Source organism: Pseudonocardia sulfidoxydans NBRC 16205, assembly GCF_007989085.1.
Classification (GTDB): domain Bacteria; phylum Actinomycetota; class Actinomycetes; order Mycobacteriales; family Pseudonocardiaceae; genus Pseudonocardia; species Pseudonocardia sulfidoxydans.
Genome location: NZ_BJVJ01000005.1, coordinates 1 through 113910, shown reverse-complemented (window position 1 = coordinate 113910; position 113910 = coordinate 1). Strand labels below are relative to the sequence as shown.

General features: G+C 73.9%; 109 protein-coding genes and 1 pseudogene (1 of these 110 only partly in view). 63 read left to right on the top strand and 47 right to left on the bottom strand.

Annotation, left to right across the window (positions count from 1 at the left end; genetic code table 11):
* The 9 genes from PSU4_RS04490 to PSU4_RS04445 all read left to right on the top strand — a co-directional run.
* Positions 1-119, top strand: the end of a protein-coding gene (locus tag PSU4_RS04490) for a PIG-L deacetylase family protein (RefSeq protein WP_147102665.1). 625 nt of this gene lie to the left of the window's left edge; 119 of the gene's 744 nt are visible here — the last part of the coding sequence; the start codon falls outside the window, past its left edge; it ends in the stop codon at positions 117-119.
* The gene (locus PSU4_RS04485; protein WP_246114933.1) at positions 116-820 is read left to right on the top strand and encodes a 4-carboxy-4-hydroxy-2-oxoadipate aldolase/oxaloacetate decarboxylase; all 705 of its coding nucleotides are present in this window, start codon (positions 116-118) and stop codon (positions 818-820) included. Before PSU4_RS04490 ends, PSU4_RS04485 begins: the two co-directional genes overlap by 4 nt.
* Positions 821-896: 76 nt before the next feature.
* Positions 897-2252, top strand: a complete 1356-nt coding sequence (locus PSU4_RS04480) for a Rieske 2Fe-2S domain-containing protein (protein ID WP_147102664.1) — start codon at positions 897-899, stop codon at positions 2250-2252.
* A gap of 123 nt (positions 2253-2375) precedes the next feature.
* Entirely contained in the window at positions 2376-4004 is a 1629-nt protein-coding gene (locus tag PSU4_RS04475; protein ID WP_147102663.1) for an ABC transporter substrate-binding protein, read from the top strand.
* A 117-nt stretch (positions 4005-4121) separates the two neighbouring features.
* A complete protein-coding gene (locus PSU4_RS04465; RefSeq protein ID WP_147102662.1) occupies positions 4122-5165 on the top strand; it encodes an ABC transporter permease in 1044 nt (347 codons plus the stop codon).
* On the top strand, positions 5158-6129 hold the full coding sequence (locus tag PSU4_RS04460; protein ID WP_147102661.1) for an ABC transporter permease: 972 nt from the start codon (positions 5158-5160) through the stop codon (positions 6127-6129). Before PSU4_RS04465 ends, PSU4_RS04460 begins: the two co-directional genes overlap by 8 nt.
* Positions 6129-7298, top strand: coding sequence for an ABC transporter ATP-binding protein (locus PSU4_RS04455; protein WP_246114942.1), 1170 nt, complete (start codon positions 6129-6131; stop codon positions 7296-7298). Before PSU4_RS04460 ends, PSU4_RS04455 begins: the two co-directional genes overlap by 1 nt.
* Complete coding sequence (locus PSU4_RS04450) at positions 7295-8365, top strand: ABC transporter ATP-binding protein (RefSeq protein WP_246114932.1); 1071 nt, start codon at positions 7295-7297, stop codon at positions 8363-8365. Before PSU4_RS04455 ends, PSU4_RS04450 begins: the two co-directional genes overlap by 4 nt.
* A 101-nt stretch (positions 8366-8466) precedes the next feature.
* Complete coding sequence (locus PSU4_RS04445; protein WP_186816733.1) at positions 8467-9681, top strand: MFS transporter; 1215 nt, start codon at positions 8467-8469, stop codon at positions 9679-9681.
* 4 nt (positions 9682-9685) lie between these two features.
* On the opposite strand, the gene PSU4_RS04440 is transcribed toward PSU4_RS04445, so the two are convergent.
* The 3 genes from PSU4_RS04440 to PSU4_RS04430 all read right to left on the bottom strand — a co-directional run bounded on the left by PSU4_RS04440 (position 9686) and on the right by PSU4_RS04430 (position 12553).
* On the bottom strand, positions 9686-10144 hold the full coding sequence (locus PSU4_RS04440) for a MarR family winged helix-turn-helix transcriptional regulator (protein ID WP_186816732.1): 459 nt from the start codon (positions 10142-10144) through the stop codon (positions 9686-9688).
* A 40-nt stretch (positions 10145-10184) separates the two neighbouring features.
* Entirely contained in the window at positions 10185-10742 is a 558-nt protein-coding gene (locus PSU4_RS04435; RefSeq protein WP_147102658.1) for a GNAT family N-acetyltransferase, read from the bottom strand.
* 302 nt (positions 10743-11044) lie between these two features.
* Positions 11045-12553: a PucR family transcriptional regulator gene (locus PSU4_RS04430; RefSeq protein ID WP_186816731.1), complete on the bottom strand. Its 1509-nt coding sequence runs from the start codon at positions 12551-12553 to the stop codon at positions 11045-11047.
* A 166-nt stretch (positions 12554-12719) separates the two neighbouring features.
* Here PSU4_RS04430 and PSU4_RS04425 point away from each other — a divergent pair, with 166 nt between their 5' ends.
* From PSU4_RS04425 to aroQ, 7 genes are all read left to right on the top strand, one after another.
* Positions 12720-15089: a xanthine dehydrogenase family protein molybdopterin-binding subunit gene (locus PSU4_RS04425; RefSeq protein WP_147102656.1), complete on the top strand. Its 2370-nt coding sequence runs from the start codon at positions 12720-12722 to the stop codon at positions 15087-15089.
* Positions 15090-15122: 33 nt separating this feature from the next.
* Positions 15123-15848 carry a LamB/YcsF family protein gene (locus tag PSU4_RS04420; protein ID WP_147102655.1) on the top strand — a complete coding sequence of 242 codons (726 nt, stop codon included), beginning with the start codon at positions 15123-15125 and terminating at the stop codon, positions 15846-15848.
* Positions 15849-15876: 28 nt separating this feature from the next.
* A complete protein-coding gene (locus PSU4_RS04415; RefSeq protein ID WP_147102654.1) occupies positions 15877-16122 on the top strand; it encodes an acetyl-CoA carboxylase in 246 nt (81 codons plus the stop codon).
* On the top strand, positions 16119-17474 hold the full coding sequence (locus PSU4_RS04410) for an acetyl-CoA carboxylase biotin carboxylase subunit (RefSeq protein ID WP_147102653.1): 1356 nt from the start codon (positions 16119-16121) through the stop codon (positions 17472-17474). Before PSU4_RS04415 ends, PSU4_RS04410 begins: the two co-directional genes overlap by 4 nt.
* Positions 17471-18358 (top strand): 5-oxoprolinase subunit B family protein, encoded by an 888-nt coding sequence (locus PSU4_RS04405; RefSeq protein ID WP_147102652.1) that lies wholly within the window; start codon positions 17471-17473, stop codon positions 18356-18358. Before PSU4_RS04410 ends, PSU4_RS04405 begins: the two co-directional genes overlap by 4 nt.
* A complete protein-coding gene (locus tag PSU4_RS04400; protein ID WP_147102651.1) occupies positions 18355-19326 on the top strand; it encodes a 5-oxoprolinase subunit C family protein in 972 nt (323 codons plus the stop codon). Before PSU4_RS04405 ends, PSU4_RS04400 begins: the two co-directional genes overlap by 4 nt.
* A gap of 100 nt (positions 19327-19426) precedes the next feature.
* Positions 19427-19876, top strand: a complete 450-nt coding sequence (gene aroQ, locus PSU4_RS04395) for a type II 3-dehydroquinate dehydratase (RefSeq protein ID WP_147102650.1) — start codon at positions 19427-19429, stop codon at positions 19874-19876.
* A gap of 163 nt (positions 19877-20039) precedes the next feature.
* On the opposite strand, the gene PSU4_RS04390 is transcribed toward aroQ, so the two are convergent.
* From PSU4_RS04390 to PSU4_RS04380, 3 genes are read right to left on the bottom strand one after another with little or no spacing between them, the layout of a single operon-like run.
* Positions 20040-20765 (bottom strand): SDR family NAD(P)-dependent oxidoreductase, encoded by a 726-nt coding sequence (locus PSU4_RS04390; protein WP_147102649.1) that lies wholly within the window; start codon positions 20763-20765, stop codon positions 20040-20042.
* A gap of 7 nt (positions 20766-20772) precedes the next feature.
* A complete protein-coding gene (locus PSU4_RS04385; RefSeq protein WP_147102787.1) occupies positions 20773-21702 on the bottom strand; it encodes a DMT family transporter in 930 nt (309 codons plus the stop codon).
* A gap of 30 nt (positions 21703-21732) precedes the next feature.
* Positions 21733-24255, bottom strand: coding sequence for a WS/DGAT domain-containing protein (locus tag PSU4_RS04380; protein ID WP_147102648.1), 2523 nt, complete (start codon positions 24253-24255; stop codon positions 21733-21735).
* A 38-nt stretch (positions 24256-24293) separates the two neighbouring features.
* Between PSU4_RS04380 and PSU4_RS04375 the strand changes: the two genes are divergently transcribed.
* Positions 24294-25436, top strand: a complete 1143-nt coding sequence (locus PSU4_RS04375; protein ID WP_246114931.1) for an MGDG synthase family glycosyltransferase — start codon at positions 24294-24296, stop codon at positions 25434-25436.
* An 8-nt stretch (positions 25437-25444) separates the two neighbouring features.
* On the opposite strand, the gene PSU4_RS04370 is transcribed toward PSU4_RS04375, so the two are convergent.
* The 8 genes from PSU4_RS04370 to hpnC form a co-directional block, all read right to left on the bottom strand.
* On the bottom strand, positions 25445-26107 hold the full coding sequence (locus PSU4_RS04370) for a VC0807 family protein (protein ID WP_307724769.1): 663 nt from the start codon (positions 26105-26107) through the stop codon (positions 25445-25447).
* Between the two features lie 136 nt (positions 26108-26243).
* On the bottom strand, positions 26244-27248 hold the full coding sequence (gene hpnH / locus PSU4_RS04365) for an adenosyl-hopene transferase HpnH (protein WP_147102646.1): 1005 nt from the start codon (positions 27246-27248) through the stop codon (positions 26244-26246).
* The gene (gene ispH, locus PSU4_RS04360) at positions 27248-28777 is read right to left on the bottom strand and encodes a 4-hydroxy-3-methylbut-2-enyl diphosphate reductase (protein ID WP_147102645.1); all 1530 of its coding nucleotides are present in this window, start codon (positions 28775-28777) and stop codon (positions 27248-27250) included. The genes hpnH and ispH overlap by 1 nt, the downstream gene beginning before the upstream one ends.
* Positions 28774-30675 (bottom strand): squalene--hopene cyclase, encoded by a 1902-nt coding sequence (gene shc, locus PSU4_RS04355; RefSeq protein WP_147102644.1) that lies wholly within the window; start codon positions 30673-30675, stop codon positions 28774-28776. The genes ispH and shc overlap by 4 nt, the downstream gene beginning before the upstream one ends.
* Entirely contained in the window at positions 30675-31730 is a 1056-nt protein-coding gene (locus tag PSU4_RS04350; RefSeq protein ID WP_246114930.1) for a polyprenyl synthetase family protein, read from the bottom strand. Before PSU4_RS04350 ends, shc begins: the two co-directional genes overlap by 1 nt.
* Positions 31727-33151, bottom strand: a complete 1425-nt coding sequence (hpnE, locus tag PSU4_RS04345) for a hydroxysqualene dehydroxylase HpnE (RefSeq protein WP_147102643.1) — start codon at positions 33149-33151, stop codon at positions 31727-31729. Before hpnE ends, PSU4_RS04350 begins: the two co-directional genes overlap by 4 nt.
* On the bottom strand, positions 33148-34080 hold the full coding sequence (locus tag PSU4_RS04340) for a squalene/phytoene synthase family protein (RefSeq protein WP_147102642.1): 933 nt from the start codon (positions 34078-34080) through the stop codon (positions 33148-33150). The genes hpnE and PSU4_RS04340 overlap by 4 nt, the downstream gene beginning before the upstream one ends.
* Positions 34077-35036 carry a squalene synthase HpnC gene (hpnC, locus tag PSU4_RS04335; protein WP_281290657.1) on the bottom strand — a complete coding sequence of 320 codons (960 nt, stop codon included), beginning with the start codon at positions 35034-35036 and terminating at the stop codon, positions 34077-34079. Before hpnC ends, PSU4_RS04340 begins: the two co-directional genes overlap by 4 nt.
* Before the next feature lie 126 nt (positions 35037-35162).
* On the opposite strand from hpnC, the gene PSU4_RS04330 reads away from it, so the two are divergent.
* Entirely contained in the window at positions 35163-36356 is a 1194-nt protein-coding gene (locus PSU4_RS04330) for a PucR family transcriptional regulator (RefSeq protein ID WP_147102641.1), read from the top strand.
* Here the strand turns inward: PSU4_RS04330 and PSU4_RS04325 are convergent.
* Positions 36343-37005, bottom strand: a complete 663-nt coding sequence (locus PSU4_RS04325; RefSeq protein ID WP_147102640.1) for a class II aldolase/adducin family protein — start codon at positions 37003-37005, stop codon at positions 36343-36345. The two genes, PSU4_RS04330 and PSU4_RS04325, sit on opposite strands and share 14 nt — an antisense overlap.
* Before the next feature lie 19 nt (positions 37006-37024).
* Between PSU4_RS04325 and PSU4_RS04320 the strand changes: the two genes are divergently transcribed.
* Together PSU4_RS04320 and PSU4_RS32725 are read left to right on the top strand one after the other, a co-directional pair.
* Positions 37025-38452, top strand: coding sequence for an FGGY-family carbohydrate kinase (locus PSU4_RS04320; protein ID WP_186816730.1), 1428 nt, complete (start codon positions 37025-37027; stop codon positions 38450-38452).
* 195 nt (positions 38453-38647) lie between these two features.
* The gene (locus tag PSU4_RS32725) at positions 38648-38770 is read left to right on the top strand and encodes a hypothetical protein (RefSeq protein ID WP_281290656.1); all 123 of its coding nucleotides are present in this window, start codon (positions 38648-38650) and stop codon (positions 38768-38770) included.
* Positions 38771-38861: 91 nt separating this feature from the next.
* On the opposite strand, the gene PSU4_RS04315 is transcribed toward PSU4_RS32725, so the two are convergent.
* Both PSU4_RS04315 and PSU4_RS04310 read right to left on the bottom strand, forming a co-directional pair.
* Positions 38862-39212, bottom strand: coding sequence for a hypothetical protein (locus tag PSU4_RS04315; protein WP_147102638.1), 351 nt, complete (start codon positions 39210-39212; stop codon positions 38862-38864).
* Positions 39213-39237: 25 nt separating this feature from the next.
* Positions 39238-40935, bottom strand: coding sequence for a sodium:solute symporter family protein (locus tag PSU4_RS04310; protein ID WP_246114929.1), 1698 nt, complete (start codon positions 40933-40935; stop codon positions 39238-39240).
* A gap of 286 nt (positions 40936-41221) precedes the next feature.
* Here PSU4_RS04310 and PSU4_RS04305 point away from each other — a divergent pair, with 286 nt between their 5' ends.
* Genes PSU4_RS04305 through galK form a run of 3 tightly spaced genes read left to right on the top strand, consistent with a single transcriptional unit; the run spans position 41222 to position 44231 of the window.
* Positions 41222-42007, top strand: a complete 786-nt coding sequence (locus tag PSU4_RS04305) for a DeoR/GlpR family DNA-binding transcription regulator (protein WP_186816744.1) — start codon at positions 41222-41224, stop codon at positions 42005-42007.
* Positions 42004-43080 carry a galactose-1-phosphate uridylyltransferase gene (gene galT, locus PSU4_RS04300; RefSeq protein WP_147102636.1) on the top strand — a complete coding sequence of 359 codons (1077 nt, stop codon included), beginning with the start codon at positions 42004-42006 and terminating at the stop codon, positions 43078-43080. Before PSU4_RS04305 ends, galT begins: the two co-directional genes overlap by 4 nt.
* Positions 43077-44231 (top strand): galactokinase, encoded by a 1155-nt coding sequence (gene galK, locus PSU4_RS04295; protein ID WP_147102635.1) that lies wholly within the window; start codon positions 43077-43079, stop codon positions 44229-44231. The genes galT and galK overlap by 4 nt, the downstream gene beginning before the upstream one ends.
* Before the next feature lie 209 nt (positions 44232-44440).
* Here galK and PSU4_RS04290 read toward each other — a convergent pair whose 3' ends face one another.
* Together PSU4_RS04290 and PSU4_RS04285 are read right to left on the bottom strand one after the other, a co-directional pair.
* Entirely contained in the window at positions 44441-45562 is a 1122-nt protein-coding gene (locus PSU4_RS04290; RefSeq protein ID WP_147102634.1) for a glycosyltransferase family 4 protein, read from the bottom strand.
* Between the two features lie 188 nt (positions 45563-45750).
* The gene (locus tag PSU4_RS04285) at positions 45751-46002 is read right to left on the bottom strand and encodes a hypothetical protein (protein ID WP_147102633.1); all 252 of its coding nucleotides are present in this window, start codon (positions 46000-46002) and stop codon (positions 45751-45753) included.
* Positions 46003-46207: 205 nt separating this feature from the next.
* Between PSU4_RS04285 and PSU4_RS04280 the strand changes: the two genes are divergently transcribed.
* A complete protein-coding gene (locus tag PSU4_RS04280) occupies positions 46208-46477 on the top strand; it encodes a DUF397 domain-containing protein (RefSeq protein ID WP_147102632.1) in 270 nt (89 codons plus the stop codon).
* 126 nt (positions 46478-46603) lie between these two features.
* The gene (locus PSU4_RS04275; protein ID WP_147102631.1) at positions 46604-47494 is read left to right on the top strand and encodes a Sco1979 family transcriptional regulator; all 891 of its coding nucleotides are present in this window, start codon (positions 46604-46606) and stop codon (positions 47492-47494) included.
* A 30-nt stretch (positions 47495-47524) separates the two neighbouring features.
* On the opposite strand, the gene PSU4_RS04270 is transcribed toward PSU4_RS04275, so the two are convergent.
* The 5 genes and pseudogenes from PSU4_RS04270 to PSU4_RS32185 all read right to left on the bottom strand — a co-directional run bounded on the left by PSU4_RS04270 (position 47525) and on the right by PSU4_RS32185 (position 51253).
* Positions 47525-48355: an SAM-dependent methyltransferase gene (locus PSU4_RS04270; protein WP_147102630.1), complete on the bottom strand. Its 831-nt coding sequence runs from the start codon at positions 48353-48355 to the stop codon at positions 47525-47527.
* Between the two features lie 114 nt (positions 48356-48469).
* Positions 48470-49516: a sigma-70 family RNA polymerase sigma factor gene (locus PSU4_RS04265; protein ID WP_147102629.1), complete on the bottom strand. Its 1047-nt coding sequence runs from the start codon at positions 49514-49516 to the stop codon at positions 48470-48472.
* Between the two features lie 136 nt (positions 49517-49652).
* Positions 49653-50057 carry an ATP-binding protein gene (locus tag PSU4_RS04260; RefSeq protein WP_147102628.1) on the bottom strand — a complete coding sequence of 135 codons (405 nt, stop codon included), beginning with the start codon at positions 50055-50057 and terminating at the stop codon, positions 49653-49655.
* A 57-nt stretch (positions 50058-50114) separates the two neighbouring features.
* A pseudogene (locus tag PSU4_RS32190) lies at positions 50115-50612 on the bottom strand (mycothiol transferase); the annotation flags it as partial.
* Between the two features lie 11 nt (positions 50613-50623).
* Entirely contained in the window at positions 50624-51253 is a 630-nt protein-coding gene (locus PSU4_RS32185; RefSeq protein WP_147102627.1) for a TetR/AcrR family transcriptional regulator, read from the bottom strand.
* Positions 51254-51293: 40 nt separating this feature from the next.
* Here PSU4_RS32185 and PSU4_RS04245 point away from each other — a divergent pair, with 40 nt between their 5' ends.
* Positions 51294-52778, top strand: coding sequence for an FAD-dependent monooxygenase (locus tag PSU4_RS04245; RefSeq protein ID WP_246114928.1), 1485 nt, complete (start codon positions 51294-51296; stop codon positions 52776-52778).
* A gap of 5 nt (positions 52779-52783) precedes the next feature.
* Positions 52784-52936: a hypothetical protein gene (locus PSU4_RS31135; RefSeq protein ID WP_186816729.1), complete on the top strand. Its 153-nt coding sequence runs from the start codon at positions 52784-52786 to the stop codon at positions 52934-52936.
* Positions 52937-52943: 7 nt separating this feature from the next.
* Here PSU4_RS31135 and PSU4_RS31130 read toward each other — a convergent pair whose 3' ends face one another.
* A complete protein-coding gene (locus PSU4_RS31130; protein ID WP_186816728.1) occupies positions 52944-53213 on the bottom strand; it encodes a hypothetical protein in 270 nt (89 codons plus the stop codon).
* 321 nt (positions 53214-53534) lie between these two features.
* On the opposite strand from PSU4_RS31130, the gene PSU4_RS31125 reads away from it, so the two are divergent.
* Together PSU4_RS31125 and PSU4_RS04235 are read left to right on the top strand one after the other, a co-directional pair.
* Positions 53535-53924 carry an STAS domain-containing protein gene (locus PSU4_RS31125; RefSeq protein ID WP_186816727.1) on the top strand — a complete coding sequence of 130 codons (390 nt, stop codon included), beginning with the start codon at positions 53535-53537 and terminating at the stop codon, positions 53922-53924.
* Between the two features lie 211 nt (positions 53925-54135).
* A complete protein-coding gene (locus PSU4_RS04235) occupies positions 54136-54540 on the top strand; it encodes an STAS domain-containing protein (protein ID WP_147102624.1) in 405 nt (134 codons plus the stop codon).
* A gap of 54 nt (positions 54541-54594) precedes the next feature.
* Here PSU4_RS04235 and ppgK read toward each other — a convergent pair whose 3' ends face one another.
* From ppgK to PSU4_RS04220, 3 genes are all read right to left on the bottom strand, one after another.
* Positions 54595-55365 (bottom strand): polyphosphate--glucose phosphotransferase, encoded by a 771-nt coding sequence (ppgK, locus tag PSU4_RS04230; RefSeq protein ID WP_147102623.1) that lies wholly within the window; start codon positions 55363-55365, stop codon positions 54595-54597.
* A 2-nt stretch (positions 55366-55367) separates the two neighbouring features.
* The gene (pgm, locus tag PSU4_RS04225; RefSeq protein ID WP_147102622.1) at positions 55368-57011 is read right to left on the bottom strand and encodes a phosphoglucomutase (alpha-D-glucose-1,6-bisphosphate-dependent); all 1644 of its coding nucleotides are present in this window, start codon (positions 57009-57011) and stop codon (positions 55368-55370) included.
* 87 nt (positions 57012-57098) lie between these two features.
* Positions 57099-57374, bottom strand: a complete 276-nt coding sequence (locus PSU4_RS04220) for a hypothetical protein (RefSeq protein WP_147102621.1) — start codon at positions 57372-57374, stop codon at positions 57099-57101.
* Between the two features lie 119 nt (positions 57375-57493).
* On the opposite strand from PSU4_RS04220, the gene PSU4_RS04215 reads away from it, so the two are divergent.
* Both PSU4_RS04215 and PSU4_RS04210 read left to right on the top strand, forming a co-directional pair.
* Positions 57494-57982 (top strand): hypothetical protein, encoded by a 489-nt coding sequence (locus PSU4_RS04215; protein ID WP_147102620.1) that lies wholly within the window; start codon positions 57494-57496, stop codon positions 57980-57982.
* Positions 57979-58275 carry a winged helix-turn-helix domain-containing protein gene (locus PSU4_RS04210; protein ID WP_147102619.1) on the top strand — a complete coding sequence of 99 codons (297 nt, stop codon included), beginning with the start codon at positions 57979-57981 and terminating at the stop codon, positions 58273-58275. Before PSU4_RS04215 ends, PSU4_RS04210 begins: the two co-directional genes overlap by 4 nt.
* Positions 58276-58315: 40 nt before the next feature.
* Here the strand turns inward: PSU4_RS04210 and PSU4_RS04205 are convergent, their stop codons facing one another.
* From PSU4_RS04205 to PSU4_RS04195, 3 genes are read right to left on the bottom strand one after another with little or no spacing between them, the layout of a single operon-like run.
* Positions 58316-59119: a class I SAM-dependent methyltransferase gene (locus tag PSU4_RS04205; RefSeq protein ID WP_147102618.1), complete on the bottom strand. Its 804-nt coding sequence runs from the start codon at positions 59117-59119 to the stop codon at positions 58316-58318.
* On the bottom strand, positions 59112-59954 hold the full coding sequence (locus PSU4_RS04200) for a shikimate dehydrogenase (RefSeq protein ID WP_147102617.1): 843 nt from the start codon (positions 59952-59954) through the stop codon (positions 59112-59114). Before PSU4_RS04200 ends, PSU4_RS04205 begins: the two co-directional genes overlap by 8 nt.
* Before the next feature lie 34 nt (positions 59955-59988).
* The gene (locus tag PSU4_RS04195) at positions 59989-60315 is read right to left on the bottom strand and encodes an MSMEG_0570 family nitrogen starvation response protein (protein ID WP_147102616.1); all 327 of its coding nucleotides are present in this window, start codon (positions 60313-60315) and stop codon (positions 59989-59991) included.
* Positions 60316-60439: 124 nt separating this feature from the next.
* On the opposite strand from PSU4_RS04195, the gene dprE2 reads away from it, so the two are divergent.
* A complete protein-coding gene (gene dprE2 / locus PSU4_RS04190; protein WP_507763232.1) occupies positions 60440-61186 on the top strand; it encodes a decaprenylphospho-beta-D-erythro-pentofuranosid-2-ulose 2-reductase in 747 nt (248 codons plus the stop codon).
* Between the two features lie 149 nt (positions 61187-61335).
* Here the strand turns inward: dprE2 and tatA are convergent, their stop codons facing one another.
* Complete coding sequence (gene tatA, locus PSU4_RS04185; protein ID WP_147102615.1) at positions 61336-61599, bottom strand: Sec-independent protein translocase subunit TatA; 264 nt, start codon at positions 61597-61599, stop codon at positions 61336-61338.
* A gap of 223 nt (positions 61600-61822) precedes the next feature.
* Between tatA and PSU4_RS04180 the strand changes: the two genes are divergently transcribed.
* On the top strand, positions 61823-63889 hold the full coding sequence (locus tag PSU4_RS04180) for a transglycosylase domain-containing protein (protein WP_246114927.1): 2067 nt from the start codon (positions 61823-61825) through the stop codon (positions 63887-63889).
* On the opposite strand, the gene PSU4_RS04175 is transcribed toward PSU4_RS04180, so the two are convergent.
* On the bottom strand, positions 63865-64605 hold the full coding sequence (locus tag PSU4_RS04175) for a helix-turn-helix transcriptional regulator (RefSeq protein WP_147102614.1): 741 nt from the start codon (positions 64603-64605) through the stop codon (positions 63865-63867). The genes PSU4_RS04180 and PSU4_RS04175 overlap by 25 nt on opposite strands.
* Before the next feature lie 142 nt (positions 64606-64747).
* On the opposite strand from PSU4_RS04175, the gene folE reads away from it, so the two are divergent.
* Genes folE through PSU4_RS32970 form a run of 3 tightly spaced genes read left to right on the top strand, consistent with a single transcriptional unit; the run spans position 64748 to position 67443 of the window.
* Positions 64748-65350 carry a GTP cyclohydrolase I FolE gene (gene folE, locus PSU4_RS04170; protein WP_147102773.1) on the top strand — a complete coding sequence of 201 codons (603 nt, stop codon included), beginning with the start codon at positions 64748-64750 and terminating at the stop codon, positions 65348-65350.
* Positions 65343-66566, top strand: coding sequence for an NAD(P)/FAD-dependent oxidoreductase (locus PSU4_RS04165; RefSeq protein ID WP_147102613.1), 1224 nt, complete (start codon positions 65343-65345; stop codon positions 66564-66566). The genes folE and PSU4_RS04165 overlap by 8 nt, the downstream gene beginning before the upstream one ends.
* A 46-nt stretch (positions 66567-66612) precedes the next feature.
* Positions 66613-67443: a DnaJ family domain-containing protein gene (locus tag PSU4_RS32970; protein WP_373866031.1), complete on the top strand. Its 831-nt coding sequence runs from the start codon at positions 66613-66615 to the stop codon at positions 67441-67443.
* A 33-nt stretch (positions 67444-67476) separates the two neighbouring features.
* Here the strand turns inward: PSU4_RS32970 and PSU4_RS04150 are convergent, their stop codons facing one another.
* The 5 genes from PSU4_RS04150 to PSU4_RS04130 form a co-directional block, all read right to left on the bottom strand.
* A complete protein-coding gene (locus tag PSU4_RS04150; RefSeq protein WP_147102612.1) occupies positions 67477-70716 on the bottom strand; it encodes a hypothetical protein in 3240 nt (1079 codons plus the stop codon).
* A 257-nt stretch (positions 70717-70973) separates the two neighbouring features.
* A complete protein-coding gene (locus PSU4_RS04145) occupies positions 70974-71849 on the bottom strand; it encodes an SWIM zinc finger family protein (RefSeq protein WP_147102611.1) in 876 nt (291 codons plus the stop codon).
* Entirely contained in the window at positions 71839-75000 is a 3162-nt protein-coding gene (locus PSU4_RS04140; RefSeq protein WP_147102610.1) for a DEAD/DEAH box helicase, read from the bottom strand. The genes PSU4_RS04145 and PSU4_RS04140 overlap by 11 nt, the downstream gene beginning before the upstream one ends.
* Before the next feature lie 52 nt (positions 75001-75052).
* A complete protein-coding gene (locus tag PSU4_RS04135) occupies positions 75053-75331 on the bottom strand; it encodes a GNAT family N-acetyltransferase (RefSeq protein WP_147102609.1) in 279 nt (92 codons plus the stop codon).
* Positions 75328-76314, bottom strand: a complete 987-nt coding sequence (locus tag PSU4_RS04130) for a pirin family protein (RefSeq protein WP_147102608.1) — start codon at positions 76312-76314, stop codon at positions 75328-75330. The genes PSU4_RS04135 and PSU4_RS04130 overlap by 4 nt, the downstream gene beginning before the upstream one ends.
* A 125-nt stretch (positions 76315-76439) precedes the next feature.
* Here PSU4_RS04130 and PSU4_RS04125 point away from each other — a divergent pair, with 125 nt between their 5' ends.
* A complete protein-coding gene (locus PSU4_RS04125) occupies positions 76440-76853 on the top strand; it encodes a TIGR03668 family PPOX class F420-dependent oxidoreductase (RefSeq protein ID WP_307724771.1) in 414 nt (137 codons plus the stop codon).
* On the opposite strand, the gene PSU4_RS04120 is transcribed toward PSU4_RS04125, so the two are convergent.
* Both PSU4_RS04120 and PSU4_RS04115 read right to left on the bottom strand, forming a co-directional pair.
* Positions 76816-77601 (bottom strand): alpha/beta fold hydrolase, encoded by a 786-nt coding sequence (locus PSU4_RS04120; protein WP_246114926.1) that lies wholly within the window; start codon positions 77599-77601, stop codon positions 76816-76818. The genes PSU4_RS04125 and PSU4_RS04120 overlap by 38 nt on opposite strands.
* A gap of 22 nt (positions 77602-77623) precedes the next feature.
* Positions 77624-77995, bottom strand: a complete 372-nt coding sequence (locus PSU4_RS04115; protein WP_147102607.1) for an MmcQ/YjbR family DNA-binding protein — start codon at positions 77993-77995, stop codon at positions 77624-77626.
* 74 nt (positions 77996-78069) lie between these two features.
* Between PSU4_RS04115 and PSU4_RS04110 the strand changes: the two genes are divergently transcribed.
* Positions 78070-80568 (top strand): SpoIIE family protein phosphatase, encoded by a 2499-nt coding sequence (locus PSU4_RS04110; protein WP_147102606.1) that lies wholly within the window; start codon positions 78070-78072, stop codon positions 80566-80568.
* On the opposite strand, the gene PSU4_RS04105 is transcribed toward PSU4_RS04110, so the two are convergent.
* Together PSU4_RS04105 and PSU4_RS04100 are read right to left on the bottom strand one after the other, a co-directional pair.
* Entirely contained in the window at positions 80544-81284 is a 741-nt protein-coding gene (locus tag PSU4_RS04105; RefSeq protein WP_147102605.1) for a MerR family transcriptional regulator, read from the bottom strand. The genes PSU4_RS04110 and PSU4_RS04105 overlap by 25 nt on opposite strands.
* Positions 81285-81351: 67 nt before the next feature.
* Positions 81352-82488, bottom strand: coding sequence for a DUF3500 domain-containing protein (locus tag PSU4_RS04100; protein ID WP_147102604.1), 1137 nt, complete (start codon positions 82486-82488; stop codon positions 81352-81354).
* A gap of 43 nt (positions 82489-82531) precedes the next feature.
* On the opposite strand from PSU4_RS04100, the gene PSU4_RS04095 reads away from it, so the two are divergent.
* Positions 82532-83245: a nucleoside/nucleotide kinase family protein gene (locus PSU4_RS04095; RefSeq protein WP_147102603.1), complete on the top strand. Its 714-nt coding sequence runs from the start codon at positions 82532-82534 to the stop codon at positions 83243-83245.
* On the opposite strand, the gene PSU4_RS04090 is transcribed toward PSU4_RS04095, so the two are convergent.
* Positions 83233-83502, bottom strand: coding sequence for a hypothetical protein (locus PSU4_RS04090; RefSeq protein ID WP_147102602.1), 270 nt, complete (start codon positions 83500-83502; stop codon positions 83233-83235). The genes PSU4_RS04095 and PSU4_RS04090 overlap by 13 nt on opposite strands.
* 58 nt (positions 83503-83560) lie before the next feature.
* Positions 83561-85837, bottom strand: a complete 2277-nt coding sequence (locus PSU4_RS04085; protein ID WP_246114925.1) for a transglycosylase domain-containing protein — start codon at positions 85835-85837, stop codon at positions 83561-83563.
* Positions 85838-86032: 195 nt separating this feature from the next.
* Here PSU4_RS04085 and PSU4_RS04080 point away from each other — a divergent pair, with 195 nt between their 5' ends.
* The 12 genes from PSU4_RS04080 to PSU4_RS04025 all read left to right on the top strand — a co-directional run bounded on the left by PSU4_RS04080 (position 86033) and on the right by PSU4_RS04025 (position 98107).
* Entirely contained in the window at positions 86033-86272 is a 240-nt protein-coding gene (locus PSU4_RS04080; protein WP_147102601.1) for a hypothetical protein, read from the top strand.
* Positions 86273-86954: 682 nt separating this feature from the next.
* On the top strand, positions 86955-87725 hold the full coding sequence (locus tag PSU4_RS04075; RefSeq protein ID WP_147102600.1) for a hypothetical protein: 771 nt from the start codon (positions 86955-86957) through the stop codon (positions 87723-87725).
* Positions 87726-87856: 131 nt separating this feature from the next.
* The gene (locus PSU4_RS04070; protein WP_147102599.1) at positions 87857-88300 is read left to right on the top strand and encodes a hypothetical protein; all 444 of its coding nucleotides are present in this window, start codon (positions 87857-87859) and stop codon (positions 88298-88300) included.
* Between the two features lie 133 nt (positions 88301-88433).
* On the top strand, positions 88434-90158 hold the full coding sequence (locus PSU4_RS04065) for a hypothetical protein (RefSeq protein WP_147102598.1): 1725 nt from the start codon (positions 88434-88436) through the stop codon (positions 90156-90158).
* A gap of 42 nt (positions 90159-90200) precedes the next feature.
* A complete protein-coding gene (gene thrS / locus PSU4_RS04060; RefSeq protein ID WP_147102597.1) occupies positions 90201-92255 on the top strand; it encodes a threonine--tRNA ligase in 2055 nt (684 codons plus the stop codon).
* A 21-nt stretch (positions 92256-92276) separates the two neighbouring features.
* Entirely contained in the window at positions 92277-92849 is a 573-nt protein-coding gene (locus tag PSU4_RS04055) for an HIT family protein (RefSeq protein ID WP_147102596.1), read from the top strand.
* Between the two features lie 61 nt (positions 92850-92910).
* Positions 92911-93531: a phosphatidylinositol phosphate synthase gene (gene pgsA / locus PSU4_RS04050; protein WP_147102595.1), complete on the top strand. Its 621-nt coding sequence runs from the start codon at positions 92911-92913 to the stop codon at positions 93529-93531.
* The gene (locus PSU4_RS04045) at positions 93528-94442 is read left to right on the top strand and encodes a phosphatidylinositol mannoside acyltransferase (RefSeq protein WP_147102594.1); all 915 of its coding nucleotides are present in this window, start codon (positions 93528-93530) and stop codon (positions 94440-94442) included. The genes pgsA and PSU4_RS04045 overlap by 4 nt, the downstream gene beginning before the upstream one ends.
* Before the next feature lie 5 nt (positions 94443-94447).
* Positions 94448-95617 (top strand): glycosyltransferase family 4 protein, encoded by a 1170-nt coding sequence (locus tag PSU4_RS04040; RefSeq protein ID WP_186816742.1) that lies wholly within the window; start codon positions 94448-94450, stop codon positions 95615-95617.
* Positions 95614-96162 carry an NUDIX hydrolase gene (locus PSU4_RS04035; protein ID WP_147102592.1) on the top strand — a complete coding sequence of 183 codons (549 nt, stop codon included), beginning with the start codon at positions 95614-95616 and terminating at the stop codon, positions 96160-96162. The genes PSU4_RS04040 and PSU4_RS04035 overlap by 4 nt, the downstream gene beginning before the upstream one ends.
* A 67-nt stretch (positions 96163-96229) precedes the next feature.
* The gene (gene pdxS, locus PSU4_RS04030) at positions 96230-97138 is read left to right on the top strand and encodes a pyridoxal 5'-phosphate synthase lyase subunit PdxS (protein WP_147102591.1); all 909 of its coding nucleotides are present in this window, start codon (positions 96230-96232) and stop codon (positions 97136-97138) included.
* 291 nt (positions 97139-97429) lie between these two features.
* Positions 97430-98107 carry a hypothetical protein gene (locus PSU4_RS04025; RefSeq protein ID WP_147102590.1) on the top strand — a complete coding sequence of 226 codons (678 nt, stop codon included), beginning with the start codon at positions 97430-97432 and terminating at the stop codon, positions 98105-98107.
* 527 nt (positions 98108-98634) lie between these two features.
* On the opposite strand, the gene PSU4_RS04015 is transcribed toward PSU4_RS04025, so the two are convergent.
* Positions 98635-99222: a helix-turn-helix domain-containing protein gene (locus PSU4_RS04015; RefSeq protein WP_147102589.1), complete on the bottom strand. Its 588-nt coding sequence runs from the start codon at positions 99220-99222 to the stop codon at positions 98635-98637.
* A gap of 54 nt (positions 99223-99276) precedes the next feature.
* Between PSU4_RS04015 and PSU4_RS04010 the strand changes: the two genes are divergently transcribed.
* Both PSU4_RS04010 and PSU4_RS04005 read left to right on the top strand, forming a co-directional pair.
* Entirely contained in the window at positions 99277-100005 is a 729-nt protein-coding gene (locus PSU4_RS04010) for an AzlC family ABC transporter permease (protein WP_147102588.1), read from the top strand.
* A complete protein-coding gene (locus tag PSU4_RS04005) occupies positions 100002-100310 on the top strand; it encodes an AzlD domain-containing protein (RefSeq protein WP_147102587.1) in 309 nt (102 codons plus the stop codon). The genes PSU4_RS04010 and PSU4_RS04005 overlap by 4 nt, the downstream gene beginning before the upstream one ends.
* Before the next feature lie 55 nt (positions 100311-100365).
* Here PSU4_RS04005 and PSU4_RS04000 read toward each other — a convergent pair whose 3' ends face one another.
* Complete coding sequence (locus tag PSU4_RS04000; protein ID WP_147102586.1) at positions 100366-102513, bottom strand: elongation factor G-like protein EF-G2; 2148 nt, start codon at positions 102511-102513, stop codon at positions 100366-100368.
* Positions 102514-102642: 129 nt separating this feature from the next.
* On the opposite strand from PSU4_RS04000, the gene PSU4_RS03995 reads away from it, so the two are divergent.
* The 6 genes from PSU4_RS03995 (at position 102643) to PSU4_RS03970 (ending at position 107670) form a co-directional block, all read left to right on the top strand.
* Positions 102643-104055, top strand: a complete 1413-nt coding sequence (locus tag PSU4_RS03995) for an NAD-dependent malic enzyme (protein WP_147102585.1) — start codon at positions 102643-102645, stop codon at positions 104053-104055.
* A 43-nt stretch (positions 104056-104098) separates the two neighbouring features.
* Complete coding sequence (gene pdxT / locus PSU4_RS03990; protein WP_147102584.1) at positions 104099-104740, top strand: pyridoxal 5'-phosphate synthase glutaminase subunit PdxT; 642 nt, start codon at positions 104099-104101, stop codon at positions 104738-104740.
* Positions 104741-104852: 112 nt separating this feature from the next.
* Positions 104853-105605 (top strand): YebC/PmpR family DNA-binding transcriptional regulator, encoded by a 753-nt coding sequence (locus PSU4_RS03985; RefSeq protein ID WP_147102583.1) that lies wholly within the window; start codon positions 104853-104855, stop codon positions 105603-105605.
* Between the two features lie 173 nt (positions 105606-105778).
* Complete coding sequence (locus PSU4_RS03980) at positions 105779-106072, top strand: hypothetical protein (RefSeq protein WP_147102582.1); 294 nt, start codon at positions 105779-105781, stop codon at positions 106070-106072.
* A gap of 91 nt (positions 106073-106163) precedes the next feature.
* A complete protein-coding gene (locus PSU4_RS03975; protein WP_147102581.1) occupies positions 106164-106679 on the top strand; it encodes a GNAT family N-acetyltransferase in 516 nt (171 codons plus the stop codon).
* A 340-nt stretch (positions 106680-107019) separates the two neighbouring features.
* On the top strand, positions 107020-107670 hold the full coding sequence (locus PSU4_RS03970) for a hypothetical protein (RefSeq protein WP_147102580.1): 651 nt from the start codon (positions 107020-107022) through the stop codon (positions 107668-107670).
* A gap of 5 nt (positions 107671-107675) precedes the next feature.
* On the opposite strand, the gene PSU4_RS03965 is transcribed toward PSU4_RS03970, so the two are convergent.
* Positions 107676-108119, bottom strand: a complete 444-nt coding sequence (locus PSU4_RS03965; RefSeq protein ID WP_147102579.1) for a nucleotide exchange factor GrpE — start codon at positions 108117-108119, stop codon at positions 107676-107678.
* A 30-nt stretch (positions 108120-108149) separates the two neighbouring features.
* On the opposite strand from PSU4_RS03965, the gene PSU4_RS03960 reads away from it, so the two are divergent.
* The 4 genes from PSU4_RS03960 to PSU4_RS03945 all read left to right on the top strand — a co-directional run bounded on the left by PSU4_RS03960 (position 108150) and on the right by PSU4_RS03945 (position 113886).
* Complete coding sequence (locus PSU4_RS03960; RefSeq protein WP_147102578.1) at positions 108150-109841, top strand: Hsp70 family protein; 1692 nt, start codon at positions 108150-108152, stop codon at positions 109839-109841.
* Positions 109801-111873, top strand: coding sequence for an Ig-like domain repeat protein (locus PSU4_RS03955; RefSeq protein WP_147102577.1), 2073 nt, complete (start codon positions 109801-109803; stop codon positions 111871-111873). The genes PSU4_RS03960 and PSU4_RS03955 overlap by 41 nt, the downstream gene beginning before the upstream one ends.
* Positions 111874-112056: 183 nt before the next feature.
* A complete protein-coding gene (locus tag PSU4_RS03950) occupies positions 112057-113220 on the top strand; it encodes a DUF475 domain-containing protein (RefSeq protein ID WP_147102576.1) in 1164 nt (387 codons plus the stop codon).
* A gap of 84 nt (positions 113221-113304) precedes the next feature.
* A complete protein-coding gene (locus PSU4_RS03945) occupies positions 113305-113886 on the top strand; it encodes a TerD family protein (protein WP_147102575.1) in 582 nt (193 codons plus the stop codon).
* The last annotated feature ends 24 nt before the right edge of the window (positions 113887-113910 follow it).

The following is a 113910-nucleotide window of genomic DNA, read 5'->3' as shown; positions in this document are numbered from 1 at the left end:
ACGTCGACCTCGCGACCCGCCGCGGCGTCCAGGCCGTGCGCAACGGCGCACCCAGGTCTGTCGCCCGGGCCGAGGCCTACATGCGGACCTTCCCGACGGTCGGAAGCAGCCTGTGGTGAGCGCGCTGAGCCGCCACGTCGTGGTCCGCTCCAGCGTTTCACCCGACCCGGCGGCGGTCGAGGAGCTGCGTGCCCAGGGCGTGGCCACCGTGCACGAGGCCCAGGGCCGCCGCGGCCTGCTCGACCCGCGCGTGCAGCCCCGCCAGCAGGGCGCCGCGATCGCCGGCCGCGCGGTCACCGTGCTCTCCCACCCCGGCGACAACCTCATGATCCACGCCGCCGTCGAACAGTGCGAACCCGGCGACGTCCTCGTAGTCACCACGACCTCCGACTCCACCGACGGCATGTTCGGCGAGCTGCTCGCGGTCTCGCTGGCCGCCCGCGGCGTGGTCGGCCTCGTCACCGGGGCCGGCGTCCGCGACACCGCGGAGCTGCGCGCCATGGGCTTCCCCGTCTGGTCGCGCGCGGTGAGCGCCCAGGGCACCGTCAAGAACAGCCCCGGATCGGTCAACGTGCCGATCGTCGTCGCAGGCGCCCGCGTCGAGCCCGGCGACGTGATCGTGGCCGACGACGACGGTGTCGTCGTCGTCGCCCGCGAGGAGGCCCCCGACGTCGCCGCCGCCGGCAACGCGCGGCGGCGCTCCGAGGAGGAGAAGCGGGCCCGCTTCGCCGCGGGCGAGCTGGGCCTGGACATGTACGGGCTGCGCGCCGACCTCGAGCGCCTCGGCGTCACCTACATCGACGCCGCACCCGGTTCCTGACGATCGGCCGGCCGCCGCCACCGCGGACGACCGGCCCCACCACCGGCCGACCACCGATCCGGAAAGAAGGACGACGATGCTGTCAGCGGAGGACAACGACCTCATGTGCCGGGTCGGCCCCGGCACGCCCATGGGTGACCTGCTGCGCCGCTACTGGACCCCTGCACTGCTCGTCAGCGAGGCCCCCACCCCCGACGGCGACCCCGTCCGGGTGCGTCTGCTGGGCGAGGACCTGGTCGCCTTCCGCGACACCGACGGCAGGATCGGGCTGGTCCAGGAGAACTGCCCGCACCGCGGCGCCTCGCTGTGGTTCGGCCGCAACGAGGAGTGCGGGCTGCGCTGCCCGTACCACGGCTGGAAGTTCGACCGCGACGGCAACTGCGTCGACATGCCCAGCGAGCCGCCGCAGAGCGTGTTCAAGGACAAGGTCAAGATCACCAGCTACCCGACGCACGAGTCCGGTGGCGTCGTGTGGACCTACATGGGCCCACGCGAGCAGCTGACCCCGTTCCGCGACTTCGGCACCGAGACGCTGGCCCCGGAGCACGTGTCGGCCACCAAGCTGCACACCACCTGCAACTGGGTGCAGGCGATGGAGGGCAACCTCGACACCTCCCACATCTCGTGGCTGCACCAGTTCCACGCCGTCCCCGACATCCCCGACGACGGCAGCGACAAGCCCGGCTACCCGTCGAACCCGCAGTCCTGGAAGTTCTGGCTCCACGACCGCGCGCCGCGCCTGGAGATCGAGGACACCTGGTACGGGTTCAAGTACGTCGGCATCCGGACGACGCCCAACGGGCATAAGCACGTCCGGATGAGCGCGTTCTGCTTCCCCTACATCACCGCGATCGCCACCGTCCCGTGGGGCTGCCGGCTCGGCATCTTCGTCCCGATCGACGACGAGAACTGCTGGCGCTACAGCATCACCACCCGCGAGGTGACCAACCCGCGCGACATCGGCGGCCCCAACCTGTTCTCGGTGAGCCCATTCAAGTTCGGCCGCGCCGAGGTCAACGGCAACGGGATCATCCCGCGCGAGTACACCGCCGGGAACGACTACGGCATCGACCGCGACCACCAGCGCGACTTCAGCTACTCCGGCGTCGCCGAGTTCGTCAGCCAGGACCTCATGGTCACCGAGTCGATGGGCCCGATCTACGACCGCACCCAGGAGCGCCTCGGCACCTCCGACAAGGCGATCATCCGGATGCGCCGCCAGCTCATCGCCGCCGCGAAGAAGGTCCGCGAGGGCGGCGAGGCACCGGCGGTCGCCGGCGACCTCGACTACCGCACCATCCGCTCCGCCGAGAAGATCCTCGAGACCGACGAGGACTGGCGCATCCTCGGCACCAACGAGGACCCGACGGTCATCGAGATGGACGTCGACGGCATCCGCGACCGCAACCCGCTGCCGTCGGCAGGCACCTGACCGCGGCCGGGGGACGTCCCGGCGTCCCCCGGCCCGCACCCCGGTCCTGACGGCCCCTCGGCCGGGGCGGCCCGCTCCCACCCTCGCGCGCGGTGCGCGCCACGAACCTCGATGGAGAGTCACATGCGGATCCGTCCCGCACGGACCCGGTCGGCCGGAAGAGTCGTCACGATCCTCGTGGCGCTGCTCGGCCTGCTCGTCGTCGTCGCCGGCTGCGGCGCCGCCGGCGGCGGCAAGCCCAACGACGGCGGCCCGATCGGCGCGGTCAACCCCTACGGCTCCGACCTCGCGGCCGACGGGACCCCCGAGAACGGCGGAACGCTCGTCCTGGGCACGGACCGCGAGATCGTCAGCTACGACCCGACGGTCCAGAACTCGAACATGGCCGCGATGGCCGTCTACGACTCGCTGATGAAGCTGACCCCCGACGGCAAGGCCGAACCGTTCATGGCGAAGTCCATGACCTCGCCCGACCAGGGGAAGACCTGGGACCTCGTGCTGCGGCCCGAGGTGACGTTCTCCGACGGCACCCCGCTCGACGCGCAGGCCGTCATCACCAACGTGCAGCGCCACATCGACAAGGTGTCCTCGCCCGCGCACGCCTACGCCGCGCAGATCGCGTCGATGACCGCGACCGACCCGTACACGGTGCGCTTCGCGCTCAAGGCGCCGCTGGGTGTGTTCCCGACGGTCTTCGCCCAGCCGATCACCTACGGCAGCCTCGGCCTGATCGTCTCGCCCGCGGCGTTGGCGCAGTACGGCACCGACATCGGCCGCCACCCCGTCGGCGCCGGGCCGTTCACCTTCGTCGAGTGGATCCCGGACTCGCACGCCACGTTCGGAAAGAACCCGACGTACTGGCAGCAGGGCCTGCCGCACCTCGACACGCTCGAGTTCCGGCCGATCCCCGACACCGACTCGCGGCTCGCCTCCATCCAGAACGGTGACGTCGACGTCGCGTTCGGCGGCTACAGCCAGGAGCTCGTGCCGGCGCTGAACAACCCGAACCTGAAGGTCTACTACGGCCCCGGCAACGCGGGGGAGTACCTGTACTTCAACTTCGCCAAGGCGCCCTTCGACGACCGGCGCATGCGCGAGGCCATCATCCGCGGCTTCGACCTCAACGCGCTCGGCGCGAGCCAGTACAACAACCGGCTCGTCACGGCCAAGAGCCTGTTCGAGGAGACCAGCGCCTACCACACCGACGCCGCCTCCCAGGAATGGCCGGCCTACGACCCGGCCAGGGCGAAAGCGCTCGTCGACGAGTACAAGGCCTCCGGCGGCGACCCCACCTTCACGTTCAAGACGACGACCGCCCGCCGCGCGATGGGCGAGTTCATCCAGGCGCAGATGGCCGCCATCGGCATCACCATCGACGTCGAGTACTACGACCTCGCGCAGTTCTCGTCGAAGGTCGTGCAGAGCAACGACTTCCAGCTCACGACGTGGGTCGGTGGCTTCGACTCCCCCTACCCGGGCGCGTCGCGCCTGCTGCACAGCGGCGGCAACACGAACTACGGCAAGTACGCCAACCCGCAGGTCGACCAGCTGCTCGACCAGGCCGCCGCCACCAGCGACGACGCCGCCCGCACCCAGGCCTACCAGCAGGTCGAGTCGATCGTCGGCAAGGACCTGCCCGTAGCGTTCTTCAGCCGCAGCTACCTGTCGACGATCACGAAGCCGGAGGTCAAGGGCATCGACCGGTACACCTCGCGCGACATGTTCTACGCGAACACCTGGGTCGACCGGTGACCCTCCCCGGCCGGGACGCCCCACCGGGCGGCCCCGGCGGGGCGGGCCCGGTCGGACCCGTCGACATCGACACCCCGCTGGTCGCAGCGTTGCCGCCACGGGAGAGCTGAGGCCGTCATGGCAGAGATGACCATCGCGACACCACCGACCACGACCGCGCCACCCGGCGAGGCGCCGGGCAGGGCGCCGCGCGGGGGCCGGCGCAAGGCGGCCGTGCGGCGGATCCGGCGCCGGCTGGTCCACCTGCTCATCGTGCTGATCGCGGTGACGTTCCTGTCGTTCGTCGTGATCGACCTGCTCCCCGGCGACGCCGCCGTCGTCGTCGCCGGTGACAACGCCACCCCCGCGCAGGTCGCGCAGGTCCGCGCCGACCTCGGCCTCGACCGGCCGATGCTCGTCCGTTACGTCGACTGGCTCGGCGGTGTCGTCACCGGCGACCTGGGCCGCTCGTTCCGCACCGGCCAGCCCGTCACCGAGGCGCTCGCGCAGCGCATCCCGGTGACGTTCGAGCTGACGATCATCGCCCAGGTCCTGGCACTGCTCGTCGCGGTGCCGCTGGCCGTCTACTCGGCCTACCGGCCGGGCCGCTTCGTCGACCGCACCTCGATGACCATCGGGTTCGGCGCCGCCGCGATGCCGCAGTTCGTGTTCGGCATGGTCCTGATCGTGCTGTTCGCCGGCGGGCTCACCAGCATCCTGCCCGCCACCGGGTACACCAGCTTCTTCACCGACCCGCTCGACAACATCAGAACGATCATCCTGCCGTGCCTGACGCTGATGATCGCGGAGGCGGCGGTCTACCGACAACTCCTGCGCTCGGACATGATCTCGACGCTGCAGGAGGACTACATCCTGATGGCGCGGTCCAAGGGCCTCGGACCACGGACCATCCTGCTGCGCCACGCACTGCGGCCCTCGTCGTTCTCGCTGATCACCCTCTCCGGGGTGAACATCGGACGGCTCCTGGGCGGGACCGTCATCGTGGAGACGCTCTTCGCGATCCCGGGCCTGGGCCAGATGATCGTGCAGGCGGTGTTCAACCGCGACTACATGCTGCTCCAAGGCGGACTGCTCTTCGTCGCCGTGGCCTACGTCGTGATCAACATGATCATCGACCTGCTCTACCTCGTCCTCGACCCCCGGGTGCGCCGCGATGCCTGACAGCCCGAAGACGACCACCACCACCACGAGCCTGCAGAAGGCGGCCGTCGCCGACCGCGACGCCACCGACTCCGAGATCACCTCCGCCGACCTCGACCTCGTCGAGCCCGTCACCGGGGCCACGGCGACCGCGCCGGCCAAGGCCCGCCGCCGGCGCACGCCGTTCGGCTGGTACCTCGCCCTGTTCTGGATCGCGGCCATCGTGATCTCGGCGATCTTCGCGCCCCTGCTGCCGCTGTGGGACCCCGCCGTCCCCGACTACAACAACGTCTTCGGCGGCATCACCCCGCAGCACTGGCTGGGCGGGGACACCCTCGGCCGCGACAACCTCTCGCGCATCATCTACGGCGCCCGGGCGTCGCTGCTCGTCGGCCTGTGCGCGGTGCTGCTCGGCGCGGTCGTCGGCGGCATCCTCGGCATGGTCGCCGGCTACTTCCGCGGCCGCACCGAACGCGTCCTCGCCCTGGTCACCGACGTCGTGCTCGCGTTCCCGGGCCTCGTCCTGATCATCGCGATCGTCGCGATCCTCGGGGCCAGCCTCACCAACCTGATCGTCGGCCTCGCCATCCTGTCGGTGCCGACGTTCATCCGGCTCGCCCGGGCGACGACCCTCGTCGTCACCCAGCGGGAGTTCGTGCAGGCCGCCCGCGCCTACGGATGCCGACCGATGCGGATCATCCTGCGCGAGATCGCCCCCAACGTCGTGATGCCGGTCGCCGCGTACGGGTTCATCATGGTCGGCGTCTTCATCGTCGTGGAGGGCTCGCTGAGCTTCCTCGGCCTGGGCATCCCACCGCCCACCCCCTCGTGGGGCGGCATGATCGCCGGCGGGCGCACCCAGCTGATCGAGTACCCGCACATCTCGCTGATCCCCGCCGCGGTCATGTTCCTGACCGTGCTGGCCATCAACTACGTCGGCGAGCGGAGCCGCAAGCTGTTCGAGGTCAGGGAGAGCAACCTGTGATGCGCCCGACGATGCCCCGGGCCGAGAAGGCCCCCACGACTGCGACCGCCCCGACCGGCAAGCACGCCCGCCGCGAGGGCTACGAGGACGGCGCCCTGCTCACCGTCGACGACGTCCACGTCCGTTTCCACACCCGCAACGGCGTCGTGCACGCCGTCGAAGGAGTGTCGCTGTCGCTGTCGGAGGGCGAGGTCCTCGCCGTCGTCGGGGAGTCCGGCTCCGGCAAGACCGTCTTCACCCGACGCGTCATGGGTCTCATCGCCGGCAGCCGCGACACCGAGGTCAGCGGCACCGTCACCTTCGACGGCAGCACGCTCACCGAGCTCGACGCCAAAGGCCTGTCCGCGGTGTGGGGCAAGGAGATCGCGCTGGTCCTGCAGGACCCGATGACCTCGCTCAACCCGGTCAAGCGGATCGGCGCCCAGATCACCGAGACGCTGATCCTGCACCAGAAGCTGTCGAAGCAGGACGCGAACGCCCGCGCGGTCGAGCTGCTGCGCTCGGTCGGGCTGTCCGAGCCCGAGCGTCGCGTGCGGCAGTACCCGCACGAGCTCTCCGGCGGCATGCGCCAGCGCGTCACCATCGCCATCGCGCTCTCGTGCAGCCCGCGGCTGCTGCTCGCCGACGAGCCCACCACCGCCCTCGACGTCACCGTCCAGGCCCAGATCCTCGACCTGCTCGGCGACCTGCAGTCACGGCTGGGCATGGCGATGCTGCTGGTCACCCACGACCTGCGGGTCGTGCGCAGCCGCAGCGACCGGATCGCCGTCATGTACGCCGGGCGCATCGTCGAGACCGCACCCACCAAGGACCTGTTCGACGCGCCCCGGATGCCCTACACCGAGGCGCTCATGAACGCGGTCCCGCCGATCACCGGGCCCAACCACGTCCGGCTCGCCGTCATCCCGGGCCGCCCACCGGACCTGCTGGCCCCGCCGACGGGCTGCCGGTTCAGCCCGCGCTGCCCATACGCGCAGGACAGGTGCCTCACCGAGGAGCCGCCCCTGCGCGACGCGGCCGCCCTGCCCGGCGGCGCGGCCGTCGACCACTCCTACCGGTGCTGGTACCCGGTGGGGACACCCGAGAACGCGCAGGCGCGCCGGGTCAACGCCGAACGCGGTGAGACCGCCGCCGGGACGCCGGTGACGGGGGAGATGGTGCCCGCATGAGCAGCACGACCGACAGCAGCGTCGTCCTTCACGAGCCGACCGAGGACCAGCCCACCGGGGAGGTCGTCCTGCGGCTGGAGGACCTCGTCGTCGAGTTCCCCGCCGGGGCCGGCGAGATCGTCCACGCCGTCTCGGGGATCAACCTGGAGGTCCGCCGCGGCGAGACCCTCGGGCTTGTCGGCGAGTCCGGCTGCGGCAAGTCCACCACCGGACGCGCCATCATGCAGCTGCCCAGGCCCACCGGCGGCGCCGTCCACTTCGACGGCCGCGACCTCGCGTCGCTGTCGGCGGAGGAGGTCCGCAAGCTGCGGCCCAAGCTGCAGATGATCTTCCAGGACCCCATCTCGTCGCTGAACCCGCGCCGGCGGATCCCCGACATCGTCGGCGACCCGCTCGTCGTCTGGGGCCGCGGCGCCGAGAAGGCCACGATCGTGCCCGAGGTGCTGCGCGCCGTCGGACTCGACCTCGACCAGGTCGCCGACCGGCGCCCGCACCAGTTCTCCGGCGGCCAGTGCCAGCGCGTCTCCATCGCGCGGGCCCTGGTGCTCGAGCCGGAGGTACTGATCTGCGACGAGCCCGTCTCGGCGCTCGACGTGTCCGTGCAGGCCCAGATCCTCAACCTGCTCGAGGACATGAAGGCCCGCTACGGCCTCACGCTCGTGTTCATCGCCCACGACCTGGGCGTCGTCCGCAACATCAGCGACCGCGTCGCCGTCATGTACCTGGGCCGGATCTGCGAGCTCGGGCCCACCGAGGCGCTCTTCGACGCCCCCGTGCACCCCTACACGCGGCTGCTCGTCTCCTCGATCCCGTCGATGGAGGGTGCGCAGCGCGGCGAGCTCGGCACCGGCGAGATGCCCTCACCCGTCTCGCCGCCCAGCGGCTGCCGGTTCCGCACCCGCTGCCCGCTGGCCACCGAGCGGTGCGCCGCCGCGGTGCCCGAGATGCGGGAGGTGGCCCCCGGCCGCGTCACCGCGTGTCACCACCCGATCCTCGACACCCCGGCCTCGGCGGTCGCGGGCGACTCCACGACCAACGGGACCGCACCGGCCCCCGCGGACAGCTGAGCGCCCGTCGCACCCGGCCCCCGATCGCAACGTCGCGACGGGGGACGGGCTGGGGTGTCGTCGTCGCCGGTTCCGTACTGTTGCTCGTCCAGACCGGGTGCGTGATCAGCGCGTTCGGCGCCTACCTCGTCGCGATCACCGCCGACACCGGCTGGAGCCCCGGCATCGTCGCCGTCGCGTTCGCGATCATCCAGCTCGGCAACGGCACCATCTCGCCCGTCACCGGCTGGGCCTGCGACCGGTTCGGCACCCGTGCCGTCGCCGCCCTCGGGACGCTGCTCACCGCCGCCGGCTGCGTCATGGTCGCCCACGCCGGCAGCTCCGGCGGGTTCATCGGCGCCGTCGTCGTGGTCTCCCTCGGCTGCTCCGCCGCCGGGATCACGCCGCTGACCGTCGCCGTCGTCCAGTCGCTCACCCACCGGCGCACCCTCGCCCTCGGCCTGCTGCCCAGCGGCATCGCCCTCGGCGGGCTGCTCGTCCCCGCCGTCGTGTGGCTGCTCGACACCGCCGGCTGGCGCACCGCGTTCCTCGCCGTCGCGGCCGTGACGACCGTCGTCGGGCTGGTGGCGTGCGTGTGGCTGCCGGGGCCGGCCGTGGCACGCCGGCGACGGGTCGCGGTCGCCGCCCCCGGCGCCGCCGTGTCCGCTGTCGCCGCGCCCGAACCCGGCGCCGGACCCGACCTGGACCTGCGCGCCGCTGTGCGCACCTCCGCGTTCTGGCTGCTCATCGCCGGGCACGGATGCGCGCTCGTCGCCGTCGGCGCCATGAACCTGCACCTCGTCCCCCTCATGACCCACGGCCGCGGCTTCGACCTCGCGATCGCGGGCCTCGCCGTCGCCGGCATGTCGGTCACCCAGCTGATCGGACAGCTCGTCACCGGCGTCGTCGGCGACCGCTTCGACAAACGCCGCCTCGCCGCCGGCTGCATGGCGCTGCAGACCGCCGTCCTCGTCGTGCTCGCGTTCTCGTCGAACCTGGTCGTCGTGTTCGCCGCCGCGATGCTGCACGGGCTGGGCTGGGGCCTGCGCGGCCCGGCCATGAACGCCCTGCGCGCCGACTACTTCGGCACCCGCGCCTTCGGCACCATCACCGGCTGGTCGATGGGGTTCGTGTCGCTGGGGATGGTCGGCGGGCCGCTGCTCGTCTCCGTCTTCGCCCAGGGCCCCGGCGGCTACCCGGTCGGCTTCCTGGCCGCCACGGCCGCGACCGTCGCCGGACTCGTCGCGTTCCTCGTCGTCCGCCCGCCGCGGCCCCGCGAACCGGTCACCACCGCCGCCGGCCGCGGGTGCTCCGCCGCGCCGGAGTCGGCGGCCTGATCCCTCAGTCCGCCCCGGCCGCGCGGTCGAACCCGTCGGCCAGGTCCTCCATCGCCGGCAACGCCGCCAGCAGCGCCGTCGTCATCTGCTCCGGCATCTCCGCCAGGATCGCCGTCACCGTCGCCGAGCGCTTCTCCCGGATCCGCGCCGTCGTCGCCCGGCCGACGTCGGTGGCCTCCAGCAGCGCGGCGCGCTGGTCGGTGGGGTGCGGGGTACGCCGGATCAGGCCCGCCGCGTCGAGCTTGGTGACGATCCGCGACAGCATCGTCGGGTTGATGCCCTCGAACCGGGCCACCTCCGTCGGCCCGATCGGACCCCGGAACCCGATGATCGCCAGCACCGACGCCTGGCTCGGCGTCAGGTCCTCGCTGATCGCCGCGGCGTTGAGCACGCGCGCGAGCCGCACGATCGCCCGGCGCAGGCGCGCGACGGACTCCGGGTCGAACGTCACGGGGTCGGGCACGCCTGGCTCCTCGTAGACCGCGGTTGGTGCGTCATGACTATCAGGGCGGGCCCGGCGAGGCCGCATCCGGGGCGAGCGACCTGCTCATGCGTGCGAGCGGGATCACGACACCGGTCGACGAATCGCTCAGTTCCTCGTCGACGACGTAACCCGCCGCCTCGTAGAGCGGGCGGCCCGCGACCGTCGCCATCAGCTCGACGCGGGTGAAGCCCGCCGCCGCCGCGGCCGCCTCGCACCGCCGCAGCACGAGGCGCCCGACGCCGCGGCGGGTGTGGTCGGGATGGGTGTACATCGCGCGGATGCGGGCGGGCTGCGTGGCGGGGTCCAGGAGGGCGTCGTCGCGGCCCTCGGTGTGGTCGCCGCCGTAGAGTGTTGCCCGCCGGCTCCAGCCACCGCAGCCGGCGAGCGCCCCGTCGTCCTCGACCACGAAGTACGTGCCGTCGTCGACGAGCCGGGTGTCGACGCCCATGATCGCCCGGCTGGCCTCCACCTGTGCGGGGTCGAGCCAGGGGGACAGCAGCCGGCCGATCGCGGCGTCGACGAGCGGGGTGAGCGCGGCCAGGTCGGCGGGGGTCGCGAGCCTGCTGGTCAGCGGCATCCGGCGATCATGCCACCGGCCGGCCCCGCGCCCCGGCGAGCTGTCCGCTTCGTCGCGCGCAACCTGACGGTCGTCCCTGAGCGCCATCAGAACAGTGAGGTTGCGGCCGGATTTCCGCGCGCAACCTGACGGTCGTCGCGCGGCCGGATTGCAGCGGTGGGGTTGCGCGCGTGTTGTGGGGTGCAACCTGACGGTCGTCGTGCGGGATTGCAGCGGTGGGGTTGCGCGCGTGCTGTGGGGTGCAACCTGACGGTCGTCGCGCGGGCGGATTGCAGCAGTGGGGTTGCGCGCGGGGGTGGGCTTCAGACCTGCAGCGCGAACCAGAGCTCGGCGCGCACGCCGGGGGAGTCGAGGTCGCGGTCGAGCAGCCGCGCCGCCTTGTCGATGCGGGTGCGCAGCGTGTGCCGGTGCACGCCCAGCGCGGTGGCGGCCGGGTCCCACTGCCCGTGGTGGGTGAGCCACGCCCGCACCGACTCGACGAGCTCACCACGGCGGTGCTCGTCGTGGCGGACGAGCGGGCGCAGCAGCGACTCCGCGAACCCCGCCGCGTCGCCCGCCGGGACCAGCTCGTGCAGCCCGGCACCGGCGAGCTCGCCGAACCGCACGAGCGGCAGGTGCCGACGGTGGGCGGCGTCGAGGGCGTGGACGGCCTGGTCGACGGCCTGCCCGACCGGGGTCCGCCCCGGCGCCGCGGCGGGTGTCGGGTCGTCGACGACCGGGTCGGACACCCCCGCGTGCACGTCCGGCCAGGCCGCGGCCGCGCGCAGCACCGCCTCGGTCTCGGCGGGCTCGGCGAGGACGACGACCGCGTCGCCCCGGGCCGCGGCGAACGGCGGCCTGCGGTCGCGGCCCTCCAGGGCGTCGAGGAGGTCGTCGGTACGGCCGTCGCGGCGACGCAGCGCGACCGCGTGCGCACCCGCGCCGGGCGGGCGGCCCCACAGCGGCTCGGCGATGTCGGCGGCTCCGGCGCCGGGGGCGGCGAGCATCAGTTCCAGCAGCGCGGCGCGCAGGTCGCGTTCGGCGCGGGCGACGGCGCCGCCGCGGGCGTGCAGCAGCGTCAGCACCGACACCGCCGAGCCGATCACCTGCTTGTCGACCGGGGAGAACGGGGTCGCGCGGCCGACGGCGAGGACGCCGCGGCCGGGCAGCCGCAGCGTCTGCAGGACGACGTGCCCGTCGTCGGCGCAGAGCGTGGCGCTCGTCGCGCCCCGCCGCGCGAGGACCCGGCGGACCTCCGCGCGCAGGCCGGCCGCGCGACGGCCGGCGCCGCGGGGTGCGGCGTGTCGGACGGTGTGGGTGGCGTCGACGACGAGTGCCCAGGCGTCGAGCAGCGTGGCGAGCGTGCGCAGGACACCGGTGGTCCCGGCGCCGTGCAGCGCTGCCGTGGTCAGCGCCCGCTGGGCCTCGTCGGAGCGCACGACCTGGGTGTAGGCGTCGGAGGCGAGCGCCGCGGAGACCGCCTTGGTGATCGCGATGAACGGGGTGCGTTCGGGGACCTCCAGCAGCGGCAGCCGCACCCGCTCGCACGCCGCGGCCAGCTCGGCCGGGACCGTCGCCCAGCCCAGACCGGTCCCGAACCCGAGGCCGGCGAGCCCGTGGGCGGCGAGCCGGCCCGCGTACACCGCGGGGTCGGTCGCCCGGATGGGCAGTCCTGTGGTCAGCAGGAGCTCTCCGCCGTCGAGATAGCGGGTCGGGTCGGCGAGCTCGCTGCTGTGGGCCCAGCTGACCTCGCGATCCAGATCTGCGGAAGGACACGCCGGGCGGAGCCCGAGGCTGCGGTCGGAGATCAGGTCGTCGAGGGTCGCGGGCACGGTCGCACCTCCGGGAGCCGTCACCGGAGGTGGACACGTCGTCGGGTTCGGCCTCCGCAACGGGACGAACTGGACACTACCCCTGAACCGTGTTCCGGATCACTCTGGCGGTACGCGTGCGCCCACCACCGCTCCACCTCGAAGCGCCTCAGAAGGACGTGATCCGGTGACCCAGACCGCCCCGCGGTACGTCGGCCAGAGCCTGCCCCGCAAGGAGGACGCGGCGCTGCTGACCGGGAACGGGACCTGGACCGACGACATCACCCCCGCCGCGACGCTGCACATGACCGTCGTGCGCAGCCCGGTCCCGCACGCCCGCATCGGCGGGATCGACACCACCGCCGCCCGCGCCGTGCCCGGCGTCGTGCACGTCCTCACGGGTGAGGACCTGGCCGGGGAGTTCGTCGCCGGTATCCCCTGCGGCTGGCCCGTCACCGAGGACATCAGGATCCCCGAGCACCACGCGATCGCGGTCGGGGAGGTCAACCACGTCGGGGACGGCGTCGCGGTCGTCCTCGCCGCCAGCGCGGCCGCGGCCCGCGACGCCGTCGACCTCGTCGAGGTCGAGTACGAGCCGCTGCCCGCCGTCGTCGACATCGAGGCGGCGCTCGAACCCGGCGCCCCGCTGGTGCACGAGGAGCTGGGCACCAACCACTGCTACACGTGGCCGCTGGCCACCGGCGACGTCGACGCCGCGTTCGCCCACGCTGACGTCGTCGTCGAGGGCCGCTACCTGCAGCAGCGCGTCATCGCCTCGCCGATGGAGCCGCGCGCGGTCGTCGTCACCCCGGACCCGGTGGGCGGCGGCTTCACGATGTACACCGCGACCCAGGTGCCGCACTTCGTGCGCGACATCCTCGCCGCGATCTGCTCGGTGCCCGACACGAAGCTGCGCGTCGTCGCCCCCGACGTCGGTGGCGGGTTCGGCGCCAAGCTCAACGTCTACGCCGAGGAGGCCCTCGCGCTCGTCCTCGCGCGGCGCACCGGCCGCCCGGTGAAGTGGACGGAGAGCCGGTCGGAGCACCACCTGGCGACGACGCACGGCCGTGGCCAGGCCCAGCACATGGCCGTCGCCGCCACCCGTGACGGGCGCATCCTCGGCATGAAGGTGAACCTGCTCGCCGACATGGGCGCCTACCTGCAGCTGCTCACCCCCGGCATCGCCGTGTTCGGCGCGTTCACCTACTGCGGGCTCTACGACTTCGGCGCCTACTCCTTCGAGTGCAAGGGCGTGTTCACCAACCTCACCCCGACCGACGCCTACCGCGGCGCCGGGCGGTCCGAGGCCGCCTACGCCCACGAGCGGATCATGGACGACCTCGCCCGTGAGCTGGGCATGGACCCCGCCGAGGTGCGGCTGCGCAACCTGCACCCGCCCTTCGACGAGCCGCGCGCCGTCCCGTCCGGCGTCCTCTACGACTCCGGAGACTACGAGCGGTGCATGCGCCGGGCGCTCGACCTCGTCGGCTACGACGAGCTGCGCGCCGAGCAGGCGCGGCGCCGCGAGTCCGGCGACCCCGTGCAGATCGGCATCGGGATCGGCAACTTCACCGAGAGCGGCGGGCTGTCACCGTCGAAGGTCGCGGCGGGGGTGCGGCTGCAGTCGGGCGGCTGGGAGGCCGCCACGGTGCGGATGACGACCAGCGGCAAGGTCGAGGTCGTCACCGGCACCTCGCCGCACGGGCAGGGGCACGAGACGGCGTGGGCGCAGATCGTCGCCGACCGCCTCGGCGTCGACCCGGCCGACGTCGAGGTCCTGCACGGCGACACCATGATCGCCCCGTTCGGCCGCGACACCTACGGCTCGCGCAGCCTCGCCGTCGGCGGGACCGCCGTGCACCTCGCGGCGGGCAAGGTGCGCGACAAGGCGATGCTGATCGCCGCGCACCTGCTCGAGGCCGACGAGTCCGACCTGGAGTTCGAGGCCGGCCGGTTCGCCGTCGCCGGGACGAGCGGGCCGGGCGTCACCATCCAGGAGGTGGCGGGCGCGGCGTCGCTCGCGGCGAACCTGCCCGACGGCATGGAGCCCAACCTCACCGCCGACCACCACTTCGACCCGCCCAACTTCACCTGGCCGTTCGGCACCCACATCTGCGTCACCCACGTCGACACCGACACCGGGTTCGTGCGCATCGACCGCTACGTCGCCGTCGACGACTGCGGGCACCTCGTGAACCCGCAGATCGTCGAGGGCCAGCTGCACGGCGGCATCGCCCAGGGCATCGGGCAGGCCCTGTTCGAGCACGCCACCTTCGACGCCGACGGCAACCCGACGACGGGCACACTCGCCGACTACACGATCCCGTCGGCGACCGACCTGCCGATGTTCGAGCTCGACCAGACCATCACCCCGTCCCCGACGAACCCCATGGGCGTCAAGGGGATCGGCGAGTCCGGGGCCATCGGGTCCTCGCCCGCCGTCGTCAACTCGGTGATCGACGCCGTCGCCCACCTCGGCGTCACGCACGTCGACATGCCGGCGACCCCGCAGGCGGTGTGGCGGGCGATCAGGGCCGCCAAGGGCCAGAATCGGTGACGCGCGACACTCTTGGGAGGGAGTTCTGACGCGATGGTGGCCATCAACTGCGACATGGGCGAGTCGTTCAGCATCTACCACTGCGGCGACGACGAGGGGCTGATGCCCTTCATCACGATCGCGAACGTGGCCTGCGGGTTCCACGCCTCCGACCCGCGGGTCATGGCGAAGACCGTCAAGCTGGCCAAGGAGCACGGCGTGAAGGTGGGGGCGCACCCGTCGCTGCCCGACCGCGAGGGCTTCGGGCGCCGCGAGATGAAGATGGACCGCGACGAGCTGACCGCGTCGGTGATCTACCAGATCGGGGCGCTCGAAGGGTTCCTGCGCGCCGAGGGAATGGAGCTCAACCACGTCAAACCCCACGGCTCGCTCTACGGGATGGCCGCGCGCGACCCCGAGGTCGCCGGTGCGGTCGCCGACGCCGCCGACGTCTTCGGCGTGCCCCTCATGGGCATGTCGGGCACCGTCCACGAACAGGTGTGGGGCGAGCGGGAACCCGGGTTCATCTCCGAGTACTACGCCGACCTCGACTACCGCGACGACGGCTCGCTCATCATCACCCGCGAGCACCAGGCGTTCGACCCGGCGACGTCGGCGCGGGGCGCGGTGCGCGCGGTGACCGAGGGCAAGGCGTCGTCGGTCAACGGGAACGACCTCGCCGTGCGCGCCGACTGCGTGTGCGTCCACTCCGACACCCCGAACGCCGTGGAGCTGGCCCGCGCCGTGAACGAGGCGCTGCAGCCGTACCTGACCGCCTGACCCCTCTTCCCCGAACCGAGGAGTTCTCTTGCCGCGACACGAGGTCGTCTCCCCGATCCCCGGTGTGTTCTACCGGCGGCCCGACCCCGACAGCCCACCGTTCGTCGAGGACGGCGGGGCCGTCGCCGCCGACCAGGCCGTCGGGCTCGTCGAGGTCATGAAGTCGTTCCACCAGGTCGCCGCCGGCGCCGAGGGCACACTCGTCGAGTTCCTCGTCGGCGACGAGGACGAGGTCGACGCCGGACAGCCGGTCGCGGTGGTGGAGACGGGGTGAAGCGCCTGCTCGTCGCGAACCGCGGCGAGATCGCGGTCCGCATCATCCGGGCGGCGCGCGACCTCGGCATCGCGACCGTCGCCGTGCACAGCAAGGCGGACGCCGACGCGCTGCACACCCGGCTCGCCGACGCCGCCGTCGAGATCGGGCCGTCGCCGGCGTCGAAGAGCTACCTCGTCGTCGACGCGATCCTGGCGGCGGCGAAGGACTCCGGTGCCGACGCCGTGCACCCCGGCTACGGGTTCCTGTCCGAGCGCGCCGGGTTCGCCGCCGCGGTGGCCGGCGCCGGGCTGACGTTCGTCGGGCCCGACGCGTCGGTGATCGAGAAGATGGGCGACAAGGTCGCCGCCCGGGAGATCGCCCGCGCGGCCGGCGTCCCGACGGTGCCCGGCACCCCCGGCGGGGTCGCGGGCGTCGACGAGGCGCTCGCCGCCGCCGAGGACGTCGGCTACCCGGTGATGCTCAAGGCCGCCGCCGGGGGTGGCGGCCGGGGCATCCGGGTCGTCGACGACGCCGACGCCCTGCGCACCGCGTTCGGGCAGGCGTCGCAGGAGGCGGCGAAGGCGTTCGGCGACGGCACCATGTACCTGGAACGGTTCGTCACCCACGCCCGTCACGTCGAGGTGCAGGTCCTCGGCGACGGCAGCGACGCCATGCACCTGCTCGACCGGGAGTGCTCGCTGCAGCGGCGCCGGCAGAAGATGGTCGAGGAGGCCGTCGCGCCGGGCGTGTCCGGCGACCTGCGCACGCGCATGACCGACGCGTCGGTCGCGTTGTGCCGGGAGGTCGGCTACCGCAGCGCCGGGACCGTCGAGTATCTCGTCGACGACGACACCGGCGAGTTCTTCTTCATCGAGATGAACACCCGCATCCAGGTCGAGCACCCGACGACCGAGCTCGTCACCGGCATCGACCTCGTCGCCGAGCAGCTGCGCATCGCCGCGGGGGAGCCGCTGCGGTTCGCCCAGGACGACGTCGTCGGCCGCGGGCACGCGATCGAGTTCCGGGTGTGCGCCGAGGACCCCGCGAACAACTTCATGCCGGCCCCGGGCGACCTCGGCCGGGTCACGCTGCCGGCCGGGCCGTGGGTCCGCTGCGACACGTGGGCCGAACCCGACGGGAAGGTCCCGCCGTTCTACGACTCGTTGCTCGCCAAGGTGATCGTGTGGGGCGCCGACCGCGAGGAGGCGCTGCGCCGGTCGCGCCGGGCGCTCGCCGAGTTCTCCGTCGCCGGGGTCCCGACGACGGCCGGGCTGTTCACCGAGCTGCTCGACGAGGAGTGGTTCCGGGCCGCGGACTTCCACACCGCAACGCTGGAGCGGTGGCTCGCCGACCGAGGGGAGAGCACGTGAGTACGGCTGTCCAGGACGCCCGCTACAGCTGGGGCGGCGACGAGTTCGTGTTCGTCGAGCTGGCCGAGGAGATGAGCCTGCAGGCCAATTTCCGCGCCATGGCCATCACGTCGCGGCTGCGCGACGAACGCCCCGACGGCATCGTCGACATCTGCCCGGCCAACGCCTCCTACCAGGTGCACTACGACCCGGACGTGCTCGAACCCCGGGCCCTGCTCGACCACCTGCGCGACCTCGAACGAGCCGTCGGCGACGCGCTCGACGTCAGCCTGCCCAGCCGTGTCCTCGACATCCCGGTGCTCTACCGCGACCCGTGGACGACCGAGACCCTGATGAAGTTCCGCGACCGCCACCAGGACCCCGACTCCACCGACATCGAGTACGCGGCCCGCATCAACGGCTACACCGACGTCGACGACTTCATCGCCGCCCACTCCGGCTCGCCGTGGTTCACCTCGATGGTCGGGTTCGTCGCCGGGCTGCCGTTCAAGTACCAGATGGTGCCCCGGGACCGCCAGATCGTCGTCCCCAAGTACCTGCGGCCCCGCACCGACACCCCGAAGCAGACCGTCGGCTACGGCGGCTGCTTCTCCTGCATCTACTCCGTCCGCGGCGCGGGCGGCTACCAGATGTTCGGCATCACACCCGCACCCATCTACGACCCGACGCAGTCGCTGCCCGACTTCACCGACTTCCTCGTCCTGTTCCGGCCGGGTGACATCGTGAAGTTCACCCCGATCGACCGCGACCAGTACGACCAGGCCGTGGCCGACGTCGAGGCGGGCACGTTCCACGTCACCGCACACGACGTCGACTTCGCGCTCGAACCGTTCCTGGCCGACCCCGACGGCTACAACGCACGCCTGCTGGAGGTGCTGGGATGACCGGGACGATCGAGGTGCGCAAGCCCGGACTGTCGACGACCGTGCAGGACGGCGGCCGCCCCGGCTACTACCACCTGGGCATCCCGCCGTCGGGCGGGCTCGACCAGTACTCGCTCGCCGCCGCGAACCTGCTCGTCGGCAACGACCCCGGTGCGGCGGCGCTGGAGATCGTGTACCTGGGCCCGGAGCTGCTGTTCACCGCCCCGGCGACGGTCGCCGTCGCGGGCGCGACGATGCAGCCCCGGGTGAACGGCGAGGACCGGCCGCTGTGGGAGTCCTTCGACGTCGCCGAGGGTGACGTCCTCGACTTCGGCTACCTCACCGCCGGCGCCCGCGCCTACCTCGCGGTCGGCGGCGGAGTCGACGTGCCCGAGGTGCTCGGCAGCCGCTCCACCTACGGCCTGGGCGGGCTCGGCGGGTTCTCCGGGCGGCCCCTGGCCGAGGGCGACGTCCTCCCGCTCGGCGGCGGCACCGGCCGCGCCGGGCTCGTCGTCCCCGACGACCTACGGCGCAGCATGTCCAAGGACGTCGAGGTCCGCGTCGTGATGGGCCTCTACGACCACCGGCTCACCGACAAGGGCCGCGCCACGTTCCTCGACACGACGTGGCAGCTCACCCCGGTCGCCGACCGGATCGGGTTCCGCTACACCGGCGCCGAGCTGGAAACCGTCGACCGGGAGCCGCCGTTCGGGGCCGGGCAGGATCCGTCCAACATCGTCGACGCGCCCTATCCGATCGGGTCGATCCAGGTCCCGGGCGGTGTCGAGCCGATCGTGCTGCACCGCGACGCGGTGTCCGGTGGCGGCTACATGATGGTGGCGACGGTCGTGTCCTGTGATCTCGACGTCGTCGCCCAGTCGGCGCCGCGGACCCGGACGCGGTTCGTGGAGGTCGACCTCGACGGCGCCCTCGCCGCGCGGGCCGAGCAGCGTGACCGGGCGCGGCGGCTGCGGGAGGCGCTGGGCTGACTGTCCGTCTTGTCGGGCGCAACCTCACGGTTGTTCGGAGGCCTCGGAACAACCGTGAGGTTGCGCCCGGGGTGTGGGTCGCGTGCGGCAGGATCACCGGGTGACCACGTCCTCGCAGCCGACGGTGCTCGTGCTCAACGGCCCCAACCTCAACCTGCTCGGCACCCGCAAGCCGGAGGTCTACGGCTCGACGACGCTCGACGACGTCGCCGCGCTCTGCCGCTCGGCAGCCGCCGAACACGGCTGGGCGGTCGACCTGCGGCAGTCCAACCACGAGGGCGAGCTCGTCGACTGGCTGCACGAGGCGGGCCGCACCGACGGCTGCCCGGGGGTGGTGCTGAACGCGGGCGCCTACACCCACACCTCGGTCGCGCTGCACGACGCGATCGAGGCGATCGACGTGCCGGTCGTCGAGGTGCACATCTCGAACGTGCACAGGCGCGAGCCCTTCCGGCACCACTCGTACCTCTCGCCCGTGGCCGCGGGGATCGTCGTCGGCTTCGGCGTGGCGGGCTACGCCCTCGCGATCCGGGGCCTCGCGACCCGCTGACGCCACGACCATCTCCGCCGAGTTCGACCTGAGACTGGTTCGATCATGGTCCGCGCCAGTCCCTTGTCGAACTCGGCGTAGTGGGTATGGCCGGACCGCGGCGCGCCTGGTCAGGGGTCGTGAGTGGCAATGGTCGCCCTGGCGACTATTGCCACTCACAGGGCTACTTCGGGTCGAAGCGGCGGGAGAGGCGGGCGAAGGTCGCGGGGATCGCGCCGTGTGCGCGGGAGCCCAGCGTCAGCCAGCGGGGGACGAACACCTCGGACCGGTTGTGCGCCACCGCATCCACGACGGCCGCCGCGACCCGGTCGGCGCTGACGGGACGCGGGAACGCGCGGTGGTAGGGGGTGCCGCGGCGCGCGAAGTAGGGGGTGTCGACCGCGCCGGGCAGGATCGTCGTGACCCGGACACCGGACTCGAGGCGGACAGCGTCGGCGAAGCCGCGCAGCCCGGCCTTCGTCGCCGAGTAGACGGCCTCCCCGCCGACACCGATCGCCGCCACCGACGCCACGAACACGACGTGCCCGTCGAGGGTCCGCAGCGTGGGCAGCAGGGCGCTGGTCAGCCGGATCGGGGCGGCGAGGTTGACCGCGAGCATCTGGTCGGCGGTCGCGGGTGGGGTGTCGTGGACCGGGCCCGCCCAGCCGAGCCCGGCGCCGTGCACGAGCAGCCGCACCCGGCCGTCGGCGGCGGCGCGGACGGTCTCGACGCCCTCGGGTGTCGCGAGGTCGGCGACGACGGCGCGGCCCCCGCAGGCCGCGGCGACCGTGTCGAGCCGGCCCGGGTCGCGCCCGGTGACCACGACGTCGTACCCGGCGTCGGCGAGCCGGAGCGCGACCGCGGCGCCGATGCCCGACGAGCCGCCCGTGACCAGCGCCGTGCCCGTCATCGGGTCGTCATCCCGGCGCGGGACCCGCGGGACGGGCGCCCACGGCCTCCATCGCCTCGAAGCGGTGCAGCAGGTGCGTGCCGCGTGCGGTGATGAGCACGATCCCGGCGATGACCACCAGCGCGGCGATGCACTCGCCGGCGAGCTTGGCGGGGGAGGTGTCGAGCTGCTCGCCGAGCCAGCCGACGCCGATGAGGACGGCGACCACCGGGTCGACGCTGGTGATCACCGCGACCGCGGGGGAGATGAGCTTGCCCTGCTGGAACGTGTTCTGGCTGAGCAGGAACCCGAGCGGCCCGATCACGCACACCACGTAGAGCGCCATGTGGGAGAACGGCTCGGTCCAGCCGACCTGCAGCTGCCCGGTGACGACCTTCATCAGCCCGGCCGTGACGCCGTAGAGGACACCGGTGGCCAGGGCGAGCGCCAGGACCCGCGACGAGTGCGACACCACCGCCGCGTAAACGAGGCAGCCGACGACCAGCGCGGCGAGTGCGATGCCCAGCGGCAGCCCGTCGGACAGGTCGAGGCTCTCGTGCGCCGCACCCGGGATGGGGCGGGCCAGCAGCAGGAACGCCGACAGGCCGGCCGCGCAGCACAGCGCGCCGAGCAGGATGACGACGTCGGGGCGGCGGCGCGCCATGAGCGCGGAGAACCCGGCGGCGAACGCGACCCCGGTGACCAGCAGCGGCTGCACGACGGCGATCGGCCCGAACGCGAGCGCGACCAGCTGCAGCACCAGCGCGACGATCGTGGCGACCAGGCCCAGCATCCACATCGGCCGGCCGAACAGCTCGACCAGCAGCCGCGGGCTCAGCGTCGGGGTGACCTCCACCTCCTTGGTGGCCCGCTGCTGGGCGGCGGTGGCCAGGCCGAAGCCGGCGGCCCCCAGGACGGCAGCGGGCACCGCGATGACCATGCCCATCGAGGAGTCCATCGCCACCCCCAACCGCCTTCCGGTGCACGGTCACCCCCCGCCGCGCACGTCACTCATATCGCGCAACGACGCGCGCAGACAATCAGGTATTCCCCCGATCTCGCGGACGATACCGGCGTCGACCGACACTCCCAGCGTCGTCCAGCGGCCCCAGTTGAGGGCGCCGACCGCCATCCCGATCCCCGCTGCCAGGGGCAGCACCGGGTACACCTCGGCGATCAAGGCCCCCTGCATGTGCAGCGGCCGCCGCGCCCCCGGCATGACGGAGGCGAGCAGGTGGAAGAACCGCCTCCCGTACACGCCGCCGACCAGCAGCTCCTGGGCCCGGCCGGGCAGCAGGCCGAGCAGCCGCAGCACCGCGGCGGCCCCTTCGGGCTGGCCACCGGTGGTGCCGCGGTCGAGCAGCTCGGCGACCCGGGCGACGCGCGCCGTGGGCGTCATCGGCCCCGTCGGCAGGTCGAGCGAGACGGCGGCGGTGCGGTTGCCCGCCGAGCGGCTGCCGACGCCGCGCGCGGTCCGGGTGGTGAGCGGCACCATCGTGCGGACCCGGTCGGGGGCACCGCCGGGGGCGTGCGCCTCCAGGTGACGGTGCAGGAACTCGGCGACGACGGCCAGTACGAACGCGGTGGTGCCGACGCCGTGGCTGCGGGCGGCGTCGCGGACGTGCTTGCCGTCGACCCGCACCCCGATCCGGTGGTGGCCGGGCCCGCCGACCGTCCCGGTCAGCGGCGAGCGGCCCGCCGTGCCCGCGGTCGCGAGGCCGGCGACGCCACGGACGATCCGCGCCGCGGCCCGCACCCGGTCGCGCGTGGTGGGCGGGCCACCGGCGTCGCCGGGCCCGCGGGCGGGCAGCGCGGCCTCCTCGTCGGAGAACAGCCTGATCAGGGCGTCGGTGACGGCCAGCCCGTCGCCGAGGGAGTGGTGCACCTTGGCCAGCACCCCGATGCCCTCTCCACCGGTGTGCCGGGCGATGAGGATCTGCCAGCCCGTCCGCACGGGGTCGACGGGGTCGGCGAAGAACGCGGTGAGCGCGTCGTCCCAGGTCGGGTGGTCGCCGCCCGGGCCGACGGAGACGGTGTCGGCGCGCACGTGCCGGTCGGGGTCGGGCGCGGGGTCGACGACCCAGCGACGCGGCCTCCCGGGCTGCGCGGGCGCGAGGCGGCGGGTGAGCAGCTCGATCCCGCCGGCCCGGTCGGTGACCAGCTGGGCGACGTGGGCGCGCCAGGCCGCGGCGACCTCGGGGCCCGCGTCGGGGCCGGTGACGTCCTCCACCAGCAGCCGGGTGCCGACCTGCTGCGGGACGTCGGCCGTCGCGGCGTGCAGGAACAGCGCGTCCTGGGAGCGGACCCGCTCACCGGGGACGGTTCCGGCCCGCGCCGGGACGAGCGCGGCGACGTCGGTGGTGAGGTCGCGGCCGGTGAGCCGGGTCCGCAGCGTCGACGTGACCGCGGCCCGCGCCGCCGGGTCGACGAGGGCGGCGACGGCGTCGCGCAGGTCGTCGGTGCCGGGGCAGACGGTGGCCAGGCCCTCGCGGGCGAGGAGCTCGGCGTTGGCGCGGCCGTGGCCGGGGATGGGCGCGAACAGCAGCAGCGGCCGCGCGCAGGCCAGCGCCTCCAGCGCGGTCGCCCCTCCTGCGTTGGTGACGACGGCGTCGCAGTCCCGCGTCGTCGCGGCCGGGTCGGACACCCAGTCGACGACGCGCATCCGCACCCCGCGCGGGTGGTGCCCGGCGAGCCGTTCCAGCCGGGTCCGCACCGACGGCACCCGCCCGGCGCTGACGAGGACGTCGCCGCCGCCGTCGAGCACCGCCGCGCACGCCCCGGCGACGTCGCCGAACGCCAGCGACCCGCACGAGACGTAGACCAGTGGCCGGGTGCGGACGGGCGCGTCGTCGGCGGGCGGGGTGAACGCGCCGGTCACGGGCAGCGCGCCGACGCGGACGGCGGCGCCGGGGACGGCGCGCCGCAGCATCCGCGCACCCTCGGGGGTGCTGACCAGGTGCAGGTCCAGCGCCGTGTCGCCCCACAGCGGATGCGGGGCCGGGTCGGCGACGAGCGCGGCCGCGGGCACGGGCAGGTGCCCGGTGCGGCGCAGCCGGCCCAGGCCCAGGACCGCCTCCGGGAACGTGGCGACGACCAGGTCGGGCTTGTGGGCGGCGACGGCCGCCGCGATGCCGGGGGCGCTCATGCGCGACACGACGGCGCGGGTCCCGGCCCGGAACGGCGGCACGTGCCAGAGCAGCCGGAAGTACAGGTCGTAGAGCCACGGCAACCGGCGCACACAGCCGGCGTAGATCGCGGGGAACAGCGACCCGGCGGGACCGATGGCGTCGAGGGTCTCGGTCCAGACCACCTCGACGCCCGGCCACAGCGCGCGGGCCCGTTCCTCGACGGCGCGCGCGGCGGCGTGGTGGCCCTCGCCGAGGCTCCCGGTGACGAGCAGGACCCGCCGCGGCGCGCCGGCAGCGGCGGCGGGGGGCGCGGCGGCGGGGTGGGGGGCGGCCGGGTGCGGTCCGGTGTCCGTCCCGGCGTGGAGGCCGGTGTCGGTGCTCATGTCGTCACCCGTTCCGTGATCGCGCTAGCGTGCATGTCGTGGAGCTGATCGGCCCGGACGACGGGCCGGGTCGAGTGCTGGTGCTGTCGGCACCGGTGGGGGAGGGCCACGTCGCCGCGGCCCGGGCCCTGGCTGCCCGGATGCGGGCGCTGTGGCCGCGCGCCGTGGTCCGTGAGGTGGAGAGCACCGGCAGCACCGCCCGCGACGCCTCGCTCGCCCGCAGCTACGCGGTGACCATGCGCTGGGCGCCCGGCCTCTACGGCGCCGCCTACGACGTGCTGCTGCACGCCCCCCGCGCCGCGGCCCCCTTCAAGGCCGTCAGCGCGTCGCGGGTCGGCCACGACCTGGCCCCGCTCGTCGACGAGGAGCATCCGGACCTCGTCGTGTCCACCTACCCGATGACGACGGGCGGGCTGGCGTGGCTGCGCCGCCACGGCCGGCTGCCGGGGCGCAGTGTCGCCGTCGTCACCGACATGGCCGTGCACCCGTACTGGGCGTGGCGCGACGTCGACGAGACGTGGACGTTGCTGGAGTCCTCCCGCGACCAGGCGCTGGCCGTCGCCCCCGGCGCCGACGTGCGGGTCGCGCCCGCGGCCGTCGACGTCCGGTTCACCCCCCGCGACCGCGACGGTGCCCGCGCCGACCTCGGCCTGCCCCGCGACGGGTTCACCGTCCTCGTGTCGGGTGGGTCGCTGGGGTTCGGCGAGGTCGACCACGTCGTCGACGCCGTGCTGGCCGCCGGCGGGCCCGTGACGCCCGTGCGGGTCGTCGTGCTGTGCGGGCGCAACGAGCGGCTGCGGGGCGCGCTGCAGGCCCGTGGCCTGCCGCCCGGCACGCTGCGCGCGCTGGGGTGGACCGACCGGGTGCCCGACCTGATCGCGGCGAGCGACGTCGTGCTCACCACCGCGGGTGGGGTCATCGCGACGGAGGCGCTGGCCGTCGGGCGGCCCGTCGTGTTCGCCGCGCCCGTCGCCGGGCACGGCCGGGCGGGGGCCCGGCTGGCCGAGGACGCCGGGCTCGCGCTCGTGTGTCCGCGCCCCGCCGACGTCACCGCCACCGTCACGCGGCTCGCCACCGACCCGGCCGTCGCCGCGCCGCTCGCGGCCCGGGCCGCGGAGTTCGGCGTCCGCGACCTCGACGCCGCCTTGCGGGAGCTGGCCGCGCGGGTGCGGGTCGGCTGACCCGGGCGTCAGCCCACGCGCATCCGCGCCGCCGTGGGCAGGCCGACGCGCAGCCGGATGCCCTGCCCGCGCATCGAGCGGTGGAACCACAGCAGCGACGTCACGATGCCCAGGCCGACCAGCGAGTACGAGCCCGCCGTCGACACCATCAGGTAGTTGCCGACGGTCTGGGTGGCCAGCACCGCGAGCGTGGTCGCCCCGTTGACCAGGAAGACGATCGCCCACAGCAGCGACACCCGCTTGAAGAAGCGCTTCATGTGCGGGTGCCCGGTGAGGCTGTCGGGGAAGGCGCAGAAGTCGTCGGCCAGCTTGGCCAGCAACGGCCGGTCGAAGCCGAGCGTCACCAGCAGCAGCAGGGCGAAGACGAAGTTCTGCACCGTCGGCTGCAGGAAGTACAGGAACGCGCTGCCCGTCCACAGCCCCACGGCCGTGCGGGCCACCAGCAGCACCGTGCTGACGATCAGGATCGCCGGAATCCTCCGGCGCATGACCAGCCTGCGCCCGATCGCCACCGCCGACCACGACAGGGCCGCGAGCAGCCCGGCGTCGAACCCCGCGTGGGTGAACAGCACCCAGAACAGGGCCAGCGGGACGAGCGTCGACTCCAGGAGCGGACGCCCGGCCTGCTGCAGCAGCGACCCGATGGGCGGGAGGTGGATCAGGGTGGTCACGCGGGGGTGGTCCGGCATTCGCGCGGTCCGCCTCTCCAGTCGGGGTCGCCGAAGCATAACGGCCCCGATAACGAGGAGATAACGGGGTCGACGCCCGAACTGCGGCGCCCCGGGTCGCGCGGGACGTGGCGACCCCTCAGCTTCCCGTCGCGGCGCGCAGGGACTGGCGCAGCGACCCCATCGTCACGAAGACGGCCGACGGCTCGTACCCGCAGTGCGCCATGCAGTTCGCGCATCGCTCGTCCTTGCCCCGGCCGAACGCGTCCCAGTCGGTGTCGTCGATGAGTTCCCGGTAGGTCTTCACGTACCCGTCGTCGAGCAGATAACACGGCTTCTGCCAGCCGAGAAGAGAGTACGACGGGATCGCCCACGCCGTGCAGCTCAGATCCACCTTTCCCTCGAGGAAGTCGAGGAACACCGGCGAGTGGTTGAGCCGCCACTTCTTGCGCCTGCCGCCGTCGAACGCCTTGCGGAACAGCTCGCGGGTCTGCTCGACGCCGAGCCAGTGCTCCTGGTCGGGCGCCTTCTCGTAGGCGTAGCCGGGCGAGATCTGCATGTTGTCGACGCCGAGGTCGTCGTTGAGGTAGTCGAGGACGTCGATGACGTCCTGCGGGGTGTCGGTGTCGAAGAACGTCGTGTTGGTGTTGACGCGGAAGCCCCGCTCCTGGGCCTGCTTGATCGCGGCGACGGCCTGGTCGAACACGCCGTCCTTGCTCACCGACGCGTCGTGGCGCTCGCGCAGGCCGTCGATGTGGACCATCCACGCGAAGTTCTTGTGGGGGGTGAACCTGTGGAGGTGCTTGGGCAGCAACACCGCGTTGGTGCACAGGAACACGATCTTGTTGCGGTCGAGCAGCTGCCGGACGATCTCGTCGATCTGCGGGTGCATCAGCGGCTCGCCGCCGGCGATCGACACCATCGGCGCGCCGGACTCCTCGATCGCCCCGACCGCCTGCTCGACGGGCATCCGCTGCTTGAGCAGCGCGGCGGGCTGCTGGATCTTGCCGCAGCCGTTGCACTTCAGGTTGCACGCGAACAGCGGTTCGAGCTCGACGAGCAGCGGGAACTTCTCGACGCGCTTGATCTTCTGCTTCATCAGGTACGCGCCCAGTCGCACGGACTGACGCATCGGCATCGCCATTACCGGCTCACCTCCTTGGGAAGGGTGAATCTGACGTTCTCGGAACCGGTCGGGGTGGCCGTGACGGTCACCGGGCCGAGCCCGGACACACAGGAGACGACCTCGTCGACGAGGTCGTCGGGGGCGGACGCGCCCGCCGACAGCCCGACCCGGCGCACACCGGCGAACCAGGTCAGGTCGAGCTCGCCGACGTCGTCGACGAGGTGGGCGGGCACACCCTGGCGGGCGGCGACCTCGGCGAGGCGCCGCGAGTTGGACGAGTTGGGGGAGCCGACGACGACCACGAGGTCGACGTCGGCGGCGACGGCGCGGATGGCGCGCTGCCGGTTGGTCGTGGCGTAGCAGATGTCGTCCTGGCGGGGCGCCCGGATCGCGGGGAACCGCTCGCGCAGGATCGCGGCGATCCGCATCGCCTCGTCGACCGCGAGGGTCGTCTGCATGGCGTAGGCGACGCGGGTGGGGTCGGGCACGTCGACGGTGCGGGCGTGCTGCTCGTCCTCGACGACCGTGATGTGGGCCGGGGCCTCGCCGAGGGTGCCCTCGACCTCCTCGTGGTCGGCGTGCCCGATGAGCAGGACGCTCTGGCCGCGCGCGGTGTGCCGCTTGACCTCGGTGTGCACCTTGGCCACGAGCGGGCAGGTGGCGTCGACGACCTGGAGGTCGCGGGCGTCGGCGTCGGCACGGACGGCGGGGGAGACGCCGTGGGCGGCGAGCACGACATGGGCGCCGCGGGGCACCTCGTCGACCTCCTGGACGAAGATCGCCCCGCGGTCGGTGAGCCGCCGCACGACGTGGGCGTTGTGCACGATCTGGCGGCGCACGTAGACGGGGGCGCCGAACCGGTCGATGGCGCGGTCGACGATCTCGATGGCGCGTTCGACCCCGGCGCAGAACGAGCGCGGCTCGGCGAGCCGGACCGTGCGGGGCGCACACGCGTCGAGCCAGGCCCGCAGGGCGGGGGCGGCCCGGCGCAGGGTGCGCAGCGCGGTGAGCCCGCGGACCGGGGTGCCGGGGCGCAGCAGCGGTGCGCCGGGCGTGTCGACGACGACGCGCACGACCGCGAACGGCCCGCCCGCGGCGGCTGCGACCAGGTCGGCGGACTCCATGTCGACGGCGAGCGCCCCCGTCGTGGCCAACGCGGTCCGGGCGTCGCCGTCGACGACGCCGTCGGTGGTGACGACCGGCCCGACGTGCACCCGCAGCCCGAGCGCGCGCAGCGCGGCGGCGAGCGGCTTGGCCGTCGGCACGGCGACGGGTTCCCGCCCGCCGCAACCGTCGCGGACCTCGGAGGCGACGACGACGTCACCGGGCCGGACCTGCGGCGCGAGCGCCCCCGCCACCCCGGCGACGAGCACCGGCCGGGGGCCGTCGGCGCCCAGCGCCCGGGCCGTCCCGGCCGAGCGCCTGCCCATCCCGGTGCGGACGATCCGCACCCCGCGCAGGGCGTCGACGTCGAGGGCGCGGCGTTCGACGCCGAGCGGCGCGCACACCACCGGTGGCCCGAGCGCGTCCGGTACGGCGGCCCTCACGACGTGTGCCCGTTCACGTAGCGGCCGAGCGCCGAGATCGGGAAGACCATCCGGTAGAGGTGGTAGCGGATGTAGAAGGCGCCGGGGAAGCCGGTGCCGGTGTAGAGCGTCTCCTCCCACGAGCCGTCGGGCAGCTGGGTGTCGACGAGGTACTGCACGCCCCGTTCCACGACGTCTCCGTCCTCGCCGGCGGCGAGCAGCGCGAGCAGCGCCCACGCCGTCTGCGACGCGGTCGAGGCGCCCCTGCCGATCCAGGACGGGTCCTCGTAGGAGCGCAGGTCCTCGCCCCAGCCGCCGTCGTCGTTCTGGTGACGTTCCAGCCAGGCCACGGCGCGGCGGATCGGTGGGGCGTCGGGGTCGATACCGCCTGCGATCAGGGCGGGAACGACACCACCCGTGCCGTAGACGTGGTTGGCGCCCCAGCGGCCGAACCAGGAGCCGTCGCGTTCCTGCGCGGCCAGCAGCCAGTCGACACCGCGCCGGCACTCCGGCGTCCCGGCGAGCCCCTCGGCGGCCATCATCTCCACGACGTGCGCGGTGACGTCGGCCGACGGCGGGTCGATGACGGCGCCGAAGTCGCAGAACGGCAGCTTGGTGACGAGGACGCGGGTGTTGTCGGCGTCGAAGGCGCCCCAGCCGCCGTCGCGCGACTGCATCCCGACCGTCCAGGCCACCCCGCGGTCCACCGCGGCCCGCACCCGGTCGGGAGCGGGATGCGCGACCCGGCGCAGGGCGAGGACGACCTCGGCGGTGTCGTCGGTGTCGGGGTAGCCGTCGTTGTCGAACTCGAACGCCCAGCCGCCCGTGGGGACGTCGGGGCGGCGCACCGCCCAGTCACCGCGGACACCGGTGACCTCCTCGCCGAGCATCCAGTCGGCGGCGGCGAGGACGTCGGGGTCGTCGGCGGGGACACCGGCGTCGAGCAGCGCGGTGACGGCGAGGCAGGTGTCCCACACCGGTGACTGGCAGGCCTCGAGCCGGCGCACGACGCCGTCCGGGGTCTCCTCGCGGATCAGGAACCGGTCGAGGCCACGGATGCCGGCGGCGACGGCGGGGTGGTCGAGCGGGTAACCCAGCAGGTGCAGGCAGAGCAGTGAGTACACCCACGGCGGCTGGATGCCGCCCCACGAGCCGTCGGCCTCCTGGCGGGCCAGGACCCACTCGGCGGCCCGGCGCATCGCGAGCCGCCGCAGACCGCGCAGCGGGCGCCGTGAGTAGGCGTGCAACACGCGATCGAGACGCTGGAACGCACCGGCCCACGTCCAGGGCTTCGCGGGCGGCGGCGCCGCGACACCGGTGCGCAGCTCGTCGACACCGAAGGGCAGCGGCCGGCAGGGCCGCAGCGTCGCCACCACGGTCAGGGGGACGACGGTCTGGCGCGCCCAGCAGGCCCAGTCGTAGACGTTGAGCGGGAACCACTTCGGCAGGAAGATCAGCTCGGGTGGCATGTCGGGCAGCTCGTCCCACGACCACAGCCCGAACAGGGCGAGCCAGATCCGGGTGAAGACGCGGGAGCGCTCCAGACCGCCTTGCGACACGACGAACTTCTGCGCGCGCAGCATGTGCTCGGCGTCGGGGGAGTCGCCGGCGAGCCGCAGCGCGACCCACGCCTCGATCGTCGTCGACAGGTCGGCCGGGCCGTCCTGGAACGTGGCCCAGCTGCCGTCGGCGCGCTGCCGGGACCGGATCCAGCGCGCGGCCTCGGCGGTCTCGTCGTCGGTGCGGATGCCGAGGAACTCGCGCAGCAGCAGGTCCTCGGCATCCATCGTCACGTTGGTCTCGAGCTCGCCCTGCCACCAGCCGTCGGGATGACGGCCGGCGCGAAGGAACGCGACGGCGGCGTCCAGCGTGTCCCGCGGGGTGCGGGTCGCCGAGCGCTCCGGCGCGGTGAGGGTCATCAGAACTCCCTGTCGACGAGGTGGTGGGCCAGCGCCACGAGCTCGCCGCACGGTCCGGGGGCCAGTCCGGCGGCGGTGACGGCGTCGAGCGCGGCGTCGCGGCGGCGGCGGGCCTCGGCGGCGGCCCAGTCGCGGCCCCCGCCCTGCTCGACCAGCCGGGCGGCGGCCCGCAGCTCGTCCTCGCCCGCGTCACCGTCACCGGCCAGCCAGCGGCCCAGCTCGCGACCCGTGTCGCCACCGTTGCGGATGGCGAACGTCACCGGCAGTGACTTCTTGCGCGACCGCAGGTCCGACAGCACCGGCTTGCCGGTGACGGCCGGGTCGCCCCAGATCCCGAGCAGGTCGTCGACCAGCTGGAACGCCATGCCGACCTCGTGGCCGTAGACGCTCAGCGCCTCGACCTGCGCGGCCGGGGCGCCGGCGAGCACCGCGCCGATCGACGCGCTCGCCGCCAGCAGCGAGCCCGTCTTGCCCGACGCCATCGACAGGCACTCCTCGACGCCGACGTCGTCGCGGGTCTCGAACGCGAGGTCCTCGGCCTGGCCGCGGATCAGCTCCCTGGTGGTCGCGGCCAGCAGCCGGGCCGCCGCGGCGGCGTGCGGCGACGGCGCCTCCAGCAGCACCTCCTGGGCCAGCGCGAGCATGGCGTCGCCGCACAGGATCGCCGACGACGCCCCCCACTGCACCCACACCGTCGTGCGGTGGCGGCGTTCGGTGTCGCCGTCCATCAGGTCGTCGTGGAGCAGGGAGAAGTTGTGGACCAGCTCGACGGCGACCGCGCCGGGCACCCCGGTGCCGACGTCGGCTCCCGCCGCGGCGGCCGAGAGCAGCGCCAGCGCGGGCCGGACGGCCTTGCCGCCGCCCGCGCCCGGCGAACCGTCGAGCTCGGTCCAGCCGAGGTGGTAGCGGGCCTGGGTGCGGCTGGCGTCGTCGAGCCGGTCGACGGCGGCCTGCAGGGCCGGGGTGACGGCGTCCCGGCCGCGGCGCAGCACCCGGGTCGCGACGTCGCGGTGCTCGCCCCCGGGGGTGAGGAAACGCCTGAGGGTCGCGGTCACGCCGCCACCCCCGCGGCGGCGACGGGACGGGCCAGCGCGGCCGCGGCGGCCGCCTCCCCGCTGCGGACGGCGCCCTCCATCGTGGCGGGCCAGCCGGTGGCGGTCCATGCCCCGGCCAGCGTCAGGCCGGGCAGCCCGGTGACGGGCCCGGGCCTGGACGCGGCCTGCCCGGGCGCGGCGCGGAAGGTCGCGTGCGGCTCCCGGGTCACGAAGAAGTCGAGCACCCGCGCCGAGGCCGCACCGGGCAGCACCGCGGCCAGGGCGGGCAGCATCAGCTCGCGCAGCGCGGCCAGCGACATCCCGACGAGGTCGTCGGCCGCCGACATCGACACGGCGACGTACTGGGCGCCCGGTGGGTGCACGTCGCTGGTTCCCGAGGAGGCGGTGCGGTCGAACACCCACTGCACCGGGCTGTCGACGGCCGCGGCGAAGTCGTGGTGGAGCACCGTGCGGTCGTAGACGACGTGCACGTCGACGATCGGGGAGCTGCCCAGCCGCTCGGCCCACCCCGCCGGCAGGTCGACGGCGCCCTCCGGCAGCAGCCGGGTCGCGACGGTGGGTGGGACGGCGGACACGATCCGGTCGACCACGAACTCCTCCTCTCCAGCGGACCCGGAACCACCCGGTCCGGCCTGCGTGTGTGTGCGCGTGTGCGTGTCGTGCCTGGGCGTGACGGCGACCCGCCAGCCGTCGGGACCCGCGGTGAGCGACCGGACCTTCGCCGAGGTCCGGACCTCGACACCGGCGGCGGTCAGCGCAGCGCGTGCGGCGTCGTCGTGCAGGCGCCCCAGCGGGACCCGGGCCCAGCCGACGTCGCCCGCGGCCGCGTCGGTGAGCAGCCCGAGCTGGAACACCGTGGCGGCCAGCGCGAGGGAGGCGTCGGCGGCGCGGGCGTTGAGCGTCGCGATCCCGACGAGGTCCCACAGCGCCTCGACGGCCCGTGGGCTCTGCCCGTGCGCGGCGAGCCAGTCGGCGAAGCTGCGGGCGTCGGTGGCCGCGGACGTCGGGTCGACGCGGCCCAGTGCGAGCGCGGCGCGCAGCACGCGGAGCCGGTCGGTGAGCGCCAGGGGTGCGTAGCGCAGCAGCGCCGCACCCAGGTGCAGGGGCGCGGGCAACCCGTTGCGCCGCAATCGGGCCGGCCGCGCACCGGGGGACAGGACGGGGATGTCGAGGCGGTTCTGCAACGTGACGTCGTCGCGGACCCCGAGCCGGTCGAGGAACGCCAGGTACGAGGTGCAGCAGCGCAGCACGACGTGCTGGCCGGTGTCGACGTCGAGCTCGCCGCGCCGGAACGAGCCCGCGACCCCGCCCAGGCGCGCCCGCGACTCCCACAACGTCACCCGGGCACCGGCGTCGGCGCAGCGCAGTGCGGCGGCGACCCCGGCGAGCCCGCCCCCGACCACCCCCACGCGCACGGTCACACCCGCACACCTCCCGGCGCCCGCCCGGCCAGCGCCTTCACCGCGACCCCGACCTTCTGCCGACCCGACAGCGACCGGCGCTGGTGGTAGACCGACGGCGGGTCGGCGGCGATGTCGTCGAGCAGTTGCCGGTAGATGCCGGCCATCGCGGTCGCGCAGGCCGCGCTGCGCCGGTCGAGCAGCGGGACCAGCCGCAACCCGTCGGCGTACCACTGCCGGGCCCGCGTGGCGGAGAACCGGATCAGCTCGGCCAGCCCGCCGTCCGGGTCGGCCAGGTTGGCGTGGTCGTCGAGACGCAGGTCGACGCCGAACCGGTCCAGCTCGTCGGTCGGCAGGTAGATGCGGCCGTTGCCCAGGTCCTCGCGGATGTCGCGCAGGATGTTCGTCTGCTGCAGCGCGATGCCCAGCGCGTCGGCGTACGCGGCGGCCTCCGGGTGCGGACGGGACCCGAAGATGCCCAGGCACAGCCGCCCCACCGAGCCCGCGACCTGCCGGCAGTAGCCGGCCATGTCGTCGAAGGTCGCGTAGGGGGCGCTCGGTCCGGGCACGTCGTCCATCCGCACGTCGGCCTCGACACCGTCGACGAGCTCGTCGAACGCGCCGAGCGGGATCGGGTACCGCCGGGCGGCGTCGGTCACCGCGACCATCACGGGGTCACGCGGATCGGGATCGGCCTCGCGGGCCTGCCGCACCGACGTGCGGACCTGCTCCAACGCGGCCAGCTTGCCGTCGGTCGACCGATCCCCGCCCGCGTCGCCGTCACCGATGTCGTCGATCCTGCGCGCCAGCGCGTAGACCGCCGACAGGGCCGCACGCTTGCGGGGCGGGAGCAGCCGGATGCCGTAGTAGAAGTTCCGCGCCTGGTCCCGGGTGATCGCCTCGCTCGCCGCGTAGGCGCGCTCGACGGGGGTGGACGGGCTGCGGCTCATACGGTGCCCTGCTTCCGGAACTCGAGCTCTCGTGACGGACGGGTCAGATCGCGGACCAGATGACGCACGACGTCGCGGCGTCTCGCCTCGGGCGCCCCGGCAAGGACGTCGAAGTCGCTGCGGCGCAACGCGTCCGCCGCCGCCCGGCCACCGGCGGCGTACCCGGCGACCGCGACCCGGGCCCAGCCGTGGAGCCGGCCGAGCAGGGGTGCGCCCTCGTCGAGCAGCGCGCACGCCCGGCCGGTGACCTCGGCGAGCAGCGCGCGCAGCGCGGGGGAGGCGTGCGGGGCGTCGAGGTCGGACTCGTCGACGCCGAACGCGGTCAGGTCGTCGACCGGCAGGTAGATCCGGCCGCGGGCGCGGTCCTCGGCGACGTCCTGGCAGTGCTCGAGGATCTGCAGGGCGGTGCAGATCCGGTCGGACCAGCGCTGCAGGTCGGACCCGGGCGGGGCGCCCACCCCGAACACCGCGAGGACCATCCGTCCGATCGGGTCGGCGGAGAGCACGCAGTAGCCCAGCAGGTCGTCCCACGTGCGGTACCGCGTGACGTACTGGTCGGCGAGGTTGGCCGCGACGAGCCGTTCGAACGGCTCCCGGGTGAGCCCGCAGGCGCGCGCCGTCGGCACCAGCCGGCGCAGGACGGGCGCCTCGGGCCCGGGACCGTCGTCGAAGACCCGGCGCAGATCCGTGCACAGGCCGTGCAGCCGCGCGGTCCGGTCGGCGGCCTCCTCGGCGGTGACAGGACGCGGATCCTGTTGCGGCCCATCGGTGTCGCCGTCACCGATGTCGTCGATGACGCGGACGACGTCGTAGACCGCCCGCAGGTGGGCGCGGATCGCCGCCGGCAGCACCCGCAGCGCCACCGGGAAGTTCTCGGACCGCTCCGCGTCCCGCAGCCGCGCCTCGGTCGGTGCCGCCGCGGGTACCGGCGCCGCCCCCGTCCGCCGATCGACCACGGACCGAATCCTGCTCCCGTCGGCCGCGTGATCTCTGCGCACCTGCGGTTAATTCTGGACGCCCGGACTTGTCACATCCTGATAAATCACGGGAGTGGGGTCGCCCGAGAGGCGTAGAAAAGATGTGTGGACGTTCAGGACTCGTCCCTGACCGAGCTGCTGCCGGTACTGGCGGACCGCCTTCCCGCGCTGCTCGCCGAGGTGCGATCCGCACTCGGCGAGGAGTGGCCCGACTACGCCGAGTTCCTCGACGAGCACCAGGTCGAGGTCGCCGTGGCCGCCGAGGCCGCGCTGCGCCGCCTCGTCACCATGGCCGGGTCCCCGGCGTCCGACGACGGCATCGGACCCGAACTGTTCGAGGAGATCGGCCGCATCCAGTGGCGCGAGGGCCGCGACCTGTCGGCCCTGCTCGGCGCCTACCAGGTCGGGGCGCGGGTCTGCTGGCACCACGTGTCGGCGGCGGCCGTCGAGATCGGGGTCGAGCCCCGCACCCTCGCCTCGCTCGCCGAGGCCGTCTTCTTCTTCGTCGACAAGCTGTCGTCCTCGTCGGCGCGCGGCTACGTCCTCGAACAGTCCGAGGAAGCCGCCACCCGGGAACGGCAGCGCGACGAGCTCGTCGGGCTCCTGCTCTCCGACCGGGCCGACCAGGCGGCCGTCCGCGCTGCCGCCGCCCGCGCCGGGTGGACGGTCCCCGGCGAGGTCGGGGTCGTCCTCATCCAGCGCGACAGCCCGATCGGGCACCGCGTCCTGGCCCGCATGGACGCCTCCTGCCTGGTGTTCAGCCGCCCGCCGCTGCTCGGCGCGATCGTCCCCGACCCGTCGCGGCCGGGGCTGCGCCGCCGGCTAGGGCTGACGTTGCGCGGCGCGGGGGCCGTCGTCGGGGTGGCGGTGCCGCCCGACCGGCTGCCCGCGAGCCTGCACATCGCCGAGATCGCCGCCCGGCTGCAGCGCACCGGCGTCCTCGCCGACGACCCCGTCTTCACCGACGAGCACCTCGACGCGATCATCGTCCACCGTGAGCCGCGGCTGCTCGAGGCGTTGCGCGGGCAGGTCCTCGGCCCGCTGCAGGGCTCGACGCCCGCGTCGCGGGAACGGCTCGTCGAGACCCTGGGGGCGTGGCTGCGGCACATGGGGGACCGGCAGGCCATCGCCGCGGAGCTGCACGTCCACCCGCAGACCGTGCGCTACCGCCTGGCCAAGCTGCACGAGCTGTTCGGCGACGACCTCGACGACCCCGAGATGCGGGCGCGGCTGATGCTCGCCCTGTCGTGGGGGGAGCCGCGCTCACCGGTGGTCCCGGAGCCGGTCAGCCCGTCGTGAGCTCGGGCGGCTGTCCGTAGCCGTCGAGCATGGTCGCGACGCGGTCGATCTCCTCGGCCGGCAACAGCCGCCCGGTGATGTCGACCGTGCCGGCGAGGCTCGCCTGGTGCCACAGCCGGCACAGCCACTCCAGGTAGAGGCTGCGGGTGTAGGCCGTCGCGAGGTCGGGGCCGTGCGTCGTCGCGCCGTGGTTGCGCAGGATGACCGCGCTGCGCCCCTCCATCGCCGCGACGCTCAGCTGCGCCAGCTCAGCCGTCCCGTACGTCGCGTACGGCGCCACCCGCACCGGGCCGCCCAGCGTCGCGACCATGTAGTGCACCGCGGGCAGCTCGTCGAGCAGCACCGACACCGCCGTCGCATACAGGGGATGGGTGTGGACGACGGCGCCCGCGTCGGTCGCCCGGTACACCGCGAGGTGCATGGGCAGTTCGCTCGACGGCACCGGGCCGGTCTCGGCGGGGTCCCCGGCCATGTCGACGACGCACACCCCGGCCGGGGTCAGCGCGTCGTAGGCGACACCGCTGGGGGTGACGGCCACCAGGTCGCCCACCCGGACGCTGATGTTGCCCGACGTCGCCACCGTCAGGTCGTCGTCGCGCATCCGCAGGCAGTGCTCGACCACGGCCTCACGGGCCTCGCGCAGCAGCATGGTCGATATCGTCGCTGCCGTGACGACGGGCGGGGACGGCGGGCCCGTGTGGCTGGGCATCGACCTCGGCACCCAGGGTGTGCGCGCCGTCGCCGTCGACGCCGCCGGGACCGTCGCCGGGTCCGGGCGGGCCCCGCTGCACCACGACCGGCGCGACGGGCCGCGCCACGAACAGGACGCGGACGAATGGTGGACGGCCACGTGCGCCGCCGTTGGTGAGGCGGTGTCCGGGCTGCGCGGACGCGCGGTCGCCGCCGTCGCGGTCGACTCCACCTCCGGCACCCTCGTCGTCCAGGACCGCCGCGGCCTGCCCGTCGGTCCCGCGTGGATGTACGACGACACCCGCGCCGCCGCCCGCGTCCCCGCGGTCCAGGACGCCGGGGCCGCGGTGTGGACCGCGCTCGGCTACCGCATGCAGGCCGCGTGGGCGCTGCCCAAGCTCGTCGAGCTCTGCGCCACCGGCGCCGTCGCGGCCGGGCACACCGTCGTCCACCAGGCCGACCACGTCGTCGCCCGGCTCGCCGGCCGGCCCGTCGCCACCGACACCAGCCACGCCCTCAAGACCGGCTACGACCTGCTCGCCGACCGCTGGCCCACCGGCGTCCTCGACCGGCTCGGCGTGGACCCCGACGTACTGCCCGACGTCGTCGCCCCCGGCACCCGCATCGCGTCGGTGTCGGCCGGTGCGGCTGCCGAGTGCGCGGTCCCGGCCGGGACACCCGTCGTCGCGGGGATGACCGACGGCTGCGCCGCCCAGGTCGCGACGGGGGCGCTCGCCCCCGGCCGGTGGTGCTCCGCGCTCGGCACCACGCTCGTGCTCAAGGGCGCCACACCCGACCTCGTGCGTGACCCGGTGGGTGGGGTGTACTGCCACCGCCATCCCGACGGCGGCTGGCTGCCCGGCGGCGCCTCCAACGTCGGGGCCGGGGTGCTGGCGCGCGACCTGCCGGGCGTCGACCCCGGGGCGCTGGTCGCACCTGCCGGTGTCCCGGCGGGCGCGACGTATCCGCTGGTGGGGCGGGGGGAGCGGTTCCCGTTCACCGACCCCGCCTTCGCCGGCTTCGACGTCGGCGGGCCCGCCTGCCCGACCGCGGCCGAGACGTTCGCCCGGGTCGCGCACGGCGTCGCGTTCGTCGAGAAGCTGGCGTTCGAGACCCTCGCGGCCCTGGGCGCCGACGTCCGCGGCCCGGTCGTCGCGACCGGCGGGACCAGCCGCAACGACTGGTGGACCCAGCTGCGCGCCGACGTCCTCGGCCGGCCGGTCTCCGTCCCGGAGCAGGCGGGCTCGGCCTTCGGCGCCGCGGTCCTGGCCGCCGCCCCGCCGGGCGCGCTGGCCCGCACGGCGGCGTCGATGGTCCGGCTGCGCGCCACGTTCGACCCCCGTCCCGGCCGCGCGGACCTCGCCGACGGCTACGCCCGCCTGCGCGCCGAGCTCTTCTCCTTGTGAGTGGCGATAGTCGCTCCAGCGACTATCGCCACTCACAGGGGCGGGGCCCGGTCGTGACGTGCGTCGCCTACGCTCGGTTTCGGTAACGATTCAGAAGATCGACGCGTCATACCGGGTGAGCGCGACGACGCGCCCCGGCCGGGCCCCGACCCGGCCGCGCAGTGCCGACACCGACCAGCATCGGAGGAACACCAGATGGCCATGATCGACCGCCGCACCGTGTGGGCCGCGATGGTCCGTACCGCCCGCCGCTTCGACGAGTGGACCCTCGTGACGTTCAACCCCCGCATCCCCGTGGGCTCGCGCGAGCAGCGCTGACACGAGACACCCCCGGCGCGCGACCCCGGGGAGTACGCCGAAGGGCAGGTACCGCAGCAGCGGTACCGGCCCTTCGGCGTCGGTCGGGTGATCAGTGCCCGGCGGGGCGGTCGTCCCTGGCGGCCTCGGCGAGCTGCTCGGCCGTCGGCGGCGTGAGCGGGCGCAGCAGCACCCACCCGCCGAACAGCGCCGCGACGACGAGCATGCCGATGCCCATGTCGAGGTTGATGTTCGAGCCACCCGTCTTCATCAGGTCGGCCTCGTCGGTCGAGACGAGGCCCATGATCAGCAGCACGAGGCCGTAGACCAGGAACAGCACCGCGATGATGGTGCGCAGGTCGAACAGGTTGGCCGCGGCCGACGGCGGTGCGTCGGTCCCTGCCTGCATCGCATCGGCGGGGCCCGTCCCGGCGGCGTCGCGGCCTTCGGAAGAGTCGGTCATCCGTCTCGCTCCTTCGGTCTCGGGCTCAGATGAAGATGATGTAGAGGACGACGACCAGGATCAACACCAGCACCGCCAGGAGCTGCGGCGAGCGGTACCAGCCCGCGTCGTCGCCCTCGGTGGTGTGCGTGCGGCTCGCGCGCGGCGTGAGGCTCCACACGAGCCCGGTGAGCTCCGCCTCCGCCTTCGGCCGGCCCGCCGTCGACACCAGCGCCGCCACCCCGACACCGACGATGAACGCCGCGCTTGCGCCGACGAAGCTACCCGCCTGGTTGGACAGCTGCAGGACGTCGAAGCGGACCAGCAGGTCGACGGCGACCGCGGCCACGGTGCCCGACAGCAGCCCGATCCACGCCGCGGTCCCCGTCATCCGCTTCCAGAACAGGCCGAGGATGAAGATCGCGAACAGCGGGGCGTTGAAGAAGCTGAACAGCGCCTGGATGTAGTCCATCAGGTTCTGCGAGCCCGACGCGATGAACGCCGTGCCGATCGCCAGGATGCAGCCGATGACGGTCACCCAGCGCCCGACCTGCAGGTAGTAGCGGTCGGACTTGCCGGGCTTGATCCAGTCCTGCCACAGGTCGTAGGTGAAGACCGTGTTGAAGGAGCTGATGTTGGCCGCCATGCCCGCCATGAACGCGGCCAGCAGACCGGCGATCGCGACGCCCAGGATGCCGTTGGGCAGCAGGTCCTTCATGAGCAGCGTCAGCGAGTCGTTGTAGGTGATCCCGTCGACCGAGCCGCCTGCCGCCTTGACCGCCTGGATCTGCGGCAGCAGCACGGCGGCGATCATGCCGGGGATGACGACGACGAGCGGGATGAGCGCCTTCGGGAACGCGCCGATGATCGGTGTGCGCCGGGCGGCGGACATGCTCTTGGCCGAGAGCGCGCGCTGGACCTCGGCGAAGTTCGTCGTCCAGTAGCCGAAGGAGAGCACGAAACCGAGGCCGAACACGATGCCGATGACCGACAGCACCGGGTTGGCGATCTCGGTCAGCTCCGTTCCCGGCCACGACGAGAGCTGCTCGGCGCCACCCGGGCCGGCGGTGACCTTCTCGACCAGGCCGTTCCAGCCGCCGACCCGGTTGAGGCCGACGAGGGTGAGCGGGATCAGCAGGGCGAGGATGACGAAGAACTGCAGGACCTCGTTGTAGATCGCGGCCGAGAGCCCGCCCAGCGTGGTGTAGGCGAGCACGACGAGCGCGGCGACCGGGATCGCGACGGTCAGCGGCCAGCCGAGCAGGGCCTCGATGATCAGGCCGAGGGCGAACAGGTTGACGCCCGCGATCAGGATCGACGCGACCGCGAAGATGACGCCCTGGATGCGCTGGGTCGTCCTGTTGAAGCGTTTGGCCAGGAACTCCGGGACGCTCCTGGCCTTCGAGCCGTAGTAGAACGGCATCATCACCAGGCCGAGGAACACCATGGCCGGGATGGCGCCGATCCAGTAGTAGTGCACCGTCGCGATGCCGTACTGGGCGCCGTTGGCCATCATGCCGATGAGTTCGAGCGCACCGAGGTTCGCGGAGATGAACGCGAGACCGGTGACCCAGGCGGGCATCGAGCGGCCGGAGAGCAGGAAGTCGAGGCTGGACGAGACCGACCGGCGGGCCATGTAGCCGATGCCGAGGACCAGCAGGAAGTAGAAGGCGACGAGCAGATAGTCGACCGCGTTGGCGTCGAGCCGTACGTCGGCGTTGGCCTGGGCGAGGATGCTGGTCACGTCGCCCTCCCCGCGGAGTGGCGTGGTCCGTGCCGTCCGCTTCGCATCATCGCGACTCCCGTGTGTCCGTCGATGTCCCGGGAAAACAGTTGTGCACGGCAAGGTACCGGGTTCGGACACAATCCAACAATTGTCGACGTAACGATCCGGCACAGTTGCGTCCCGTGTGACGGGATCGGTGACCGCCACCACCCGATTGCGGGTCACGCGCGTTGACGACTGGGGGATCGCGTTGCATTCTGTGCGAACTCGTGCGGCGTCGTCGACCGGGGGAGGGATCGTGGGCCTGCTCGCGCAACAGCGGCGGGAGCTGATCCTCGAACAGGTCCGTGCCCGCGGCGCAGTACGCGTCAGCGACCTCGCCGGCCACTTCGGCGTGTCCGACATGACCGTCCGCCGCGACCTCGACGTCCTTGCGCGCCAACGGCTCGTCGACAAGGTCCACGGTGGCGCCACCGCGGTCGGGGCGCCCAGCACCGAAGAGCCGGGCTTCGTCGTGAAGTCGCAGCGCCAGCTGGCCGAGAAGGAGGCGGTCGCCCGCGCCGCGGCCCGGCTCGTCGAGCCCGGCTCCGCGATCGGCCTGTCCGCCGGCACGACGACGTGGGCGCTGGCCCGGTTGCTCGGCGACGTCCCCGGGCTGACGATCGTCACCAACTCGATGGCCGTCGCCGACGTCTTCCGCGCCGCCCCGCGGCCCGACCTGACCGTGATCCTCACCGGTGGCATCCGCACGCCGTCGGAGGCGCTCGTCGGGCCGGTGGCGGTCGCGTCGCTGCGCAGCCTCAACCTCGACGCGGTGTTCCTCGGCGTCCACGGCATGTCGGCCGCCGCCGGGTTCACCACACCCAACCTCACCGAGTCCGAGACCGACCGGGCGCTCGTCGAGGCCGGTCAGCGCCTCGTCGTCGTCGCCGACCACACGAAATGGGGGACAGTGGGCATCTCGACGATCGCGGCGCTCTCCGACGCCGACGTACTCGTCACCGACGACGGACTGGCCGACGACGCCCGGGCGGTCCTCGCCGGCGAGGTCGACGAGCTGGTCGTCGCCCCCGTGGCCGGCGCGGCATGAGGCGCACCGACGGCGCGCTCGCCGACGGCCGCCACATCATGTGGTTCGACGAGGACGGCACACCCGAGCGCGACCCGGCGACACTCGTCGACCACCGCGACCTGCCGCGCACGGTGTCGGCGTCGCAGCTGCGCTACGACACCCTCGCCGGTGAGTGGGTGGCCGTCGCCTCGCACCGCCAGGACCGCACCTACCAGCCCCCCGCCGACCAGTGCCCGCTCGACCCGACCCACGGCGAGCACCACACCGAGATCCCGACACCCGACTACCAGGTCGTCGTGTTCGAGAACCGGTTCCCCTCGTTCGGCGGGGGCGCCCCGCTGTCGGGACGGACGCCCGACCCGGCGGCCGGACGCTGCGAGGTCGTCTGCTTCACCAGCGACCACTCGTCGTCGTTCGGCGAGCTGACGCCCGCCCGGGTGCGCCTCGTCGTCGACGTGTGGGCCGACCGCACGGCCGAGCTCGGCGCGCTTCCCGGTGTGGCACAGGTGTTCCCGTTCGAGAACCGCGGCGCCGAGATCGGCGTGACCCTCGCCCACCCGCACGGCCAGATCTATGCCTACCCCTACGTGCCACCGATCCCCGCGCGGATGCTCGACCGGGCCCGCGCCCACATGGGCGCGACCGGCCGGAACCTGTTCGCCGACGTGCTGACCGCCGAACGGGCGGGCGAACGCGTCGTCGTCGCGGGCGACCACTGGACGGCGTTCGTCCCCGAGGCCGCGCGCTACCCGGCAGAGGTCCACCTCTACCCGCACCGCCGCGTCCCCGACATCCCCTCGCTCACCGACGCCGAGCGCGACGAGTTCTCCGAGATCTACCTCGACGTCCTCGGCCGCCTCGACGCCCTCTACGGCGATCCGCTGCCCTACGTCGCGGGCTGGCAGCAGGCGCCGGTGCGCCCCGAGCACGACGGCGACCGCGAGCTCGCCCATCTGCACCTGCGGATCTCGTCGATCCGCCGGGCCCCGGGCAAGCTCAAGTACCTCGCCGGGTCGGAGACGGGGGCGGGGGCGTTCGTGTCCGACGTGCTCGCGGAGGCCGTGGCGCAGCGGCTGCGGGACGCCGGGTGAGCGACTCCTTCGCCGAGACGTTCGACGGGGAGCCCGACGTCGTCTGGCGTGCGCCGGGCCGGGTCAACCTCATCGGCGAGCACACCGACTACAACGACGGCTTCGTGCTGCCGTGGGCGCTGCCGCTCGGTGTGACGGCGGCGTTGCGCCGCAACGACTCCGGCATCGTGCGGATGGTGTCGCGGCAACACGGCCCCGACGTCGTCGAAGCCCGGGTGGCCGAGCTGGCACCAGGCTCCGTGCGGGGGTGGGCCGGCTACCCGGCGGGTGTGGTGTGGCGGCTGCGCGACGCCGGGCTGCTCGCCGGCTCGCCCGGATTCGACCTCGTCGTCGACGGTGACGTCCCCGCCGGTGCCGGGCTGTCGTCGTCGGCGGCACTGGAGTGCGTCGTGGTCCGCGCGATTGACGACGTGCTCGGCCTCGGCCTGTCCGGTCCCGAGGCCGCCGCGCACGCCCGCGGCGCGGAGAACGAGTTCGTCGGTGTCCCGAGCGGGGTCATGGACCAGATGGCGTCGCTGATGTGCGCCCAGGGCAGTGCGCTGTTCCTCGACACCCGCAGCATGGCCACCCGCCAGGTGCCCCTGGCCGTCGAGGACGCCGGCCTGACGCTGCTGCTCGTCGACACGAACGCACCCCACCAGCTCGTCGACGGCGAGTACGCCGACCGCCAACGTGCCTGTGCCGCAGGCGCCGCCGCCCTCGGGGTCACCGCGCTGCGCGACGTCGCGCTCGCCGGTCTCGACGACGCCCTGGCCCGGATCCCCGACGACGTCGTGCGCCGCCGCGTCCGGCACGTGGTCACGGAGAACGCGCGGGTCCTCGACGTCGTCGGGCTCCTCGACGACGGCCGCCCGGACGAGATCGGGCCGCTGCTCACCGCGTCCCACGTGTCGCTGCGCGACGACTTCGAGGTCACCGTGCCCGAGCTGGACACGGCCGTCGTGGCGGCGCTCGGCGCGGGTGCGCTCGGCGCGCGGATGACCGGCGGCGGGTTCGGTGGCAGCGTCGTGATCCTCGCCCGGGCCGCCGACGCCGACGCGATCACCGCCGCGGTCGCCGCGGCGTTCGCGACACGCGGGTTCGCCCCGCCGCGGCCGGTGCCCGCCACCCCGTCGGCGGGAGCCCATCGACTCGGCGGGCCCACTGGCTGATGCGATGACCCGGGCGCAACCCCACGGTTGTCGTCGCCGCTGCAACGAGCAGTGAGGTTGCGCCCGACCATCCGCGCGCAACCTCACTGCTGTGTTCGGTCCCGGAGAGGACCGTGAGGTTGCGCGCGGATCTGTTGGCGCGCGGGTCTGTTGGCGCACGGCGGCCGGCCTGCGGGAGCGCACCGGCTCAGCGGCAGCTCAGTGGCGGTTCAGCGGCGGGTGAGTGCCCCCGGTCGCGCGTCGAGCAGGCCCGTGTAGATCGCCGCCAGCTCGCGGGCCCACCGGCCGGCCTCGAACCGGTCGAGGAACCGCCGGCGCGCGGCCGCGCCGAGCCGCTCGCGCCGGTCCGGGTCGGCCGCCAGCTCCGCGACGACCTCCGCGATCCGGCCGGCCTCCAGCGGCACCAGGACGCCGGTGTCGCGGGTGACGATCTCCGGGATGCCACCGCTCGTGCTGGCGACGGCGGGCACGCCGGCGGCCAGGCCCTCGACGAGCGCGCGGGGCATCGCGTCGTTGCGGGTGGCGTGCACCATGACGTCGGCGGCCCGCAGCAGCGGGAGCCGGTCGGGGCTGGGGTGGAACACGATCCGCGCGGCGAGCTCGTCGTCGCGGTCGACGCGCGCCTCCAGCCAGGGACGCAGGGGGCCGTCGCCGCCGAGGACGACGACGACCGGCGCGCTGTCGGGGAGCGCGGCGACGGCGTCGAGCAGCAGGTCCTGGCCCTTGCCGCGGCGCATCGGCGCGACCGAGGCCACCAGCACCGTCCCGGGGGCCGCGCCGAGCCGGTCGCGCAGCCGCTGCCGCTCGGCCGGGTCGCCCGGCCCCGGGTCGGTGACGCCGTTGGGCAGCACGACGAGATCGGCCGCGGCGCCCGCGTACCAGTCACGCTGCAGCTGCGAGATCGCGATCGTGCGGGTGACGAACCGGCGGCGCGCCAGGATCTTCGCGGCCCGCTTCGCACGGTCGCCGACGTCGGCGGGCTGGGACTCGATGCGGTGCAGCGTCGACACCACCGGCAGCCGCAGCCGTGCACCGGCCGCGCCGCCGACGACGTCGGCGTTGCCGATGTGGGTGTGCACGATCTCGGCGCGGTGGCGGCGCAGGACCTCGATCGCGCGGCTCACCGCCCGCGGGTCCCACGGGGCGCTGCCCAGGTCCTCGACGGGGACACCGAGGCGGTGCAGCTCGGCGGCGACGGGGGAGCGGGTCGCCGTCGAGATCGCGACGACGACCATCTCCATACCGGCCGCGGGCGCCGCCCGGGCGAGGTCGACGAGACCGTTCTCGGGTTCGTCGGGATGCAGCGACGCGACGACATGGGCAACGCGCACGGGGCGGGCCTCCTGCTCCGGCCGGTCGGCACCCGCAGCGGGGGCGGCGACGCCCGCGGCGGCTGCGTCGGCGTCACCCCGTCGGGTGATGTCCGCCGCGGACCCTACCGAGCGCCCCCGGGGCGGTGCAGGGGCAGGCGTCGCCACCTCGGGGCCGGTGCCGGGTGCGTCCGGGAGGTGGCGCGGAGTCAGGCCGGGCGGCGGCGTCGGCGGGTCTTGCCGCCGCCGGGGGGAGCGGCCACCGAGCACGCGTCGCACGGCTTCCCGTCGGGTGCCACGAGCGACGCCGGAGACACGACGTGGCCGCAGATCGCCTGGTAGCGGCCCGTATCGGCGGCGGCGGTGCGGGTGAGCTCGGTGTCGGGGACGGCATGGGAACGGGAGTCGAGCCGACAGGTCACCGCGACCGTCACCACCGGGGCCGAGGCGTCCGCCGCCACCGCGCCGACCGTCGTCCCGGCAACAGGGTCGCCACCCTGCCGTCGTCCTGCTCGACCCACTGCCACGTCCCGTCCGTTCCGGCCCCGACCGGACACCGGTCCGCTCGCCGCACGCTATCGTTCCCGCCTCGACAGGTGTCTGCAAGGTCATCTGCACGTGCATCTGCATGCACGATCCGGCTGTCCGGCACATCGGGGGACTTCCATGACGACATCGGACACAGAACCGCAGGACACTCCGGCGGACAGCCCGGCGTGGCTGCCCGCCATCGCACTCCCGGACCTCGCGTGGCGCAAGGCCACCGCGAGCAACCCCAGCGGCGACTGTGTCGAGGTCGCAGCCCTGCCCGACGGGGACGTCGCCGTCCGCAACTCCCGGGCACCGCACGGTCCCGCGCTGGTCTACACCCGTGCCGAGCTCGCGGCCTTCGTCGACGGCGTCCGCGGCGGGGAGTTCGACGACCTCGCCCCCTGACCGTGCGGACAGGCCCGCAGCGGTGGTGCCGCTCACCGACAGGGCTCCCGTTCGCCACTGCGGAGCGCACACGCGCGACTATGCTGCGTCACTGACCGTGCGTTCCCGGCGTCTGGAGCTCGTCTCGTGACCACATCCGGACCACCGCCGCGGCTGCCCGATCCCGGCCACAGCGGCCCCACCGTCCTGCGCATCGTGCTCGGCACCCAGCTGCGCCGGATGCGCGAGGCCAACGGCGTCACCCGGGAACAGGCGGGCGACCACATCCGCGCCTCCCACGCCAAGATCAGCCGGCTCGAGCTCGGCCGGGTCGGGTTCAAGGAACGCGACATCGCCGACCTGCTCACCCTCTACGGCGTCACCGACCAGCGGGAGCGCGACGAGTTCATGGACCTCGTCACCCAGGCCAACGCGCCCGGCTGGTGGCAGCACTACGGCGACATGCTGCCCAGCTGGTTCGAGATGTACCTGCGGCTCGAACAGGCCGCATCGGTCATCCGCACCTTCCAGGTCCAGTTCGTCCCCGGCCTGCTCCAGACCGAGGACTACGCCCGCTCGGTCATCGTCGCCGGGCACCAGGGCGAGTCCGTCGAGGACATCGACCGTCGCGTCCAGCTGCGCATGACCCGCCAGAAGCTGCTCACCGAGCCCGGTTCGCCGCGGCTGTGGGCGGTCGTCGACGAGGCCGCGCTGCGCCGGCCCTTCGGCCCGCCCCGGGTGATGCGCAGCCAGCTCGACCACCTGATGCACATGGTCGAGATGCCCAACGTGTCGGTGCAGGTGCTGCCGTTCCGCTTCGGCGGGCACGCCGCCGCGGGCGGCCCGTTCACGATCCTGCGGTTCGCCGAGCCCGACCTGCCCGACATCGTCTACCTCGAGCAGCTCACCAGCGCGGTGTACCTGGAGAAGCGGTCCGAGGTCGAGAGCTACCTCGCCGTCATGGAACGGGTGTGCGTGCAGGCCGAGACCCCGGCCCGCAGCGCCGAGATGCTGATGCGGATCCGCCAGGACCTCTGACGGACCGTCCTCCCACCCGACGGTCGCGGGTCAGACCTTGCGGCCGACCCCGCCCGCGTACAGCGTGTGCACCGGGCTCTCGGCGGGCGTGCCCGCGTCGGGGCGCCAGTCGTTGGCGTACACCAGGCCCGGCTCCACCATCTCCAGCCCGTCGAAGAACCGGCGGATCTCGTCCCAGCGGCGGAAGCGGCCCGTGCCCAGCCCGCCCTGGAGGAACCCGCGCTCCAGCGTCGTCGCGCGGGGCTCGTCGTCGTCGAGGAAGTGCGAGAGCAGCATGTAGGCGCCGGCGGGCAGCGCCTCGCGGAGCGTGCCGACGATGCCGTACGGGTCCTCGTCGTCGGCCAGGTGCTGCACGATCCCCGACAGCAGCAGCGCGTAGGGCCGCGACAGGTCGAGCAGACCGGTCACCACCGGGTCGGCGAGGATCGCCGCAGGCGTGCGCAGGTCGGCCGTGATGACGGCGGTGGTCGCGTCGCCCGCCAGCAGTGCCCGGCCGTGCGCGAGGACGCCGGGGTCGTTGTCGACGTAGACCACCCGCGTCGACGGGTCGATCGCGTGGGCGAGCTCGTGGACGTTGCCCTCGGTGGGCAGCCCCGAGCCGATGTCGAGGATCTGGCGGATGCCCGCCTCCTCGACCAGGAACCGGACGCCGCGGCGCAGCAGGTTGCGGTTGTCCTTGGCGATGACGGGCGCGTCGGGAAGGGCGTCGATGAAGCCCTGCGCGGCGCGCCGGTCGATCTCGAAGTGCTGCTTGCCGCCGAGGACGTAGTCGTACACGCGCGCGATCGACGGCCTGCTCAGGTCGGGCGCGACCGGGTCGTCCTGGGACGTCCCGGTTCCGCCTGCCGGTCGATCGTTCACCACGTGCTCCTCGTGCGCTGTAGCCGATGCCGGGGCCGAACGGCCTGCCGGAGGCGTCGACCCTAGCGAGGCCGGTGCCGCCCCGGCCCGGGCGGCCGGGGCGTGTCGGCGCGCTCAGCCGGTCGGGGCGCCCGCCCCGGCCGGCCCGACCGGCCCGTCCGGGTGCCGGGGCAGCCCGAACAGCGGGAACAGGTTCGTGTCGAGGAAGTGGCTGAACCCGACGATGCGGTCGTCCTCCACGTGCAGCACCTGGATGGAGAACGGCTGGTGCAGCCCGTCCGGCCCGCTCGGCCGGTACGCCGCGAACGCCGGCTGGCCGTTGGCCTCGAACGGCAGCAGCCGCGACCCGCGGCACCCGGCACCCGGCCGCCCGTCGGCCATCCACATGATGATGTCGTCGCGGCCCCGCATCCAGAGCGCGAACGGCGGCATGACCTGGACGGCGTCCTCGGCGATGAGCCCGACGAGTGCCTCCATGTCGAACGCCTCGAACGCCGCGACGTAGCGCTCCAGCAGCGCCCGGTTCGCCTCGTTCATCGGGTCGGGGCGGTCGTCAGTGGTGTCGCGCGAGCCCATCGTGGCGCGGGCGCGCTGCAGAGCGCTGTTCACCGAGGCGACCGACGTGTCGAGCAGCTCCGCCGTCTCCGCGGCGGACCAGGCCAGTACCTCGCGCAGGATGAGCACGGCACGCTGGCGCGGCGGCAGGTACTGCAGGGCAGCGACGAACGCCAGCCGGATCGACTCGCGGGCCACCGCCGTCTCGGCCGGGTCCGCCGACGACGGGAGCACCCGGGAGTCGGCCATCGGCTCCACCCACGCCGTGGCGTCGAGCGGCTCGCCCAGTGCCTCGGCCACCGGCTCACCCGCGGCCGTGAGGTCCATGGGCAGGGCACGCCTGTTGCGCCCCTTCAGCATGTCGAGGCAGACGTTCGTGGCGATCCGGTACATCCACGACCGCAGCGACGCCCGCCCGTCGAACCCCGACAGGCCGCGCCACGCGCGGATCATGGTCTCCTGGACCGCGTCCTCGGCCTCGAACGCCGAGCCGAGCATCCGGTAGCTGTAGGCCGTGAGCTCGCGCCGGTGCTCCTCCAGCCGCGGGTCGAGGCCGCCGGGAGCCGCGGCGTCGGCGGCCGCCGGCTGCGTCGCCAGGTCGGTCATGGCTCGAACCCCCCAGGGATCGGACACGGGCCGCGGCACGGCCCGTGCGCTCGTGGGACCAGCATAGGGAGGCGCACCGACAGAACACCCGCGTCGATCGGCCGGGCGGCGCGCAGCGACCGGCGGACGGTGCCGCTCAGCCGGGCGGGTCGAGCGAGGTCAGGTGAATCGTCGTGCCCGCGCCGCCGTGCTCGATGCGGACCTCGTCGGACAGCTCGCGGATCATCGGCAGCCCGAACCCGCGGGTGGCGCAGCGCCGGGCGACGCCGTCCCAGTCACCGCAGTCGTGCACGGTGCAGTCGACACGCCGGCGGCCGGCGACGGTGGAGACCCGGGCGTCGAGACGGACCCCGTCGCAACGCTGCGCACACCCGTGCTCGACCGCGTTGGAGACGGCCTCGTTCACGGCGAGGACGACGTCGGCCACCGCTTCGTCGGGCCAGCCCGCCGCCGCGAGCCAGCGGCCGAGGCGGCGGCGCACGGGCTCGAGGGCCGCGGGTTCACAGGGGATCGGCCAGGACACCGCCCCCGCCCCCGCCATCCCGCCTCCGCTGTTCGAAATCCGCCCGGCGCGCGGGTACCCGTGGCCGGGCCGGCGTCAAACAGACCGGCCGGGCCGGCGTCGAACAGACCGGCCGGGCCGGCGTCGAACAGACCGGCCGGGCCGGCGTCGAACAGACCGGTCGGGCCGGCGTCGAACAGACCGGTCGCAGGAGCGCTCCAGGACGCCGCGCAGCAGTGCGGCCTGGCCGGTGTGCTGGGCGTCGTCGTCGACGACGGACACGAGCCGCACGCCGAGGGTGACCGGCGGGTCCCAGCGTTCGTCGACGACCTGGTCCAGGTCGTCGGGACCGACCGTGCGCAGGTAGGCCGTGGTGCGCTCGGTGACCGCGGCCAGGTAGCCGCGCAGCGGCTGCGCCGTGGGCCGGACGGCCGCGACGTCGCCGGGGGTGTGCCCGTACCCGGTGGCCGTGGCGGCGTCGGGCAGGGGGAGGGCGAAGCGGTCGGCCCAGCCGTCGGCGGTCCAGGCATGCTCGGTCCCGGCGACCTCGCTGACGTGGTCGTCCTGCACGCGGGTGAGGTGCCGGACGAGCCAGGCCGCCGACGCTACGCACGCCCCGGGGGCCGTGCAGGGGAGCCGGTCGGGAGGCCGGCGGCCAGCGGCCGCAGGGCCTCGACCGCGGCGTGCGCGCGGGCGGTGATGTCGCCGACGTCGCTCGCGTCGTGCGCCGAGCCCAGCGCGTCGAAGACACGGACGACGACGGCGAGCATCGCGTCGGCCAGCACGGTCGCCGTCGGCGTCGACGCGTCGTCGTCGAGCACCGCGGCCGCGCGCCCGGCGACGCGGTGGGCGAACGCGAGCAGGGTGCGGTGCAGCGTGTCGCTGCCGCTGACGAGGCGGATCATCCCGCCGGGGTTGGCGAGCCCGCGCTCGGCGGCCTCACCGAGCAGGAACGCGTCGAACCAGCGGGCGAAGGCGTCGACGGGGTCGCTGCCCGGGGGGCGGTCGGCGAGGGCGTGCAGCAGCGTCGTCTCGAAGGCGCCGGCCTGGTCGAACACCAGGCTCTCCTTGGTGGGGAAGTAGTTGTAGAGCGTCTGGTCGGACACCCCGGCCGCGCGGGCGATCTGCGCCATCGTGACGTCGGTGAAGCCGTGGGTGCCGAACAGGTCGGCGGCCGCGGCGGCCATCGCGGCACGTGCCCGTGCCTTCTTCTGTTCCCGGGTGCCCGCGGCCATGCCGCCGTCCCCCCATATTGTTGGTGTTACTCTAATTTTCGTGCCACTCAAAGAATCTTACGACGTCCTCGTCGTCGGCGGGGGGCCGGTCGGCCTGTTCCTCGCCGCGGAGCTGCGCCGCGCGGACGTCCGCGTCGGCGTGGTCGAGCGCGCGCCCGAACCGGTCCGCCAGATCAAGGCCGGGTCGATCGGCCCCTCCTCCGCGGAGCTGTTCGACCAGCGCGGCCTCGCCGACCACTTCCCGCAACCCGACTTCAGCCGGTTCCTCGCCGCGGGCGACCCGGACGCCCCGCCGCCACCCGTCGGGCACTTCTCCGGGCTCTGGCTGCTCCGCGGCTCCGACGACATCCGCACCGCGCCGTTGGTCGCCGCGCAGTACGACGTCGAGGTCGTCCTCGACGCGTACGCGACCGCGCTGGGAGCCCACATCGCCCGCGGCCACACCGTCACCGCCGTCGTCGACGACGGCGACACCGTCCGCGTCACCGTCGACCACGACGGCGCCGTGAGCGAGGTGACGGCCGCCTTCGTCGTCGGCTGCGACGGCGGCCGCAGCACCGTCCGGCGGCTCGCCGGGTTCGCCTTCGACGGCACCCCGGGAACCGTCACGGGCCGGCAGGCGCTCGTCGAGATCGCCGAACCCGGTCCGCTGCAGAAGGGCTGGCACCGCACCGACCACGGCATGGTCGTGTTCGGGCCCGACCCGCGGCGCGTACTCACCGTCGAGTTCGACGGCCCGCCCACCGACCGCGAGTCCCCGCTCGACCGCGCCGAGATGGAGGCGAGCCTGCGCCGGGTCTCGGGCACCGACGTCACCGTCACGGCGCTGCTCACCGGCACCCGCTGGACCGACAACACCCGCCGCGCCGGCGGCTACCGGCGCGGTCGCGTCCTGCTGGCGGGTGACGCCGCGCACGTGCACCCGCCCTTCGGGGGCCAGGGTCTCGACCTGGGATTCCAGGACGCGGCCAACCTCGGCTGGAAGCTCGCGGCGACGGTCGCGGGCCACGCGCCGGACGGGCTGCTCGACACCTACGACGACGAACGCGCGCCCGTCGCCGCGAGGGTGCTGGAGAACACCCGGGCACAGGTGGCGCTGATGCGCCCGGACCCGCAGACGGCCGCGCTGCGCGCCCTGTTCGCCGATCTGCTCGGCTACGACGACGCGAACACGCACGTCAGCAGCATGATGTTCGGCGTCGACCGCTACCCGGCGGTGAGCGACCACCCGCAGGCGGGCCGGATCGTGGCCGACCGGCCCGTGGGGGAGCGGCGGCTCTACGAGGTCCTGCGCACCCCCGGCGCCCTGCTGCTGGACGCGACACCCGACGGCGCGGCGGCCGCGGCCGCGGCGGGATGGGCCGACCGGGTCAGGGTGGAACGGGGCCCGGAGACCCTGCTGATCCGCCCCGACGGCGTCGTCGCGTGGGGAGCGGCAGACGACACCGGGCCTCTCGACGCCGGGGGCCTCGAGAAGGCGCTGACACACTGGTTCGGCCCGCCGGCGTCCGCGGGAGGACACTGACAGGTGTGAACGAGCCCGACCCCGAGGTGGACGACGACGGCGGCTCACCCGCCTGCTTCGCGCACCTGCTGTGCCCGGAGTGCGCCGCCGTCCCGGAGGACGATGCGACGGTGTGCTGGCGCTGCGGCACCGACCTGCCGCAACGCCGGGAGCGCTGAGCGCGGCTCAGGCGCGGGGCGAGACCCGCTCGCGGCGGCGGGCGATGTGCGCCGACGCGGCGGGGGAGAGGCCGCGGCGGCGGTCGTCCCAGTCGCCACGGTCGGGGACCTCGATCGGCGACCGGCCGCTCCCGGCTGCCGCGCACGGCGTCGTGTGCACGTGGGAGTGGTTCCAGACGACGCTGCCGTCGGCCAGCGCGTGGTCGATGTGCGCCAGCTGGACGTGCGGTTCGTGGTCGGCCACGTGGCCGTAGCAGCGCTCGCAGATGCGGATCATGGGTTGGTCTCCAGCGGCCGGGCCCGCGTCTGCGCGGACGTGTCGGGGAGGGTGCCGCGTCGACGTCGACGGTGGTGCCGGTCCACCCGTGCGGTGCGGGTCGGGACACCGCAACCGGCTGAAGTGTCTCATTTCGAGACGGGACTGCGCTGTTGCCTGCGCCACGCGGGAAGATGCGCGGCCGCTGAACCGATCCGGACCGTTCCGCGGTTGCCCGGCGGGTCGGGGTCGGCCAAAGTACCTGGTGAGACGCATCGTGTTGAGCAGGCAGCATGCGCGCCGTTCCCCACAGACGTTCCGCCGGGAGTGACGATGAGTCCGATGACCAGTCCGGCACCGGGTGGGTTCGAGGTCCGGGCCCATGTGCCGGTGCCGACGGTGGCGGTGCTGCGTCCCGACGGCGAGCTCGACATGGTCACCGTCCCCGAGCTGGTGGTCCGCGTCGAGTTCCACCTCCACCAGGAGCGTCACGTCGTGCTCGACCTGCGTGACGTCGACCTGCTGACGTCCACCGCGCTGCAGGCGCTGCTCGTCGTCCACGACGCCACGCAGCGCCGCGGGCTGCGGCTGCGGATCACCGGCACCGACCACGGTGCGGTCGCCCGCGTCCTCACCCAGACCGGTCTGCACGCGGTGCTGCCGATCACCGCGCTCAGCACGGAGGAGGCCGTCGCCGCGCTGGCGCACCCGCGCCGGGACGTCCGCGGCTGACCGCTCCCCGGGACCCGCCCGGCGCTCGGGGGCCCTTGGTCCCTACCGGGCCGACGGGTGTCGGGTATGGACTCCGCGTCGGCAGCGACGCCTGGTCCATCGGGGGCACGTTCCTCACGTGGAGGAGCGGCGGAGGCAGGCGCGCGCCGCCCGTCCCGGGACGTTCCCGGCAGCTCGTCGAGGAGGACCAGTGCGCTCCCCCCATCCCACCGTGACCCGTTCCGCGCCGACCCACCTCACGCCCGCCGGGGCCGACGCCGCCGCCACCGTGGCCGTCGCGTTCCACGGCGACGACGACGTGGTCGTGTCGGTGCGGGGGCCGCTCGACGCCGCGGCCGTCCGCCGCGCGACGCGGCTGCTCGCGGTGGCCGACGTCGAGGGTGCCCGGCACGTCATCGTCGACGTCGTGGGATCCCCCGACGCGCATGCCGCGCTGCGCGGGGCGCTGGACCCGCTGCGCACACGGCTGCAGGCCCGCGGCGGCTGGCTGCTGGTGGAGGGCGCCCCGGCGGCGCCGCAGGAACCGAGCCTGCTCGACGTGTTCGCGGCCTACGCGCAGGCGACCCGCGGTGACGAGGCGAGGATCCCTGCCCCGCGCGCCGTCCTCGTCGGCTGAACCGCCGCGGCCGTCGCGGCCTGCGCCGGGGCGCGGCCGCGACGACGGCTCACCTCACTTCCCGGACGCCAGCACGGCGGCGCCGACGATCCCGGCCTCGTTGAGCAGCTCGGCCGGCACCATCTTCGTGTGGATGTCCACCTTCGACATCCACTTCGACGACTTCTTGCTGACACCGCCGCCGACGACGATGAGGTCCGGCCACAGCAGCGCCTCGACCACGCCGTAGTAGCGGGTGAGCCGTTCCGCCCACGCGTCCCACTCCAGGTCGTCGCGTTCGCGGGCGGAGTCGGCGGCGCGCTTCTCGGCGTCGTAGCCGTCGATCTCCAGGTGGCCCAGCTCGGTGTTGGGCCAGAGCTTCCCGTCGATGACCAGCGCCGATCCGATGCCGGTGCCCAGCGTGGAGACGAGGACGACGCCGGAGTTGCCCTTCGCGGCGCCGAAGCGCACCTCGGCCACACCGGCGGCGTCGGCGTCGTTCACGACGAGTGCCGTGCGGCCGGTGGCCTTCTTCATCAGCTCGTGGGCGTCGGTGCCGATCCAGCTGCGGTCGATGTTCGCGGCGGTCCGCACGACCCCGTGCTGCACGACCGCGGGCAGCGTGCAGCCGAACTCGCGGTCCCAGCCGAAGTGGTCGAGCACCTTCGTGACGACCTCGGCGACGGCGTCGGGCGTCGCCGGCTGCGGGGTCGGGATGCGCAGCCGGTCGTCGGCCAGCTCACCCTTGCGCAGGTCGACCGGGGCGCCCTTGATGCCGGAGCCGCCGATGTCGATGCCGAACCCGATGTGCTTGGCGTGCTTGCCCTTCTCCGACTTGCCCGACATCGTCACGCTCCTCCGAGTGCCGCGGAGACCACGTCGCGGGCCTCCTCCTGGATGCGCGCCAGGTGCTCGGCGCCGCGGAAGCTCTCCGCGTAGATCTTGTAGACGTCCTCCGTACCGGACGGGCGCGCCGCGAACCAGCCCGACCCCGTCGTCACCTTGAGCCCGCCGATGGGCTCACCGTTGCCGGGGGCGCTGGTGAGCCGTGCGGTGATCGGCTCGCCGGCGAGCTCGGTGGCGGTGACGTCGTCGGCGGCGAGCTTGCCGAGGCGGGCCTTCTGCTCGCGGGTGGCGGCGACGTCGGTGCGCGCGTACGCGGGGTCGCCGAAGCGGCCCGTCAGCTCGCGGTAGTGCTCGCTGGGTGTCGCCCCGGTGACGGCGGTGATCTCCGCGGCCAGCAGCGCCAGGATGATGCCGTCCTTGTCGGTCGACCAGGGCGAGCCGTCGAAGCGCAGGAACGACGCGCCCGCGCTCTCCTCGCCGCCGAACCCGACGGAGCCGTCGAGCAGGCCGGGCACGAACCACTTGAACCCCACCGGCACCTCCAGCAGGGTGCGCCCGAGGTCGGCGGTGACCCGGTCGATCATCGACGAGCTGACCGCGGTCTTGCCGACCGCCGCGCCGCCGGGCCAGCCCGGCCGGTGCGCGAACAGGTAGCCGATCGCCACCGACAGGTAGTGGTTCGGGTTCATCAGCCCGCCGTCGGCGGTGACGATGCCGTGCCGGTCGGAGTCGGCGTCGTTGCCGGTGGCGATGCGGTACTCGGGGTTGTCCGCCATGCGCGACACCAGCGACGCCATCGCGTAGGGCGACGAGCAGTCCATCCGGATCTTTCCGTCCCAGTCCAGCGTCATGAACGCGAACCGGGGGTCGACGGCCGCGTTGACGACGGTCAGGTCGAGGCGGTGGCGCTCGGCGATCGCGGCCCAGTAGTCGACGGACGCGCCGCCCAGCGGGTCGGCGCCGACGCGCACCCCCGCCTGCCGGATCGCGTCGAGGTCGACGACGGCGGGCAGCGCGTCGACGTAGGTACCGAGGAAGTCGAACGGGCGCGTGGTGGCCTGCGCGAGCCCGACCCGCTGCACACCCTTCAGGCCCGCCTCCAGCAGCTCGTTGGCGCGGTTCGCGATCCAGCCCGTGGCGTCGGTGCCCGCGGGTCCGCCGTGGGGCGGGTTGTACTTGAAGCCGCCGTCGGCGGGCGGGTTGTGCGATGGGGTGACGACGACGCCGTCGGCGAGGCCGGTCGTGCGGGCCTGGTTGTGGGTGAGGATCGCGAAGGACACGGCCGGAGTGGGGGTGAACCGGTCGTCGGCGTCGACCAGCACGTCGACACCGTTGGCCGCGAAGACCTCGACGGCGGTCGTCCAGGCGGGCTCGGACAGTGCGTGGGTGTCGCGGCCCAGGTAGAGCGGGCCGTCGGTGCCCTGCGCGGTGCGGTACTCGACGATGGCCTGGCTGGTGGCGGCGATGTGGTCGTCGTTGAACGTGGTGGCCAGTGACGATCCGCGGTGGCCGGACGTGCCGAACGCGACGCGTTCGGCGACGACCTGCGGGTCGGGGTGGCGGTCGCGGTAGGCGGCGAACAGCTCGTCGAGGTCGACGAGGTCCTCGGGGCGCGCGGGGGTACCGGCGCGCGGGTGCGGGGCCATGGGGCACAGCCTGCCGCAATTACCCACGCGCGCAAGAGCAACCGGGGCTGCTGCGGCCCGGTGCGAGGTATTCCGGTGTTCGCGCGGCTACTGGTTGAGGACGACCAGCTGCACGACGATGCCGCACACGATCGACAGCGCCCCGACGACGACGGCTGCGATCCACGCGCCGCCCGCGCCGCGGGTCCTGGCGATGATCCCGAGGACGATGGCGGCCAGACCGAGCGCCCACGCGGCGAGCGGCATGAACAGCCCGCCGACGACGCCCGCGACGCCGAGGATCGTCCCGGCCACGCCGAGGGTGTCGGACTGTGCGATGCCACGCTGCGGCTCGGCCTCGCCGGCCCGCCCGGTCCCACTCATCGCCCTCGCCCCTGCTCGTCGTCGGTGTGCGTCGTGCCCACGGTACCGACGCCGTTGTCGCACGGGGTGAGCCGGCCCGAGAAGTTGTCACTTGCGAAAGTGGAAAGTACAGTCGGGCCATGACCGACGACAGGGACCTCGACCCCCGGGTGGCGCTCGACGAGCTCGAACGCGCCGAGGCCGCTCCTTACGTGAACTACCCGGCGACGCCGTGGTGGCACTTCCCCCTGATGGGACTGTGGGCGGGTGCGATGGTCGGTGCCTTCGTCTGGTGGCGGGAGAGCGCGCTGCTGTTCGTCGGCGCGATGGTGGTGCTCGTGGCCATCGAGACCGCCTACCTCGTGTGGCTCTCGCGCACCCACGGCGCGCTGCCGATGCCGGGCCGCGGCACACCCCCGGCGGAGCTCGCGCCGGTGTGGCGCGGCTACTTCATCGGCGTCGCGGTCGTCGTGGTCGGCGTCGGACTCGTGTGGTGGCTGCTCGGGATCGCGGCCGCGGCGGTGACCGCGTTCGTCCTGGTCACCGGTGGGCTCGCCGAGTACGACCGGCGCTACGAGCGGGCCGCCGCGCGGACCCGCGCCCGCCTGGGGATCGCCGGCCGCTCATGATCGACGGCCTCGACCCCGCGATCCACACGCCCAAGCGCCTCGCGGCCATGGCGGTGCTCGCCAACGCGCCCTCGGTGAGCTTCCGCTTCCTCAAGGACTTCATGCAGATCAGCGACTCCGACCTGTCCAAGCACATGTCCGCGCTGGAGCAGGCCGGCTACGTCAGCGTCCACAAGAGCGGCCGCGGCCGCGGCGCCACCACGACGTTCGCGCTCACCGCGCAGGGCCGCACCGCCTACTCCGCCCACCGCGACGCCCTGCGCGCCCTGCTCGACGGCCCGCACGTCGTCTGACCCTGTGAGCGGCGATAGTCGCTATAGCGACTATCGCCGCTCACAAGGGCTGACGTGCGAGGACCTCACCGTGCAGCAGGGCGAACCAGCCGTCGGGGTCGGCGGCCCAGGCCCGCCACCCGGCCGCCATCTCCGCCAGGTCGCCCCGGTCGGCGATCCCGCGCTCGACGGCCTGCTCCGCCACCCGTGAGCTCGTGATCCGCTCGGCCCACGCGCCGCCCCACCACTGCCGTTCCGCGGGCGTCGCGTAACACCACACCGACGCCGACGCCGTGACCTCGCCGAACCCGGCCGTCCGGGCCCACGCGTACAGCCGGCGACCGGCGTCCGGCTCGGCACCGTTGGACCTCGCGACCGCCCGGTAGGTGGCGAGCCACGCGTCGAGCCGCTCGTCGGCGGGGAACCAGGTCATCGCCGCGTAGTCGGCGTCGCGGACCGCGACGACCCCGTCGTCGGTGAGCACCGAGCCCATCGCCCGCAACGCCGCGACCGGGTCCGTCAGGTGCTGCAGGACCTGGTGGGCGTGCACGACGTCGTAGCGCCCCGCCGCCGGGTCCAGCCGGTAGACGTCGGCGACCTCGAAACGCAGCGTCGCCACGTCGGCGCCGGTGGCGCGGGCCTCGGCGAGCGGGTCCTCCACCGGTTCGATGCCCAGCGTCGGCCCCGGCGCCACGAGCCGCGCCAGGTCGGCGGTGATCGTGCCCGGACCGCTGCCGACGTCGAGCAACGACATCCCCGGCCGCAGATGGGGGAGCAGGTAGGCCGCCGAGTTCGCCGCGGTCCGGTTCCGGTGCGAGCGCAGGACACTGTCGGCGTGACCGTGGGTGTAGACGTCGTCAGGCACGGGTGCTCACCGCGCCCTGAAGAGCAGCCCGCATCGGCTCCACCGGCCCGGCCCGCCCCGTCATCAACGTGACCTGCTCGACCGCCTGGTGCAGCAACATCGACAGCCCGCTCACCACCCGGCAGCCCGCATCGGCCGCCGACGCGGCGAACGGCGTCGGCCAGCCCGCGTACACGGCGTCGAGCACCGCCGTCGACGCCGACCACCCCGTGCCGACGAGTGCGTCCGCGGCGCCGTGGGGCAGCGTCGAGATCACCACTCCGGCGCCGGCGAGGGCCCGGGCCGCGTCGGCGGGATCGGCGAGGTCGGCGCGGACGTCAGGGGTGACGCCCAGCCGCTCCGCCGCCTCCCGCAGCGCGGCGGCCCGGCGGGTGTCGCGCACCAGCACCCGCGGCGCGGGGTCGCCCAGCTCCCGCAACGCCGCCAGCGCCGCCCGCGCGGTACCACCGGCGCCGAGGACGACCGCGTCGCGCGCCGTCACGACGCCCGCCTCCCGCAGCGCCTCGACGATCCCGGCGACGTCGGTGTTGTCGGCGGACCGCCCGTCGCGGGTGAACACCAGGGTGTTCGCCGCGCCCGTGGCCGCGGCGAGCTCCGACACCCGGTCGGCGACGTCGATCGCCACCCGCTTGAGCGGCATCGTCAGCGACAGGCCCGCCCACGACCCGTCGAGCCCGTCGACGAACCCGGGCAGCCCCGCCTCGTCGCACTCGCGGCGGCCGTACTCCCAGCCCGCCAGCCCCAGCGCGTCGTAGGCGGCGCGGTGCAGGACCGGTGACAGCGAATGCGCGACGGGGGAGCCGAGCACGGCGGCGCGGCGTGCGGGTGCGGGCATCCCGGGAGTATGCGCACCGCGGCGCGTGCCGCGGTCAGTACCCCTGCGGTGGTCCCCAGCTGCGGAACCGCTCGATCGTGACCTTCCCGGCGCCCGCCGCGGTGTCGTCGGCGCCCTCGGCGAACCGCCGCGCCCCGTACTCGACGCCCGCGAGCGTCATCGCCGACTCCGAGCAGCCCATGCCGTACTTCGCGCGGACCCGCTCGTCGGCGAGCCTCATCGCCTCGCGGGTGCGCGCGACGAAGTCGTCGAGCGTGTACTGCGCGCCGGCCTCGAAGTAGTCCTTGACGATCAGCGACGGCGAGTAGAACGACTGCGTCGACCCGTCGGGCCAGCGGACGTCGAACACAACATCGGGCACGGCTCTCCTCGAGGGGCGCGCGGGGTCAGGGGCCGATCGGCGACGTCGGCGATCACACACAGGTTAGACGGCCCCGCCCCGCCCCGGCGGCGTCCTCGGCGACCCGGCCCGGGACACTGCCCCGGTGAGATCGGGATCGACGGTGCTCGTGCTCGGTGGCCGCAGCGAGATCGGGGTGGCCGTCGCGGAGCGGCTGTCCGCCGCGGGCGCGGGCACGGTCGTGCTCGCCGCGCGCCGCAGCCACGATCTCGACGAGGAGGAACGCCGCGTCCGCGCGGGTGGAGCCGAGGTCGAACGCGTCGAGTTCGACGCCGACGACCTCGCGTCCCACCGGCCCCTGCTCGACGAGCTGGTCGCCCGCCACGGCCGGCTCGACACCGTGGTCGTGGCCTTCGGCATCCTCGGCCGGCAGGCCCGCGCCGAGGCCGACGCCGCCCACGCCGTCGAGATCGTGCACACCGACTACGTCGCCCACGTGCACGTCCTCACCCATCTCGCGCAGGTGCTGCGGGCGCAGGGCAGCGGGGCGCTCGTCGTGTACTCGTCGGTCGCGGGGTGGCGGGTGCGGCGGGCGAACTACGTCTACGGCTCGGCCAAGGCAGGTCTCGACGGTTTCGCGAGCGGCATGGCCGACGCCCTGCACGGCAGCGGCGTCCGGACCCTGCTGGTGCGGCCGGGGTTCGTCGTCGGGCGGATGACGGCGGGGATGACGCCGGCGCCGCTGTCGAGCACGCCCGAGCAGGTCGCCGATGCGACGGTCGCGGCGCTGGCGAAGGGCCGTGCGGAGCTGTGGGTGCCCGCGGTGCTGCGGCCGGTGTTCTTCGGGATGCGGCTGCTGCCCCGCGCGGTGTGGCGGCGCATCCCGCGTTGACCCACTGCGAACGACCGGGCGCAACCTCACGGTCGTCCCGGCGGCGGAATGCAGCAGTGAGGTTGCGCGCGGTTGTCCGTCAGCCGGGGTCCGTCAGCCGGGGTCCGTCAGCCGGGGTCCGTCAGCCGGGGTCCGTCAGCCGGGGTCCGTCAGCCGGGGGGCGGGGTGTCCGCGGCGGGCTGCGGGCCTGCCGGCGGGCGGGGATCGGCGCCGGGGTGGAGGTCGGCGCTGGGGTGGAGGTCGGCGCTGGGGTGGGGATCGGCGCCGGGGCCGGGGTCGGCGCGCAGCTCGGCCTTGAGGATGCGGGTCGACTGGCCGAGGCTGCGGGCGGCGTCGGGCAGCCGTTTCGCACCGAACAGCACGACCGCCACCCCGATGACGATCAGCCAGTGCCACCAGCTCAGCTCACCCATGCCGGTCAGTGTGCCTCTCCCGGTGAATCCGGCATGCGTCGGTCCGACGATTCTCAGGCGCTTCTCAGCCCATTCCTCCCGCATTTCGGCAATGGTCCGGAGAATCCTGTCGGAGGGTTCGGAAACTGCGCAATGTCTGCTTTCGGGAGTTCGGCGCGGATGGTGCCGCGACCCGCCGTGGGTGGCCGTCGTCGCACGGTCCCGGCCTGGTAGACACGCAACGGTGAGTGCGCGGACGCTGCTGGGCAGGCTGGTCGTCATGATCGTGGCGGCGGGCCTGGTGCTCGCGGCGATGGTGTTCCCGGCGGTCGGCGGTGCAGGGGTGTTCGCGGGACAGGTCGTCGAATCCGCGGTCGGGTCGACCAGCGATCTCGAGTCGGGAGTGCTGCCGGCCGCGTCCACGGTGACCGATTCCGCGGGAAACCCGATCGCCTATCTCTTCGACCAGTACCGGGTGCCGGTGAAAGCGGCACAGATATCACCGGCGATGAAGGCGGCGATCGTCGCGATCGAGGACAAGCGCTTCTACGAGCACGGCGGGTTCGACCCGCTGGGCGCGGCCCGGGCACTGGTCAACAACTCGAACGGCGGCGCGACACAGGGCGCGTCGACACTGACCGAGCAGTACGTGAAGAACTACGACCTCTATGTCGCCGCGACCACCGATGCCCAGCGCCGGGCCGCGGTCGCGCCGAGCTACGCGCGCAAGCTCAAGGAGGCCGAGCTCGCGATCAGCCTCGACCACAAGGTGAGCAAGGACGACATCCTCGCCGACTACCTCAACGTCGTGTACTTCGGCAACGGCGCCTACGGCGTCGGCGCCGCGGCGCGCATCTACTTCGGGACGACGGCCGACCAGCTCACGGTCCCGCAGGCGGCCCTGCTGGCGGGGATGGTGCAGAGCCCGTCGGACTACGACCCGCTGCTGCACCCCGACGCGGCGAAGGGGCGTCGCGACGTCGTGATCGGGCAGCTGCGCGACCAGGGGTCGATCACCCCCGACCAGGCGAACGCGGCGTTGCAGTCGCCGATCGGGGTGCAGGCCACAGCGGCGGCGCCGGCGGAGGGCTGCATCGGCGCGGGCGACGCCGGATTCTTCTGCGCGTACGTGCTGTCCTACCTGGAGCAGTCGGGCATCACCGCCGACCAGCTCGAGACGAGCGGCTACACGATCAGGACGACGCTGGAACGGGGCGCGCTCGACAAGCTGAAGGCCGCCGTCGACGGGCAGGTCCCGCCGACGCAGCCGCACGTCGCCGACGTCATCTCCGTGATCGAGCCGGGCACCGACGGGCACCGGGTGGTGGCCATGGCGGCCAACCGCACGTACGGCAACAAGCCGGGGCAGTCGAGCTACGGCCTGCCCTACATCCCGGAGAACATGGGTGCCGGCTCGGTTTACAAGATCTTCACCGCGGCGACGGCGCTGGAGCAGGGCCGCCTCGGCATCGACTCGATCATCGACGTCCCCGCCAGCGGCTACACCTCGCCGATCTACCGGGGCCCCAGCGGCACCCCGATCCCGGTCCGCAACGACGGCACCTACGCCCCGCAGCTCTCGCTCACCCAGGCGCTGGCGGAGTCGCCGAACACGGCGTTCGTGAAGCTGGAGGAGTCGACGGGCATCCCGCCGGTCGTCGACATGGCCGAGCGGCTCGGGCTGACCTCGCTCGCGACGACGCCGGCGACGCGCACGCGGGGGTCGCAGTCGATCGGCGACGTCGCGAAGTCGCAACGGCAGGCGTCGTTCACTCTCGGGGTGTCGCCGACGAGCTCGCTGGAGCTGGCCAACGTGATGGCGACGCTGGCCAGCCACGGCACGTGGTGCCCGCCGAACCCGCTGCTGTCGGTGACCGACCGGTCGGGGGCGCCGGTGACGGTGACGCAGCCTGCCTGCACACAGGCGCTCGACCCGGGGATCGCGGACAGCATGATGAACGCGCTCAGCCACGACGACGGCCCGGGCGGCACGTCGGCCGCGGCGGCGGGAGCGATGGGCTGGGACCGGCCGGTCGCGGCGAAGACGGGGACGACGCAGCAGTACAAGTCGGCTGCGTTCGTGGGGGCGACGCCGCAGCTCGCGGGGGCGTCGATCGTGTTCGACGACAGCAACGCCCCGCGACCCATCTGTGACGGCAGCCCGCCCTACAGCTGCGGGTCGGGCAACATCTACGGCGGGAAGGCACCGGCGCGGACGTTCTACCGGGGGGTGGGCGACATCCTGGCCGGTCAGCCGCCGGCGCCGCTGCCGCCCCCGGACCCGCGCTACGTGACGGGCGGTGCGTCGTGACCCTCGCCCGGGGTGAGCGCGGAGCCGGGGGTGTGCAGCACCACGCAGCACCGGTCGCGTTCGGGTGCCGGGTCGAGCACGGCCCGGTCGGCGGGCTCGCCGCGGGCGTCGAGGACGGCGCGGACCAGGTCGAGGCTCATCCCGCAGGTCAGCGCGGGGTGGGCGGCGGCGAGCCGGTGGAACGGGCAGTTGACCAGCGTGGTGACGTCGGCGTCGGCGCGGGGTTCGAAGCCGAGACCGGCGAGGGTCGCGAGCACGTCGCCGTCGCAGGAGCGCGCGGCTCGGGCGCCGGCGGCCGCGGCGGCGGCGCGGACGGCGTCGGCGAGGTGGGTGCCGTGGGTGAGGGTGTCCTCCGTGGCGGCGGCGAGCACGGAGGCGGCGAGGTCGTAGCGGCGTTCGGGCAGGCTGACCTCGAACTCGCGGGGGGAGCGGCGGTAGAGCTTGGTGGGCCGGCCGGCGCCGGGGCCGCGCCGGGCGCCGAGCCGGCGGAACTCGGCGACGAGCAGCTCGTCGTCGACGAGCCGGTCGAGGTGGAACTTCGCGGTGTGCCGGGGCAGGCCGGTCGCGGTGGCGGCCTGATCGCGGCTGACGGCATCGGGCTGGGCGACGACGTAGCAGTAGAGGCGGCGACGCTGCGGTTCGGCGAGGGCGCTGACGGTCTCAATGGCGGCGGCGGTCTCGATGGCGGCGGCGGTCTCGATCTCGGGATCGGTCATCCGCGCGACCTCCTTCTAACGGACAGACACGTTGACAATAGAGCTCGCACGGTTCTAACGTCCAGTCTTGCGTCCGATAGAGCCGGAGGATTCCGTGACGACTCCCGACATATCCCTGGTTCCCGCCGGGGCCGACGCCGTCGTGCGGCCATTGCGGGTCACCGCGCCCGAGGCGGGCGTCGACCTCGCGGGCGCCGAACGCGCCGCCCGCGACTTCCTCACCGCGCTCGGCGTCCCCACCGACGGTGAGGCCACCGCCGGAACACCCGGCCGGATGGCCCGCGCCTACGCCGAGATGCTGGCCCCACGCTCGTTCGACCTCACGACGTTCGACAACGACGAGGGATACGACGAGCTCGTCCTCGCCCGGCGGATCCCCGTCGCCTCGGTGTGCGAGCACCACATGCTGCCGTTCGTCGGCGTCGCCCACGTCGGCTACCTGCCGGGCAAGCGCATCCTCGGGCTGTCCAAACTGGCCCGTGTCGTGGAGCTGTTCGCCCGCCGCCCGCAGGTGCAGGAACGGCTGACCAAGCAGGTCGCCGACTGGCTCGACGAGCACCTCGCGCCGCGCGGCGTCGGGGTCGTCGTGGAGGCCGAGCACATGTGCATGTCACTGCGCGGGGTGCGCAGCGAGGGCACGAGCACGATCACGTCGACGCTGCTGGGCACCCTGCGTGAGGACCCCCGTTCGCGGTCGGAGTTCCTCGCGCTCACCATGCCGCGCCCGGGTGGGGTCCATGGCTGAGCGGACCGTCGTCGTCGCCGGTGGTGGGCTGGCTGCGGCGAAGACGGCCGAGGCCCTGCGCGCCGAGGGGTTCGACGGCGCGATCACGCTGATCGGCGCCGAGACCGACGTGCCCTACGAGCGGCCGGCCCTGTCGAAGGGGTACCTGCAGGGTGGCGACGCGCGGGAGTCGATCGACGTCCACCCGCGGCAGTGGTACGCCGACAACGGGGTCGACCTGCGGCTCGGGTCGCCCGTCACCGAGGTCGACGCCGAGGAGCACCGGGTCTCCACCGCCGACGGTGAGCGGCTCCGCTACGACACGCTCGTCCTCGCGACCGGGTCCCGCGCACGCAGGCTCGACCTGCCCCGCGCCGACCCGGCCGGGCTGCACCACCTGCGCGACGTCGCCGACAGCGACCGGCTGCGCGCGGCCCTGCGCCCCGACGCCCGGGTCGTGATCGTCGGGGCGGGCTGGATCGGCCTGGAGACCGCGGCCGCGGCGGTGGCGGCGGGAGCGCAGGTGACGGTCGTCGAGGTCGCCGAGCTGCCGCTCGTGCGGGTCCTCGGGCCCGAGGTCGCCCGGGCGTTCGCCGACCTGCACCGTGCCCACGGCGTCGACCTGCGCCTCGGTCGTCAGGTCCGCGACATCGTCGCCGCGGGCGACGGCAACGCCGTGCACCTCGACGACGGCGCCACCCTGCCCGCCGACGTGGTCGTCGTCGGCATCGGGGCCCAGCCGAACGTCGAGGCGGCGGTGGCGGCCGGGCTCGACGTCGACAACGGCGTCCTCGTCGACGAGCACCTGCGCAGCGCCCACCCGGACGTGCTGGCCGTCGGCGACATCGCCAACGCGTGGCACCCGGGGATCGGCCGGCGCATCCGCGTCGAGCACTGGGCCAACGCGCTCAACCAGCCCGCGGTCGCGGCCCGCACAGCCCTGGGGATCGACGCCGCCTACGACCGGCCGCCCTACTTCTTCACCGACCAGTACGACCTCGGTATGGAGTTCACCGGCTGGTTCGACCCGGCGCAGCCGTACGAGCTCGTCGTCCGGGGTGACCTCGACGCGCGCGAGTTCGTCGCGTTCTGGCTGGTCGACGGCAGCGTCGCGGCAGCGATGAACGTCAACGTGTGGGACGTGACCGAGCACCTGGGCCGGCTCGTCCGGGCCGCCACGACGGCGGAGCCGGCGAGGCTGGCCGACCCGGACGTCGCGCTGGCCGACCTGGCCTGAGCCCGCCCGCGCCTACCCTCGGAACCGGAACACGAGGGAGGCGCGGGTGCTCGAACGGCACGAGTCCGTCGTCGAGGAACAGATCCGGCTGGCCGCCGAGCGCGGCGCGTTCGACGACCTGCCCGGCAAGGGCCGGCCGCTGCGTCTCGACGGGCCCGACGACGACAGCTGGTGGGTGCGCGGCTGGATCGAACGCGAAGGCCTCTCCGGCGACGCCGTGCTGCCGACGTCGCTGCTGCTGCGCAAGGAGATCCAGCGCCTGCCGCAGACGGTGGCACCGCTGCCCGACGAGGCCGCGGTCCGCGCGGTGGTGTCGGAGCTCAACACGCGGATCGCGGGCTGGCTGCTCGCACCGACCCCGCCGCAGGTGCCGCTCGCTCCGGTGCGTGCCGACGACGTCGTCGCCGCCTGGCGGAGCGCGCGGGACGGATCACACAGCGAATTTCGACACCCGGTAGAAGGTTCGGGGGCGGCGTCGGGCACAGTGGAGGCAGCCACAGCCGACCCCGAGCCAGGAGCCGAGCCGATGACCTCCCCGACCACCCTCTCCGGACCGGCCCGCGCCTTCCGCGCGATCGCCGTCGCCGAGGCCTGCTCCTGGACGGGGCTGCTGATCGGCATGTTCTTCAAGTACGTCGTCGTGTTCGACGACCTCGGCGTGAAGATCTTCGGCCCGATCCACGGCGCCCTGTTCGTCGCCTACCTGGTGGTCACGCTCGTCGCCGCCCGGCGGCTCGGCTGGTCGGTGGCCACCACGCTGGTCGCGCTCGCCGCCGCCGTCCCGCCCCTGTTCACGCTGTGGTTCGAGCGCTGGGCGATGCGCACCGGCAAGCTGCACGGCGCCGGCACGGGCACCACGCGCGACGCCACGGCCTGAGCCGGGGCAGCAGGGCCGGCCCGTACCGGCGCGTCACCCGGACGTGAAGCCGAGGGCCAGGTCGATCAGTCCGTCGATCGGCACCCGCACGATCTCGGTCCGCGACTCGCTCGACCCCCCGGTGTCGGTGTCGGTGCCGCTGACCCCGCCGCCGCCCTCGAGCAGGACCTTGACGGTCTTGGCGGCGTCGAACGACACACCCAGCTTGCCCTGGATCGTGCGGGTGACGGCGTCGGAGTGGCTCTCGTTCTCCTGGCGGGTGATCGTGACCGGCTTCGTCGCGAACGTCGCGGTGATGAGCATCTGGTCCGCGCCGTCCGGGATCGTGAACTGCGCCGAGTTCGTGAACGCGACGCCGGCGACCTCCAGCGCCATCGTGATCATCCCGCTCGGCCGCGGCCACTCGACCGGCAGCGTGTAGAACGGGTTGGCCGCCTCGGTCGCGGAGGTGAACTCGTGCAGCTGCGGCTCCAGCTGCGGGTGGTACAGACGGAACACCTTGCGGACGTCGGCGAGTCGGTCGACGAGGATCGGCCGACCGTTCGGGTCCCGGACGACCAGACTCGTCGTCAGCGCCGGGCTGCGCCCCTGCCGGGGACGTCGCGGTGCGGTCGTCGGCAGCCCGGCGACGTTACGAGGGATGTCGCGTGTCGTGTCCGACGGCTCGGCCGGCGACGGTGTGCCGCCGGCCGGGGTCAGCGCGGCGACGGTCTGGGCGTCGAGATCGCGTGAGGCGTTGAGCGCGGCGCCGTCGTTGGTGATGGTGGCCGGCGGACCGGACGTGACCGGGGTGTCCACCATCGCCTGGGCGAGCCCGGCCGCGGCCTGGCTCACGTCGGTCGCGGCGCGCAACGCGTCCTGGGCCGCCTGGCCGGTCATCGTCGCGGCAGCCTGCCCGATCTGTCCGGCGAGGGTGGACAGGCTGCCCAGGACCCCGGCGAGCTGGCTCGCGCCGGACATGTCCCGGAACATCCCGGGGTTCTGCACGGCTGCCAACACCCCCGACAGCCCGGTCGGGTCGGGGAAGGTCACCGGGTTGATCACCTGCAGGTCGCCCTCCGGCACCGTGACGCTGACGTCCCCGCGCTGGAACCGGCTCGCGGTGCTCACCGGGTCGATCGCCGGTGGCTGGTGCGGGATCGGCGAGTCCTGCCAGTTGAAGTAGCGCTGCATGTCGAGGTACTCGGCGCTGTTGGAGCGGCCCAGCACCGCCTCGGCGAACAGCCCGCCCGTGGGCACATAGACGTCGTCGACGCGGCTGAGCCGGTCGTGACGCTTCTCGAACGAGCGCAGGGTGGTGTCGGCGTAGCCGGCGAGGATGTCGAGCTCGGCCGGCACGTCGGTGAGCCCGAGGGTGCCGAGCAGCCCCTTCGTCGCCGCCGGATCCAGTCGCTTGAGCGTGAGGACGAAGGCGCCCGCCGTGGTTCCGAGCGGGGTCGTGTTCGCGAGGTCGCTGAGCCGCAGCCGTGGCGCCCCGCTGTCCGCGTGGCCGATGGTGACCGACTCCAGGAGCTGGGTGATCTCCTCGGGCTCGATCGCGTCGAGGATCACGCGGGTGAAGAAGTGCCGGCGGCGGAGCACCAGCTTCTGCAGCCGGTTGCGGAACCGGTCGATGTCCTCGGTGAGGGCGTCGAAGGCCGCCTGCCGCCGCTCGTTCTCGGCCAGGACCTGGTCCCGTTCGAACAGCGCGGCCTCGTACTCCTCACGCGCCGCCACGTCCGCCGCAGCCACGCCCTCAGCCGGTGACCACGCCACCGTCGTGTTGCGCGGCCCGTCCGACTCGAGCAGACCCTGCCCCAGGATCGTCGTGCCGGCCAGGTTGCGCACCGATGCCTCGCCCCGCCGCACGGCACCGCGGGAGACGCGGATGCGGAACCGGGTGTCCTCGATGTCGAGGACCTGGTTGCGCGACAACACGACAGCGGTGATCTGCCCGGCGTCGTCGAGGTCGGCGTCGAACGTGTAGCGGTTGCCGAAGTCGAAGCCGGCGAGCGCTTGTGAGGGGACGCCGTTCGTCTGCTCCTGCCCGAAGATCTCCTGCCCGTCGCGCACGACGGTCAGACCCACGTCGAGGTTGAACGGGATGCCGTCGAAGAGCACGTCGACGACGAGGGCGGTGATCCGCAGCGACTCCGCCGGTGGGGGCTCCTGCGGCTCGACCGGGACCGGCAGCAGGTCGGGCGCATCGGGGACGTCCTCGGTGACGAAATAGCTGTCGCCCTGCTCGCGCAGCGCCGCGTCGTCGACGTGCACGCGGACGATCTCCCAGTAGTCGCGGACGAACCGGAAGCCGGTGAAGTCGAGGAACGTGAACGGCAGGTACAGCAGCGGCTGCAGCCTGTCGGCGGCCAGCCGGGCCTCGTAGTGCTGCAGCACCTCGTAGTACTCGATGTTCAGCGCATGCATGTGGTTGTAGTTGGTGATGTTCGACGTCGTCGCCGACACGCTCTCGCCTTGCGCGTCCTCGACGACCGCCGTCGACCACAGGGAGCGCACGGCCGAGGCCGTCTGGCTGGTACTCAGCGCGATCCGCTGGTTGACGTCGGCGACGATGTCGCGGTCGCCGTCGGTCTGCGACTCGATCATTCCCAGCGCCTTCGAGCCGCTGTAGACGACCCCGCCCGCGATCGAGCCCACCGCGCCGCCGACGAGCCCGCCCAGGATCGTGCCGCCACCGGGCTCGGCGATGGTCCCGATCACCGCGCCGGCGACGCTGCCGACGGCCGCGCCCGCGCCGACGAAGCTGCCCGCGGTCACCGCGGTGCCCGCCTCTGTCTGCGTCTCGCCCTCCTGGTGCTCGGTCGCGACCGCGGTGGTGATCTCCTCAAGGGCCCGGTTCTGGACGAAGACGGCGGTCACCCGCTCGTCGACGGTCGTCCGCTCCTCCAGCGCGGTCAGCTGCCGGCGGCGCCAGTTGACGAACGCGATGTTGCGGGACTCCCCGGGGCCGAGCGCGATGCTGTGTACGACCTCGCCCAGGTGAGTGCCCCGGTTCTCCCAGCTCTGCCGGTGGCCTGTGACGAACCCGAGGCGCACCACCGGGCACCGCAGCCCGGTGAAGATCTCCGACAACGAGCTGGGCTGCTTGGCGAGCGTCCCGATCGGCAGGTCGACCGCGCAGTCGGCGTCGACGTCGATCACGAGCCCGCGTAGCTCCACGTCCCGCACGAAGCTCGTGAACCGCACGCTGCTCGTGACCGCGCCGATCAGGCCGGGCAGGAGCTCCGGCGGCGCGGAGGGGCGTTCGCTGAACGTCGCGTCCGGGGTGGTCATCAGCACCTCGCTCGGGTCGGCGTCGCGGACCGTTCGGAACGGGTCCGCCCGCTGACTCGAACCGGATCATCGACCCGTTAACGGCATTCAGGACGTCGTCGCCAGGATGCCGCCGTACCCGCCCGCCCGATGTGGCGGGCACGTCCGGGCCGGGGCGGGCCGGGCCGCGCTCGCCGTCGTGCTCGCCGTCGCGGTCGTCGTCGCCGTGGCCCGGGAGCTGCGGCGTCCCGCAGCGCACCGGAACGAGGAGCGACAGGTCAGGGCTGCGGATCCGTGGGGGCGGCGAGCACCTCGTAGACCGGGCGCAGCAGGTCGACCACCTGCGCGCCCCGTACGGTGATCGCGAACGGCGGCATCTGGTCGAGCAGGGCGTCGGGTGCCGTCGGGACGGGCGCGACGCGGCGGGCGTCGTCGAGTCCCGGGCCGGCGGTGAAGAACGCGTCGAGGACGTCGGCGAGCGGTGCGGCCGTGGGCTCTGCCGGTTCGGCGGGGCGCGGGCCCTGCTGCTCCTCGGCTGCGGCCGCGCGGCGCGTCCGCAGGTTGGCCAGCAACGTCTCCCGGTCGCGCCCGCGCAGCGCGAGGACCTCGAACGGGTCGGCGTCGAACCGCTCGGCCAGCAGGTAGAACACCGCGGCCAGATGCTTGCAGGGCACGGCGTGATCGGGGCACGAGCAGTCCATGACGAGGTCGCGGGCGTCGGCGGGGAACAGCGCCAGCCCGAGCGAGGCGAACAGGCCCTCGATCTCGGGCGGCATCGACCCGGCCAGCAGCGTGGCCGCGTACCAGGCGTCGGCGGCCAGGGCCTCCTCGACGCGGGTCCACTCCGGCTTGCCGTAGGTCGCGACGCCGACCCGCACCCGGTAGGGCCGCTCGCGGCTGCCCTGCACGCTCGCCGTCACCGACCCGGGATCGACGCGCAGCTCGAGCGTCTGCCCGGCGCGGGCGTAGTTGCGCCCCCGCGCCATCCGGCCCCCGGCGACGACCTGCTCCAGCACCTCGAGGAACCGGGCCGACCACCAGGTGCGGGCGACCGCGCCGCGGGTCGCGTGGATCTGGATGCCGCCGGTGACCTTGCGGGGCTTCCCACCGGCCTCGCCGTCGCGCCACCAGAACGGGTCGGGCTCACGCGCCACGGGGCACCTCCCCACCGCCGTCGTCGGCGGGTGCGTCCTCGGCGAGCGCCTCGCCACCCAGGGCGAACACCTCGCGCAGCTGCGCCGTCGACAGGTCCGCCAGCTCGCCCACCCAGTTCTCACCGTCGCCGATCACCTTGCCCGACAGCGCCTTCTTCGACGTGATCAGCTCGTCGATCCGTTCCTCGACGGTGCCCGGGCACACCAGCGTGCGGACCTGCACGTTGCGCCGCTGCCCGATGCGGAACGCCCGGTCGGTGGCCTGGTTCTCCACGGCCGGGTTCCACCACCGGTCGAGGTGCACCACGTGCGAGGCCGCGGTGAGCGTCAGCCCGGTGCCGCCCGCCTTCAGCGACAGCAGGAAGACCGACGGCCCGTCGTCGGACTGGAACCGCTCGACCATCTCGTCGCGGCGCTTCTTCGGGGTGCCGCCGTGCAGGTAGAGGATCTCCTGGTCGAAGCGGGCCGACAGGTGCGGCACCAGCATCGACGCGAACTCCGCGTACTGGGTGAAGCACAGCACCTTGTCGCCCTCGGCGAGGATCGTCTCGAGGATCTCCTCCAGCCGCACGACCTTGCCGGAGCGGCGGCCGATGGGGGAGCCGTCGTGCAGCAGCTGCGCGGGGTGGTTGCACACCTGCTTGAGCTTGGCCATCGCGGCGAGGACGTTGCCGCGCCGGGCGATGCCGTCGCTGCCCTCGATGCGTTCCAGCATGTCGTCGACGACGGTGCGGTAGAGCGACGCCTGCTCGCGGGTGAGCCGGTAGTGCTGGGTGATCTCGATCTTCTCCGGCAAGTCGTCGATGACGCTCGCGTCGGTCTTCACGCGTCGCAGCAGGTAGGGCCGGACGATGCGGCGCAGCAGGGCGGCGGCCTCGTCGTCGCCGTAGCGCTCGACCGGGATGGCGAAGCCCTGCCGGAACCGTTCGGGGCTGCCGAGCATGCCGGGGTTGAGGAAGTCCATGACCGACCACAGCTCGGCCAGCCGGTTCTCCATCGGCGTGCCCGTGAGGGCGATGCGGTGCCCGGCGCGCAGCCGCCGGACCGCGCGTGCCGACGCGGCCAGGCTGTTCTTGACCATCTGCGCCTCGTCGAGCACGACGCGGTGCCACTCGAACGGTTCGAGCAGCGCGGCGTCGCGCACGACGGTGCCGTAGGTGGTGACGACGACGTCGGCCGCCGCCGCCGCGGCGGCGACGAACTCCTCGCCGGCTGCGCGGTCGGGCCCGTGGTGCACGAGCACCCGCAGCCGCGGCGCGAACCGCGCCGCCTCGCGTTCCCACGTCCCGACCAGCGACATCGGGCACACAAGCAGGGTCGGCCCGTGAGGGTTCGCGTCGCGCTCGGCCGCTTCGAGCGCCAGCAGCTGCACCGTCTTGCCCAGGCCCATGTCGTCGGCCAGGCACGCACCCAGGCCCAGCCCGCCCAGGAACGCGAGCCAGGAGACGCCGCGCTGCTGGTAGGGCCGCAGCGTCGCGGTGAACCACGACGGCGGCTCGACCGGGGCGAGGGTGTGCTCGGCCGACCCGTCGAGCAGCTCGCCCAGCCAGCCCGTGGCGTCGACCCCGACGACGGGCAGCGGCACGTCGGCCGGTGGGGCCGCCGCCATGGCGACGACCTCGCCGGCCGTCGGGCGCCGCCTGTTCGCGTTGCGGCGCATGAACTCCAGGCCGGTACGCAGCTGCTCGCGGTCGATCGTCACCCACTGCCCGCGCAGCCGCACCAGCGGCGCCTTCGTGGCGACGAGCTCGGCGATCTCGTCCTCGTCGAGGACGTCGTCGCCGACGGCGAGGTGCCAGCGGAACGCGGCCAGCTCCTCACGGCCCAACCCGCCGCGGGTGACGACGCCCGGCGCCGCGGTGGAGCTCGCCGACAGCCGCAGCCCCAGCCGGCGGCTGCCGTCCCAGCCCGCGGGGAGCTCGACGTCGAACCCCTCGGCGAGCAGCCTGCCCGCGACGTCGGTGAGGAACTCGGCGGCCCCGTCGACGTCGAGCGGCAACACCTCCGGGCACGCCGAGCGCAATGCCCGGGTGAGCCGCGGATAGACCAGCGCGGCGCGGCCCAGCTCGGCCAGCAGCAGCTCCTGAGGTTCGCCGATCAGCCGGGTCAGCGTGGTGCCGGCGCCGTCCCAGATGCGGGCGGCGGGCACGAGCAGGCTCGGGTCCTCGGTGGAGCGCAACGAGAACTGCAGCTCCCAGCGGGTGCCGTCGCCGGTCTGGTCGGTACTCGGCGCATCGGGGTCGGCCGGGTCGTCGAGGACCTTCACCTCGGCCAGCCGGAACGACGCCCGCGCCGGCCCGGCGGCCTCGGCCCCCACGTCGTCCCAGGCGGCGACGGCGCGGGCCAGCTCGTCGAGCTCCGCGCGGCCGACTCCGGCGGCGCCACCGACCCGGTCGTCCGGCGTGACCAGCGCGGCCAGCCAGGCCTCGGTGGCCGGGGTGACGGCAGGTGCGCGCCCGCGGCGTGGGGGCAGTACCTCGACCGGTTCGTCGGCGCGGGCCAGCCGGTCGCGGACGGCGGCGTCGGCGAGTACCCCGACGGCGTCGGTGAGCAGGACGTGCGGATCGTGACCCTGCATGTCGGGCGGGGCGCCGGGCGCTGGTCTCGGCCGTCGTTCGGCCCGACCGACCGGTGGGAGCGCGCCGACGAGGCTGTCGAACACCACCGCGTCGAGCCCCTGGACGACGGGCCGCCAGCGGGCGCGCGGCGCGTCGGCCCCCGTGTGGGACAGCGCGGGCAGGACGCGGCCGCGGGCGGCGAGGCCTTCGGCGAGGTCGAGCACCGCGCGCAGGTGCGCGACCGAGCAGCCGTAGCGCACCGCGGGGTCGGGGTCGCGCAGCTCGGCCGCGTCGACCAGCAGCGCCGGCACGGTCCAGGCCAGCAGCTCGGGCGCCGAGCGCGGGCGCCGCGCGGGGCCCGACCGCACCAGCTCGGGGGATGCCAGCGGCCCCGACGGCCGCCCCGGGAGCAGCAGGACGAGCGGGGCCGCTTTGCCGGGGTGCAGCGCGGCGAGCTCGCCGGACGTCGCTGCGAACGGGTGCGGGCGGGCCGTGCGCAGCGAGCGGGCGCTGGTGGCGGCCGGGCGTTCGCCGTCCTCGGCCCACAGCAGCACACCCCGGCCGGGGGACCACAGGGCATGGACGACGAGCACCCCGACAGGCTACGGCCGCCCACCGACGATCTCCGGCGCGAGCCGGGGTCGCTCACAGGAGGTCGGCGTACTCCGGGTGTTTGTCGATCCAGCCCTTGACGAAGGTGCAGTCCGGGCGGACCCGCAGGCCGCGGGCGCGGGCGGCGTCGAGCGCGCCGCGGGCCAGCGCCCCACCGATGCCGCGGCCGCCGAAGCGGTCGTCGACCTCGGTGTGGGTGAACACGATCAGCCCGTCGCGCAGCTGGTAGAACGCGCGGCCGGCGACCTCGTCGTCGACGAGGATCTCGAACCGGGACCGGTCGGGCCGGTCGACGACGACGGGATCGCTCACGACGACGCACCGCCCAGGTCGCCGTGGGGGACGTACGTCGCGGGGATCACGCCCAGCTTTCCCTTCTGGTAGTCCTCGAACGCCGCCATGACCTCGGCCTTCGTGTTCATCACGAACGGTCCGGCCCACGCGACGGGCTCCTGGATCGGCAGCCCGCCCAGGACGACGACGTCGAGGCCCGCGAGCCGCGACTCCTGGTGACGTGCGCCGTTGACGGTGACGACGTCGCCCGGTCCGAGGACGACGAGCTGCCCGGTCTCGATCGGCTGCCCGTCGGGCCCGATGCTGCCGGCGCCGGACAGCACGTAGACGAGCGCGTTGAAGTCGCGCCGCCACGGCAGCCGCAGCTGCGCGCCGGGGCTGATCGTCGCGTGCATCATCGCCATCGGGGTGCGGGTGGACCCGGGGCCTGCGTGCCCGGCCAGCTCTCCGGCGATGACGCGGATCAGGGCGCCGCCGTCGCCGGTGGTGAGCAGGGCGGCGTCGGCCGCGCGCAGGTCCTGGTACTTCGGCTCGACCCACTTCTCGGCCTTCGGCAGGTTCACCCACAGCTGCAGGCCGTGGAACAGTCCACCGCTCGCGACGAGCGCCTCCGGTGGCCGCTCGATGTGCAGCAGGCCGCTGCCGGCGGTCATCCACTGGGTGTCGCCGTCGGAGATCGTTCCGCCGCCGCCGTGGGAGTCCATGTGCTCGAAGGTGCCGTCGATGATGTAGGTGACGGTCTCGAAGCCGCGGTGCGGATGCCAGGGTGTGCCCTTGGGTTCGCCGGGTGCGTACTCGACCTCGCCCATCTGGTCCATGTGCAGGAAGGGGTCGAGGTCGCGCAGGTCGACGCCGGCGAACGCGCGCCGGACGGGGAAACCCTCGCCCTCGTACCCGACGGGTGCGGTGGTGACCGAGCGGACGCGGCGGTCCAGGTCGGTCGGGCCCGGCTCGGGGACGCGGGCCAGCGCGGTGACGTCGGCGACGGTGATGGCCGGCATGACGACCTCCTAAGCGGTTGAGCGTGCAACTAACTTGTGGAACGGGACTCGGGCCCCGAGCATTCCCGCCCCGTCGGCCGTGCCGGCGGAGCCCGGCGGCGCAGGCCAGACTGGGCCCCGTGCCCATGATGAGCGACGACGAGCAGCGTGCGCGCGTCGAGGCCTGTCCGGTAGCCCGGCTCGCGACCCTGCGCGCCGACGGCACCCCGCGGCTGGTGCCCTTCACGTTCGTGCTGCTCGACGGCCGGATCTGGAGTGCCGTCGACGACGTCAAACCCAAGAGCGGCCGCACGCTGGCCCGGCTCGCCGACGTCGACCGCGACCCGCGGGTGGGCGTGCTCGCCGACCGCTACGACGACGACTGGGACCGGCTGTGGTGGGTGCGCATCGACGGCACGGCCGAGGTCCGCGACGCAGCGGACTGCCCGGCGGCCCTCGACGCGCTCGTCGCGAAGTACCCGCGCTACCGCGACGCCCGCCCGCCCGGACCGGTGCTGGTGGTCACGCCGACGCGGTGGGCGGGCTGGTCGGCTCGCTGATCCGGGCCACGAACGCGGTCACCGCCGCGAGCGTCTCCGACCGGCGCTCCAGGTGCGGGGAGTGCCCGCAGTCGAACACCACCAGCTCGACGGGCCCGGACGAGCGGTCCCGCACCGCCTCGACGTGCGCGACGGTGCCGTAGGGGTCGGCGGTGCCCTGCACGGCCAGCACCGGACACGTGATGGCCGACAGCTCGGCCGTGATGTCCCACGAGCGGAACCCGGGGTCGAGCCACACCCCGGCCCAGTTGCCGAACACGACGCCGGGGTCGTCGTGGTGGCGGGCCATCCGGGCGCGCAGGTCGCCGTCGTCGAAGGCGGCGCGGGTGGCGGCGATGGCGGTCAGCCCGTCGTCCTCGACGAACACGTGCGGCGCGAGGACGACCGCTCCCGTGAGGGGGAGCCCGGACGCGGCGGCGAGCAGCGCGATCGAGCCGCCGTCGCTGTGTCCCACCAGGACCGGGGCCTGCACGCCCAGCGCGTCGAGCACGGCGGGCAGCACCTCGCGGGCCTCGGAACCCATGAAGCCGAGCCCCCGCCGGGCCGCGGGTGGCGACGAGCGACCGTGCCCGAACCGGGAGAACGCGACCGTCCGGCGACCGGTCGCGGCGGCGACGTCGTGGTGGAAACCCCGCCACAGCCCGACCGAGCCGAGGCCCTCGTGCAGCATCACGAGCGCGGGGCCCGCGCCGGGGACGTCCTCGTACTCGACGCGCCCACCGGCGACGTCCAGGAACTCCTGCGTCACCGCGCGATGCTAACCCGCCGGGTTAACGACCGTTCACGTCCCCGAGCAGTGCCACCAGCTTCCTCGGCGCGATCTGCCGGTAGGCGTCGGTGACGATCTCCGCGATCTCCTCCCAGTCGACGTCGACGTCCAGACGCACCCCGAGCCAGCCGCGGCCGCCGACGTAGGGCGGGCGGAAGAACCGCTGCGGGTCCGCCGCGACCAGCTCCTCCTGCACGCCGGGCGGTGCGGCGCACCAGAACCCGAGCACGTCGTCGTGATGGCGGTCGGCGTAGGAGACGAACACGCGGCGCACGAACCACGTCGGCTCGCCGTGGCTGAGCTTCTCCGTGACCTCGGGCAGCGCCATGCACAGCGCGCGCAGCCGGGGGAGGGGATCGGCGGTCGGCTCCATCCGGTCACCCTGGCGGCCGGCTCGCGCGAACGCCACCCCCGCGGCGCTCGTCCGTGCCGCCGCTCGCCCCTACGATGAGCGCCCGACGTGCGTCCGCGCGCGTCCGGCGGGGGGAGGCGACGCTGCAGGGAACGGACGGCCTGACCGCCGCGATGATCGACGCCGCACCCGTCGGCCTGTTCGCCCTCGACGAGGACGGCTGCGTCCTGCTTTGGAACCCCGTCGCCGCCGAGCTCACCGGCCTGCCGGCCGAGAGGGTCATGGGGCGCAACGGGTTCGGTGGGTCCCCGACGCCCGGGGGCGCGCTCGTCGACACCGCCGCTGCCGCCGCGGTGCTCGCCGAGCTGCGGGCCGGGCGCCGCGTCGAGGGCAGGTTCCCCGCCGCCGTGCCGTCGGGCCGGGTGCTGTGGTTCCGCGCGGTGCCGCGCCCCGGGCCCGGGCCCGCCGTCGTCGGGGTGCTGCGCGACCTGTCCGAGAACCGCGTCGGCGACGAGGCGTTCGCGCTGCTCGACGCCCTGTGGGAGACCGCGCCCGTCGGCCTGGCCTACTTCGACACCGACCTGCACTACCGCAGGGTCAACGGGCACGTCGCCGCCATGGACGGCGGCACCGCCGACGACCGGCTCGGCGTCACCGTCGAGGAGGCTCACGGCGAGACCGGCGCGCGCGTCGCGGCGTTGCTGCGCCAGGTCCTCTCCGACGGCACCCCCCGGCTGCGCACCCGCATGCGGGGACGGCTCTGGCACGGCCGGGGCCGCGACCAGACCTGGACGGTGGACGCCTACCCGGTCCGCGACGAGGCCGGGACGGTCATCGGCGTCGGTCTCGTCGTCGTCGACGTCACCGAGGCCGAACAGACCCGGGACCAGTTCGCCGCCGTCGCCGCCGAACGCCAACGGCTGCTCACCCGCTACCAGAGCCTCGTCGAGGCGACCAGCGCCGCCGTGTGGATCCGGGCCGCCGACGGCAGCGCCGCCGAGGACTCCCCGAGCATGCGCGCGATCACCGGGCAGACCCGCGAGGAGTACCTGGGCTGGGGCTTCCTCGACGCCATCCATCCCGAGGACCGGGCCTCCAAGCGCGCCGCGTGGCTCGACGCGGTGAGCACCGGCCGCGGGTTCGCCCACACCGCGCGGCTGCGCGGCGCCCACGGCGGCTGGCGCTGGCACCGCGCCCGCGCCGTCGCGGTGCGCGACGAGACCGGCCGGGTCGTCGAGTGGGTGGGCACCGAGAGCGACATCGACGCCGGGTTCCGTGCCCGGCAGCGGCTCGAGGTCCTCGCCCGGGCCACGCTCGCCGTGAACGCCGCGCACGACCCCGAGGCCGAGCTGACCGCCCTCGCCGAGACCGTCGTCCCCGAGTTCGCCGACCTGTGCCGGGTCTACCTGGTCGACACCACCTCGGGGACGGGCGGGGTCGTCACCGGGGCGCGGTCGGTGACCCGCACCGCGCCGGGCCTCGAACCGCCGCCGCCCACCGTCGAACGGTTCGTCTTCGGTGCCTCCCACCCCGTCTCGCGGGCCGTCCGCGGCCGCACCGCCGTCCTCGACAGCGGGCCGCAACCGCCCCGTGACGAGTGGGCGGGCACGGCCGAGATGTGGGACTGGGACCACCGCGCGGGGATGCACTCCGCACTCGCCGCGCCGGTCGTGTCGGCGGGGGAGGTCGTCGCGGCCGTCATGTTCCTGGCGTGCGGCGACCGCCCCGCCTACACCGACGACGACCGGGCCCTCGTCGTCGAGCTGGCAGCCCGGGTGTCGGCGGCGGTCGAGCACACCCGGACCGTGCAGCGCACCCGCGAGGTGTCGCTCGCGCTGCAGGCGGCGATGCTCACCGAACCGCCCCGGTCGGCCGACATCGGCATCGCCGGCCTGGAGGTCCAGGCCCGCTACCTGCCCGCCGCCGCCGAGCTGCAGGTCGGCGGCGACTGGTACGACGCCTTCCGGCTGCCCGGCGGCGACCTCGCGCTCGCCGTCGGCGACGTGTCGGGCCACGACCTCAACGCCGCCGCGACCATGGGCCAGATGCGCAGCATGCTGCGCGCGCTGGCCTACGACACCGAACGCGAGCCGTCCGACGTCCTCGACCGGCTCGACCGCGTCGCCTCCCGGCTCGAGGTCACCCGGTTCACCACACTCGTCTACGGCCGGGTGCTGTGGGCCGGCGGCGCAGCGGTGTTCCGGTGGTCGAACGCCGGCCACCCGACGCCGATCCTCGTCGGGCCCGACGGCACGGCCCGCCTGCTCGACGGTCCCGTCGACGTCGTCCTCGGCGTCGACGCCGGCCTCGGCCGCCACGACCACGAGATCGCGCTGGCGCCGGGGTCGACGCTGCTGCTCTACACCGACGGCCTCTTCGAACGCCGCCGCGACCCCGGCGACGCCGCGACCGGCGCGCTGGTCGGGCTCGTCGAGTCGGTCGCCGGCCTGCCGCTGGACCGGTTCTGCGACGCGCTGGTGCGCGACACCGCCGCCGACACCGGCGACGACGTCGTCGTGCTCGCCGTCCGGGCCGGCGCCCACGACCCCGCCGACCGCCCGGCGGGCGATCAGTCCAGCTCGCGCCCGGCGTAGACGCGCATGGCGTCACGCAGGTAGACCGCGAGCCCGGGCGCGGTCTCGTCGATCGACGCGGTGAACCGCGGATCGTCGACGTAGAGCTCGCCCAGCCCGATGTAGGACTCCCGGTTCGGCTCCCAGAAGTGCCGGATCCACCTGTGGTGGTCCGCCACCGCCGCCTGCACGGCCGCGTCGTCGACGGGGGTACCCGCCTGCATCAGCGCCGCGATGCGCGCGTTGACGTCCGCGCCCTCGGCCAGCACCGCCTTCTGCCGGTCGGTGTCCCACCCGGCGACCTCACGCTGCGAGCGTGCCGCGGTGTCGCCCCAGCGCTCACGCGCCTCGGCGGCGTACGGGTCGTTGCCGAACCCCTCGAACAGGTCCTCGGCTGCCATCTCCTCACCTCCCTCCCGTTCCTCGATGGTGCGTGCGACGGTGCCGGCCAGCCTGCGCAGGCGCCGCGACTCCGACAGCAGCCGCTCGTGGTGGCGGCGCAGCGCCGCCGTCTCGTCGGTCCGGCCGTCGAGGACCGCGGCGATGTCGGGCAGCCCCAGCCCCAGCTCACGCAACAGCAGGATGTGCTGCAGCCGTTCGAGCTCGGGCCTGCCGTAGAGGCGCACGCCGCCGTGGCCGGTGTCGGCGGGACGCAGCAGACCGGTGTGGTCGTAGTGCCGCAGCGTCCGTGAGCTGACCCGGGCCATCCGGGCCACCTCCGCCGTCGACCATCGCATGCGGTTCACCGTAGGAGTTGACGCTGCGTCAACCGCAAGCCTGATCGGGACGGCGCCCGGAGCCCGGTCAGGCCGGGTGGTGCGCCGCCCGGTGCGCGGCCAGCACGTCGTGGCCGAAGTCGGACTCGGGGTCGCGCCACACGGAGTGGGCGTGGTTGGCCTGACGCTGGGTGTTGTCGTACTCCACGAGGAACCGGGGCGCCTGCAGCCGGTAGTAGTGTGGCGCACCCCGCTGCAGCGGCCCTGCCCAGGCGACGTGCACGTCGTCGACGTCCGGCCACACCGCCAGGCCCTCGGGCACCCGGTCCAGGTAGGTCGACAGCAGCGCCGTCAGCAGCTCACGGCCCGTCGGGTCCAGCGCCGCACCCGGCACCCCGCGCGGCGCCCCCAGCGCGAGGGTGTCGTGGTCGGCGTCGTCGTAGCCGCTCGCCTTCTCGGCGCCCTCGCTCATCGTCGCGAGCCGGTCGTTCAGCCGCTGCTCACCGAACCGGCCCCGCCAGATGTCGGTCAGCAGGATCATCCGGTCGCCCACCTCGACCCGCGGGCGGTTCCCGCCGACGATGTCGGACGGCGCCCGGTCGAGCAGCACCGCCTCCGCCGCCAGGTCGGCGGGCAGCGACCGCACCAGCTCCCGTGCCAGTTCCTCCGTCCCCGCGAGCGGGCGCAGCGGCGCCGGCCCCAGCAGCGGCGCCGAGGCCGGGTCGGCACCCAGGAAGCACGGCGTCGTCGACACGACCCGGCCGTCGACGACCAGGTTGTTCAACGACACGTGGTGCCCGCCGAACCGCCACGCCCACGCCCCCGACGACCCCGGCTCGCCGAAGACCCGCAGGTAGTAGCGCTGCGGGTCGCGACCGCGCTCCCGGCCCCAGTCGACACCCCAGCCCTCGACGTGGTCGAGGACGTTCTCCAGCCCCAGGATCGTCGACACCGTCACGTACCCGGCCGTCGACAGCCCCGACGCGACCAGCTGCATCGCCAGCGACTGCTGCGCCGGTGCCATCTCGCCGAGCGTGAGCCCGCCGTGGTCGGTCGGTGTGTAGTACCAGCGCAGCCGCTCCTCGTCGGCGTCGGCGTCCGAACCCGGGGTGCCGCCGGTGCCGACGGCACGCTGCGCCGCGTCGAGCGACCCCAGCCAGGCCGCGGCGGCCCCGGCCATCCGCGTGGCGACGTCCTGCGCGGTCCCGTCAGCGGTGACGACCATGACCCCGAGCCTACGACGTGCGGACCCGTAGAGTCCCGTCCCGATGAGACTCGCCGGGCTCGCCGCGCGCGCACTCGCCCTCGCCGGCGACGGCTCCCGCCGCACCCTGCTCGGCATCACCGGGGCACCCGGCGCCGGGAAGACGACGCTGGCCCGCGCCCTCGTCACCGCGCTCGCGGACGTCCCACCGCCCGGCGCGGCGCCGGGGGCGTGGGTCGCCCACGTCCCCATGGACGGCTTCCACCTCGCCGACGTCGCCCTGCGCGCGCTCGGCCGCGCCGGCCGCAAGGGCGCCCCCGACACCTTCGACGCCGCCGGCTACGCCGCGCTGCTGCACCGGCTCCGCGCCGACGACCCCTCGGTGACCGTGTGGGCGCCGCAGTTCGAACGCGACCTCGAACAGCCCCTCGCCGGCGCGATCGGGGTGCCGCCCGCGGCGCGGCTCGTCGTTACCGAAGGGAACTACCTGCTCCTCGACGACCCCGCCTGGCGGCCCGTCGCCGCCGAGCTCGACGAGGTGTGGTTCTGCGCGCCCGACGAGCGCCTGCGGCTCGACCGCCTCGTCGCGCGCCACGTCGAGTTCGGCAAGGACCCCGACCACGCCGCCGCGTGGGTGCGCGACGTCGACGGCCCCAACGCCGCACGCGTCGCCGCCACCGCCGGCCGGGCCGACCTCGTCGTCACCGACGACGTGCTCACCGGTCCCGGACCCGCACCGGGCCCGGGTCGGTCGGCGGGCCCGGGTCAGTCGGCGTAGCCCGCCGGGCCGCCACCGCCGCCGACCCCGCCCGCACCACCCACGCCGCCCGCGCGGCCCACCCGGATGTCGCACCGGATCGCCACCGGCTCGATCCCCGTGAGATCCGCGATCAGGCCACGCGCTGCCTCGTCGGCATCGGCCATGTCCCGCACGCTCGTCGCCGCCTCGATGGCCGGGACGTAGAGCACCATCCGACGGTCGGCCATCCAGGCGACCACCTCGAAACGGCGCTCCTCGGCGCCCTGCGGACCCACGTCGCCACGGTAGCCGTCCACCGGTCCGGCAGGCACCCGACCGGCCCCGACGACCGGCTCACCCGCACGGATTCGCGAGCGTGCAGGTGCTCTGCGCCGTCGTCGTGACCGGCGGTGCCGACGGCCCCGGCGGCCCCGGCGGCTCCGCCGGCGCCCCACCCGCCGCGCGGGGATCCGGCGGCGCCGTCGTCGGCACCCCCGACACGCCCGTCGGCACCGTGGTCGGCGCGATCGTCGACGTCGGTGGCGCCGTCGGGGACGCCGGCGTCGACGGGGCCACCGATGCGTCCGGGTCGACGCCCGGCGGCATGTCCGACGGCGGCTCACCGATCGCGTGGTACGGCGCGAACGTCGGTGGCGGGTCCTGCTTCGCCACCCCCGTCATGAAGTCGTGCCACACCGAACCCGGCACCGAGCCACCCGAGATCGGGGTGCCGTCGGCCGTCCGGATCGGGGTGTTCATGTCGGTGCCGATCCACACCGTCGCCGCCACCTCCGGGGTGAACCCGCTCATCCAGGCGTCGTTGTTCTGCCCGTCGACGTGCGACTGCACCGTGCCCGTCTTCGCCGCGACCTGCCGCACCCCCGGCAGGCTCAGCCCGTCGTTGCCCGCGACGTCGAGCATCGCCTCGGTGACGTTGCGCGCCACCCGCTCCGGGAACCGCCGCTCGCCGTCCGACGGCTGCGCCTCGTACAGCACCCGCCCGTCCGACGTCACCACCTCGGAGATCATGTGCGGCACCCGGTACACCCCGCCGCCGGCGATCGTCGCGTACGCCGACGCCAGCTCCAACGGGGTGACCTCCTTGTTGCCCAGCGCGATCCGCTCGTCCGGATCCGTCAACGGCGACGTGATGCCCGCCGCCCGCGCCGCGTCGGCGACCTTCTGCGCCCCCACCTTCTTCGACAGCGAGTTGAACACGACGTTGTTCGAGATCGTCATGGCCTGCTTGAGGTCGCAGCGGTCGCAGTCCGCGCCGTCGGAGTTGCGCAGCCCCGGGACCGCGTTGCCGTCGAACACCTCGCCCAGCCCGATCGGCGGGTCCTGCAACAGCCCCGCCAGCACCACGAACGGCTTGAACGTCGAGCCCGCCTGCTTGCGGACCTTCGCGTAGTCCAGCCCGACGCCGTTGTCGCCGCCGTAGTAGGCCGTGATCCCACCCGTCGACGGGTCGACCGCCACCACCGCCGACCGCAGGTTGTCCGGCTGACCGGCCAGCCCCGCGTGCGCGGCGTCGACCGCCTCCCGCTGGCGCCGCGGGTCGATCGTCGTGGTGATCCGCAGACCTTCCTGGCTGAACTCCTGGTCGGTGATGCCCAGCGCACCCAGCTCGTCGCGCACCGCGTTGACCACGTGCCCGCGGCTGTCCGCCGGCGCACCCCCGCCGACGACCTTGCGCGCCACCGTCTCCGGGAACCGCGCCTGCGCCTTCTCCGCCGGCGTGAGCCAGCCCTGCGCCACCATCCCGTCGATCACGAACTGCCAGCGCTGCAACGACATCGCCGGGTCGATCGCCGGATCCCAGCGCGACGGCGACTGGATCACCCCCGCCAACAGCGCCCCGTCCGCGGCCGTCAGCTGCTCGACGTTCTTCCCGAAGTAGGCCTGGCTCGCCGCCTGGATGCCGTACGCGCCACGACCGAAGTAGATGGCGTTGAGGTAGTCGCCCAGGATCTCGTCCTTCGAACGCTCCTGGTTGATCTTGACGGAGACGATCATCTCCTTCCACTTCCGGAAGAGCGTCGCCTCGTCCCCGACCAGGGTCTTCTTGACGTACTGCTGGCTGATCGTCGACCCGCCGCCCGCGCCGCCGCGCACCTGGTTCCACGCCGCCCGCAGGATGCCCGTCAGGTCGAAACCCGGGTTGGAGTAGAAGCTGCGGTCCTCCGCCGCGAGCACCGCCTGGCGGACCTGCACCGGGATCCGGTCGATCGGTACCTTCACCCGGTTCCCCTGCTCCGGGACGAGCCGCGCCAGCTGGGTGCCGTCGTCGTAGGAGACGAGGGCGACCTGGTTGTTCACCGCCTCGTCCGGGGTGGGCACCGAGAAGATCAGATAGCCGACGACGAACAGCAGCACCGGGGCCAGGACGACCGCCGCCGCGCCACCGATGATCGACCACTTGATCCGCCGACGGCGCAGCGCCCGCCGTTCGTCGGTGCTGAGCGCGCGCAGGTGCTGCGAGCTGGAGCGGCGGAAGCCGCCGCGCAGCGTCTCCGCGAACCCGCGGCGCCGTGACGCCCGGCGTTTGCCGGCGCGGGTGGCGGTGTCGGCGCCGTCGGAGGACTCCGCGGTGACCCGGCGCGGACCGGTGTCCGTGGCGCGGGTCCGCATCGACGGGGGCTGCCACCAGCCGGGACCGGACCTGCCCCCCGCGGGGGCCCCGTCGCCGCCGGGTCTGCGGGCGGGGCGGGGTCCGCGGTCCGGTCGGTCGCGGTTCGGTCGGTCGCGGTTCGGTCGGTCGCGGTTCGGTCGGTCGCGGTCCGGCCGGCGCGGCCCGCCGCGGCGGGTGCCGGGGGCGGGGCTGTCGTGGTCGCGACGTCGGGAGCGGCCCTCGGCGTCGCGGTGCGGTTCGTCGCGCGGGTGCTCGGCGGGGCGCGGGTGCTCGGCGGGGCGCGGGGTGCGGCGACGGCCGGAGTCGTGCCGGTCTGCCCGGCCCACCGGCGGCCGGGGGTCCGGCGGGTCGCGCCGACCGTCGCGGGCACGGTGCGCCCGGCGGGGGCCGTCGTCGTCGGCCGGCCCGGGACCTGCCCGGCGGGGGCCTCGTGACGGAGGAGGGGTCGAAGCGGTCGGCACCCGCGGGTACTCCTCTCGGCGTCGCGGTGGTCCACGACGGGCCGGGTCGGAGCCCGGTCGCGAACTGGTCGTGACGTCAACGTGACCCTCCGACGTCGCGGTGCGGCGAGTACGCAGAGATCACCCGAATGCAGTCACCGGTTCGGCCCCGCACTGTCGCCGCCGCCGATATTCGGCGACGGCGCGTAGTCGTCGCCGCCCGACCGGACGCGTCCGGTCTGGCTGTCGCGCCCCGCCTGGCGCGGTGGGCCCGGGTGTCCGACGGCGGTGGTGCGGGCCCGGCGGTCCGTGTGGCCGGGGGACACGGTGGGACGTCCGCGGCATGCCGATCGGGGCCCGGCGTGGCCGGGTTTCGGTCCGTCGTCGGACGGGTGCCGGAGGCTGTCCCGCCCGGAGCCCTCCGATAGTGCCGAAAGGAGTAGTCGATACACGCCCGAACAGATTAGTGTAATCGACCGTAAGCGGACGGTAATTGCGCTGAGAGGGCTGATGAATCGATCTTGGAATGGTTGTGCGAGACTATGCCGTGATCGCTTTCGCGAGCGCCGTACGCGCCCTGATCGAGATTCCGGGTGCGACTTTTCTGTGCGTGCTCGACGGTGATTCCGGAGAGCTGGTCACCGCAATTTCGCACGGGGTCGACGACGATGTCGACATGAGTGCCGTCGGCATGCTCGCGGCCGCCGGGACACGCCTGTCGGGCGCCGTCGGACACGGTGGCGGCGACGCGGTCGACGACGTCACCGTCACCTCCCGGCGCAGCTTCCACGTACTGCGGCCGATCGCGGTCGCGGGCCGCACCGCGATCGTCTACCTCCGCCTGCAGCGGGGTCGCTCCAACCTCGCCGCCGCCCGCCGCGACCTCGCGGCACCGGAGGTCGCAGCCGCCGTCGCGGAGCTCCTCGCGCCGGGGGCGGCGAGCGGCGGGACCGCCCACGTCGGCGTGCCGCAGTCCAGGGCCGAGCAGGTCCAGGCGCGCGTCACCGACCGTGTCCAGCCGTCGCCCTACTCGCGGGCAGCACCGTCGATCCCGTTGCAGTCCAACAGCTACACGGCCGGCTCCCGGGCAGGTCTGCCCGCGCGCCCCTCGCCGCCCGCCGCCATGGCGGGTGGGACGGCCCTGCCCGCTCCTCGTCTCGCCGGGGCCGAGCGGCCCGCGGCGCCCGGCCGGCCGGGCGACCCCGTGCGCTCCGGCGCGGCCGAACGAGCGGACCCGGCCGGGCCGCGGCCCGACGGTGCGGCGCCGGTCGCCGCCGCGGGACCGCAGGCCGCGTTGCCGAGACGGACCCGCGGCACCACGCCACCGGCGCCGCCGGCCCCGCCGCGGGCGGCGACGGCCCGGCCGGCGGCCGGGACACCGGGTTCCTGGGCCGACGACGTCCCGACCATGAAACGACTACTGGCCGGGCTACGCCGAATGATGTAGCGCCGGGCGCCGGGAATACCCTTCCGGCGAAGGATTCCAGTCGCTCGGAATCGGTGCGCTAGGCTCCGGTTTCCCCGGCCCGGACAACGCCCGGGCAACAGTCTCGAACGACCCCCGACAAGGAGACGAAAATGAGCAACATCGAGCACTCGCTCGACATGGCCGCGAATATCAAGGGTGCTTTCGCGGTGGCCCTGGTCGACTGGGACAGCGGCATGATGCTGGGCTCGCGTGGCGGCAGCGCCGAGTTCGACCTCGACGTCGCGGGCCCGGGCAACAGCGACGTGATCCGCACCAAGCTCGAGGTCGTCCAGAAGCTGGGCCTGCGGGAGAACATCGAGGACATCCTCATCACCCTCGACACCCAGTACCACCTGCTGCGGCTCATCCGCGGCACCGACGAGAAGCTGTTCTTCTACCTGGTGCTCAACCGGGCGCAGGCCAACCTCGCCATGGCGCGGCGCGACCTGCGGGTGATCGAGCAGGACTTCTACCTGGCGCACCCGTCCGCCAACGCCCGTCCCGTCCAGGCCGGGCCCGAGGGTCAGTTCTTCCCCTCGAACGCCCAGCGCTGACCAGGAACCCCCACGCGAGGTGAACGCGAACGGCCCCGTCCAGCCCGGCGTCCCTCCGCGTGTCGTAGGGGGTGACGCACCGGCGCGATCGCCGGACGCCACCCTGGCGGCCCTCGTCCGCGACCGTGCGGTGGTGGTCGCGGCGCTGCTCGACGCGGGTAGCGGGATGTTGCTGACGTCCCGCTCCCGCGACGGTGCCCCCGAGGACCTCGAGACGGTGTGCGCCGGGCAGGCCGACGTCATCCGCGCCGCGCTCGATGCGGCGCGGATCTCGATCGGTGGCCCCGAGCCCACCGAGGTCGTGGTCGCCCACGGCGACCGGCTGCACCAGCTGCTGCGGACGGTGCACGACCCGCTCGGCGACCGGCTCGTGCTGTCGCTGCTGGTCGAGGGCCCGCCGCGGGCTCTGCGCCGGGTCCGGCGACGGCTGGGCCGTATCGACACGGCGACGCTCGTGCCGCTGCCGCTGCGCGGTCCCGCCGCGCCGCCGCCGGGGGCCGATCTCTTCACCCCCGCGCAGTCCGGCGCCCAGGGCCCCTGGTGGGCCGGCGACGGTGTGCGCGCCGAGCCCCCGGCCGGCGCGCCCCCGCCCGGGTGGAACGCCGCCGTGCCCGGCGCTCCCGGTGGCGTGGGGCCCGCCGCCCCCGTCGGCCCAGTCGCCCCCGTCGGCCCCGGTGGCGCTGTGGCCGCCGTCCCCGGCGGGTTCACCCCGGAGGTCATCGACTCGGCGATCGAGGCCACCGTGCGGATCGCCGCGCGCACCCCCGCGGCACCGGAGCACGCCGCCTCGACGCCTGCAGCCGCGCAGGCCGGGGAGACGCGTGCGGCGGCGCAGGCCGGGGAGATGCGTGCGGCGGCGCAGGCCGGGGAGACGCCCGCGGCCGCGCAGGCCGTGGAAACGCCCGTGGCGGCGCAGAGCGGGGAGACGCCCGGCCCGGCCGAGAAACCGGCGCCGGTCGACGCCGAGCCCGTCACCACCGCGCTGCCCCTGGCGCAGACCCGGACCCCGGAGCCGGTCGCCGCCGGCCCGCACCCGATCACCGCGAGCCTCGGGTCCAACCCGGCGGCGCTCCCGGCACGGCCGGCCGCACCTGCGGCTCCGGCGGTCGCGGCGCCGCAGCCGGCGTCGGCCGCTGCTGTGCCGACCCCGACCCCGACCCCGACCCCGGCCGCCCCGGCGACACCCGTCGCGATGCCCGCGGTCCCGGCCCGGCCGGTCGAGCCCGCCCCGCCCGTCCCGTCGCCGCCCACCGCGATGCCGGTGAGCGGCCGCGCCGCCGGCTGGTCGACCGCCTCCGTCCTCGGCCACGGCGCCGGCCCCGGCGGTGCCGCGACCGCGACGGACGTCGTCGAGGCCCTCGACGACGTCGCCACCGACGACAGCCTCTCCGGCTCCGCGCTCTTCACCGGCGTCGTCCCGGCCCAACCGGCCCCGTCCGCCGACGACCCGGCCGCGCCGCTCACGCGGGACTCCGCCCCGCCCGTCGACGGCCCCGAGCCGCATCCGTGGTTCGGCGGCCGGCACGCCGCCCCCGACGGGACGGCCCCGGCCGCCGCCGGCCACGGCCCGGGCCGCCACACGAGCACCGGCGCAACCCGTGCGGCTGCGGTGGCGCAGCCGACCCGGGTGCCCGGGTGGCCGGCCGCCGCGCTCGGGCAACCGCTCGTGGCGCAACCCTTCGCCGTCCCGGGCCCGCGTGCGGCGGAGACGGCGGGATCGCTGTTCGAGCCGGCCTGCCGCACCGAGACCGACGCGAGTGCTGTCCCGGGTCACGTGGACAGCACTCCTGTCGGTCTCGGCGAGGACCGAGACGCCGCCGGGCGGGACGGCGGGAACCGGGCCGACCCCGGGCGATAGCCTCGACCGCACACATCCGTACGTGTCCTTCGGAGGCAAGTCGTGTCCGCACCATCCGCCCAGCCCGCGTCCGCCACCGTCCGGGTGCCGGCCGGTACGACGGCCGGGGCCGCGGTGCGCGAGGCAGGCCTGCCGTCCAACGGCCCGAGTGCCGTCGTCGTGGTCCGCGACGCCGAGGGCACGCTGCGTGACCTCGCGTGGACCCCCGACGCCGACGTCACCGTCGAGGCCGTGGGCGCCGACACCGAGGACGGCCGCGCCGTCATCCGCCACTCCGCCGCGCACGTGCTCGCCCAGGCGGTGCAGCAGGTGAACCCGGACGCGAAGCTCGGCATCGGCCCGCCGGTGACCGACGGGTTCTACTACGACTTCGACGTCGCGCAGCCGTTCACGCCCGAGGACCTGTCGAAGCTCGAGTCGGCGATGAAGAAGATCATCAAGGCGGGGCAGCGGTTCTCCCGGCGTCGCTACGACTCGCTCGATGAGGCCCGCAAGGAGCTGGCCGACGAGCCCTACAAGCTGGAGCTCATCGAGCTCAAGGGCGCCCCGGACGACGACGTGGTCGAGGTCGACGGCTCGGGCGAGCTCACCGCCTACGACAATGTGCATGCCCACACCGGCGAGGTCGTCTGGTCGGACCTGTGTCGCGGCCCGCACGTGCCGACGACGAAGTTCATCCCGGCGTTCAAGCTGATGCGTAGCGCCGCCGCGTACTGGCGGGGCAGCGAGAAGAACCCGATGCTGCAGCGCATCTACGGCACCGCGTGGGAGTCCACCGAGCAGCTCGACCTCTACCTCGACCGGTTGCTGGAGGCGGAGAAGCGCGACCACCGCCGCCTCGGCGCCGAGCTCGACCTGTTCTCCTTCCCCGACGAGATCGGCTCGGGCCTGCCGGTGTTCCACCCCAGGGGCGGGGTGGTGCGCAAGCAGATGGAGGACTACGCGCGGCGGCGCCACGAGGAGGCGGGCTACGAGTTCGTCAACACCCCGCACATCACCAAAGCGCAGCTGTTCCACACCTCGCGACACCTGGAGTGGTACGCCGACGGCATGTTCCCGCCCATGCAGGTCGACGCCGAGTTCGGCGCCGACGGGGAGCTGCGGCGCCAGGCGCAGGACTACTACCTGAAGCCGATGAACTGCCCGATGCACAACCTGATCTTCCGGTCGCGCGGGCGGTCCTACCGCGAGCTGCCGCTGCGGCTGTTCGAGTTCGGGCAGGTGTACCGCTACGAGAAGTCCGGTGTGGTCCACGGCCTCACCCGGGCCCGCGGCTTCACCCAGGACGACGCGCACATCTACTGCTCCCGCGAGCAGATGCAGGACGAGATCCGCTCGCTGCTGACGTTCGTGCTCGACCTGCTGCGCGACTACGGGCTCGACGAGTTCTACCTGGAGCTGTCGACGCGCGACCCGGAGAAGTCGATCGGCAGCGACGAGGACTGGGAGATGGCCACCGAGGCGCTGCGCGAGGCGGCGGAGGCGTCGGGGCTGGAGCTGGTGCTCGACCCCGGCGGTGCGGCGTTCTACGCGCCGAAGATCAGCGTCCAGGCCAAGGACGCCATCGGCCGCACCTGGCAGCTGTCGACGATCCAGGTCGACCTGATGGAGCCCGGCCTGTTCGACCTCGAGTACACCGCCGGTGACGGCTCCCGCCAGGAGCCGATCATGATCCACCGGGCGCTGTTCGGGTCGATCGAACGGTTCTTCGGGGTGCTGCTGGAGCACTACGCGGGCGCGTTCCCGGCGTGGCTCGCCCCGGTGCAGGCCGTCGCGATCCCGGTGACCGACGACCAGGTACCTGCCGTGCAGGAGGTCGTCGCAGCGCTCAAGGCGCGTGGCGTGCGCGTCGAGCTCGACGCCGGCGACGACCGGATGCAGAAGAAGATCCGCACGCACACCCTGCAGAAGGTGCCGTTCATGCTGCTGGCCGGCGCGCGCGACGTGGAGGCGGGCGCGGTCAGCTTCCGGTTCCGCGACGGCACCCAGGTCAACGGTGTGCCGGTCGCCGACGCGGTCGAGGCGCTGTGCAGCTGGATCGACCGCCGGGAGAACGCCTCCCCGACCGCGGAGACCTTCGCCGTCGTCGCCCGGTAGGCGCTGCATAGGATTCGGGGCATGAGCGAGCCGGTGCTGGAACCCCAGGACGGGGTGGGCACTCCCGACGCTTTCCGTCGGTTGTGGACGCCCCACCGGCTCGCCTACATCAAGGAGGCGGGGGAGAGCGGCTGCCCGTTCTGCCGCATTCCCCGCCTGCCCGACGACGAGGGCCTCGTCGTCGCGCGGGGGACGAGCGTGTTCGCGCTGCTCAACCTGCACCCGTACAACCCGGGGCACCTCATGGTGCTGCCGTACCGCCACGTCGCTGAGCTCGAGGACCTCACGGCCGACGAGTCGGCGGAGCTGATGGCCTTCACCCAGCAGGCGATCCGGGCGATGAAGAAGGTCGCGGCGCCGCACGCGTTCAACGTGGGGCTCAACCTGGGGACGGTCGCGGGCGGCTCGCTGGCCGACCACCTGCACCAGCACGTCGTTCCCCGCTGGGGCGGCGACGCGAACTTCATCGCCGTCGTCGGCCAGACGAAGGTCATCCCGCAGCTGCTCTCGGAGACCCGTGAGCTGCTCGCGCAAGCCTGGGAAGCTCCTGAGAGCGGCGTGCCCGCCACCGGGTCGAGGGCCTCGCACGACTAGTCTGGGGACGGTCACGTCCCTCGTCACCGTCCGCCCGAACGCCAGGAGTCGGCCGCAGCCGATGCTCAACGTCTTCGCCCGTGCCGCCGTCAACCGTGTCACCGATCCGATCGGTCGCGCGCTGGTGGAGCGCGGCATCACCCCGGACGTGGTCACCGTCGTCGGGACGGTCGGGTCCGTCGCGGCGGCGCTGTGGTTCCTGCCGCGCGGCCAGCTCGCGCTCGGCCCGTGGATCATCACCCTGTTCGTGCTGTTCGACCTCGTCGACGGGGCGATGGCCCGGGCCCGTGGCCGGTCGACGCTGTTCGGCGGCGTGCTCGACTCGGTGTGCGACCGGATTGCCGACGGCGCCCTGTTCGCCGGGCTCGCGTGGTGGTGCCTCGGGATGGGGGAGCAGCGCACCCTGGGCATCGCGGCGCTGATCTGCCTGGTCGCGAGCCAGATCACCTCCTACGTCAAGGCGCGCGCCGAGGCATCGGGCCTGCGCGCGGACGGGGGGCTCGTCGAGCGCGCGGAACGGCTGATCATCACGCTGCTCGGGACGTTCCTCGAGGGCGTCGGCGTGCCGAACGCGCTGGCCGTGGCGCTGTGGCTGCTCGCGGCGCTGTCGATCTGGACGGTGGGCGAGCGGATCGTCGCGGTGCACCGCAGCGCGCAGGCCGCCGAGCGGGCCGAGCAGTGACCGCGTCCGGCGAGCGACTCGCGAACCTCGCCTACGGCGCCGGCTGGGGCGTGGTGAAGGCGCTGCCCGGCGGTGTCGCGTCCCGGATCTTCGACACCGCGGGCGTCCTCGCCGCCCGCCGCGCGGGGCCCGGCGTGCTGCGGCTGCGCGCCAACCTCGCCCGCGTCGTCCCCGACGCCGGCCCCGCCGAGCTCGACGCGCTGGTCCGCGACGGTATGCGCAGCTACGCCCGGTACTGGTGCGAGGCGTTCCGGCTGCCCGTCATGGACCCGGCGGCAATCGTGACCGGCACCGCCGGCACCGGTCTCGAACCGGCGCTGGAGGCCATGCGCGCCGGTCGCGGGGTCGTGCTCGCGCTGCCGCACAGCGGGAACTGGGACGCCGCCGGCGTGTGGGTCATCGAGATCATGCGCCGCGCAGGCCTGCACCCCGGTTTCAGCACGGTCGTCGAACGGCTGCGGCCCGCCGCCGTCTACGAACGCTTCGTCGGCTACCGGGAGTCGCTGGGGTTCGAGGTCTTCGCCTCCGACGACGGCGCCGCCGCTTACCGGGGGCTCGTCGCGCGGCTGCGCGCCGGGGGACTGGTCTGCCTCGTCGCCGACCGCGACCTGTCCGCAGCGGGTGTCGACGTCACGCTCCTCGGCGAGCGCGCCCGCATGCCCGCAGGACCGGCCCGGCTCGCGGCCATGACCGGGGCACTGCTCATGCCCGCACACACCAGCTTCGACGGCCGCGGCTGGCGCATCGACGTCGGCGACGCGATCGACGTCGCAGGCCGGGCCGCGGTGCCCGCCGCCACCCAGACGCTGGCCGACGCGTTCACCGCCGGAATCCGCACCAGCCCGCAGGACTGGCACATGCTGCAGCCGGTCTTCACCACCGACGCGCCCGACCCGGTCGGTGTCGCATGACCCCCCTGCGCATCGGGATCGTGTGCCCCTACTCGTTCGACGTGCCCGGCGGGGTGCAGGCCCACGTCGTCGACCTCGCCCGGGCGCTGATCCGGCTGGGCCACAGCGTCGACGTGCTCGCCCCCGCCGACGACGACCGCGAGCCCGGCGACGCGCCACTCCCGCCGTTCGTCACCTCCGCCGGGCGCTCGCTGGGCGTGCCCTACAACGGGTCCGTCGCCCGCGTGACGTTCGGGCCCGTCTCCTACGCGCGGGTGAAGCGCTGGCTCGCCGAGCACACCTTCGACGTGCTCCACCTGCACGAACCCACGACGTTCTCGATCTCCGTCCTCGCGCTGCTGGCCGCGGAGGGGCCGATCGTCGCGACGTTCCACACCTCCACCGAGCGGTCCCGCGCCCTGTCCGCGTTCGGTGGCGTGCTGCGCCCACTCATGGAGAAGGTCACCGCCCGCATCGCCGTGTCGACGCTGGCCCGCCGCGTCCAGGTCGAGCACCTGGGCGGCGACGCCGTCGAGATCCCCAACGGTGTCGACGTCGGACTGTTCGCCGACGGGCCGCTGCTCCCGGGCCACCCGCGCCCCGGCATCGAGACCGTCGGGTTCCTCGGCCGCTTCGACGAACCCCGCAAGGGCATGCCCGTGCTGCTCGACGCCGCAGCCCGGCTCGCGCCGCACCGACCCGGGCTGCGGCTGCTCGTCGTCGGGCGCGGCGACGGCGACGCCCTCGTCCGCCGCGCCGGGCCCGTCGCCGACCGCCTCGACGTCCTCGGACCGGTCGACGACCCCACCAAGGCGGCCGCGCTGCGTTCGATGGACGTCTACTGCGCGCCCAACCTCGGCGGCGAGAGCTTCGGGATGGTCCTCACCGAGGCCATGGCCGCGGGCACACCCGTGCTGGCCGGCGAGATCGACGCGTTCCGCCGCGTCGTCGCCGACCCCCTCGGCGGGCCGGCCGCCGGGATGCTCGCCGCGCCCGGCGACCCCGCGGCGCTCGCCGCGGCCCTCGACGCGCTGCTGGACGACCCCGCCCGCCGCGCCGCGCTCGGGGCCGCGGGCCGCGTCCGGGCCGCCGCGTTCGACTGGCCCGTCGTCGCCGCCTCGGTGCTGCAGGTCTACCGGGCCGCCGTGGCCGCCGACCCGCGCCGCGTCTCCACCGTCGCCGCCACGGCCCGATGACCGTCCTGGCCTGGCTGCTCGTCGTCGTCGGCGTGATCGTCCTCGCCGCCGTCGTGATCTCCTGCGTCGGCCGCGCCCGCCGCCTCGACCGGCTCCACGTCCGCACCGACGCCGCCCGCGACGGCCTGCACGACGCCCTCGACCGGCGTGCCGCCGCAGCCGTCGCCGCCCTGCCCGCGCTGCACGGACCCGCCGCTGCCGCGCTGCGCGCCGCCCTCGACGCCCGCACGGGCCTGCGGCCCCCACCCGGCGACGACCGCGCCGAGACCGTCGAGAACACCCTCACCAGAGCTCTCGCCGCGATCGACCGCAGCGCCCTGCCCGCGGGCCCCGCCGCCGAGCTCACCGACGCCGAACAGCTCGTCGTCCTGGCCCGGCGCGTCCACAACGACGCCGTCCGCGACACCCTCGGGCTGCGCTCGCGGCGCCTCGTCCGGTGGCTGCACCTCGCGGGCACCGCGCCCGTCCCCGAGTACTTCGAGATCGCCGACCCCGACGTCGGCCACAGCACCACTGCCGCGGCGCCGGGTGACCCCGTTCACTGACGTAGGATCGAAGCGTCGTTCTGTCGTCGAGAAGGGTTCCACCGTGTCGTCCGACCAGGCCGTTCCCGTGAATTCCAACGCTGAGACCAGCGACGCCGTGCAGGGCACCGCGCGCGTGAAGCGCGGGATGGCGGAGATGCTCAAGGGCGGCGTGATCATGGACGTCGTCACGCCGGAGCAGGCGAAGATCGCCGAGGACGCCGGCGCCGTCGCGGTCATGGCGCTCGAACGCGTCCCCGCCGACATCCGCGCCCAGGGCGGCGTCGCGCGCATGAGCGACCCCGACATGATCGAGGGCATTGTCTCCGCGGTCAGCATCCCGGTCATGGCGAAGGCCCGCATCGGGCACTTCGTCGAGGCCCAGGTGCTGCAGTCCCTGGGTGTCGACTACGTCGACGAGTCCGAGGTCCTCACCCCGGCCGACGAGGCGCACCACATCGACAAGTGGGCCTTCACCGTGCCGTTCGTGTGCGGCGCGACCAACCTGGGCGAGGCCCTGCGCCGCATCGCCGAGGGCTCGGCCATGATCCGCTCCAAGGGGGAGGCCGGCACCGGCAACGTCGTCGAGGCCACCCGGCACATGCGCCGGATCCGCTCCGACATCCGCCGCCTCGGCACCCTCGACGAGACCGAGCTGTTCGTCGCCGCCAAGGAGCTGCAGGCGCCGGTCGAGCTGGTCCGCGAGGTCGCCGCCGCGGGCAAGCTGCCGGTCGTGCTGTTCACCGCGGGCGGCATCGCCACCCCGGCCGACGCGGCGATGATGATGCAGCTCGGTGCCGAGGGCGTGTTCGTCGGCTCCGGCATCTTCAAGTCCGGCGACCCGGCGCAGCGCGCCGCCGCGATCGTCAAGGCCACCACGTTCCACGACGACCCCGACGTCATCGCCAAGGTGTCGCGTGGTCTGGGTGAGGCCATGGTCGGCATCAACCTCGAGGAGCTTCCCGCCGAGCAGCGCTACGCCGCCCGCGGCTGGTGATCTCATAGCCCGCACGGACCGGAACGGCCCCGCCTCGCACGGCGGGGCCGTTCCCGTTCCCGGGCTGTCGCTCGAACGGGTCGACCTGCTCTGTCTGCGACGCACGGTGCCCGCGGTGACCGTCCGTCACGACGTTGTGGTCCACCTGCGCCTCGCGGAAGGACGAGCGACCACAGAGTGCGATCCCGGCCCGGTCGATGGCCCCACGTACCGGTGACGACGCCCCGCGGCGGTCACGCTGTGCTTCTAACCTCCCGGTGGTTCTTGTGACAGAAGTGAGGGAGGAGCCTGATGAGGCGTTACGTGACCATCGGCGGCATCATGATCGCCGGGACGTTGTTCGGCGGGTCGCTGGCGTTCGCGGCGTCCACGGACCCGGTCCCGCCCGCCGTCTCGTGCGGTACCCAGGCGCCTGCCGCGCCCGGCCTCGTGCCACTGATCACCATGCCGCCCGGTGCGCCCGCCGCACCTGCCGTGCCGGGGGCACCGCTCGTGGGCACGCCGCAGGCCGGGGGCGTCGAGGATGGTGACGACGAGGACGCCGACGACTCGACCGCGTGGGACGACGACTCCGGCGGCGACGACCAGAGTGTCCAGGACGGCGACGACGACCAGTCCTCGGATGAGCAGTCCTCGGATGACCAGTCCTCGGATGACCAGTCCTCGGATGACCAGTCCTCGGATGACCAGGATGCCGACGACCAGGATGCCGACGACCAGGACGCCGACCAGAGCAGCACCGACCAGGGCGCCGGTGACGACCAGGCCGCCGACACCGGCGCGGCCCAGGCCCCTCCGGTGACGACCTGCGCGCCGACGACCCCGGCCGCCCCCGGAACCCCGCCCGTGCCGACGGCCCCCGCGCTGCCGGGTGCACCCACGACGCCGGGCACGGTCGCGCCGCCCACGACGACGCCGGTCACCACGCCCGGCACCGCCCCGTCGGCCCCGGGTGGCACTGTCTCCTGACGCGCCGCTGAGCAGCGCTGAGGTTGCGCCCGACCATCCGGGCGCAACCTCAGCGCTGCTTTCAGCCGCCGTGGCAGCAGTGAGGTTGCGCGCGGTCGGCGCCCGCGCCGCGCGAGCGGCGAGCGGCGACCGGCGACGTGCGACCGGCGACGTGCGACCGGCGACGCGCGACCGGCGACCGGCGACGCGCGACCGGCGACCGGCGACGCGCAACCGGCGACGCGCGACCGCGACCGGCGATCGGCGCCCGCGACGCGCGACCGGCGACCGGCGACCGGCGACCGGCGACGTGCGACCGGCGACCCGTGTCGTCTCCGTCCGAGGACGGGCGCGCCGGCCGCAACCTCACTGCTGTTCTCGGCTGCCCCGCGGACGGTGAGGTTGCGCGCCACGAACCGGTCGCGACCTCCCGGCCCCCGCCGGGCAGCAAGGACGAACGTTCTGCGCGCAACCTCACTGCTGGTTTCGGTCGCTGCAGGAGCAGTGAGGTTGCGCGCGACGGATCATCGGGACGTAGCCACCTGGCGTCAGCTGTACTCCATCACCAGCATCGCGGCGCTGCCCGGGACGAGGGCGGTGTAGGTGTGGGGGCGGTCGCCGGGGAAGCAGGCGTAGTCGCCGGGGTGGAGCTCGACCTGCTCGCCCTCGGGTCCCGCGACCCAGCAGCCCGCGGTGACGAGCATGTGTTCGACGGTGCCGGGGTTGTGGGCGTGGGCCTCCCGGGCGGCGCCGGGTTCGCCGGTGACGAGGTGCAGGTCGCGTCGCGCGCCGGGTGGGCAGGCCGACAGCAGTGCGCTGGTGAAGGGGGCCGACTCGGAGGTCAGCGGGGCGGCGTGTCCGGAGCGGACGACGCGGACGGGTTGCGCGGGGGTCTCGACGAGCCGGGCGAACGGGACGCCGAGGGCGACGGCCAGTGCCCACAGCGTCTCGACGCTGGGGTTGCCGGCGCCGCTCTCGACCTGCGACAGCGTGGATTTCGACAGTCCTGCGCGGCGGGCGAGCTCGCCGAGGGAGAGTTCGCGTCGGGTGCGTTCGCGGCGGACGGCGTCGGCGATGGCGCGCAGGGGTGGGCCTTCGGGTGCGTCGACGGTCGGCGCGTCGTGCGTTCGCTCCACCGGTCTCCTCGTTCGACTTGACGAACACGGGCGAGGTGTTCAGTGTAGGACACCATGCGTTCGTTTCGTCGAACACCCACGCCGGAGGGCTCGACCGACGGGTCGCGCGCCGACCTGCGCGACGTCCTCGCCCTCGCGGCCGCCCTTGGCGTGGTCGGGGCGTCGTTCGGCGCGCTGGCGGCCGCGGCGGGCATCCCGTTGCCGATCGTCGCCGGCATGTCGTTGATCGTGTTCGCGGGCGGGTCGCAGTTCCTCGTGGTCGCGGTCGTCGCCGCAGGTGGGGGAGTGCTCGCCGCGGTGGTGGGTGGGCTGCTGCTCAACGCGCGGCACATCCCGTTCGGGCTCGCGATGGCACCCGTCGTCGCCGACCGGTCGCCGGGCCGGGTTCTCGGCGCGCACGTCCTGATCGACGAGGCGGTCGCGTTCTCCCGGGCGCGCGGAACGGGTCCGCGGGCCCGCCGCGCGTTCTGGGCCTGCGGCATCTCGTTCTTCATGCTGTGGAACGTCGGCACGATCGTCGGCGCCGTCGCGGGTGCGGCGGTGCCGGACCCGAACTCGTTCGGGATCGACTCCGCCTTCCCCGCGGCGTTGCTCGCGCTGTTGCTGCCCGGCCTGCGCGCCGCCGACGCGCGGCGGGTCGGGCTCGGTGCGGCGGCGGTCGCCCTGGTGGCGACGCCGTTCCTGCCGCCGGGACTGCCGGTCCTGGCAGGGCTCGCGGGTCTGGCCCTGGCGGGTGGCGCGCCGGTGACGAAGAGCGCGCCGGGGACGAAGGTGGCGTCGTGACCTGGACGGCGGTGCTGGTGCTGGGGGTCGGCACCTATCTGATGAGGCTCTCGGGACTGTTGCTGCGCGGGCGCGTCGAGGTGCCGGAGCGGGTGCAGCGGTTGCTCGACCTGGGCGCCACGGCGTTGCTCGTGGCCCTCGCCGCGACGGCCGCGCTCACCGAGGGGGGCGGGTTCACGGGCTGGGCGCGCCCGGCCGGGGTCGCGGTCGGAGCACTGTCGGCGTTGCTCAAGGTGCCGTTCGTGCTGGTCGTGCTGCTGGCCGCGGGGACGACGGCCGGGCTTCGACTGCTCGGGATCCCGTGACCCCGACCTCGTGACTGGCAATAGTCGCTATAGCGACTATTGCCACTCACAGGGGTCAGGTGCCCACCGAGGCCGGGGCGGCGTCGTAGCGGGCGAAGGTGCGGGTGAACGTCGCCGTGCCGGACGTGGTGGCCCGCAGGTCGACGGCGTAGCGCAGCAGTTCCACCGCCGGGATCTCGGCGACCACCAGGGTGCGGCCGGTGCCCGCGACCTCGGTGCCCAGGACGCGTCCGCGTCGTGAGGAGAGGTCGCCCAGCACCGAGCCGAGGTGCTCGTCGGGGATGCGGATGCGCACCTCGTCGAGCGGTTCGAGCAGGACGGTGCCGCACACCTCGGCGGCCTCGCGCAGCGCGAGCCCGCCGGCGGTCTGGAACGCGGCGTCGGACGAGTCGACACTGTGCGCCTTGCCGTCGACGAGCGTGGCCTTGACGTCGAGCACCGGGTAGGAGGTCTCGCCGCCGGCGGTGAGCCCCCGTTCGAGCTGGGCGCGGATGCCCTTCTCGACGCTCGGCACGAACTGCGTCGGGACCGAGCCGCCGACGACCTTGGACGCGAACACGAACCCGCTGCCGCGCGGCATGGGTTCGAACTCGACGTGGCACACGGCGTACTGGCCGTGCCCGCCCGACTGCTTGACGTGCCGCCCGGTGACCTTTCCCTTGCGCGCCAACGACACCCGCATGGGGACGCGGACGGGTTCGGTGTCGACCTCGGCGCCACCGGCGCGCAGCCGCGACAGCACGACGTCGGCGTGCGCCTCGCCCATGCACCACAGCACGGTCTGGTGGGTCTCGGAGTTGCGTTCCAGGCGCAGGGTCGGGTCGGCGGCGACGATCTTGGACAGTGTCTTGATCAGCGCGTCCTCGTCGCCGCGCGAGTGGGCGACCACCGCGACGGGCAGCAGCGGGTCGGGCAGGTCCCAGGCCTGCAGCAGCAGCGGGTGGTCGGCGGCGGAGACGGTGTCGCCGGTCTCGGCGGACCCGAGCTTGGTGAGTGCGCAGATGTCCCCGGCGATGCAGGCGTCGACCTCGCGCAGCGTCGCGCCGAGCGGTGAGTAGACGTGGGCGAGGCGTTCGTCGGCGTCGTGGCCGTTGTCGTCGGCGATCTCACCGGGGACGCCGTCGTCGGACGGGGTGCGCTGGACCGGGATGTGCCCGCTGACGTGCACGGTGGCATCGGGGCGCAGGGTGCCGGAGAAGACGCGGACCAGCGAGACCCGGCCGACGTAGGCGTCGGCGGAGGTGCGCACGACCTCGGCGGCCAGCGGCCCGGCGGGGTCGGCGGCCAGTACGTCGTGGGAGCTGCCGTCGACACCCGACACCCGGGGGAGCGGGTGCTCCAGCGGCGACGGGAAGCCCCCGACGACGACCTCGAGCAGTGCGTCGAGCCCGATGCCGCTGGACGCGCAGACGGGGACGACGGGATGGAACGAACCGCGTGCGACGGCCGTCTCGAGGTCGTCGGTCAGCGTGGCGACCTCGATGTCCTCGCCGCCGAGGTAGCGCTCCATGAGCGACTCGTCCTCGGACTGCTCGATGATGCCCTCGATGAGCTCGCCGCGGGCGTCGTCGGCACCGTCGGGTGCGGCGCCCTCCGGGGTCTGGGAGAGCAGCCCGTAGAGGTCGGCGAGCCCGCCGTCGGCGGACCGGATCGGCAGGTAGAGGGGGGCGACGCCGGCACCGAACGCGTCGCGGCAGGCGTCGATCGTCGCCTCCAGGGAGGCGCGGGCGTGGTCGCACCGGGCGACGACGACCGCGCGCGGCATCCCGACCTCGGCGCACTCCTCCCACTGCGCGACCGTCGCGGGGTCGACCGCGCCCTCGTGGCCCTCCGACGCGGGGATGACGAAGAGGGCGGCGTCGGCGGCGCGCAGCCCGGCGCGCAGCTCGCCGACGAAGTCGCCGTACCCGGGGGTGTCGATCAGGTTGATCTTCGTCTCACCGTGGACGAAGGGGGCGACGGACAGGGCGACGGAGCGCTGCTGCCGGACGGCGGCCGGGTCGTGGTCGCAGACGGTCGTCCCGTCGAGGACGGTGCCCTGCCGGGGGATGACGCCGGTGTGGGCCAGCAGGGCCTCGACGAGCGTCGTCTTCCCTGCTCCGCTGGGTCCGACGAGGACCACGTTGCGCACGTGGGCGGGATCGGTGACGGCGGGGGCCCGACCGGTCCCCGCACGTTGCCCGCTGTCTGCTCTGCCGGCCATCGCGACCACCTCCACCGGTGGTGTGGAGCGCGGCGCCCCGTTGCGCCGGGCTGTGCTCGATTCCACACCCGTGCCGGGTCCGTCACAACCCCGGAATCGGTATTCCGCCCGGGAGTAGGGTCCTCGGCCGTGCCCATCCCCGGTCCCGGTTATGCCATCACCGCGCGCGTCGAGGCGCCCGCATCCGCCAGCGCCGCAGGCGACCTCGCCGTCGCGGTCGGCCGCGTCGGCGGTGTCGTCACCGCCTACGACGTCGTCGAGGCGCGGACCGACGCGATCGTCGTCGACATCAGCTGCAACGCCCTCAACGAGACGCACGCCGACGAGATCACCGCCGCGCTCGAGGCACTGCCCGGCGTCTCGGTGCGCAAGGTGTCCGACCGGACGTTCCTCCTGCACCTCGGTGGCAAGATCGAGATCCAGTCGAAGGTCAGCCTCCGCAACCGTGACGACCTGTCCCGCGCCTACACCCCCGGTGTCGCGCGGGTCTGCCAGGCCATCGCGGCCAACCCCGCCGACGCCCGGCGGCTGACGATCAAGCGCAACACGGTCGCCGTCGTCACCGACGGTTCGGCGGTGCTGGGCCTGGGCAACCTCGGCGCGGCCGCGGCGATGCCGGTGATGGAGGGCAAGGCGGCGTTGTTCAAGCGGTTCGCCGGGGTCGACGCGTGGCCGGTGTGCCTGGACACCCAGGACACCGAGGAGATCATCCGGACCGTCCAGATCCTCGCGCCGGCCTACGGCGGCATCAACCTCGAGGACATCGCCGCGCCGCGCTGTTTCGAGATCGAGCGCCGGCTGCGCGAGCTGCTCGACATCCCCGTCTTCCACGACGACCAGCACGGCACCGCCGTCGTCGTGCTCGCGGCGCTGCGGAACGCGCTGCGCGTGGTGGGCAAGAAGTTCGCCGACGTCCGCGTCGTCGTCTGCGGGGTGGGCGCCGCGGGTTCGGCGATCATCCGGCTGCTCACCTCCGAGCAGACCGCCGACGTCCTCGCAGTCGACGTCGACGGCATCGTGCACCGCGAGCGCGCAGGGATGGACGCGAACCTCGTCGAGATCGCCTCGATCACCAACGCGCAGAACAGGTCCGGCTCGCTGGCCGACGCGCTCGTCGGCGCCGACGTGTTCATCGGGGTGTCCGCGCCGAACCTGTTCGGCGCCACCGAGGTGGCCACGATGGCCGACGACGCCGTCGTCTTCGCGCTCGCCAACCCCGACCCGGAGATCGACCCGGCGGTCGCGCACCAGCACGCGTCGGTGGTGGCCACGGGCCGGTCGGACTACCCGAACCAGATCAACAACGTGCTCGCGTTCCCGGGTGTGTTCCGCGGTCTGCTCGACGCGCACGCCCGCGACATCACCGACGCGATGCTGCTCGCCGCGTCGGCCGCGATCGCCGACGTCGTCGCCGAGCCGAACCCGTCGTTCATCGTGCCGAGCGTGTTCGACACCTCGGTCGCGCCCGCGGTGGCCGAGGCGGTGCGGGCCGCGGCGGCGCGGGCGGCGACGGAGGCCGGGCCCACAGGTCGGCCCGCGTGAGGGTGCCGCTCCACCTCGATCACGACGACTATCCTGGACGCCTGTGAACGCCCCCGTCGTCGGAGTCCTCGCCCTGCAGGGCGACGTCCGTGAACACCTGTCCGCGCTGTCCGGCTGCGGCGCGGAGGCGCGCCCGGTGCGCCGGGCCGCCGAGCTGGCCGCCGTCGACGGGCTCGTCATCCCCGGCGGGGAGTCGACTACGATGAGCAACCTGCTCGGGGTGTTCGAGCTGCTCGAGCCGCTGCGCGCCCGCATCGGCGACGGCATGCCCGCCTACGGCTCGTGCGCGGGCATGATCCTGCTGGCCTCTGAGGTGCTGGACGGGCGCCCCGACCAGCAGCAGCTCGGTGGGCTCGACGTCGTGGTGCGCCGCAACGCGTTCGGCCGCCAGGTCGACTCGTTCGAGACCGATCTCGACTTCGACGGCGTCGAGGGCGCCCCGGTGCGTGCCGTGTTCATCCGGGCGCCGTGGGTGGAGAAGGTCGGTGCCGACGTCGAGATCCTCGCCTCGGTCCCGCCCGTCACCAGCGCCGGGCAGGATGCCGGGGAGGCGGCGGGCCGGGTGGTGGCGGTGCGTCAGGGCACGGTCCTCGCGACGGCGTTCCACCCGGAGCTGACCGGCGACACCCGGGTCCACGCCCTGTTCTGCGACATGGTGCGCGAGGCCGTCGCGGCCCGCCGGTAGGATCGAACGGTTCCGGCAGGTTCGGTCTGTTCCCGGCTGCGCGGCTCCCGTGGGGCCCGGCCCGGTTGCCGAGGTGTGCCGCACGTGAGCAGCGGGAAGGAAGCGACAGCCGATGAGTGGCCACTCCAAATGGGCGACGACCAAGCACAAGAAGGCCGTCATCGATGCCCGCCGGGGCAAGATGTTCGCCAAGCTGATCAAGAACATCGAGGTCGCGGCGCGCACCGGTGGCGGTGACCCCGACGGCAACCCGACGCTGTTCGACGCGATCCAGAAGGCGAAGAAGAGCTCGGTCCCCAACGACAACATCGACCGCGCCGTCAAGCGGGGTTCGGGCGCCGACGCCGGGGGCGCCGACTACCAGAACATCACCTACGAGGGCTACGGCCCCAACGGTGTCGCGTTGCTGATCGAGTGCCTCACCGACAACCGCAACCGCGCCGCCACCGAGGTGCGCACGGCGATGACCCGCAACGGCGGTGCGATGGCCGACCCGGGCTCCGTGGCGTACCTGTTCAACCGCAAGGGCGTCGTGATCGTGCCGAAGAACGGCCTCGCCGAGGACGACGTGCTGCTGGCGGTGCTCGACGCGGGTGCCGAGGAGGTGAACGACCTGGGGGAGTCCTTCGAGGTCGTCTCCGAGGCCACCGACCTCGTCGCCGTCCGCACGGCGCTGGTCGACGCGGGTATCGACTACGACTCGGCCGACCCGACGTTCCTGCCGACGATGCAGGTCGAGCTCGACGCCGAGGGCGCGAAGAAGGTCTTCAGGCTGATCGACGCGCTCGAGGACTCCGACGAGGTCCAGAACGTGTACGCCAACTTCGACGTGAGCGACGAGGTCATGGAGGCGGTCGACGCCTGACCGTCGGCCGCCGGGACCCGGCCCGTTCGTCGGGATCGTCACCGTACAGGTGATTCCGTCTCGATTTCGGGTTCGCTGCATTTCGTATTCTTTTCCGATTCGAATACGAGAGCAGCGCCATTCCGACCACCTTTGGACTTGCTTTACCCACCCTTTGCATGCAACATCGAGGAGTGGACAACGAGGAGTTGACGGTGCTCGCGGCGAACGTCGGCGTGGTCGACGCCGTTGTGGTCGGGTCGCTCGTCATCGCGGAGTTCTCGCTCCTCACGGAGATGACCGACCCCGCTTTCGACCCGGTGTTCGACTTCCTCGCGACGCGGTCGCACTCGGTCGTCGCCGACGCGATCCAGCCGTCGGAGACCAAAGAGGGCGCCTGGGCGCGGGTGATGCATTTCGAGCTGCACGACGAGGGCGGATCGTCGGACCCGTTCGACGACCTGCCGTTCCGCGCCGGCACGCACTGATCGATTTCGCCTGGGGCTAGGAGCGCGCTGCACAACTCGGACCTACTGCGCGACGGCCGGAGTTGTTCAGCACCCTCCTAGGGTCGCCGTCATGGCAGCTCCCGATCGTGCGCCGGAACTGCGGATCGCGACGCCGGCCCCCGAACACGCCGGCGAGATGCTGACGGTGCAGCGCGCCGCCTACGTCACCGAGGCGCAGCGCTACCACGCGCCCGGTATCCCGCCGCTGCGCGAGACCGTGCAGGAGATCCGCGCCGATCTCGCCGGCGTCGGGCCCGCGCTCGTGGCGCGGGCGGCGTGGCTGGGGCCGCGCCTCGTCGGGTCGGTCCGCGGGCGGGCCGACGGCGCTGCGATGGAGGTCGTGCGGTTCACCGTGGCGCCCGACGTCCAGGGCGGGGGAGTCGGCCGGGCCCTGCTCCAGGCCCTGCACGCCGCGGCGCCCGCGTCGGTCGGGTTGTTCTGGCTGGTCACGGGTTCCCGCAGCGACGACAACCTGCGTTTCTACGGTGCGGCGGGCTACCGGGCCACGGGCACGGTCGTCGACGACGCGGGCGTGCAGCTGGTGCGGATGGAACGCGCCCGCGACCCGGAGCCGCCGCAGCCGTGACAGGGCCCCGGTGTGGGGCCGGTGTCGGTTCCGCGGACAATGTCGCGCGAGTCGCGCGTCCCGGACCTGGGCGTGTGTGGCCGGTGTAGGGGAACGGAGACCTGCCGTGAGCACTCCCGGTTGGACGCAGGGGCCCGACGGCCGCTGGTACCCGCCCCCGCCGCCCGGCCCGCCTCCCGGGGCGCCTTTCGGGCCGCCTCCGGGGCCGCCTCCGGGGCCGCTTCCGGGGCCGCAGGGTGGGTACCCGCCGCCCGGCGGCGGCTACCCGCTCGGCCCGCAGAGGGGCGGGAGCTACCCACCTCCGCCCTCACCTCCCCGCAGGAGCAACACCGGGAAGATCGTGGCGGTCGTCGTGGTGGTCCTGGTCGTGCTGATCGGTGCGGGAGGCTTCTTCGCCTACCGGGCCGTGACCAGCGTCGCGGCGGGTGTGACCGGAGGAGCGGGCGGCGACTGCCCGGCGGTGTCGAAGGACGACGTCGACGCCGTGCTCGGCGGGAACTTCGACGTGGTCTCCATGGGCGGGGTCGGGTCGTTCGCGGCGCCGATCCTCGACTCGCGGGTGCTGCCCGACGCCGAGACGTGCTGGGCGGTGCAGAGCGGGCAGGGCGACACCGACCTGGGCAAGCTCGCGCGGATCGCCCGCTACTCCGGCGGCGACGCGGCGGCCCGCTTCCAGGCCGAGCTGACGAAGGCGAAGGGCACGAGCGAGGACCGCGGCAACGGGATCACGGTGTCATCGTCGGCGTACTTCGCGAAGTCCGTGGCGGCGGGCGACGAGGCGTTCTGCACGACCGGCGACGGCACCAGCTCGGCGGGTGCCTTGGTCCGCCGCGGGGACCTGCTGGTCTACGTGTCGACGACGGCGGGCGGCGAGGGCGGGATCCCGCAGATCCAGTTCGACCCGGACGCCGGGCCGGGTGCCGCGGTCGGCTTCGCCACCGACGCCGCCAACTGCGACCTGGCCGTCGCGCTCGCGGATAAGGTGACCTGACACCGTCACTCACGAGACGATCCCCGGTACACCCGCACCCGCGCCGGCCGCACACAACGGCCGTCGGCGCGCAGCCCGTCGGTGAGGGTCGCGGCGACGGTCCGGTCGAGGGCGTCGTCGTCGGTCGTCGCGACCTCCGCAGCGTCCATCGTCGCGGCGTCGAACACGTCGCCGGGCAGGGGCGTCACGACGAACCCGCCACGCCCCGCGAGGACCCGCTCCAGGCCGGCGGCCAGCGCCTCGAAGGCCTCGGCGTCCGGCGTCGACGCCGCCGTCGACGCGCAGGTCATGGCGTCGGAACGCAACGCGTGCAGGTCGACGAGCAGCGCCACGTCGGGCCCCGGGCCGGGGGCGGCGGGACGCGCGGAGGACGCGGCGGCCTGCCGCGCGAGCAGCCGGGCGACGTCGTCGACCTTGTCCGCGACGTCGCGCAGGGAAGGTTCGCTCACGCCTTCAGAACCTATCGATAGCCTGGCGCCGTGGCCGTCCACGGTATCGATCTCGGTACGACCAACTCCGCCGTCGCCCGTATCGCCCCGGACGGGAGCCCCGTCGTGCTCGCCGGGATGTCGGGGGAGCCGACCACACCGTCGGTCGTGCTGTTCGCGTCCCGCGACGAGTACGTCGTCGGCGAGGGCGCCCGCCGTGAGGCGCGGCTCGACCCGGAGCACGTGTGCGCGCTGGTCAAACGCCGGATGGGCGACGCGGCGTGGCGGTTCGTCGCGCACGGCAAGGCGTGGTCGGCACCCGCGGTCTCGTCGCTGATCCTGTCGAGCCTGGTCGCCGACGCCCGCTTCGCCGACGGCGAGGAGCCGACGTCGGCCGTCATCACGGTGCCCGCCTACTTCGGTGACGAGGAACGCCGCGCGACGGTGCAGGCCGGCGTCTACGCGGGCCTCGACGTCGTCGACGTGTTGTCCGAGCCGATCGCCGCCGCCCTGTCCTACGGGTTCGGCCGCCTCGACGGCAGCGTGGGCATGAGCGGCGTGGGCATGAGGAAGGCCGACGGGGAGACCGTCCTCGTCTACGACCTCGGCGGTGGCACCTTCGACGTCGCCGTCATCGAGCTGGCCGACCGGCGCATCTCGGTGCTCGCGGTGGAGGGCGACCACCAGCTCGGCGGTGCCGACTGGGACGAGCGGCTGGCGCTGCACCTGTCGCGGAGGTTCGCCGAGGCCGCACCCGGCGCCGAGGACCCGCTCGACGACTCCGCCGGCGCCCAGGCGCTCGTCCTCGCGGCCGAGCGGGCCAAGCACGAGCTGTCCGACGCCGACCGGACCGACGTCGTCGTCGCCCACGACGGTGCCCGGGTCACGGTGCCGGTGACCCGCGCGGAGCTCACCGAGCTGACCGCGCCGCTGCTGCGCCGCACGATCGACCTGACCCGGTCCTGCCTGGCCGAGGCGGCCCGTCGCGGCGTCGACCGGGTCGACCGGGTGCTGCTCGTCGGCGGGTCGTCGCGGATGCCGTCGGTGGCCGAGGCGCTGCGCGCCGAGCTCGGGCTGGAGCCGCTGCTGCACGACCCGGACCTCGCCGTCGCCCGCGGCGCCGCGCTGTACGGCGAGAAGAAGGAGCTGGAGCGCATGGTCGCGGCCGACCTGCGCACCCGGGGGAGGCTGCGCGACGGCGACCCCGTCGAGGACGCCCCCTCGGCCGACCTCGACGACGCGTGCCGCCGCGTCGCGGACGCCTTCTCCGTCCCCCTCGCGCAGGTCCGCCGCGCCGTGGAGATCCGCGTCGACACCGTCGTGTCGCGCGGGTTCGGCGTCCTCGCGGTCAGCGACGCCGGACGTCTGGAGCCGTCGTGGCTGGTGCACCGCAACGACCGCCTGCCGGTGCGCACCAGCCGCTCGTTCGGGACGGTGCGGGCCGACCAGTCCGTCGTGGCGCTGACGGTCGTCGAGCAGCAGGGCCAGGCCGAGTCGCAGCGCACCCAGGACGTCAAGATCCTCATCCAGGGTGAGATCACCGGCATCCCGCCCGGTCACGACGAGGGGTCGGAGATCCGGGTGACGTTCGAGATGGGGTTCGACGGGGTCCTGCACGTCACCGCGTTCCATGTCGACGCGGCGATGCCGCTGGAGCTCACCGCGACGACCGGCGCGACGTTGTCGCAGGCCGAGGTCGCCCGTGAACGCGACCAGCTGGGCCGGGCCCGCCGTCGTGGCTGACCGCCCCGTGACCCTGGAACCGTTCGACCCCAACGGCTACCGCAAGCGGGTGCTCGCCGCGGTCGACCGGCGCGGCGGCCCCGACACCTCGGACGCGTTCGAGCTCTACGACATCCCCGTCGACGCCGCGGCCGCCGGCACCCTCGACGACGCCGCCGTGGTGGCGCGCATCGACGAGGTGTGGGGGTTCTGGCAGCGCCAGCGTGACCATCCGAAGTACCGGCTGCTCGTCGCGGAGCTGGTCGCCGGTCACGACGCCCGCAGCGCCGACCTGCGCGACCCCGGGCGGCGCCGGGTGGCCGCCGTGGCGGCGAGGGCCGTGCGGGAGCAGCGCGACGCGGCCCGCTACCAGCTCCTCGACGCCGCGATCGCCCGGCTCGTCGACCGGCACGGCGGCGTCCCGGCCGACAAGGTCGAGGGGCTGCACGACGTCGGCGCCCTGGCCGGGCTCGACCGGGCCGAGGTGTCGGCGCGGCTGAACCGGCATCGGCTGCTGCCCGCTGCTGCGGCCCCCGCGCCGGACGCCGCGGTGGTCGGCCCGGAACGACGGCGTCAGGTCCGAGCACTGCTCGACGAGTTCGGCCGCCTCACCGGCGCCACCCCGCCGCCGACGCTGCTCGCCCTGCTCGGCCTCGACACCGGCGCCGGTCCGGAGGAGGTCGGCGAGCGGGCCGCGGGCTGGCGTACCCGGGCCCGCGAGCTGCCGCCGGACCGGCTGCGCGTCGTCGTCGACGAGCTGCTCGTGCACGTTGCCGACCTGCTGGAGGCCGGGCCGCGGGCGATCGCGGGCTACCTCGCCGCCGTGGAGGCCGACGCCGCCGACGCGCTCCGCCCGCAGGTCCGGGCCGCCGTGCTGGTGGAGGACCGGCTGGTCGCCGAGGACCACGCCCATCTGGTCGACACGGGCGTCGAGGCGGGCTTGGACCGGGCCGCCGCGGCGGCGCTCGTCGCGCGGCTGGCCGCGGAGCTGGGTGCGCAGGTCGAACCGGTGCCCGGCGCGGCTGCGCCACCCCGTCGCGACCCCGCTCCGGCGCTCACGGGCCCCGACCTGCGCGAGGTCCGCCGCGCCCTGCGCGAGGGCCGGCCCCGCGCCGCGGCGGCGGTGCTCGGCGACGTCCGGGGCCTCGACGGCGCGCCCGGCACCCAGGCCCGCGCGCTCGCCGCGCAGATCGAGACCGTCGTCGCCGAGGCCGCCCGCACCTGGGTCGTCCTCGACTCGGCCCGCGCCGCCCACCGCTGGGTGGAGGCCGCCGCGCTCGCCGACCGGTTGCGGCGCACCGCCTCGGACGTGCCGGGCCCCGACGGGCGCACCGTCGCCGACGCCGTGGCGGAGGCCGACGGGCACGTCGCCGCCGCCGACCGCGCGTTCGCGCGGGTGCCGTCGGGGCCGCCGACGGAACGCGTGCGCGCGCTGCGTCAGGTGCTGGCGGCCTGCGCCGACCACGCGGCGGCGTTCGAGGCGCTGTCGCGGGGCGCGCCGCCCGCGGCCCCGGTCTGGGTCTCGGCCGCCCGCGACGCCGCCGGCGCCGTGCTGGTGCTCTGGGAGCCGCCCGCCGAGGCCGGCGTGACCCACAAGGTGGAACGACTCACACCCGAGGGGGCGTGGCGGGTCGTCGGCCGGACCGCCGACGCGACGATCGAGGACGGCGGCGCCCCACCCGGCGTCGAGGCGCCCGTCTACCGGGTCACCTCGCTGGTCGACGGTCGCGCGTCCGAACCCGTGCGCTCCGACGACGCGCCGCGGGCCGCCGCGGGGGAGCCGGGGCCGGGGGGACCCGAACCGTCGCGGGTGCGCGCCGAGCGTGGCCCCGGCGGCGTCGTCCACGTCAGCTGGGCGGGCGGTCCCGCCGCGCGGTACCGCGTCCGACGTCGTCGCCCTGACGGTGGTTGGAGCGTCGTGGGGCGGGTAGCCGGTACGACGATCGACGACGGAAACGTCCCACCCGGGAACCTTCCGGTGTACGAGGTCGTTCTGGTCGACGACGGCGCCTCCCCGGGCGACGTCGCGCCCCGGGCGTGCTCGGACGGGTGACCTGCTCCACGCCCGCCACGCGCTCCCGACGATCCGGGCACACTGGAATCGGACGGGACGTCCCTTTTCGGGAGACCGCCCACCGGCGTCCTGATCACCGGCGATACCGTTGCCGCGAACGGTGACGGGCACGAGCCCCGCCGGGCCGTGAGGCCCCACACGAGCGCAACAGAAGCAGAGGACATGAACCTTCGAATCTTCGGATGGTCGTACGCGGTCACGGTCGTGGCTCTCGTCGTCGCCTTCCTGTACGGCGGTGTCGAGGCGCTGATCCTCTGCGCGATCCTCGGCATCCTGGAGATTTCGCTCTCCTTCGACAACGCGGTCGTCAACGCGACCGTGCTGGAGCGGATGAGCCCGTTCTGGCAGAAGATCTTCCTGACGATCGGCATCCTGATCGCCGTCTTCGGTATGCGGCTCGTGTTCCCGCTGCTCATCGTGGGCATCACGGCGAACCTGGGCCCGATCGAGGCGTTCCAGCTCGCCCTCGAGCAACGACCCGAGACCGATCCGACGAGCTACGCCTACCTGCTCAACCAGGCGTACCCGGAGATCGCGGCGTTCGGCGGCATGTTCTTGTTCATGCTCTTCCTCGACTGGGTCTTCGAGGACCGTGAGCACCGCTGGCTGGCCTGGCTCGAGCGTCCCCTCGCCAAGATCGGCGCGCTCAACCGGCTCTCGGTCGTCATCGCCATCGGCGCGCTCGTCGTCCTCGCCAGCACCCTGGCGGCCGAGCCCGGCAAGGTGCTCGTCGCGGGCTCGCTGGGTCTCGTCACCTACCTGCTGGTCAATGGCCTGGGTGACCTGTTCGAGTCGGCCGGCGGCGCCGACGCGCTCGCGGGCGGCGGCGACGGGGACGAGGCCGGGGACGGGGCCGCGACGAAGTCCGGCGGCCCGTCGAACCTCGCGAAGGCCACCGGCAAGGCCGGCTTCTTCCTGTTCCTCTACCTCGAGGTCCTCGACGCGGCGTTCTCGTTCGACGGCGTCATCGGCGCCTTCGCGATCACGACCGACCCGATCCTCATCGCGCTCGGCCTGGGCCTCATCGGCGCCATGTTCGTCCGCTCGCTGACGGTGTTCCTGGTCCGCAAGGGCACCCTGCAGGACTACGTGTACCTCGAGCACGGTGCGCACTGGGCCATCGGCGCCCTGTCGGTGATCCTGCTGGTCGGCATCGGCTACCACGTCAACGAGATCATCACCGGCCTCATCGGCGTCGCGTTCATCGGCGCGGCCTTCCTGTCCAGCATCCTGCGCAACCGCAGGCTGGCCCGGGAGGGCGTCGAGACCGAACAGCCGCTCGACGAGGTTGCCGCCGCCGAGTCCGGCAGCCAGGTCCGCAAGTAGCTCGTACGTGACACACCGGGAGGGGCGGCAGCCGCCGTTCCTCCCGGCTCACCGGATGACCCGTGAACCGAACGGAGCCATTGCATGAGCGTGAACATGACCAAGGGCCAGAAGGTCTCGCTGGCCAAGCGCGGTGGCGGCAGCCTCACCGTCGTGCGGATGGGCCTGGGATGGGACGCGGTGAAGAAGCGCGGCCTGTTCGGCGGTTCGAAGTCGCAGTCGATCGACCTCGACGCGTCGGCCCTGCTGTTCGACGGCGCAGGCCAGCTCGTCGACGCCGTCTGGTTCCGGCAGCTGCAGAGCCGCGACGGCTCGGTGCGCCACACCGGCGACAACCTGACCGGCGACGGTGAGGGCGACGACGAGTCGGTCATCGTCGACCTCACCCGGCTCCCGCCGGGCATCGCGCAGATCGTCTTCACGGTGAACTCGTTCACCGGCCAGGACTTCTCCCAGATCGAGAACGCGTTCTGCCGCCTCGTCGACGAGACCACCAACGAGGAGCTCGCCCGCTACGACCTCAGCGGCTCCGGCCGACACAACGCGCAGATCATGGCCAAGGTGTCGCGCGCCGGCTCCGGGGACTGGACGATGACGGCGATCGGCGCCACCGCGAGCGGGCGCACCGTGCAGGACCTGGTGCCCGCCACCGCCGGCTACCTGTAGGTACCCGTTCCACGACGACGGCCC

Excerpts from the sequence above, each read along its gene's own strand:
- PSU4_RS04150 (WP_147102612.1), bottom strand. The coding sequence starts at position 70,716 with ATGACCACCCCGGACGCGACGTTCAGCGAACGCCCCTCCGCGCCGCCG.
- PSU4_RS04280 (WP_147102632.1), top strand. The coding sequence starts at position 46,208 with ATGACGACATCGGACACAGAACCGCAGGACACTCCGGCGGACAGCCCG.
- shc (WP_147102644.1), bottom strand. The coding sequence starts at position 30,675 with ATGACCCTCACCGCGCCGGAGCGCTCGGCGACCCGCACCCCGCGGGAC.
- PSU4_RS04265 (WP_147102629.1), bottom strand. The coding sequence starts at position 49,516 with ATGACCGACCTGGCGACGCAGCCGGCGGCCGCCGACGCCGCGGCTCCC.
- hpnH (WP_147102646.1), bottom strand. The coding sequence starts at position 27,248 with ATGGCGATGCCGATGCGTCAGTCCGTGCGACTGGGCGCGTACCTGATG.
- PSU4_RS04125 (WP_307724771.1), top strand. The coding sequence starts at position 76,440 with ATGATGAGCGACGACGAGCAGCGTGCGCGCGTCGAGGCCTGTCCGGTA.
- PSU4_RS04085 (WP_246114925.1), bottom strand. The coding sequence starts at position 85,837 with ATGCGGACCCGCGCCACGGACACCGGTCCGCGCCGGGTCACCGCGGAG.
- PSU4_RS04035 (WP_147102592.1), top strand. The coding sequence starts at position 95,614 with ATGACCGTCCTGGCCTGGCTGCTCGTCGTCGTCGGCGTGATCGTCCTC.
- PSU4_RS04460 (WP_147102661.1), top strand. The coding sequence starts at position 5,158 with ATGCCTGACAGCCCGAAGACGACCACCACCACCACGAGCCTGCAGAAG.
- PSU4_RS04215 (WP_147102620.1), top strand. The coding sequence starts at position 57,494 with ATGACCGACGACAGGGACCTCGACCCCCGGGTGGCGCTCGACGAGCTC.
- PSU4_RS04075 (WP_147102600.1), top strand. The coding sequence starts at position 86,955 with ATGAGTGCCGTCGGCATGCTCGCGGCCGCCGGGACACGCCTGTCGGGC.
- PSU4_RS04100 (WP_147102604.1), bottom strand. The coding sequence starts at position 82,488 with ATGGTCGTCACCGCTGACGGGACCGCGCAGGACGTCGCCACGCGGATG.
- PSU4_RS03950 (WP_147102576.1), top strand. The coding sequence starts at position 112,057 with ATGAACCTTCGAATCTTCGGATGGTCGTACGCGGTCACGGTCGTGGCT.
- PSU4_RS04465 (WP_147102662.1), top strand. The coding sequence starts at position 4,122 with ATGGCAGAGATGACCATCGCGACACCACCGACCACGACCGCGCCACCC.
- PSU4_RS04095 (WP_147102603.1), top strand. The coding sequence starts at position 82,532 with ATGAGACTCGCCGGGCTCGCCGCGCGCGCACTCGCCCTCGCCGGCGAC.
- PSU4_RS04110 (WP_147102606.1), top strand. The coding sequence starts at position 78,070 with ATGAGCGCCCGACGTGCGTCCGCGCGCGTCCGGCGGGGGGAGGCGACG.
- PSU4_RS04325 (WP_147102640.1), bottom strand. The coding sequence starts at position 37,005 with ATGCTGCTGCGCGAGGCCCGTGAGGCCGTGGTCGAGCACTGCCTGCGG.
- PSU4_RS04130 (WP_147102608.1), bottom strand. The coding sequence starts at position 76,314 with ATGCCGGCCATCACCGTCGCCGACGTCACCGCGCTGGCCCGCGTCCCC.
- PSU4_RS04340 (WP_147102642.1), bottom strand. The coding sequence starts at position 34,080 with ATGAGCCGCAGCCCGTCCACCCCCGTCGAGCGCGCCTACGCGGCGAGC.
- PSU4_RS04260 (WP_147102628.1), bottom strand. The coding sequence starts at position 50,057 with ATGGCGGGGGCGGGGGCGGTGTCCTGGCCGATCCCCTGTGAACCCGCG.
- ppgK (WP_147102623.1), bottom strand. The coding sequence starts at position 55,365 with ATGTCGGGCAAGTCGGAGAAGGGCAAGCACGCCAAGCACATCGGGTTC.
- galT (WP_147102636.1), top strand. The coding sequence starts at position 42,004 with ATGAGGCGCACCGACGGCGCGCTCGCCGACGGCCGCCACATCATGTGG.
- PSU4_RS04210 (WP_147102619.1), top strand. The coding sequence starts at position 57,979 with ATGATCGACGGCCTCGACCCCGCGATCCACACGCCCAAGCGCCTCGCG.
- PSU4_RS03985 (WP_147102583.1), top strand. The coding sequence starts at position 104,853 with ATGAGTGGCCACTCCAAATGGGCGACGACCAAGCACAAGAAGGCCGTC.
- PSU4_RS31125 (WP_186816727.1), top strand. The coding sequence starts at position 53,535 with ATGACCAGTCCGGCACCGGGTGGGTTCGAGGTCCGGGCCCATGTGCCG.
- PSU4_RS32185 (WP_147102627.1), bottom strand. The coding sequence starts at position 51,253 with ATGGCCGCGGGCACCCGGGAACAGAAGAAGGCACGGGCACGTGCCGCG.
- pgm (WP_147102622.1), bottom strand. The coding sequence starts at position 57,011 with ATGGCCCCGCACCCGCGCGCCGGTACCCCCGCGCGCCCCGAGGACCTC.
- PSU4_RS04315 (WP_147102638.1), bottom strand. The coding sequence starts at position 39,212 with ATGACCGACTCTTCCGAAGGCCGCGACGCCGCCGGGACGGGCCCCGCC.
- PSU4_RS04455 (WP_246114942.1), top strand. The coding sequence starts at position 6,129 with ATGCGCCCGACGATGCCCCGGGCCGAGAAGGCCCCCACGACTGCGACC.
- PSU4_RS04220 (WP_147102621.1), bottom strand. The coding sequence starts at position 57,374 with ATGAGTGGGACCGGGCGGGCCGGCGAGGCCGAGCCGCAGCGTGGCATC.
- pgsA (WP_147102595.1), top strand. The coding sequence starts at position 92,911 with ATGCTCAACGTCTTCGCCCGTGCCGCCGTCAACCGTGTCACCGATCCG.
- PSU4_RS04025 (WP_147102590.1), top strand. The coding sequence starts at position 97,430 with ATGAGGCGTTACGTGACCATCGGCGGCATCATGATCGCCGGGACGTTG.
- PSU4_RS04055 (WP_147102596.1), top strand. The coding sequence starts at position 92,277 with ATGAGCGAGCCGGTGCTGGAACCCCAGGACGGGGTGGGCACTCCCGAC.
- PSU4_RS31130 (WP_186816728.1), bottom strand. The coding sequence starts at position 53,213 with ATGATCCGCATCTGCGAGCGCTGCTACGGCCACGTGGCCGACCACGAA.
- PSU4_RS04175 (WP_147102614.1), bottom strand. The coding sequence starts at position 64,605 with ATGACCGATCCCGAGATCGAGACCGCCGCCGCCATCGAGACCGCCGCC.
- PSU4_RS04010 (WP_147102588.1), top strand. The coding sequence starts at position 99,277 with ATGCGTTCGTTTCGTCGAACACCCACGCCGGAGGGCTCGACCGACGGG.
- PSU4_RS04450 (WP_246114932.1), top strand. The coding sequence starts at position 7,295 with ATGAGCAGCACGACCGACAGCAGCGTCGTCCTTCACGAGCCGACCGAG.
- PSU4_RS04165 (WP_147102613.1), top strand. The coding sequence starts at position 65,343 with ATGGCTGAGCGGACCGTCGTCGTCGCCGGTGGTGGGCTGGCTGCGGCG.
- PSU4_RS04480 (WP_147102664.1), top strand. The coding sequence starts at position 897 with ATGCTGTCAGCGGAGGACAACGACCTCATGTGCCGGGTCGGCCCCGGC.
- PSU4_RS04105 (WP_147102605.1), bottom strand. The coding sequence starts at position 81,284 with ATGCGATGGTCGACGGCGGAGGTGGCCCGGATGGCCCGGGTCAGCTCA.
- PSU4_RS32725 (WP_281290656.1), top strand. The coding sequence starts at position 38,648 with ATGGCCATGATCGACCGCCGCACCGTGTGGGCCGCGATGGTCCGTACC.
- tatA (WP_147102615.1), bottom strand. The coding sequence starts at position 61,599 with ATGGGTGAGCTGAGCTGGTGGCACTGGCTGATCGTCATCGGGGTGGCG.
- PSU4_RS04475 (WP_147102663.1), top strand. The coding sequence starts at position 2,376 with ATGCGGATCCGTCCCGCACGGACCCGGTCGGCCGGAAGAGTCGTCACG.
- PSU4_RS04420 (WP_147102655.1), top strand. The coding sequence starts at position 15,123 with ATGGTGGCCATCAACTGCGACATGGGCGAGTCGTTCAGCATCTACCAC.
- PSU4_RS04435 (WP_147102658.1), bottom strand. The coding sequence starts at position 10,742 with ATGCCGCTGACCAGCAGGCTCGCGACCCCCGCCGACCTGGCCGCGCTC.
- PSU4_RS04400 (WP_147102651.1), top strand. The coding sequence starts at position 18,355 with ATGACCGGGACGATCGAGGTGCGCAAGCCCGGACTGTCGACGACCGTG.
- PSU4_RS04115 (WP_147102607.1), bottom strand. The coding sequence starts at position 77,995 with ATGGAGCCGACCGCCGATCCCCTCCCCCGGCTGCGCGCGCTGTGCATG.
- PSU4_RS03945 (WP_147102575.1), top strand. The coding sequence starts at position 113,305 with ATGAGCGTGAACATGACCAAGGGCCAGAAGGTCTCGCTGGCCAAGCGC.
- PSU4_RS04000 (WP_147102586.1), bottom strand. The coding sequence starts at position 102,513 with ATGGCCGGCAGAGCAGACAGCGGGCAACGTGCGGGGACCGGTCGGGCC.
- PSU4_RS04070 (WP_147102599.1), top strand. The coding sequence starts at position 87,857 with ATGAGCAACATCGAGCACTCGCTCGACATGGCCGCGAATATCAAGGGT.
- PSU4_RS04390 (WP_147102649.1), bottom strand. The coding sequence starts at position 20,765 with ATGACGGGCACGGCGCTGGTCACGGGCGGCTCGTCGGGCATCGGCGCC.
- PSU4_RS04200 (WP_147102617.1), bottom strand. The coding sequence starts at position 59,954 with ATGCCCGCACCCGCACGCCGCGCCGCCGTGCTCGGCTCCCCCGTCGCG.
- PSU4_RS04380 (WP_147102648.1), bottom strand. The coding sequence starts at position 24,255 with ATGAGCACCGACACCGGCCTCCACGCCGGGACGGACACCGGACCGCAC.
- PSU4_RS03975 (WP_147102581.1), top strand. The coding sequence starts at position 106,164 with ATGGCAGCTCCCGATCGTGCGCCGGAACTGCGGATCGCGACGCCGGCC.
- PSU4_RS04385 (WP_147102787.1), bottom strand. The coding sequence starts at position 21,702 with ATGGACTCCTCGATGGGCATGGTCATCGCGGTGCCCGCTGCCGTCCTG.